The sequence below is a fragment of the Natrialba sp. INN-245 genome (genome assembly GCF_009807105.1).
GTDB lineage: Archaea > Halobacteriota > Halobacteria > Halobacteriales > Natrialbaceae > Natrarchaeobius > Natrarchaeobius swarupiae.
On sequence record NZ_WUBV01000017.1, the window covers coordinates 240406 to 350971 of the forward strand.

Sequence of the window (110566 nt, forward strand, 5' to 3'; positions counted from 1 at the left end):
GTCCTGTAACCCGTACCTCGCGTTCGCCGTCATGCTTCACGCGGGTCTCGACGGCATCGAGAACGACCTCGAGTGTCCGGACCCGGTTCGCGAGAACATCTACGAGTTCGACGAGGACAAACGCGAGGAGTACGGCATCGAGACGCTGCCGTCGAACCTCGGCGAGGCCGTCGACGCCTTAGAAGAGGACGAGGTCGTCCTCGAGGCCCTCGGCGAACACGTCGGCCCCAAGTTCATCGAGGCCAAATCCCAGGAGTTCGAGGACTACCTCGTCGACGTCTCCCAGTGGGAACTCGACCGCTACCTCGAGACGTACTGAGCGTCCATCGGGCGTAGTGGGCCGCCGCTTACGTGTCGCCCCCACAATACTACCGGATGGACGTCGCTACGAAGACGCTCGGTTATCGTAGACCGTCTCATACGGGTTGCTGTACCGATCTACTGGCGAACCCGCGACCTCTCTGCGGGTTCGCCGGTACCGACTGACAGTAACCCGTATCATACGGACCGCGATGAGTCGGTACCGGTCGATCGCAGACCGGCGTGCGATCGACCAGAAATCAGTCATCGCAGACCGTATCAGTCGGCGACGACGTACGTCGTACCGTCTTTTTCGAGGAGACCCCTACTTGTCAGCGAGTGGAGCACACTCAACACGTCGATTTTCTTCAGCGACAGCGCTCGTCCCAGTTCGTCGACCGTTGCACCGCCGGTCGTCTCGAGATAGACGTACACGAGTTTGGCCTGGGCGGATTCAAGTTGGTCGGGCACCGGTTCGAGCCGTTCGGCTGGGACCCGCTCCTGTGATCTCATTGTCACTCGAACGGATTCCGTTCGAATATATAACTGTTGGTGGCGGTTGTGTTTATATCGTATGGGACGAATATATATGTGGCTCGTTACGCATCACCGTACACTGGCACCGCGCCACCGCTGGTAACGGTTGTGGCATCGCTACAGAGAACGGCCATTACGTCGGCGATTTCGGCCGGGTCGACCCAGCTCTCGTGATCGGCGTCGGGCATCATCTCGCGGTTCGCCGGCGTGTCGATCACGCTCGGCATCACGCAGTTCGCTCGAACGCGTCCGCGGTTCTCCTCGGCGATCGTCTCGGTCAGTAGCCGAATACCGGCTTTCGTGATCCGGTACGGTCCGTCGCCGTCGCCGCCCTCGAGCGACGAGCGTGCGCTCACGCTGACGATCGATCCCTCGGATTCCTGTAAGTGGGGAAGGGCGTGTTTCGACGCGAGAAACGCGGTTTTCAGGTTGACGTTCATCAGGAGATCGAACTCGGACAGGTCGGTCTCCTCGATCGGGTCGCCGCCGCGCCAGGTTCCAGCGACGTTGAGCAGGTGATCGATCCGACCGTGGTCGTCGACGATATCGGCGACGAGCGCCGACACGTCATCTTCGTCCGTCAGATCTGCCTGGTGGAACTCGAACGCCGAATCCCCCTCGCGCTCGAGTACACTGTCGTCGTCGGGCTCGACGACATCGACACCGCAGACGGTCGCGCCAGCGGCGCGAAACTGATCGACCGCCGCACTACCGAGAGCGCCGCTCGCACCGGTGATTACGGCGACGGTTCCGTCGAACGTCACGTCGAACGTTGTCTGTGGGGACATAGCGGTGTGTGATACGGACTGGCGTAAGTCAGTTCCGGCGGATTCGGGAGCGGTTCGAGGGACATCCCAGCCCGGATCAGGTGCTCTGATACGTCTTCGGTGGTGGAAGCATCACCTGTTCGAACCAGAACTCGACCACGGAGTTTACCATCTCACCGTACTCGTCGGGATCGGTTGGTTTGGTGAGGTAGGCATTCGCTGCGAGTTCGTAACTCTCGAGGACGTCTTCGTTGGCCTCCGAATCGGTCAGGACCAACACTGGAAGGTGTGCGAGAACCGGTTTCGATCGAACGGTCTCGAGGAACTCGAACCCGTCGGTTCGCGGGAGGTCGAGATCGAGAAGAACGAGATGGGGGAGAGAGGGTGGACCGGCTTCGTTCCGGACGCCGAGTTCCTCGAAGGCTGCCTCGCCGTCGGTGGCGACGCGAATCGTCACCGCTGTCGGCGATTCGTCGAAAGCGTCCCGAAGGAGGCGGACATCCCCTGGGTTGTCCTCGACGTGCAGTATTTCGATCGGCCCCTCGAATCGGTCACTCATCGTCAATCTCCACGTGCATCGTCGGTCGAGAACGCATACGCAACATTCGACACCGTACTCGTTCGCCCGTATTCACGGGATCCGTTTAAGAGTACTTGCTAAACGGTTTGGAACGAGCGCACGTGGGACTTCTGTTGGGGGCTGTGTTACCGTCGTTCCCGGCTCCCCGATAGTATATATTATCATCGTCCCTTCGGCTACGTACGGAATGCGATTGATCGCTCATCGCGGATTCGCCTCGGAATCGCCGGAGAATACGATCGTCGCGGTTCGATCGGCGACTGAATACGCCGACGCCGTCGAGTTCGACGTTCGTCGGTGTGGATCCGGAGAACTCGTCGTCATTCACGACGAAACCATCGACCGCGTGACGGGCGGTATCGGAACCGTCGCCGACAGTTCCCTCGAGGAACTCAAAACCCACACCATCCTCGAATCCGACGAACGAATCCCGACACTGGAAGAGATGCTCGAGGCCATCCCGTCGACCGTCGAGGTCAACCTCGAGATGAAAGCGCCAGGCATCGCCGCCGACGTTCTCGGGATACTCGAGGGCGTCGAGAACCGCGTCGTCGCCACGTCGTTTCTCCGTCAGGAGCTCCGGACGATCCGCGACCTCGATCCAACTCAGCCGACCGGTTTGCTCGTCAGCCGCCGACTCGAATCGCCGGTGACGACGGCGGTCGAACTCGACTGCGACGTCATCGGTGCGAACTACTGGCGGTGTCTGGGCACGCGACTCGTCTCCCGGGCGAAAGCCGTCGGCCTCGAGGTCCACGCCTGGACGGTCGAACGGCCGCTGACCGCGACGTTACTCGGGTTGCGGGGAGTCGACTGCGTCTCTGCAGATCGGCCGATCGACCTTGACTAGCGAGTAGGGCATCCCCGTTTTCCCCGATCGAACTCGAGCGAGAGTCGCCACTGCACGTCGATGCACACCTGATCGCACGGCGAGAGCCCGGTTCGGAGTGAACGGGTGAGCGAGAACCACGATGGAAACGGGGAGGAAGTGATCCGTGAGCGGTGCGATCAGTGTGTAAAACGGGACGGTGGGCGTGAAACGGTACGTGGAAAACAGTACGTGGTCGCAGTTCCGATCCCGTCACTCGATGGAGTCGACGCCTTCAGCGTCGACCGTTCCGCCGTCGTCGGCTCCGATCGGAACGAGCGTCGAGATGCGGGCGTTCTCCTTGATTCGAAGCCCGCCGTCCGCGATCGAAAGCGGGATCAACGGCAGATGGGATGCGACCAGCATCGACGGGTGAGAGCCACCGCGAGCGAGGAGTTCGTTCCGGGGCTGAAGCTGGAGCGACTCCTCGAGGTCGGTCAGGAACTCGTTGTGCTGGACGACGTACTGGCCGCCCTCGAGATTCCACCAGCCGAACTCGTCGTCGGGGTTCCGAGGCTCCGTTGGCATCGGCTCGAGGTCGGCGTCCTCGAGTTCGTCGCCGCCGAAGTCGATTCGGCCGGGTGAGGCGACCTCGTAGACGGCGCTGACCGTCAGATCGATCCCGTGTTCGTGAACCTGCGTCGGTTCGTACACCAGGTTGTCGACGGACTCGACGAGGGAGTGTTCCGCTGACATTTCGAGTGGATGAACGGTTCGTGGACGCAAAAAGGATACCGGTCACGATCTCTCCGCTGCTCGGATCGACGTGCACCCGGCCAGTACGTGACGGCTATCCGTTCCCGTGGACGTAATCACTCGGTCGGTGGCTCGATCGGAATCTCGAACGTGATCGACGTCCCGACGCCGGGGGTCGAGTCGACGTCGATCCGCCCGTCGTGGATCGCAACGATCTTCTCGCAGATCGCAAGTCCCATCCCGGTTCCCCCGCCGTCGTTCGTCCGATCACCGCGTTCGAAGAGATCGAACACCCGATCGGCATACTCGGGAGCGATTCCGACGCCCGAATCCTGGACGGTAAACACCCAGGTAGATCCATCTCGTTCCCCCGAGACCGTGATCTCCGGGGGCTCGTCGCCGCTGTACTCGAGTGCGTTCGTAAGCAGGTTCTGGAAGAGTCGTCGAAGTAGGTGGTCGACCCCGTAAACCGTCGGCAGCTCGTCGACGTCGACCGTCGCGTTCCGGTCGTCGATCTCGAACCGGAGCCCGTCGAGGACTTCCGTGACGAGACGGTCGCAGTCGACGGGGCCGAGCTCGTTCGTTTCGCGTTCGATCTTCGAGTATGCGAGCAGGTCGGCGATCATCCGCTGGGCGCGTTGTGCGTTTTCCCGTGCGACACGCACGAACTCCGTGTGTTCGGGGTCGAGTTCGTCCGCGTTCGGCTCGACGATCGAGAGAGACTGCTCGATCGTCCGCAGCGGTTCCCGGAGATCGTGTGAGACGACGCCCGCGAACGACTCGAGTTCGGTGTTCGACCGACGGAGACGGTCGAGCGTCTCCTCGACTTCCGCCTGGAGTCGCCGTGTCTCGGTTACGTCGCGAACGAGGATCGATCGACCGAGTAGATCGTCGCCGACGCCGTGGACGGGAGTCGAGGTGAGTCGCAGGTGTCGGCGGGTCGCTCCCCGATCGACGACGAACTCCGCTTCGCCAGGGGAGCTCTCGTCGGCTGGAGTGCTCGAGACGGCCGGCCCCCCGTCGACTGATTCGTCGGTGGATGGGAACTCGAGGTGTGACGGCGGCACTTTCGTCCGGCTAGTCTCCGAGGACGGCTCGGTCGTCGAATCGGGTTCGGTCGTGACGCCGCCATCAGTTCGCTCGGAGGGATCGTAGCGCGTCGGATCGACGAACGTGCCGTCGTCCGGAAACAGCGACTCGAACGGATCGCCGATGACGTCCTCGGGGTCGACTGCGAGCAGACGACCGGCGGACCCGTTGATGTCGACGACGCGGTCGTCCGTATTCAGGACGATCATTCCGTCCTGAAGGGTGTCGACGATCAGCGACCGTGCGACCGGCGTCAGATCGAACAGCCGGTAGTGATAGATCGCGAGGAAGAACAGAAATCCGGAGATCGTGAAGCTGAACGCCGTGAGGTCGACGTACGGGAGAGGGCCGAAGCCGGCGTGATAGAGGACGTTCGTCGCGCCCGCGATCGCCGCACCGACGATCAGCAATCCGACCTGTCGCCGATAGACGCGAGGCGACCAGAACAGCAGGTGGGTGAGTACCAGGACTCCGACGGCCATGAGCGTGTAACTGTACGCCGCGTGCGCCCAGAAGGCAATGCCGAACTCGTGTTGAGAGACGACGAGCGTTCCGTCAGCGACGCGTTTCGTCTCTATCGGCTCACGAACCAGGTGGTGATAGCGGTTCGTCGAGACGAGCCAGAGGTACACTGCCGGGACGACCGAGAGGCCAAGGATCATCCGTCGGTTCAGCCAGCGGTCCCTGGCGGCGAACTGGAGCGTAAAACAAAACCAGGCGACGGGGACGATCGTGACGCCGACGTGGTTCGCGTCGGCCCAGAAACCGATCATCGCTTCGTTCGCACCCGCGAGTTGGAACGCGTAGGTGATCGCCCACAGCGCGGTCCCGACCATGAGTGCGGCGAAGCTACTCGCGCCGGTAATCTCGCGGTTTTGCCAGGCGTAGACGCCGATCGAGGCCATAATCGACCCCGCGGCAAGCAGGATCGGCGTAAACGGGGTATACTGCCACTCCCACCCAACCGTCTCGAACACTGACGTCTCGTACACTGGGAGACCGGACTACTAAATCCACCGCCACAGTTCGATTCCCCGCGGGTTCGACGTTCGGCGTCTTCGCCGTGGGTCGGTCCGTGAATACTTCTATGGGCATCGAATCCGTGCATCGAGCATGGACGTCCTCACAGACGAGATCGTTCGCTTCGTTCGCGCGGTCGGCCCGAAGCAAGACGACACGCTCCGCGAGATGGACGAGTTTGCCCACGCGGAGGGGTTTCCCCACGTCGGCCCCGAAGTCGGCGCGTTCCTCCGGTTCGTCGCACGGTTAAGCGACGCCGAACGAATCTTCGAGTTCGGGTCTGGTTACGGCTACTCGGCGTACTGGTTCGCCGACGCGCTTCCCGACGACGGCGAGATCGTTCTCACCGAAGTCGACGAGGACGAACTCGAGTTAGCCAGGACGTACATGGCCGAGGGTGGGTACGACGACCGTGCGCGGTACGAACTCGGCGACGCGATGGCAACCGTCGACCGATACGACGGCCCGTTCGACGTCGTGCTGATAGACCACCAGAAACATCGGTACGTCGACGCCTTCGAGGCCGTCCGACCGAAGGTGCCCGTCGGCGGCGTGATCGTCGCGGACAACGCGATCACCGCAGCTCCGATTCAGTTCGAGACGCTCCTCGAGCTCGTCGCGGACGACTCGAGCGACGAACAGCGAGAACGACGGAACGCGAAGCGAGACGAACCGCTAGAGCCGAACGAACACACGCGAGGAATCGCCGACTACCTCGAGCGAGTGAGCGCCGATCGGGCGTTCGAGACGATCGTCCTCCCGTTAGGGGAGGGGATCGCGGTCAGTTACCGGGTGGAGTAATCCGAGCTCTCTCCCTCGAGAATCTGTTCTTCCGGTATCTCGGCACCGCCCGAGGCACCGTACTCGCGGAAGCCGAGGAAGGTAGTCGTCGAACAGGCAACGAACAGCGTCGCCCACGTAATCGCCCACAGCGAGAGCGCGAGGATCTCGGCTGGGCCGGGGATCGCACTCGCGACGACGTCGACGCCGACGACGTGAACGACGGTGATCGCCAGGAATCCGACCCAGAGCGCAAGCGAGCGGACGGCGAGCGTGCGTTTGGAGACGCGGTTTGCGTACCGGGCGACGCAGTAGACCCCGACGATTGCGAGTGCGGTCGCACCGGCCGTCGGCACGAGTGCGTCGGTGGCGACGGTCGTCCCACCGGCTGTGGCGAAGCAGGCGAACGATACGGCCAGCAGCAGTCGATCCGAACGGAGTGTTGTCGGAATCACGTCGTGCACCGCTTTGCTGGCACCTATAGCCGGTCGGATATATAGCTGTTGGCTGGCAGTCGGCGGCAGCTAACCGAGCAGCAAAGGGGCGTTCCAACGGGTTAGGGACCGGGTTCGGGCTCGAGATCGGAGTCCGTGAGGAGTTCTTCGAGGGGGCGTTCGTCGATCCACTCGAGTAGCGCCTCGAGTTGGTCCGTAGCGGCCTCGAAAAGCTGCTGACCGATCTCGGGGGTTGCGTCGGTCTGATCGCCGAAGACGCCGTTCGGGCTGTGTTCGATCGTGTCGTAGAACGTCGTCGCCCCGTGGACGCGTTCGGCGTCGTGCTCGAACGTCGCCCCGCCGTCGCGGGCGTCCTCGAGTCGGTCCTCGCGGACGAGGTCCGGGGCGATGTGCATGATCATCGCGGTCTCTTTCGGCCCGCCGTGGGGGCCCAGAACGTCGAAGGCGTCGTCGATCAGGTCGGGGATCGATTCGTTCCACATCCACTCGATGGCGAACGCGGTTCCATCTTGCTGGAGCCGGCGGCCGACCTCACGGAGGTGGACGACGTTCCCGCCGTGGGCGTTGACGTAGACGACTCGATCGATTCCGTGGGCGGTGAGGTTTCGTGTAAAACTCTCGACGAAGTCGCGAAACACCGGCGGTTCGACCCACATCGTTCCGGGGAAGTGGCGATGGTGACTGCTCACGCCGATCGGAAGCGTCGGCGTACAGAGGTGGCCCGTTCGATCGCTCGCTTCGCGTGCGAGGGCTTCGGCGATGAGGTAGTCGGTTCCCTCGGGGAGGTGTGGCCCGTGTTGTTCGGTCGAACCGATCGGGACCACGGCGACCGACCCGGTCATGTCTTGGAGTTCGGGCCAGGTCCGATGTGAGACGAGCATACCTCCATATCGGTCCCTACGGACAAAACCTTGTGTGGCCGGTCGGACGCCCACTCCGCCGCTCCCGTTGGGTTCAGAGCCGACACTCCTGTCCGAGGACCACGTGATGATAAGGCTTAATAGAATTGTTCCGCTGAGTTATTATATGGCAGTCGTAAGCGTCTCGATGCCCGACGAACTTCTCGAGCGCCTGGACCAGTTCGCCGAAGAGCACGGTTACACCGGTCGCAGTGAGGTCGTCAGGGAAGCCTCCCGAAATCTCTTAGGCGAGTTCGAGGACACCCGACTCGAGGACCGAGAGCTGATGGGGATCGTCACGGTACTGTTCGATTACGAGACGACGAGCGTCGAAGAACGCATGATGCACCTTCGCCACGAACACGAGGAGCTCGTCGCCTCGAACTTCCACAGCCACGTCGGCGACCACTACTGCATGGAACTGTTCGTCCTCGAGGGCGACCTCGAGGATATCTCGACGTTCGTCGGAAAGATCCGTGCGACCCAGGACGCACTCACCGTCGATTACTCCGTAATTCCCGTCGACGACTTCGATCCGATCTCACAGGACCATTGATACGGATTGCTGTAACTATTTACCGGGGTAACCGCGCCTCGCCTTGCGGTTGCCCCGGAACGGACTTACAGCAGTCAGTATGACGGTACCAACAGTCCCCCAGGGACGTCGCGAGCGAACGCTCGCTCCGTTGGGGAAAGTGTCGAGGCGGTACTGGGCGGTAAACGACCACAGCAGAACGTACCAATTCGCGACGGAACACGTAGTTTTACTGTCGTCCCGTCAAAGGATACCGTATGTCTTACCGGAAGGTGAACTACGAAGACGTCGATCAGGTCTCGAGTGCGATGCACTTTCTCAGCGATCCCCTCGAGACGGAACGGGTCGGCGTGACGGTCGCACGCTGTGACCCCGGCTGGAAGAGCCGTCCGCACGATCACACGGACAACGACCACGAGGAGGTGTACGTCTTGATCGAAGGAGACGCGACGGTCGTCGTCGACGACGACCCAGTCGAGATGGAGACCGGCGATGCACTCTGGATTCCGCCGGAGTCGACCCGACAGATCCACAACGGCGACGACGAGAGCGCGTTCGTTCTCGTCAGTGCCCCCAGCATCGGCGACGACGACGGTGATGACGGCGAGTGGCTCCTCACCGGCTTCGCCGGCTGAGCGAAACCGAGTCGAGCCGAGCGCGCCCCCGAACCGGACGGTTTTGACGATCGACGTGATCGTCGAAGACGGGTGATCCGCGATCTACTCCACACATCACGCAGCGATCTCGCTCGTCGTCTCGAGCGTCCTCGTCTACACCATCGAACCGGTCGCCGTCTTCGGCCACGCCGTTCCGTCCCTCGTCCTCGTCGTCTACGGGACGCTCCTCGGCGTGGTCGTCGATCTCGATCATTTCTTCATCGCCCGCGCGAAGACCGGCAACTGGGCTGCGGTCCGCTACTGTTTCGCCAACCCGGTCGCAGCGATCCTCGACCAGCGTCGGATCTTCGACCGCGGCGACGTCGGCGTCCTCTCTCGTCTCCTGAGTCACCTGGTGATCGCCGGGGTGCTCGTCCCGCTGTTCGCCCTCGAGAGCGTCGCGGTGGCGATCCTCACCGGCGTCGTGCTCTACGTTCACGTCGTCTGTGACATCGCCTGGGATCTCCGACGACTCCGCCAGGAGACCGATCCGATCGCGGAGAGCGAACGCGGATCGGCGGGTAACGGACTATGAGCTCGAGTCGTCGTCCGGAACCGTGGGAACCGACCCTGGCCTATATTCCGCCTCGTGTAGTGTAGACGGACATGAACCTGCTCGACGATGGCATCGTGCCGGAGCACGCACGCGAGATCAAAGCCGAGGCCCGCGAGTTCGCCGAGGAATACATCGAACCGAACGCCCGCGAGTACTTTCAGTCGGGCGAGTACCCCCACGAGATTCTCGAGGCCGGCCAGGAGGCGGGTCTCGTCGCACAAGACATTCCGGAGGAGTGGGGCGGTCGCGGACTCGATCTCCCGCAGTTGCTCGCGCTCACGGAGGAGTTCTACCGCGCCGACGCAGGGATCGCCCTGACCCTTCAGTTGGCGAGTTTCGGCTGTGAGATCACTTACGACTACGGCTCCGACGAACAGTGCGAGGAGTTCGTTCGACCCGTCGCCGAGGGTGATCAGCTCTCGGGGCTTGCGGTGTCGGAACCCGAGACGGGAAGCGACCTCGCCGGAATGGAGACCCGCGCCGAAAAAGAGGGTGGCGAGTACGTCATAAACGGCGAGAAGTACTGGATCGGCAACGGCGTCGAAGCCGACTGGATCACGCTCTACGCCCGCACCGGTGACGACGAGACCAATCGGTACGGCAACCACTCGATGTTCATCGTGCCGACCGACGCCGACGGCTACGAGGCCGAGCACATTCCCGAGAAGATGGCGATGCGCGCCTCGAAGCAGGCTCACATCACGTTCGAGAACTGCCGGATCCCCGAGGAGAACCTGATCGGTACCGAGGGCGCTGGCTTCTGGATGCTCGCCGAGTTCTTCAATCACGGCCGGGTCGTCGTCTCGGGACACGGACTCGGCCTCGCCGCGGCCGCCATCGAGGAGGCCTGGGCGTTCACCCACGACCGCGAGGAGTTCGGCCGAACGATCAACGAGTTTCAGGCGGTTCAACACGCCCTCGCGGACATGCTGATCGATTTCGAACGCGCACGAGCGCTCTCCTGGCGAGCCTGCGAGAACGTCGCTCGAGGAGACCGTCCGGGCTACTGGGCGGCACTGGCCAAGACGAACGCGACGGAAGCGGCCGTCGACGTCTCGGATCGCAGTATGCAACTTCACGGCGGACGGTCGATCCTCGATCGCCGGCGGATCGCACGCGTCTACCGCGACGCACGCATTCCGGTTATCTACGAGGGGGCAAACGAGATCCAGCGGAACCTGATCTACAGGCAGGGATCGTAGGGAACCCGTCGTCGAAAGCGATCGCGGGTGTCGTCTCCCGGTTCGAGTCCGCCACGACCACCGCCGCCGATCGTGTGCCGAAAGAACAATCCGTTCAGACGAGAACCATCTGCCAGAGACGCCGGACCGAGAATGACTACCCGTTTCAGAGAGGGACGACAATGAGTCGACCGCGAGTTTTGTGTGTGAGCACGGACCGTGCGACGCGTGCGTCAGTCACGCTCTCGCTGACCGACGCCCCCGTCGACGTCGTCATCGCACAGCGGCCGTGCGCCGCCGTCGCCCGACTCGAGGAGGAACGGATCGACGCCGTCCTGGTCGACGCGGCGACGGTCGAGAACGTCCCGGACGTCGTCGACGCCGTCGATTCCGAGGCACCGGGCGTTCCAACGTTCGTGCACTGGGGTGACGGGGACGCCACGGGTGCGGATTCGGTGGCCGTCCTGGGCGAGGTCGTCGCCCAGTCGGAGCAAGGGGAGTCAGCGACGAGACTCGCAGACGTCGTGACGGCACGCATCGAAGCCGACGGACCGTCCGACGACGGTGCCGCGGTCGGTTCCGACGACGGGACGACTCGATGCGACGCCACGACTGAACCGGCAGTTCCCGACGACGAACCGCTGTCGGCCGACCTCGACCGGATCGTCGGGTCCGTCCGGCGACAGTTGATCGACGTTCGATCGCCACTTACCGTCGAGCGAGTACTCCGGGAGTCGTTTACGGCGAACGATCGGTTTCTGTTCGCCTGGGTCGGCGAGTACGACCGCGGCGAGCGGGAGATCGTCCCGTGGCTCTCGGCATCCACGGAGATCGACTGGCCACTTGGCCGAACGTTCGCGATCGGAAACGACGAACACCCGTTGCTCGAGCGAGTGATCCGAAGCCGACGCGTTCAGGTCCAGCAACCGCTCGAGGACGACCCTGTGGTCGCCCCGTTTGGCGACCGCGCAGTAGGTCGCGGCGTCGACGCCGTCGCTGCGGCACCGCTCGCGACGTCCGACGAATTGTACGGCGTGCTCGTCGTCTACGGACGCGACTCGCTGTCTTCGGCCGAACGGAAGACGATCGAATCCGTCGCCGAGGCTGCCTCCTACGTCCTCGAGACGATCGCGGTCCACGGACAACTCGAACAGCGCGAGCGGGCGCTACAACGCTACGAGCGCCTCGTCGAAACGGCGGGGGACGGGATGTACGTCTCCGACGACCAGGGCCATTTCATGACCGTCAACGACGCGCTCGTCGATATCACCGGCTACAGCCGGGAGGGGTTGCTCGGCGAGCACGTCTCGTTGCTGATCGACGAGGAGGACGTCGACGCGGGCGAGGAGACGATCGTGTCGTTGCTCAAAGGCGACGGGAAGGAGACGACCGACACCATCGAGGTAACGCTCGAGACCAAAGACGGCGAGACGATTCCCTGTGAGGTACAGATCGCCGTCCTCGTTCGTAACGAAACGTTCCGTGGTTCCGTCGGCGTCATCCGGGATATTACCCAACGAAAGCTCCGCGAACGAAAACTCCGGGAGCGAAACGAACGCCTCGACGCGTTCGCGCGGATCGTCAGCCACGACCTTCGGAACCCGCTCAGCGTCTCACAGGGGTATCTCGACGTCATCGAGGAGACGGAGTCACTCGAGCACGTCGAGAGCGTCCGGAGCGGGCTCGATCGGATGGAATCGATCGTCGAGGACGTTCTCGCGATCGCTCGAGGTGGCGAGTGGGCAGCCGAGACGGTGCCGGTCGAGTTCGAAGACGTCGCGACCGAGGCCTGGGATCACGTCTCGACGGAGAACGCTACCCTGTCGATCGACGAGACGATGACGATCGACGCCGACAGGCCGCGTCTGCTCCGCTTGCTCGAGAATCTCTTTCGCAACGCAATCGAGCACGGCTCCGTGGGCCAGTCGCGACTCTCGGTCCGAACCGGACCGCTCGGCGGGGGCGAACGAGGGTTCTACGTCGAAGACGACGGAACCGGGATTCCCGAAGGGGTTTGCGAGGATCTCTTCGATCCATCGGTCTCCTCGTCGTCGGACGGACTCGGTATCGGGCTCTGGATCGTCAGAGAAGTGACTACCGGACACGGGTGGTCGGTTACCGCCGTGGAGAGCGAGAGCGGAGGGGCACGCTTCGAGTTCCGATTCGACGATCAGTTCTCCGGTTGAATGTCCTGGAATGCGCCGACGAAGTCGTCGTGACTCGATAGACCGGACACGCTTTCGTCGACGCGTCGTTCGAGTTCCTCGATACGCTCACGAAGCTGTTGGTACTCCTCGTTGGTCGCGAGGACTCGATCGGCCTTTTCGGACTCGAGTAACGCCTTCTTCGAGACGAGCGCGTAGTACTCGAGAATGTCCGACTCGTACTCTGATCGGCCCGAAACCTCCTCGACGATCCCGAGGAGTTCGTCCTTCGACACCGGCTTGACGAGGTAGTCGTCGAAGCCCATCTCGATGATGTCGAAGTCCGGATCGACCGCGGTCACCATCACGACGCGACAGTCGTATCCGTCGTCACGGATCGCCTCGAGGACGTCGTCACCCGACAGGCCCGGCATCCGACGGTCCAACAGGACGACTTCGATCGACTCCGCCATCTTCTCGAGCGCTTCCTCGCCGTCGTAGGCCGTGTCGACGGACCACTCGGTCTCGAGCCACGTGGCAAACAGATCGGCGAGACGGGCTTCGTCGTCGACGACGAGTACCTCTAACCCGTCACTCATTGGGAACTCCCTCCGTTCTCTTCATCGATTAGAGCCACGGGACACCAATGGTACCTCTGGGTGATAAATCTCGCGACCAGCTATCAACATATCTATGATTCATCGGGATTCGGTTAGCCGTTCTTCCGATAATCCCACACTAAACTCCAATTATCCATCCACATTCCACGTTAGTTTATCCATCTCTCGGCCAATATATGTCGAGGGAGCGATTACTTCCCTTCGAACTCCGGCTCGTGGTCACCCATGAACGCGGTGACCCCTTCCATCAGATCGTCGGTCGTCAGCAGGTGGCCGAACGCCGACGCCTCGTACTCGAGGCCAGCGTCGATGTCGGTCCGTCCCGCGAGCATCGCGCGTTTGGTGAATTTCTGGGCGATCGGCGGACCCGCGGCGAGGTCCGACGCGAGATCGAGGGTCCGCTCCTCGAGCTCGTCGTTATCCACGACTTCGTTGACGAACCCGTACTGTGCCATCGTCTCGGCGTCGTACCGATCGGCGGTGAGGATGATCTCCTTCGCTCTCCCCTCGCCAACGATCCGGCTGAGCCGCTGGGTTCCACCCCAGCCAGGGAGGAGCCCGAGATCGAGTTCCGGCTGACCGAACTCGGATCGCTCGCTCGCGACGCGGAGGTCTGTACAGGTCGCCAGTTCCATCCCGCCGCCGAGGCAGTAGCCATCGATACCGGCGACGACGGGCATCTCGGAGGCCTCGAGTTCGCCGAACGTCGACTGGCCGTTCCGGGAGAGCTCCTGGCCTTCGATCGGGTCGGTACCGGAGCCGGCCATGCTCTGGACGTCCGCTCCAGCGGAGAACGCCTTCTCACCCGCACCCGTGATCGCGATGGCCCGGACGTCGTCGTCGGCTTCGAGCGTCGAGATCGCCGCCGAGAGCTCCTCGAGCAGTTCCCCGCTGATCGTGTTCATCCGATGAGGCCGGTCGATAACGACGTGAGCGACCATCTCGCCGGGGTACTCGATGCGGATCGCTTCGAAGTCGGTCGACTCCGCATCGTCGACGTCGTAGAATCCGCCCTCCTCGGCGCGTTCTGCCAGGTAGTTCGCCGGCGCGTACCGCTCGTGTCCGGTTGCCTCGTAGGCTTCCTCGAGGGTCCGGTGGAGCTCCTCGACGCCGTACTCGTCGACGAGTTTGACGGGGCCGTCGGGGAAGCCAGCGCCGAGCTGGGTGGCCTCGTCGATCGATTCGGGCGGTGCGACGTCGCCGCCGATCAGCTTGGCGGTCTCGTTCGCCATCGTCGCCAGCAGGCGCGCCTCGACGAGGTCGGACTGTTCGTCGGAGGGGATCTGGGCACCCTCGCCGTCCTCGTAGTCGTAGAATCCCGTGCCGGTCTTCTTGCCGAGTTCCTCGTTTTCGACTTTCTCCTCGAGCAACGCCGCGGGCTCGTAGGCCTCGCCGAGTACCTCGTGCATGTACTCTAAGACGTGGTAGCTGACGTCGTTGCCGACCTGATCACCGAGTTCGAACGCCCCCATCGGAAGCCCCAACCCGTACTTGGTCGTCGAATCGACCGTCTCGATCGTCGCTTCCTCCTGGTCGACCAGCCAGCAGGCCTCGTTCATAAGCGGGACGAGGATGCGGTTGACGATGAAGCCGGGAGAGTCCTTGTGGACGCGAACCGGCGTCTTCCCGAACTCTTCGGCGAGCGCTTCGGTAAGGTCGAGCGTCTCTTCGGCCGTCTGTGCACCCGAGATGACTTCGACGAGTTGCATCCGGACCGGCGGGTTGAAAAAGTGCATCCCGCAGAACCGCTCGGGGCGTTCCGTGACCTCGGCAAGTTCCGAAACCGAGAGACTCGAGGTGTTCGTCGCGAAGATCGCGTGGTCGGGCGCGACCGACTCGAGTTCCTCGTAAACGTCCTTTTTGATCTCCATCTGTTCGGGAACGGCCTCGATGACGAAGTCCGCGTCCGCGACGGCCTCCTCCATGTCGACGAGTGGCGTAACTCGATCGAGGGCGGCGTCGGCTTCTTCCTGGGTGAGCCGATCCTTTTCGGCGAGTTTGGAAAGCGACCACTCGATCTGCTCGTAGCCGTTCTGGACGAACTCGTCTTTGATGTCGCGCATGTTCACGTCGTAGCCGGCCATCGCGGCGACTTCCGCGATTCCGTGGCCCATGTTCCCGGCACCGAGAACTGCGACGGTGTTGATATCTTCTAACTCCATGGGTGAATATGCAATGGGGAGCCGTTTGAACGTTTCCCTCTCTTATTGTAAAAACTACAATTACGTTCATATCTGGTTACAAAGGTCTTTATCGAGCGATCGATAACGATCGACTATGGAGTTCGGCCTCACCGACGAACAACGACAGATCCGCGAGGAAGTCACGCGGTTCGCCGAAAACGAGATCGTCCCCGTCGCCGAGGAACACGACGTCGAGGAGAGCTACCCCCACGACGTCGTCGACGCGGCCGCCGAGATGGGGCTGACCGGCGCGTACATCCCGATGGAGTACGGCGGTGCCGGCTACTCGATTCTCGATACGGCGATCATCACGGAGGAACTGTTCGCGTACGACCCAGGCATCGCTCTCTGTATCGTCTCGACGTCGTTTGGCTGCGAGGCGATCATGAACTTCGGCACCGAAGACCAGAAAGAACGATTCTTAGAGCCGGTCGCACTGGGCGAGAAGATCTCCGGCGCGGCGATCTCCGAACCGGATACGGGATCGGACGTCTCGTCGGTCTCGACGCGCGCCGAAAAAGACGGCGACGAGTGGGTAATAAACGGGAACAAGATGTGGATCACCAACGGCACCGTCGGTGACTTCTTCGTGGTCCTCTGTGAGACCAATCCCGACGCCGAGGGCCGGTACAACGGCTTCAGCCAGATCGTCGTCGAGTCGGACCGCGACGGCTTCTCCGCCGAGAAGATCACCGGCAAACTCGGCATTCGTGCATCCGACACCGCCGAACTCGTCTTCGACGACGTCCGCGTCCCCGAGGAGAACCTGATCGGCACGAAAGACGCCGCGTTCATGCAACAGATGCAGTTCTTCGACGAGACTCGAACCGCCGTCGCCGCCCAGGGCGTCGGCATCGCCAAAGGGGCCACGCGGGCCGCCCTCGAGTACGCCCAGGACCGCGAGCAGTTCGGGCAGTCGATCTCGGAGTTTCAGGCGATCCAGCACAAACTCGCCGAGATGGCGACGAACACCGAAGCCGCCCGCAACCTGACGTACAAGGCGGCCTGGAACGTCGACCAGGGCGAGGACATCACGAAACTCGCCTCGATGGCCAAGGAGTACGCCTCCCGGATCGCCGTCGACGTCGCCGACGAAGCCGTCCAGATCCACGGCGGTGCCGGCTACGTCAACGACTTCCCCGTCGAACGGTTCTACCGCGACGCGAAGATCACCCAGATCTACGAGGGAACCTCCGAGATCCAGAAGAACATCATCGCCCGCGAGATGCTTGGAAAAGGGTTCTAAGCCGGCTTTCAGTGCGTTACCTCCCGTTTTCCTGTGTTCGACTGGTGTCGAGACGTTAGTTGCTCCGACCGGGTAAATAAACGATATTTTACATTTACTCACTTCGGGAAGCTATCCGCTGTCGGTCACGAGGCAGTGGAATGGCGTCTCGAGTTCAGACAGATCGACAATTTGACGTCGGTCACGACGATCGGTGCGTATACGCTCGAGTGCCATGGGAGCCCAACAGACCGAAACCCGTGACTCGTCGATTCCGTGGCACTCCAGTGCGCTGTACGTCATCCTCTCGAGTTCGCTGATGGGCGTGATGGGCGTTTCACTCGTCAGCCCGGTGTTGCCCTCGTTGCGGCCGGCGTTCGGCGTCTCAGATGCGCAGATCGGGCTGGTCATCACGGCTTACACGCTTCCCGGAATCTTTTTGACGCCGTTCGTCGGGCTCGTCGCCGATCGGATCGGTCGGCGACGCGTCATCGTTCCGCTCCTGTTTACCTTTGGAATCGGTGGTGCAGGCATCGCGTTCGCGACCAGCTTTACCGAACTGCTCGCGTTGCGGTTCGTCCAGGGAGTCGGTGCCAGCGCACTCGTCACGCTCGCAGTCACGCTGATCGGCGACTTCTACGACGGGCCACGCCAAAACGCCGTGATGGGGATCAACTCGAGTATGCTCGGGACCGGTGCGGCCGCGTATCCGTTGATCGGTGGCGCACTCGCTGGAATTCGCTGGAACGCGCCGTTTCTCTTCTTCGGGGTTGGGATACTCGTCGGCGTGTTCGCGGCGATTGCGCTCCCCGAACCGGAGAGTACTCACTCGAGCGACGTCAGAACCTACGTCGGTCGACTGCGGGACGTCGTCGTCCATCCGCAGGCGCTGGCGATCTTTGCCGCGATTTTCGCCATCTTCTTCGTCTTCTACGGTGCGATCCAGACGGCACTCCCGTTGCTTCTCAGCGACGAGTTCGCGCTCAGTTCCGGTGAAATCGGACTGACGCTGGCGATGGTCTCCGTCGCTGGCGCGGTTGTCTCTTCACAGTACGGCCGTATCTCGAACTGGCGGAGCGCGCCCGAACTGATCGCGCTGGGATTCGTCGCCTACGGTGTCAGCCTGCTCGGCGTCTGGATCGCACCGTCTCCCCTGTTCGTCGGTGCGGCGCTTTTGGCGTTCGGGGTGGGTTTTGGCATCGTCATGCCCTCCGTCGATACGACTATCGTCCAGTTCGTCTCCGATCGGCTCCGGGCGGGAATGATGGGGATGCGGACGAGCGTGCTTCGCCTCGGGCAGACGCTCGGTCCAGTCTCGTTTACGTACCTCGCAGAGACTGCGTTTGACTCCCCTATCGACGGATATCGGTGGCTCGTCCTCGGGTTCGGCGTGGTGATCCTCCTTTCCGGTCTGCTGGTCTATCCGCTCCTCCGCAGGTAGAACCTGTCTCGCGCCCATATCATATATCGCAATTACTATTGGTTTGTAGCACCCTCACCGTAGATATGACCGTCGAACGGCTCCAGAACACGAAGCCGACGGTAGAACGATGGAACGAGGTGTTCGAGGCGCTGTCGGCCGAACCGAGGAGACAACTTCTGATGACGCTACTCAACGCGCCGGCCGGTCGGCGCGTGTTACTTCCCGACGCGGCCGTCGGCCCCGCCGAGTCAGTGGACCTGTCCGAACGTCGACTCGAGCTCGCTCACCGACACCTTCCGTTGCTGTCACAACGTGGGTTCGTCGACTGGGCAACGGATCCGTTCTGTGCCCAGCGCGGCGAACGGTTCGACGAAGTCGCGGCGGTCGTCGGGATCGTACACGCAAACGACGAGGATCTTCCGCCCCACCTCGTCGACGGCTATCGGCGACTCGAGGACGAACGCGACGAGTGATACGGTCTGTCGTCAGTCAGTATCGCCTCACCCCGAAAACGGGGCCCGGGTGCGGCGGTGAACAGGGACAGCAATCCGTAGCGGATCGCGCCAGCATCGACGCGTGGTCCGCTACAGCAACAGCGAGACCACCGCCAGGGCGAGAAACAGCAACACGAGCCACTTGGCTATCGACATCGTCAATCCGGCGACGCCGGTTGCACCGAGTGCTCCCGCGACGATTGCGATGACGAAAAACAGCAGTGCAAGTTCGAGCATACTCCGTCGGACGGGCCGAACACGGGAAGGGGTTCGGCCGGAACATGCCGACACCGAATACGGACCCGGACAGCCACACGCCTACTCGTTGAGATGTGAGCGATACCCCTTCGGCTCGAAGCCTCGCCGACAGATCACCCGCTTTCGGCCGACGGTGATCGCGCTGATCTGGTCGTCGTCTTCCATACGCGAAACGACTTTCTCGAGGTGGTCCGTCGACCAGCCGGTTTCCTCGCGGACGGTCGACTGGTCGACTCGACCGCCGCGTTTGACGAGGAGTCGGAGCACCTTGTCCTCGTCCGGAAGTTCGCGCTCGTCGACGCCGTACTCGATTTCCTCGGCGTAGCTGAGCGTTTCGTCGTCCGCATCGTTCTCCATCTGTTCCGCTGTGGGTTCGGTACTGGATCCATCCGCGGTCGTCTCCCCGGTCGATGAACTCGCCCAGAGAGACGAGAGACGGGCCCAAAGTGTGCTGAAGACCATGTATTGATCACCTTACTGAAACGATTCCTGTGGGGACGCAGTTACCTCCACCTTCAGTACTATCATTTATATTTGTGCCGCTGGCATTCGACTCACGGATTCGCTGACGCCGTCGCCCCGGAAGGGCGGCCGCCTTGCGAGGTGCAAGTTGATTATCCATCACAGATGGTATACGTTCACATTGCCCATAATTCGGCTACAGGTGACTGCGAACCCGTCTGACGATCCCGTCGACGTCGTACTCGTCCTCCGCGACGTCGAAGACTCGTTTGTCGTCGACGCGGACGACGAAGACCCCATCGCGTCCCGTCGAGAGCGTGACCGAATCCAGCCGTTCACCGAACGTCGTCAAGAGCACGTGCTGGACGTCTTCCGCGCGCGAGAGATGACCACAGGGAACGCAGTACTCGACGTCGACCGTCGTCATGTTCGACAGTTCGACCGGGACCCACATAGCACTCCGGGTCGAAACGGCACTGTCTGTCGGACGCTGTTTCGACACACCCGTACGCAGCCCCCGACCGTGTCTCTGTCCGGTGTCCCGTCCTCCCGAGAACGCAGGCTGTTCCGGTCACTGAAAACCGCACACGACAGTCCGACGAGGACGCAACGACGTGTGGCCGCACTAGTCCGACACGTCCGCCCTGACGGATCCCCTCATCTCGGTGTACGCCTCCGCGAGCGACTCGAGGATCTCGTGGTGGTTCGTCGAGTGGGGAGGTGCCAGTGGCGAAATGCTGATTCGCCCCTCTGCGACCGCGCGACGATCCGTCCCCGGTGGATCGGGAATGACCTCGGGGTCCATCGAATCCCAGATGTGGTCCGTGAGGTGAATCGTCTCACCATCGCGTTCGGCGTCCATCTCGTAGCGTTTCGACGGGTGTGTAATCTCGACCGGGGCGGGATCCCCCCCGGCGACCGGGACGTTGACGTTCAGGTAGCCTGCGTGCTCGAAGACGCCCGCCTCGAGTGCGTTCTCCGCGAGAAACGTGGTCACTCGCGTCGCCTCGGCGTACTCCTCCTGTCCGAGGTCGGCCTCGTAGACCGGCCCTCGTTCGATCGGGACGTACATTGACGTGGCGATCGCGGGGACGTCGAAAAACGCCGCCTCGACCGCCGCGCCGATCGTTCCGGATCGACCGAGCACGTACTCGCCGAGGTTCGCCCCTCGGTTACAGCCTGCAACGACGAGATCCGGAACGGGCCCCAGTTCGGCAAGTCCGGCGACGACGCAGTCGGCCGGCGTTCCATCCACCGCGTAGCCGAGTTCGTGTTCGACGACATCGACTTCGTGTGAGAGCGACCGTCCCGTAGCACTCTGGTCCTCGAGGGGTGCGACGACCGTCACGTCCGCGACCTCGGCGAGGCTGTTGGAGACCGCGCGGATGCCTGCCGAATCGATACCATCGTCGTTCGTCACGAGCACCTCGAGTGTATCGCCCATATATTGCAGGTCGAAGGCCGAGACGAAAAGCGCACTGCTCGGAACGACGGCGATACGGTGGCGCTCCAAGAATCCGAGCCGATCGGTTAAGCGATCCGATCGACGACCGTCTCCTCGTCGACGACCAGGTTGTACGCCCCTTCGTCGTCGTTCCAGAGCGCGAGTGCGCCCTCGAGCGAACAGAGTTCGCCGTACTCCGCCTCGAGCAACGGCCGGTTGAGCGCCGTCTCGGCGGTGAGCACCGCGTAGTGGTCGATCGATTCGCTTCCGTCGCTTATCTTGAACAGCGGGTTGGCGTTCGGGTCGTCGCTCAACGAGTGGCTGAGCTTCGCCGCGACGAGATCGATCCGGTTGGTGACGTGGCGATCCATCTCGGCCATCTTCGCCCAGTCGCCCGTCTCGAGGGAGAGATCGATCCGCCGGCTCCCGTCCCGGCGCAACAGCGAGTAGGAGTACTGAACGTCGACGTTGACGAACTCGCCCGGCGCGTGTTCGTCGTCGTCCGCAGGCGTCGCCTCGTCGAGACGCCGTTGAAACGACGGTACCTCGAGATCCGGGCCGACGTCGAACGACCAGCCGCGATCCGTCGGCCGCTCGCCGGGCCAGAGACGGACCGTCGGACTGTAGACGGTTACCCTGTCGCCGCCCGCGGACCCGTTACCCGGGCCAGTCCAGAGCTGCTCGTCCTCGAGTTCGCGTTCGACCTCCCGAAGCTGGATGCTGGTGTGTTTGTCCGCCGGTGCCATCGCGAGCACCGTCCCGTCGGGCGCGAGCGTCTCGAGGTACGATCGGAGGACTGCGACGGGCTCCTCGAGTTCGCTCAAGACGTTACACGCGAGCACGAGGTCGAAGCCACCGTCGGGTGCCGTCGGGTCGACCATGTCGCCCTCGGCGACGGCCGCCGGATCGAACGCCTCGGCGGTTGTCCGGTGGATCGTCGTGTGGACGTTTCGATCGGTTTCGGCGAGCAGTTCCGACAGCACGTCCGCGGCCGCGCTCGGCTCGATGGCGTGGTACTCACAGAGCGCATCGTCGGGCAGGTACTCGAAGAGTCCGAGCGCGGGACCGCCGACGCCGGCACCGACGTCGAGGACCCGAAGGCGCTGGCCCAGCAGACCGCGCTCCGCGAGGTCGTCGAGGGCGTACTGAACCGCGGCGTAGTACCCCGGCAGGTGGTAGATCGCGTACCCCGCGGCGACGTCGTCGTCGTACTCGACCGGACGCCCCTCGAGGTAGTCCGCCTTGAACCGCCGGATCGTCGACCGCAACAGGTCGCCGCTCCCGCCGTCGTACCAGCGCGGGCCGTAGCGGTCGGCAAGCAGGTCCTCGAGTCGCCGTTCGTAGTCGGCGGGGAACGCCCGGATCGCCCTCTCGAGCGGGGCGACCGGCTCGTCGTCGACGGGGACGAACGTCCCGTCATCACGTTCGATCAACTCGAGGTCGACTGCCTCCTCGCGGAGCGTCTGGCGGACGACCGCTGGATGGGGGTTCCCCTCAACGTACTCGCAGATCTCCTCGGGGTCGACCGGCCGAACGTTTCGGAGGTACTTCGCGTTCGATCTGATCGACTCGCGGCGATCGGTCATTCGGTCTCACCGACCGTGGGTTCGTCCGTCGATCCATCCTCGTCGTCCGTCGACCCATCTTCGCCGTCCAGCGGCTCGCCGTCGTGCCAGCGACTCGACGCCTCGCGATACAATACCTCGAGTTCGCCGTGATCGGCCGTCGCGATCTCGGATGCGGCGTCGGCGACCGCGTCGGCACCGTCGAACGTGTACTGGATGTCGGCATACACTCGTGGTGTTCCCGCTGTCACCTGTTGGGCCAGCGCCCGGAGTTGTTCGTAGACCGGCGTTTCGAACCCGTCGGGAACCGACTCGGCAGCCAGCGCGAACGAGAGCACTGCGGCGTGTGCCGACGCCTGAACCGTCTCCATCGCCTCGTCGTGTTCGGTCGCCGTCGTCTCGAGCAGGTCGTTTCCGCGCTCGGCGAGCGCCTCGAGGAGAGTGTCGGTCGTCGGCCCTGACCGATCGCTGACGACGGCGATCGAACCTGGCGCGCGTTCGGGTGCGAAAAGGGGGTGGAGGCTGAGGCGTTCGCTGTCGGGTGCGTGTTCCGCCATCGCCTCGAGTGGCGGTCCCATCACGCCGGAGACGTCGACGAGTGCTCGCTTCGCTCGCGGCGCGTGCTCGGCGACCGCGTCGGCGACGTGAGCCATCGGCACCGCGAGACAGACGACGTCGTATCTCGAATCGCCGTCGAGGTCCGCGACTGTTCCCCCAACTGCGTCGGCGGCCGCGCCAGCCGCATCGGCGTCGACGTCGGCGAACGCGACCGGATCGTCGATCGCACCGCCGAACCACGTCCCCATCGAACCCGCGCCGACGATCAGTACGTCCATCGGCTGTTCGTATCCACCGGCGTCGCAAAAGCAGTTCGGTCGATCGCCCGACGTTTCTCGATCGAACCGATCGACGGCGCTGGCGCTCCGGAATCGTGGCTCTCAGAAAAACGGTCAGCGTAGGCGACTTACTGGTCCTCGAGGGCGTCGGCGATTCGCTTGAGAGCGCGAGTCTGATCGCGCATCTCGTCGCGAAGCTGGCGCACTTCACGGACGAGTTCCTCGTTGCTCTCCTCGCCGCGACCGCCCGGTCCGCCGGGGCCGGCACCGGGGGCGCCACCCGGTCCGCCGCCCATCATGCCACCCATCATCTGGGCGAACGGATTACCGCCCATACCGCCGGGGCCGCCGCCACCGCCGCCGAACGGACTCTCCGGTGGCTCACCTTCGCCTTCGCCCTCCTCCGCACGCTTTTCCCGAATCTCTTCGACTCGCTCGCGGAACGATTTCTCCTCGCCCTCGCTTTCGTCCGTGTCGCCGTTGGAATCGGGTTCGTCCGACATACTCCCGGCTTCTCTACCTGCGGGGAAAAGGGTTGCCATGTCGAACCTCACTCCGCCCCGAAGTGGCGTTCTCGAGCGAACACCGACGGCTTCCCGGCGTTCGGCTAACCACCTATCAGACTCCACTGACCTCCGCTCGTACGATTTACCGTCACGATCTCCAGGCGCCCCCGCCCCAGGAGTTGCCGCTGGGTCGGCACTGACGGGAAGGAAACCGACCGTATCAGGTTGCAACGATTACGCCCGAGAGGGTCTGAAACTTGGACACGAACGCGATCCGAACCGCCGGTCCGTTCGAGGTTCGAACCTAAACCGTCATAACGCTCGAGTCGAACGCATACACGAACGATGAACGAGCCAGGCATCCAGTCGTTGATGGACCAGGCGACCCTCGACCGACGGGTTCGAGACGGACAAACGCCGTCGTGGGTCGCAGACCACTGGCGCTCGTTCGAAGCCGGACTTCTCGGCGATCGAAACGGCTCGCCGTTCCCCTGCTTTTTCGGCGCCGAATCCGTCCAACACGGCGATCCACTCTACACTGCGGTGCCGTCGATGAGCGACCCCGACGCGCTGTTGAGTCTTCGCGACCGCATCCTCGAGTACCTCGACGTCTATCAGGACCACGCCGACAAGGCCTCGCTGGTGACGTTCTTCAAACCCCCCGAGCGACCGCTCTCCGAACGCGAGTATCACGACGCGCTCTGGCACGTCCTGCAGACGTTACATCTCCACGACCCCGAGCCCTGGCCGGCGGACATTCCGACCGACCCCGACGACCCCTACTGGGAGTTCTGTCTCGGCGGCGAACCCATGTTTCCCACGTGTCGCGCTCCGTTCTACGAGAACCGCAAGAGTCGATACTGCCCCATCGCTCTCGAGATCACGTTCCAGCCCCGCGAGCTGTTCGAACGCCTCGACGTGACCGCCGACACCGACGCCGGACAGCGCGCCCGCGGGGTCATCCAGGACCGCCTCGAGGAGTACGACGGCGTCTGCCCCCACGCCGACCTCGGCGACTGGGGTGTCGAGGGCGACCGCGAGTGGCCCCAGTACATGCTCTCGGCGGACGACCAGCAAGCGCCGTCCGAGTGTCCGGTCACGATCACGCGCGAGCATCCGAAACCCGCCGCGAGACTGCCGTAGCCCGCCGCGAGACTGCCGTAGCCCGATCCACTTTCGGTGCTATCCGTCCCGTTCGAACGCCGCCGTCGCCGACTCGACCACGAGATCGGCCTTCTCGGCGTAAGCGAGCGTGTAGTAATCGCGCTCCTCGAGTTCCGAGGGATCGTCGGTGACGGCCGTCTCGCCCTGTTCCATGAACAGCCGACGGCCGTAGGTGACGTCGTAGCCGGCCGCGACGAGGCCTTCGTGGGTGGCTGGGACGTCAGTGACCTTGAAGAGGATCATCCGATCCGGCCCCGCAGGGCTCGCGCCGTCGGCCGCCTCGCGAAGGGAGAGCCCCGCGCCGGCTTCGACCTCGACGCCGAGTGCGGTCGCAAACGCCGTCATCGCGCTCACGCCGGGGACGACCTCGAGGTCGACGTCCGGATGAAACGCCTCGAGCGTCCGCCGGAGGTGGCCGAACGTCGAGTAGACGTTCGGGTCGCCCAGCGTGACGAACGCGACGTCACCCTCCGTCGCCCGCGGGGCGACTTCCGCGGCGGCCGCCTTCCAGGCTTCCCGCAGTTTCTGTTCGTCTTTCGTCATCGGGAAGTCGAGATCGCCGATCTTCGATTCGTCGACGTGCTCGAGGGCGACCGACCGGGAGAGCCGACCCGGGGAGTAGACCACGTCCGCGTGCTCGAGGACGCGTTTGCCACGAACCGTCACGAGATCCGCTTCGCCGGGACCGAGTCCAACGCCGTACAGTGTCATCGGTTTCGCGTTGTCGCGCCGGCGATAACAAGCGTTCGCTCTCCGTCGACTCCCACGAAGAACGGGGCGATCGATACGTCGCGCCGATCAGTACGCGAAGACGCGCCAGAACCACTCACCGAAGCCGGGCGAGCCGAGTTCGTCGGGGCGATCCACGGAGACGTCGGTCTCGTACTCGTAGGCGAGATGGGTGTCGTACTCGTCACCTGGCTCACCCCGGTCGGTCACGTTCATCCGGAGTTCGCCCCGGGAAAACGTCTTCCGGTCGCCGTCGACGGTCATCCGCGCCCACGCCTCGTGGACCTCCGGATCGTCGTACGACTCCTCGAGGCTCCGGTCCTGAATCGCGACGTGGACCTCGTTCGGATCGGTGACCTCGAGCGTGATCTCGTCGTCGTCTTCGGCTACGACGGTCCAGTTTTGGGCCTCCGGCGAGGGTTCGCCGAGCCTCGGGAGACGGTCTTCCTCGGTCATCATCGCGTATCCCGGCAACGGGGCCGGTCGACCGCTGTGCATCAACGCGTTCGTGTGGTACGTGTCGAACCCGTCGAGCGACGTCGATATGTGACGGTTCTCCCTGTCGATCCGGAACTCGTATATCACCTCCTCGTCCGGCGCGGACGCGTTGAGCCAGCGGAACGCGTGGTTCGAGCGGTCCGTGTTGTCGTGAGCGGTCGCGTACAACTCGTCGGGGTCGTCGGGAAGCGGCTCCGGATCGGTATCTACGGGCCGGATCTCGTTTGCCCGAATCGCCCCGGCGGCGACCACGAGCGACGTGACGAGCAAGACGACGATCGCGAGACGAGCCACCGGAACGGACCGGGAAGCGGTGTTCCGTGACGACGGGCGGGACGGCAGGCTCGAGTCAGCGAATCGGTCGAGTACCAGGCCGAGCGCTCCCGCGAGCCACACCGCGCCACCGGCGACGAGGATCGAGAGGCCGAGGGCGATCGGAACGATCTCGGCGTCGACCGGGCCGACCGTGAGTGGGGCGTCCTCGAACCAGCGCACTACGCGATCGATGACGACGAACGCGCCAGCCGTGAAGCCGACGAACGCAAGCGTCCAGGCCGTCGCCGTCGCGAGCGACCGCGGGCCCGACCACGGTGCGGCGATTGCCGTTCGGAACGCGTCGGTGACGCGCACACCGCGTCCGATCTCGGCAACCGCGATCCCTGGAAGGGTCCACGCGACGAGCATTCCGACCCCGATGCCGGCGAACGGGCCGAACGTGACGACGGTGAACGTGAACAGATCACCGTGGCCGGCCCAGTACAGTACGAACCTGATCGGCGTATCGACCACCAGAAAGAGGACGGTCCCGAGGACGACCGCGACCCAGTGACCGACGGTCGCGAGCGCGGCCAGCGCCGCCAGTCGTCCCGCGATTTCGCCGTCCCACCCGCGTCCGGCGACGTCGTCTTCGGCCCTGGCTTTCTTCCCCGTGATCGCATCCCGTGCCGTCGAGGAGACGGCCGCGAGGCCGAAGACGGCGAAGACCGGCGGCCAGAGGACGACCGCGCCAGCGAGCCAGACGTCGCCGAAATAGAGGTCGAGAAAGTCGACGAGCGCGATTCGGACGCCCCCCTCGAGGGCCGCGACGAGCGCCGTGACGGCGACGAGTCGACGGTTCGATGTTGTCCGCGAGAGAACAGCCCTGAACGAAGACACGATCAATACTCGAGAGTGACTCGATATAAATTATTCGACAGTGTGTGAGAATAATCGCCGGAACGGGATCGCTGGCGGCGGACCGATACCCGACCCCGATGTACCAGTCGGCGGGACGGGTATGGTTGGCAGGCCGGTCATCGATTCGGCGAGACCGTTTCGAGGAACCGATCGAACGCTCCGCTCTCGGCGTGGATGTGAACGTAGGTGCCCAGAGAGTCGTACTCGGTCAGTCCGTCGTGGTCGCCGTCGATGCCGCTCCCGCGGACGGTTTCGAAGGCAAAGCGGGCGTCCGCGTCGACGTCGGCGCTCGAGTAGTGAAACTCGTGTCCCCGGATTCGCTCTCCGGCTGTGGCCGTGAGTGTGCCGTTCACCGCCTCGAGTTCGACGTGATCGAGCGCCTGGTACCCGTCGTGCATGGTCACGTCCGCCGGCAGGATCCCGGCCATCTCGTACCGATCGCCCGCCGCCGTCGTCAGCGACTCGCTCATCGCCATCAGACCGCCACACTCCCCCAGCACGGGTAGTCCGTCGCTCGCGAGGTCCGCGAGTTCCGAGAGCGTTCCGGACGACTCGAGTTCCGCGGCGTGGAGTTCCGGGTAGCCGCCGGGCAGGTAGACGGCGTCGCAGTCGGGAACCTCCTCGCCCGCGACGGGCGAGAACGTCACTACCTCGCCGCGCTCACGGAACCGTTCGATCGTCGCCGGATACCGAAAGGCGAAGGCGGCGTCGCTGGCGACGGCGATCCGCGGCTCGGTCGATGGTAGATTGGCGGCCGGGTGATTGCCCTTGGCGGCCGGTTCGGGTGGCTCGCGGGCGACAGCCGCCAGCCGCTCAGCCTCGAGCGTTTCGGCCGCTTCGCGGAGCGCCTCCCGCGGCAGCGCCGCCTCCTCCCCCATCTCGAGTCCGAGGTGTCGGTCCGGAATCTCGAGGTCGGCGTTCGGCGGAATTCGGCCGAAGTACGCGAGGTCATCGGGAAGCGCCTCGCGGATTCCCGCCTCGTGGCGGCCGCCGTGGGCGCGCTGGGCGACGATCCCCGCAACGTCGACCTCTCGGCCGATCGCGTCGGCGTACTCGCGAAAGCCCAACGCCGTCGCCGCGACGCTTTCCATCCCTGCTTTGGCGTCGACGACGAGGACGACCGGCAGGTCGAGTGCCTCAGCAACCATCGCGGTGCTCGAGCCGTCACCGTCGTACAGTCCCATGACACCCTCGACGACGCAGACGTCGCCTTCGCCGCGATGGTAGTTTCGGCGCAGACCGTCTTCGCCACAGAGCCACAGGTCGAGCGTTCTCGAGGGGCGTTCCGCGATCGCCTCGTGGTGGCTCGGATCGATGAAGTCCGGCCCCGCTTTCGTCGGCTGGACCGTGTAGCCGGCATCGGACAGCGCCTGGGTGATCGCCAGCGTCGCGACGGTTTTTCCGACGCCCGAACTCACGCCCCCGAGGACGAACCCCTTCATCGTCGCCGCCTCGAGACGCGACCCGCCGCCCCGTTCGGGCCGATCAACTCGCCGTTCTCGCCGCCCCGTCCGCCGGTCGATTCGTCGTTCATCAGTCTAGTTGCGTTCGTACAACCGGACTTGAATCCGTCGGTGGTCGGCGTGGCTCTGTCCATGTCAGGCGTTCGCATATCCACCGACGAACTTAACCGCACCAATCCGTTACAAGCCTTTCCGATTACCATGTCCCCGAACGACGAGACGCTGACCGAACACCACCTCCGTGAGGCGCTTCGCCACCTCGAGTGTGCGCGAAACGGCGACCTCAGAAAGACCAACGACGTCGCCATCGCACAGGTGACGGATACTGTCGCGGCAGTTCTCAGCGAGTACGAGCACGACGAGTAGCAGTACGACTGTTCGACGTCTGTTTTGCAGACCGACACTCGAGACGGAGACAGCGATGGCAGTCGAAGTACGTCTGAACGACCGGATCGAGTCACACGGTTTCTGGCCAGTCGTTTCGGACGCAACCGCGAGCCGTCCTGCGGTCGCGCAGGTATATCGGTACGTCGTTCCGTATCAGTCGGTCCGGTGGACTGGTCGACGAACCGCGAGCACCACCAGATCCGAAAACGGCGTGTCCTCCGTTCCGCTCCCGCCGGCGTGCTCCGCGAGTCCCTCGAGCGTGAACCGGTGGATCTCCTCGTCCGCGAGGGTGAGCTTCTCCAGGACCAGCGCCTCGAGATCCGGATCGGCACCGTTCTCGAGCAGAAAAGCGGCGAGATCGCCGGGCATCCGATCGAACGGGCGCGGAAGGACGAGCAGGTGGCGTTCGCCGACGGCGGTCGCGAGCCGATCCATATCCGCCTCGAGGTCCCCGCTCTTGTGGAGCGTGACGAACTCGGTGTCCTCCATCGGCGTCCGTACACGGCTGGCGGCGACCTGGAGCGAGGAGATGCCGGGGACGACGCGGACCGACCTCGGCTCGTCGCCCCGCCGATCGGCGACGCACTCGACGGCGTTTTCGACCTTCCCGACGAACTGATAGCCCGAGTGATTCGGGTCGCCCATCGCGACGGCGACGCCGGTCTCGCCGTCGGCAACACGCTCGCCGAACGCCGACAGCGCCTCGGCTTCGTCTTTGTACCCACAGGTCAGCAGGTCCGCGTCGGTTCGTTCCTCGACGAACTCGACGACGGTCGAGAAGCCGACGAGGACGTCGGCCTCGCGGATCGCCCGCTCGCCCCGGGGGGTCAGGTACTCGAGGTTTCCCGGGCCGATGCCGACGGCGTGAACGGGATCGTCTCCCTCCTCGAGGTCGACCTCCGGCGACTCGGCTGCGAACGTCGCCGGATCCGGGCCCAACTCGAGGTCGTAGTCGTCGGTCATCGCCTCACCTCCGAGTCGTCGCGACTCGTCCCGCCTTCGACGTGAGGGGGCCACGGGCCAGTTGAGGCTACGTCCATCGATCCAACCCCGTCTGGGTGGCGCTCTCTTCGATCCGCTCGAAGCCGCGTTCGACCTCGTCGGCGTCGACGCTCCACTCGTCGACGACGTACGCCCTCGCCGCCTCGAGGTCCGGGTCGAGGTCCGGATCGAACGCGTAGTCGTCGGTCACGTTCGGGTCCCTGAACAGCGCGCGGACCCGGTCGCCGTACTCGACGTGGTCGCCGCGGGCCTCGAGAACGCTCCAGAGGTCACCGTGTTCGGTGATCGCCGAAATCGCGGTCTTCGGGCCGATGCCGGAGACGCCGTCGTTGAAGTCCGTCCCGATGAGGATCGCCGCGTCGATCAACTGTTCTAAGGTGAGGTCGTGGTGGGCGAGCGTCGCCTCGAGGTCCATGAGTTCCGGATCGCCCTTGCTCGTCAGCTGTCGGAGCGTCAGCGGCGCGCCGAACAGCAGGGCGTCGTAGTCTTCGGAGCCGACGTAGTCGGCGTCGCCGCGCCGGACCATATGCGCCGCCTGCGCCTCTCCCTCCGCGGGGGCCTCGACGACCGGCACGTCGAGCAGTCGGAGGAGTTCCCGGCTGGTCTCCTGGATCTCCGGCGTCAGCCGCTGGGTTCGTGACTCGAGTTGGGCGATCGCGAGTTCGTCACCCTCCTCGCGGGCGACCTCGAGTTGCTCCTCGTACGTTCGGCGCTGTTCGCGGCGGGACTCGATCTCGTCTGCTTTGAGTTCCGAGGGGCCGCCATCGAACACCATCACCGGCACGATATCGTTCTCGAAGAACTTGGGGAGTCCCTGGACGATACCGATCAGATTCGCCACTTCGGTTCCGTCCGCCGTCGTGTACTTCCCGCTCGAGGTCCACTTGACCGTCGTCGTCAGATACCGGTAGAGCCAGTTGTGCGCGTCGACGGCGACGACCCCCTCGACGTCGTCGAAGGGAATCTCCTCGATAACGGCGATGTCGCGTAGTGCGGCGTTTCCCATTGAGAGGGTATTGATGGGACTGGGATTTGAATCGTTGGCTTCCGGATTGACCTCCGATCGGGGGACCGGAACCGCCGTTCGCGGGGAACGAAAACGCCTTTGATAGCGGGATATGTAACGAAAACAATGTATTCGATGACTCGAGCCCTCCGCCTCGACTGCCGCGGAATACTCGCTACCGCCGGCACGGCCCTGGCAGCGGGCTGTCTCGGTTCTGGACGGGCGACCTCGTCGTAGCGCTGGCCTCGTATACGTCTCACTCGGAGACCTCACGATCGCCGATCGAGTCGGGCGGATCGCTTCCGCATCGGGACGCGAGAAACTCCTCCTCTGCGGCCGAGAGCTCCCGTTCACGAAACTTCTCGAGCCCCTGCTGGTAGCGTTCGCGACGCGTTTCGGCTGTGGCTCGAGCGTCGGAGATCGGCGACGGGTACTCGAGCAGCAGTTCGGCGATCCCGGTCGTCTCGCCGGTGTACGCGAAGCCGGTCCGATAGAGCGCCTCGTAGGCGAACGGGTTGTTGACGGCGATCCGGAGCCGGTCGTAGCCCCGCTCGCGCGCTCGGTCACGAACCAGCGAGAGCAATTCGGGTCCGATCCCCTGCCCACGGCGCTCCCGGTCGACGGTGACGTACCGGATCCACAGCGTTCCCTCGTCGGTCCGATCCTCGTTGAACGCCGCCGCCGCGACGATTTCGTCGTCGGCGCGGGCGACCGCCTTCCCCGTGTTCGTCATGACGAACTTGCCGGCGTAGCTAAAGCGCTCGTGGTCGAGTCGGAGTTTTGGGCCGTCGGGCGGCCAGCCGAGTAGGTCGTACTCCACGGTCGCCTCTCGAGTGCCGCCAGCAAAGTAGCCACCGGAGCGAGTGCGATGCTCGAAGACTCGACGACGGTTCCGCCGTCGATGCGTATGCCGGTCGAACGCTTTTGACGCTGTTCGTGGTACGAGTGGTCACTATGAGCACCGAATCCGACACGGCGACCGCGTTCGGGATCAGTAGCCAGCGGGGATGGCCGATCGGCGGAGCACTCGGCGGGGCGATCGGTGCCGCGGCCTTCGGTCTTCTGATGTGGCTGTTCAACCCCGAGGTTCTCACGGCGGCGATCCCCTCGATCTACGGGTTCGAACCCGTTGGCGTCGTCGGCTGGGGGATCCACGTTCTCCACGGAATCGTTCTGGGGATCGTCTTCGGCTTCCTCGTCACGCGCGATTTGATCCTCGGTGCGGTGACGATGAACCCCGAGACCGACGCGCTCTCACAAACCAGCATCAGACTGCGGATCGTCGCCGCCGGCTTCGTCTTCGGACTCGCGATCTGGGCGATCCTCCCGCTGATCGTCCTGCCAGTCTGGCTCGAGACGATCGGAACCGCTGCGGGGGGTGAGTTCCCCGCGATCGCCGTCGAGAGCCTACTCGGTCACCTGCTGTTCGGAACGGTCCTCGGGATCGTCTTCGCGATCTCGATCGACCTGAGCGATCGATCGCCGGACGGCCCGTTCTCCGAGTGAGACGACACGCGAGGGCCAGCAGTTTCGAATCTGACGCTGGTGCAGAAGTCCTCACAGACCCTCTGCTCCCGTATTTCGGCTATACGTCGAATGTAGTTTCGACCCCATCAGCAGTGAGTGTGTCGCGAAATCAACATCTGTTTGTCAACCCCGGAATTCGCCGAGTTAGGCCTTGATTCCTATCTTGGAACAGCGAAAGAATCCCACCGTTTACGGTGGGCGTGAATCGCGTCACTCAACTCCATAATCCACCGCTCGATGGCAGACTGGATATTCCACGCTCATCCATACCATTAAGTTGGATTATCTACATAGGCTATACATGGCGATCGAGGTCACTCGTACCTACGTTGGCTCTCTCCAGAACCAGCGACAGGTCTGTGATGGCCTCGATTCGCTCGGAGAATCCGCCTCGAAGATTTGGAACGTCGCACGCTGGACAGCCGACCGCATCTGGAACGCAACAGGCGAAATCCCAGACGAAAGAACGCTCAAAGCGTACATGAAGAACCAGTCGTGCTGGAAAGATTTGAACGCACAATCCAGTCAGAAAGTCATCGAAGAACTGTCTGACGCTTTTCAGTCGTGGTTCGACCTGCGACACAAGGATGACGAGGCGAATCCACCCGGCTACCGCAAAAACGGCGACACACGACCTAAGAGTACGGTTACGTTCAAAGCAGACGGGTTCAAACACGACCCCGAGAACAACCGCGTCCGACTCTCGAAAGGCTCCAACCTCAAAGAAAACTGGTCGGACTTCATCCTCTGTGAGTACCAGACCCGGCCCGACATTGACCTTTCAGAGGTCAATAGGGTGCAGAACGTTCGGGCGGTCTGGAACGGTAACGAGTGGGAACTGCACTTCGTCTGCAAAGTCGAACTCGAAACCAACGACTCCGCAGGCGACGGCGTTGCTGGAATCGACCTCGGCATCACGAACATCGCCACGGTCGCCTTCCCCGACGAATACGTGCTGTACCCCGGGCACTTGCTCAAAGAAGACAGGCACTACTTCAGCCGAGCAGAGTACGAGACTGAGGGTGAGAACGGCCCGTCAGAGAAGTCGATGTGGGCACGTCAGAAGCTCGCAGACCGCGAGACGCACTTCTACCACGTCCTCACGGACACGATCATCACCGAGTGTGTGGAACGTGGTGTCGGCACGCTTGCCGTGAGTTGGCCTGAGGACGTACATGAGTCAGACTGGGGCAAGACCGGCAACAAGAAGTTGCACTCGTGGGCGTTCGATCGCATCTACCAGTACCTCGAATACAAAGGGAAGGTTCGTGGTGTCGAGGTACTGAAAGAGAACGAGTGGGAGACCTCGAAGATGTGTTCGGCGTGTGGTGACGACACGAAGTCGAACCGTGTCGAACGTGGCCTGTACGTTTGTTCGTCGTGCGAGTTGGTCGGGAATGCGGATTGTAACGGGGCGGAGAACATGCGCCAGAAGATAACTCCGAGTCCTCACGGCGAGGATAGGAGTAACGGCTGTGTGGCTCAGCCATCGATACACCTGTTCGACCGCGAGAGCGGGACGTTCAACACGAGAGAACAGGTCGTATCGTAGACCGGCAAATATCCCAACTGCAGTACGGGAAGCTCCGGCGTTCACGCCGGAGAGGATGTCACTCTGCACTACCGTCTCCCCGATTAGAAGAAGAGGATGGGGGAGGGGGAAGCAGTTTCAAGGTACAATGTATGTACAGGTGGTCGATGTGGGAACGACACGGATCACCTTCCGGCTTCCGGAAGAACTCCTGGAAAACGCGGACATCGCAGCCGAAATAACGCATACGAACAGGACCGAGATCGTCAAAGAAGCGCTCCAAGAATCGACGCCGAACGACACAGATTCAACGGTCGTTTCGCCGGTCATCCCGCCTCAGTATTGTATTTTGCCTCGTCAGCGTTCCTGGTTTCCTCGACTGGAAACATCATATAGGATATTATAAATATCGGTGTCGTGAGATCAGGGCTTACATCGATAATACGTACCATCCGATCTACCGTTGTTTTCAGTCGGTCACGAACTCTCGTCGCTACGGGGGAGGCCCCAGTGCTCGTTTCGAACGATAACTCGAACGTAGAGGCATAGTACGAATCGTTGATCTTAATTTCTCGACCGGCGACGAGCTCGAGGGCATGACGCCTCATGCGGATCGTGAGCGATTGCTGGGGTTCATCGGGAGACACAGGATGGACCGTCACTGGGAGATATACGTCGCGATAGGCGACGAATCCTAAAACTCCGTCTCGGGATCGTACCGAGCCCGGATGATCCTCGGCAGTCGCGTTCGCGTCACTTCCCACAGTAGTCCGACGGGAGTGTCTTCCAGAAAGTCGACACCCTGGTACCGGTAGTCGCTCTCCGGCGAGGCCCGCTGCTGAAAGTGGTCGAACGGGATGTCTGATTCCTCCGGATGCGGTTGTCGATGCCAGCCGCAATCGTAGCCCAACGACTCGACGTAGTGGAATTTGAACTGGTCGTCGATCCCGGGCGGATGCGTCCACCAGTTGATCTCGAGTCTGGCTTCGTCCGCGCCGACGAGCCCATCGACCAGGATCTGCGTATCGAAGCGAGCGACGAGTTTCCGGTCTTTCTGGTCGCGTGTCGGTCTGACGATTACCGTCTCGGTCGCGGGATGGTGGTTCAGATTAACGCGTAACTGCTCGAAGATCCGACCACGACGACCGGAGAGCCAGATCGGGTCGGATCCGCCATCTGCCAGCAAAGCGCCGAGAGACATTTATACAGCAGAATCTACCGGCGGTTGGTAGTGCTCGCTGAATTTCTCGTATCGCTCGAGCGCTTCCTCTGCTATCGAGACCATGTGCGAGTGTGAGTCCCACTCAGAAGCCTTTTTGAAGTACTCCCGTGCCTCCGTCGAGGAGGTGTCTTCGGCCGTCGCGAGTTTCCGCAGTTCGTCTGGGCTCTCGATACCGTAGGTATCCCTGAGTTCCTCGATGTCCTCCTTTGCGGTGACCGCTATCGTCTCGATCTCGTCGCGAGTATGTTCCTCAATCAGTTGTGACACTTCTTTGAACCGCTGGTACGCGGCATCGGGATAGTACGTCTTCGCACCTCTCTGTTCGACTGCACTTAGGACATGCAGATCGACCAACCGCTCGAGGTGACTCCGTGCCGTCGTCGGTGATACCTCGGCTTGCTCCGCAATCCAGTCCGCCGTCCGCGGTTGTTCGAGTGTCAACGCGACCGAAATCACGCGGTCGACTCCCGGCATCTCGTCCGTCCATTCGTCGGTGTGTTCCGCCTCGTCCCCGATCTCGATCGCTTCGGGTGGTGCCAGAGATTCGTCGTCAGCCATATTCTAATCTATTATTTGCCCTCGAGAACAATAACCTTGTTTGTCAACTAATTATATGGCCATATGCGCTTTTGAATGCCAACCACTCGCGGTACTGTGTCGGCGAACCCTGTTTATGCGACTGTCACACCCATCTATTCGATTTCGATAAAGCGTAGCGAGGCAGTACGCCCGCTGACGAGTATACGATTTCTGCTGCTCACGAAGTTGCTCGCCGCAGCAATGCGCGGACCGGGATTTGAACCACGCCTGAGAACCTGCTCACTTCGTTCGCAGAACCTCAGTCTGATTCAAATCCCTCTGCGATATTTCACGCTCACGAAGTTGCTCGCGTGGAAATATGCGCGGACCGGGATTTGAACCCGGGCCATGAGCTTGGAAGGCTCAGGTCCTACCACTAGACCATCCGCGCTCGGTATCCGATTTCGGCTCCACGTTTAAGGCTCTTCCTTTTCGACTCGAGTGTGAGTGGACTCGAGTCGAGCGGTTTTCGGTCGGTCGGACCGTCAGGTCGCGGAACTACTCGCTCGAGCCGGCGACCGTCGCGTAACAGTTCCCACTCGAGAGCTCCCACTCGCGGATCTCGAGGTTGCTCTCGAGGAGATCGCGTTCGAACTCTTCGGGTGCGTAGATGTGATAGAAGCGGTCGACCGTGGTGCCGCCGGGGAGCGTCCACTCGACGGTCGTATCGAAGCCGTCGGTCTCGTCGAAGCGGTCGTGGGCTGTCGACCACGCGCTGACGAGGGTCCGGCCGCCGGGTGCGAGCACGCGAGCGAGTTCGTCGAGACTTGCCACGCGCGTCTCTCGAGTCGGGAGGTGGTGGAGCGTCGCGACGTAGACGCCGACAGCGACGGAGTCGGCGGCCAGCGGGAGCGACGCCGCGTCGGCCTGACAGAGGGCGACGTCGAACCCCCGGTCGGTCGCGCGGTCCCGGCCGGTCTCGAGCAGCCCGCGGCTGACGTCGACGCCGAGGACGGACTCGAGACCGGCGTCGGCGAGCAACTCCGCGTGTCGGCAGTTACCACAGCCGAGGTCGAGACCGACGCCATCGGTCGAGTGGTCGGCGTGCTCGCCGACGAACGCCTCGACCTCGGGCCAGGCGTACTCGCGCGTAGACGCGAAGTGGGTCGCGATCCGGTCGTAGGTGTCGCGAACGTCGGCCCGTCGTGTTCGCTCGCCGTCCTCGTCGGCCATCGTCGGTGATCCGCGGTCGACTCGCAAAAAGCGTTCGACTGCGGGCGGCCCACCGCGTCCACACCGGAAACGACGTCATACGGATTGCTGTAACGTTTTACCGCCAAAACCGCAGACGGGTCGCGGTTTCGGTGGTAACGATTTACAGCAAACCGTATCAGAGTTCGACGCGTTCACACCACGAGCACGAACAGCGCGAGCGCGAGTGAGATCATGATCGCCGCGTGTTTCGCTCCCGCCTTCACGTCACCGGTGCTCAACTGACCCGCGATCAGCCCGGAGAGTAACCCTTGGACCAGTGCCGCGTGATAAAACAACATCCCGTAGGCATCGGCTGCACCCTCCGAGAAGCCACTGAACGAACCTGCAGCACCACCGTTGCCCACGTCGGCCCCTTCCGTCGGGAGGTTCGGTAACAGGTACGCGCCGAGTACCGCGATGATAAACAGGAAGACGAGAAACGAGACGTAGACGACGACCATGTACTCGACCATCGCCTGGGCGCGTTCGCGCTCGAGGCGGCGATCCGCCGCGGCCTGTCTGGCGGCGATTCGAAGCACTGTGGCGAGATTCCCGCTTGCGTTCATCGATTCGGTCAGCAGGGTGACGACGCGGGAGACCGAACGCGTCCGGACGCGCCCCTCGAACCGGTGGAGTGCGGTCTCGAGGTCAGCCCCCCACTGGACGTCCGTCCAGACGTGCTCGAGTTCCGCGCTGAGCGGGCCGAGTTCCGACTCGCGGACGTGGCCGATAGCCGAGACGATCGACATCCCGGCCTCGTTGACGCTGGCGAGGCGATCGAGCAGGTCGGGAACCGCCGCCTCGATCGCCCGGATCCGTCGGCGGTGGAGTTCGTAGGCGATCGCGAACGGGACGAGGACGACCAGCAACCCGAGTGCGACCGTGTCGTCGATCGCCGCCGGGTCGAACCCGCCATCGCCCGCGGTAGACCGAAGCTGCCAGCCGATCGCGCCGGCGGCGACGGGAACGGTGATCGCGAGCGTTCGAATCGGGCGCTCTATCAACGAACCAATCGGATCGCCGAACCGTTCGCGGAGCGATCGAAGCCGGCGATAGTGGCCGAGCCGGTCGAGGTTCGTTCGCACGGTCTCGGATCCATCGGAACCGCCGTGAGCAGCGCCGGGCGAAGAACCAACGACGCCGCCGTCGGCTTTCGCCCGGTGTCCGGGGCCGGCGAGTTCGGCCTCCGTACGTGAGCAACTGTCCGGCGCGTCGGTGCCGGGAACGATCGCGTCGGTGACCATACTCAAGTAGACGATAAACGCGAGGTTGCCAAGCGGCAGGATCAGGTAGATCAGTGCCTGCAGCGGGTCCAGGGTGTCGCCGACGGCGATGCCGATGACGACGAGTATCGTGATGAGAAACAGCGGCCCAGCGACGAGTACCGTGACGTACGCCTCAGCCAGCGTGCTGAGCGTCTCGAGCGTGCTCTCTTGTTGGGCTTCGGCTTCGTCCTGAAAGTCGTGGTACTGACGTTCGAGGAACTCGGAGAGGTTGTGACCACTCTGCATCACGCTGACGAGGTTCTCGGTGAACTCGCTGAACTGAGTGCTCGGCGACCGCCGTCCCATCGTCTGCAAGGCGGTGACGACGTCGGTGCCGAACGTGTCCATGTGGCGGACGGCGACGTCGAACTCGGCGGCGGCTTCGCCGTACGTCTCCTGGTGGCGGGCGACGATTCGAACGACCGTGGGAAACGACATGCCGCTTCTCGAGAGCGCGTAGATAAACGAGACCGTGGTCGGGAGCGCCGTCTCGATTCGCTGGGCGCGGGCGTCGGCGACGTAGCTGGGGTACCACCAGCGAAGCCAGTACGTTCCGGTGCCAGCGAGCGTGCCGACCGTGAGGCAGGCGAGGACGACCAGGCCGAACAGCTCGACCGGCGACAGCGCTGGCAGACCGCCGAGGCTCGCGAGGAACTCGAGGGCACCGGGCAACGCCTCGCGCATCGTCTCGGGGTCGATCGCGAGGACGAGCAAGAGGAGCCAGATGGCGTAGATGCCGACGATCGAGCCGACGACGGCGAGCACCGCGGCGTACAGCATCGTTTTCGAGCCGTACTCTCTGTAGGTCGTCGGAAACTGCGCCGCCCGGAGCGCCGACTGCCTCGACGGATGCTCGCGTTTGAACTCGTCGATATATCGGCCGAACAGGCGAACCGAAGTTCGGGTAAGCAGGCGGTCGACACGCGCGTGAAACTGGGAGAGAACGATCGGGACCAGACAACACAGCGCAATCGCGAGCGGAACGACGGTCACGTACTCCATGGCGGTCAACGACGCTCGCTCCCGACCGGTGAGTGACTCTCTCCGTCACGCTCGAGTCGCTCGTCACGCTCGCGTTCAGACTGGCCCTGGTGCTCGCGTTTGGGCTGGTCCGGCTGTTCATGTTTAGTCGTTCCCTCGCGCTCCTCGAGTGGCGCGTCGTGATCCGCGCCATCGAATGCCCCCTCGGCACTCTCGTCCGCCCGGCTGTTTTGGGTAGGGGGCCCGTCGCGGTCGTCCGCGTCGTCGGCCGCCGCGGGATCGTCGACGCCGAGTCGCTCGAGAACGCTCTCCCGGTCGGCGTAGTACTCGTTGACGAGGGCGGTAAACCGACGGTAATCGGAGATGCCGTTTTCCTGCAGATACTCGAGAAAGCGCTCGCGGTTTCGTAACTCAGACAATAGTTCGGTTCGGCTCCAGCCTCGTTCGTCGCGAATCTCCGCTAAGAGCTGGCTCCCCTTCGACTGGAAGGTATCCGTGTCGCCGTCCCAGGTGTACGCAGGTGAGTAGTCGAGTTCGCCTGTCCGCTGGTCGATGCCCTCGATCTCCGCGAGCACCTTGTTTCGGCGGACCCGTCCGTCCTCAAGGCGGGTGAGCGTCTGGATCGAGAGTACGTCGAGGCTTTGGACCATCGGCCGCGGGACGTTGATGGGCTCGTTCTCGAGTCGGTTGATCACCGTCTGGACGGAGTCGGCGTGCATCGTCGAGTAGGTGGTGTGCCCGGTGTTCATCGCCTGGAAGAGCGTGATCGCCTCCTCGCCGCGAACCTCACCGACGACGATGTACTCCGGACGGTGACGGAGTGCGGACCGCAACAGGTCGTACATCGTCACCTGTTTCCCCTCGTGGGTGCTCTCGCGCGTGACCGAGGAGAGCCAGTTGTCGTGATAGAGCTGGAGCTCGCGGGTGTCCTCGATCGTCAACACTTTCGATCGCGGCGGGATGAACATCGAGATGGCGTTCATGCTCGTCGTCTTGCCCGAAGCGGTCCCGCCGGCGAAGATCAGGCTCCGGTTGTGCTCGATGACGAGCCAGAGGTACGCCATCTGCTCGACGCTGAACGTGCCGTACTCGATCAGATCGATCGGAGTAAACGGCTCGTCGGCGTACTTGCGGACGGTAAACGCCGACCCTCGTGGGGTAACCTCTTCGCCGAGTGCGAGTTCGGCCCGCGAGCCGTCTGGCAAGGTCGTCTCGACCATCGGATCCCCGATCGAGATGTGGCGACCGGAGTGTTGGGCGAGTCGGACGACGAACTGGTCGAGTGCTGCCTTCTCGAAGGAGACGTTCGTCTCGATGTCGGTGTACTCGTCGTGGTAGACGAAAATCGGGAGTCCGTAGCCGTCACACGAGATATCTTCGACGTGGTGATCGTGCATGATCGGATCGAGACGGCCATAGCCACGAAAGTCGCGATAGAGGTAGTAAAACAACCGATAGAGCGATCGCGTATCGATCTCCGCACCGTAGCGCTCGAGGTACTCACAGATCGTGTCGGCCAGTAACGTCTCGACGTCCTCGTGATCGTCCTCTCGGTAGAGAAGTGGGTCTCGAACGTCCTCGAACAGCGTCTCGAGTATCGCCCGCTCGTCGGCCCGAAGCGTCGGCTCGATCACGTCGTACCGGTGGTGGTTCGCTTCCGGATCGTACCCGATCGAGACGAACGAAAACGGCGCGTTGACCCAGTAGCGTTCGACCTCGTCTAGACCGTCGATACCGTCGAACTCGAGGAGCGGCCCGTGGGTCGATGGCTCGTATTCGACGAACTCGACTTGCGATCCGCGAAGCGTCTCGACGAGTCGCCGAACCGTTCGGCGAACGGCTCCAACTGTCGACGCTGATTTCGCAGTTCGTTCGGACATCGATCTCTCGAGGACCAACTCGGTTCTATCCAGTCTCGGGTCGGCCGGCCCTTAAATCGGTTGGCCGTGTGGAAACTCGCAAACGACGAACGGGTTCGGGAGATCGGTTAGATTGTCGACGTATCGTGCGTTACGTTCATACGGTGGGAGCGCTAACCGACTGGTACGGAATGAGGCGCGAGCATTTCACGTTAACTGTCAGCAATATCGACTGGGTCGAAACCGGCGACGAACCGAGCAAACCCTCGGTAACTATTGACTTTACCGGCCCGGCGACGATGCTCCGTGAGCGCCTTACTGGCCCCGACGGCGATGCGCTCGAGGCGGCCGAAACCGACGTTGCCCTCCGACTACAGGAGCCGTTGGAGGCGGACGCGTCTGGCGTGGTAAGTGTGACGAACCGGATCACGGGGGAGTTCATCCTCGAACTCAACGAGGAGGCCGAGGACGTCTTGCAATTTATTCGGGCCGCACGCGGATACGGCGAAGACGCCTCCGACGACGAGGGACGGTACGATGTGGAGATTAGCCTCGAGGGCGACCACTTCGTTACCTACGACAAACGGACGTTCCTGGTGTACGACGACGAAGGGAACCTCCTCCGACAGCACAGCTTGATTCCGTCGGGCGTCGAGTTGTAACGTCTCACCGCCGCGTCAAACTGTCACTCCCGGCCGCCGGGAACGGACCGGCAATTATAAGTGTTTTAGGCACCCCTAAATCGAATGTGCGCCGGCAGACGCCGGGGGCTCGACAATGGCGAACGGACAACTACTCACGACGACGGACGACCCTGCTCGAGAATCAGATTCGACGTCCGGCGATGTCGTTCTCGAACTCGATAACGTCGCGAAACAGTTCGGAACCGAAGACGTCATCTCAGGTCTCTCCCTGTCGGTTCGTGACGGAGAAATTCTGACGCTGCTTGGTCCGTCCGGCTGTGGAAAGACGACGACACTCCGGTTGATCGCCGGTCTCGAGCGACCCAGCGCGGGTCACATCCGGTTGGACGATAGCGCCGTCGCGGGCGAGGGACGGTTCGTTCCGCCCGAGGAACGCGGTGTCGGCGTCGTCTTCCAGGAGTTCGCGCTCTTCCCCCATCTCACCGCACGCGAGAACGTCGCCTTCGGCCTGCAGAAGTGGACTGACGAGCAACGCGACGCACGCGTCGAGGAACTGCTCGAGTTGGTCGGTCTCGAGAGCCACGGGGAACATTATCCCGAAGAGCTCTCGGGTGGGCAACAACAGCGGATCGCGCTCGCCAGATCGCTCGCACCCGAACCCGAGATGCTGTTGCTCGACGAACCGTTTTCCAACCTCGACGTCGATCTCCGCGTCGAGATGCGCGAGGAGGTTCGCCGAATCATCAAGGAGGCAGGCGTCACCGCAATTTCGGTCACGCACGACCAGGAGGAGGCGCTGTCTATCTCCGACCGCGTCGCCGTCATGTACGACGGCACACTCGAGCAGGTCGATACGCCCGAACGCGTCTTCCAAGACCCCAAATCGCGGTTCGTCGCCGGGTTTCTCGGACACGCAAGTTTCCTCTCGGGTTCAGTCCACGGCGACCACGTCGATACCGCCCTCGGTCGCGTGCTCCGTGATGACGTCAACGGCCTCGCTCACCAGTACGACGGAACGGATATCGATCTGCTCGTTCGACCGGACGACGTTACCGCCTATCCGTCGAACGCAGCGGAAGCCAACGGCCGCGTGGTCTACCGCAGATACCTCGGTCCGACAGTTCTCTACCGCGTCGAACTCGACTCCGGCGAGACGATCGAGTGTATGCACAACCACTCCGATCGGATCGACCTCGACGAGCGCGTCGCGGTTCGCGTCACGGCCGACCACGAACTTGCCTGGTTCCCGGTCGGCCAGCGCGACGGCGAGACACAGGTTGCCGCCGACTGATCGGGGCCGATTGCCGACGAGAACGCCAGCCGGTTCCCCGGATTGCCGAAACTGATTGCTGGGTACACCCGAGTCGATTGCCCGCCGGTAGTGAGAGACGGGTGCACACAATCCTTAAGCCGAAACCGTTCGTACGCACGTCCATGCACAAGGACGAACTTCTCGAGTTACACGAAGAACTCGTCGTCATCATGGAGTACTTCGCTGACCGCGAGGAAGTCGACGAGGAACTGTTCGAACCGTACCGCCAGCTGGACGTCGACCCTTCCCACGTCCACAAATCGAAGAGCGAACACAAACACGCCGTCTTCGTCCTCGGAAACGCGCTCGCGTCGGCGATGAGCAAAGACGAGTTCTCGAGTGCGGGTCGAATCGGCAAGCGGATGAAAGAACTCGCCGAAGATGCGGAGTCGAAAATCTAGGCGAAACGTATTTGTCCTGCTTCCCGCTTGTTAAACTATGCACTCGCGCACGAAAAAGCGCGTCGAGCAATGGGACTCTCGCTCGTTTAGTGGGGGTTACGACGGCCTTTCTGATCTCGCTGACGACGGGTTTTCGGGGGCGGTCTCCGGAGCCGGGACCTGGCTGTTCATGCTCAACGGTCGAATCGTCGGCGTTTTCGACGGCGACATCGACAACTTCGAGAACGCCTCCGGAACGATCTATCAGGCACCCCATCCCTCGCTCCCGTTGCTTTGCTCTATGGACGAACGCGGCGGCGAAACACGTGCGAACTACTACACGAACGAAACACCCCTCGAGGACGTCGACGCCACGCTTCAGGACGGATCGTTTACCGGGTACATCGAACTGAGCGAGAACGTCTTGAGCGGGGACTACTACGCCGTCTACTACGGCGGTCGCCGGATGGCTGCCGCGTACATCGGAAACGCCGAACGACTCATCACCGGCGACGAAGCGTTCGAACGGGCGAACGACGAGATCGGCATCTACGAAGTCATCAACGTCGACCTCGAGGTCACCGACGTTCCCGAAACGAACCACGACGGGTCGGCATCGTCGGCATCGTCGGCATCGTCGGCATCGGAAACCTCGTCTCCGATCGACGATAGTTCCTCGCTCGAGTCGCTGTCGGTCGGATCGATCGATATCTCCGACAGCGACCCGTCCGACAGGGAGAGCAGTTCGTCCGATTCGGACACCGGATCCGGAATCGAGGGCATCACCGCAGACGACGGCTCGTTAGCGATCGAAACCGACTCCGAGGAAGAGTCAGCCGGGATCACCGACGATTCGCCAACGGAGTCGGTAACACTCGAGGACGACACGATCAGCGGTTCCGTGGCGGCTGAGGGGAGCCAGGGTACCGACTCTGTACGGCCGGAGGGAGATTCGAGTCCGGATCCGTCGCCAGACCTGGATGTCGACCACTCGGAGAAAGCGGATCCAGAGCCGGGGCCAACCGAACCCACAGATCCGACGGCTACCGGAGAACGCGCCCGCTCGAGTGTGGCTCCGGAGACAGCTGATGTGAGTAGTTCCGAAGACGAATCAACACTCGACCCCGACGAAGTCGAGGCTGCCGCGGAGGAGTTGGATCGAAACGACATCTCCTGGACCGAAGATGACGTCGACGACGGATCGGTGACGATCCGCGACGAGGAATCGGACTCCTCAGCCACACGGGACGACGCTCGGCCGGAGGGCCAGGAGGAGCCAACCGACGAGCCTCTGGAAGAACGGTTCGAGGAAGAACAACAGTGGCAGTCGACGCGACGGATTCCGTCGATCGATCCGGAGAACACGGCAGCCGAAGGAGCGGCCGAAAGATCACCATCGCCGTCGAACGGCGCTCGAACCGGTGAGGATCGACGGGCGCGAAACTCGTCGACCGGGCGGACGAAACCACGCTCGACGCGCTCTTCGAACGCCGCCTCGAGTTCGGGCGAACCGAGTAGTTCGCGAGCGAACGACACCACGGAGTCGTCCTCCGATGGCTCACGGACGACGTCCTCCTCGAGTAAGTCACGAGCGAACTCGAGTGAGTCACGGACGAAAGCATTACAGCCATCGAACGCACGGTCCTCGAACACCCCAGAACAGGCGAAATCGAGTCAAGCAGTCACACAACTCAAACGGCGTCTCGAGGCGGCGGAGAACCGCCGCGAGGAACTCGAATCGAAGGCGACGACGCTCGAATCCGAACGCGACGAACTTCGCTCGAAGAACTCGGAACTCTCGGAAACTGTCGAGCGCCTTCGGTCGCGAATCGGTGAACTCGAAGCGGCGCTCGAAGCGGCCAGAGAGCAAGACAACGCCACCGACGCTTCGAGCGCGTCGACACAGTTGCCGCCGGGCGAGGCGCTCTCGCGGACGAACCTGTTCGTTCGGTACGACTCGAAGAGCAATCCGACCCTCGAGTCGGCTCACGGGAACGGTGCAAACCGGGACGACGTGAGCACGAACCTGCGGATCGAACACCACACGGAGTTCGACGCCGCCGATACCGCCGTCGACGGTCGCCCCTACGACGAGTTTCTCACGTCGACGATGGAGTACCGGTTCGTCGACTGGCTCACCCACGTCCTCCTCTACGAGATTCGCGATACGGGTCACGCAGACGGACTGACGGATCTCTACGACGCTCTTCCGCGAATCGATCGGGCCGAACTCGATGCGACGATCTCCCTCGAGGACGACGATACGGAGAACGTTCCCGACGAACTCACGTTCGACGTCGTCGCGTTCGATAAGATGGGGAACCCGTTGATCCTCGTGAGCCTGAACGACTCTCGGGAGCCAGCGACCCGAGAGATGCTGGTCCAGATGGAAGAAGCCGCATCAGCGGTCAAGGCCAACTATCCGGATCTCGCCGCGGCGATGGCCGTCACCTCGAGTTACTTCGACCCAGGTGCACTCGAGGTGACCGAGCAGGCGACCAGTAGCGGATTTCTCAGCCGTGGCTCGAAACAGAGCTACGTGAACCTCTCGCGAAAACAGGGGTATCACCTGTGTTTGGTGGAATCTCGTTCCGAAGGATTCCACATGAACGTTCCCGAACTCTGAGAGAAGATTAACTTTCGATCTCGGCGACGTCTTCGATCTTCATTCCGTCGAGTTTGTCGACGATATCGTCGAGTTTCTCGTCGAGTTCGTCGACGAACTCGGCGGTGCGCTCGGTCTTGATCGCCCCCTGGCTCGAGGGCTCGATCAGGTTTTCCTCCTCGAGGACGCGAAGCGAGTACCGGACTTTGTGATGTGGGTATCCCGTTTCGTTCGACATCTTGACGATCCCGATCGGTTCGTTTTCGATGACCATCTTCAGGACCTGCAGATGTCGTTCCAACATATCGACTTCCTTCTCAAGTCGGTCTATCATGGCATTTGTTAACTTGTCTTTGGACCTTTTAAAAGTTACTCTCACAGAGTGACGGGTCCAGTCCTAACGTGTCACTCTCTCGTGACAGTAGTTAACACTTCCGTTCCCGGAGGTTGGGTCACGGGGGGCCAGTGGTAGGTGGGACGGTCGGTCCGACCGCGTGACGATCGACCGGCGTTTGGCCGCGAAGACCGTAATCTGTTTATCGGCCCGGCAAGAACCGGTCGCTGTTATGACCGTCACAATCGTCGGGTCGCAACTCGGCGACGAAGGCAAGGGCGGCGTCGTCGACCTTTATGGCGACGCTGCTGATGTCGTCGCCCGCTATCAGGGCGGAGACAACGCCGGACACACCGTCGTCCACGACGGTGAGAAGTACAAGCTATCGCTCGTGCCCTCGGGTGCCGTTCGGGGAAAAGTTGGCGTTCTCGGCAACGGCTGTGTTGTCAACCCACGAACGCTGTTCGACGAGATCTCGACGCTCGAGGAGAAGGGACTCTCCCCCGACGTCCGCGTCGCGGAACGGGCCCACGTCATCCTGCCGTTCCACCGCGTGCTGGACGGCATCGAGGAGGACGTCAAGAGCGAGGACGATCAAGAGGTCGGCACCACCGGTCGCGGTATCGGCCCGACCTACGAGGACAAGGCCGGCCGCCGCGGCGTCCGCGTCGGCGACCTGCTCGATCCCGACGTCCTCCGCGAGCGCCTCGAGTACGTCGTGCCCCAGAAGCGCGCGCTCGTCGAGGACGTCTACGGCGTCGATGTCGCGGATCTCGAGGATCCCGACGCGTTCGACGTCGACGCCCTCTTCGAGGAGTTCAGCGAAATCGGCGAGCGCCTCGCCGCCGAGGACATGACCGTCAACGCCAGCGCGTTCCTCACGGATGCGATGGCCGACGGCCAGACGATCATGTTCGAGGGTGCTCAGGGGACGATCATCGACATCGATCACGGAAACTACCCCTACGTCACGTCCTCGAACCCGACCGCGGGCGGCGCGGCGGTCGGCACGGGGCTCAGCCCCAACGTCATCGCCGACGGCGAGATTATCGGCATCGTCAAGGCCTACCTGACGCGCGTCGGCAGCGGCCCGCTCCCGACCGAACTCGGCGGCGTCGAAGGCGACACGCCGGGCTACGACGAGCAGGGCGACGGCGAGAACGAAGAACTCGCAACCTACATCCGCGAGGAGGGCGGCGAGTACGGCACCGTCACTGGTCGTCCCCGCCGCGTCGGCTGGCTCGACATGCCGATGCTTCGCCACTCCGCACGCGTCAACGGCTTCACTGGCCTTGCGGTCAACCACATCGACGTACTCGCCGGTCTAGACGAGGTCAAGGTCGGCCACAGCTACGAACTCGACGGTGAGGAACTCGAGGCGATGCCCCCAACGACCGAGGAGTGGGGCCGCTGCGAGGCGACCTTCCGCACGTTCGACGGCTGGGAGGACGTCGACTGGAGCGCGGTCGCCGCGGAAGGCTACGACGCGATCCCCGAAAACGCCCGCACCTACCTCGAGTACATCAGCGACGAACTCGAGGCGCCGATTTACGCGGTCGGCGTCGGTCCCGGACGCGAGGAGACGGTCGTCGTCGAGAATCCAAACGAGTAACCGCGCCGCGCCGACGTTTTCATCGGTTGAGGAGAGTCACCGCTTCGTGTCTCTTGGCGATCATTCATGCGTCCGTCCGGTGACGGGTACCGCATGCGCCACGTCGAGATTTCGCTGCGGGCCGAGACGCGTGAACCGATTCCGGCGGCGCTCGACGCGAAATCGATCGACTACACGGTCGTTCCTGCCACCGACGAGAGTGACTACGCCGCCGTCGTCTCGTTTACGCTGCCGGCAAACGCCGTCGAGACCGTTCTAGACGACCTACAGGAGGCGGGACTCGGCGAAGATGATCACACAGTCATCGTCACCGCGGAGACGGTGATCTCGAGACGGTTCGGTGCGCTCAAATCGGAGTATACGGGCGAGGTACTGAGTGATGAACGCCTCGCCCGTCACGAGTTGTATGCCGACTCGGACAGCCTCATCCCGACGCTGCCGGTGTACGTGACGATGACGGTTCTCAGCGCGATCGTCGCGACGGCCGGGCTCTTGCTCGATTCGCCTGCCGTCGTCGTCGGCTCGATGGTGATCGCGCCGCTGATCGGGCCGGCGCTCGCGGCCAGCGTGGGGACCGTCCTCAACGAAAACGATCTGTTCTGGAAGGGGATCACGTACCAGGCGATCGGCGTCGTTCTCGCGATCGTCGGCGCGACGGCGTTCGCCTGGCTCGCCAGAACGATGGCGCTCGTCCCGCCGGGGATCGACGTCGTGACGATCGACGAAGTCAGCGAGCGGCTCCTCCCCGACCTCCTCTCGCTGTTTATCGCCTTCGGCGCGGGTATCGCCGGCGTGTTGAGTCTCGCGACCGGCATCTCGAGTGCGCTCGTCGGCGTGATGATCGCCGCGGCACTGATTCCGCCCGCTGCGGCGGCGGGCATCGCGATCGCGTGGGGAATTCCCGACGCCGCGACCGGGTCGCTCATCCTGGTCTTCGTCAACCTCCTGGCGATCAACGTCACCGGGCTGTTCACGCTGTGGATCATGGGGTATCGGCCGGACGTCTGGACGGAGACGAGGACCGCACGCCGGAAGGTTCGGCGAAACGTCGTCGCGTTCACGATCGCCATTCTCCTCCTCTCGACGTTTCTGATCGGCGTCACGTGGGCATCGTACGAACGCGCCACCCTCGAGAGCGAGATCGAAGCCGAAACGGAGAGCGTCCTCGAGGAGCCGGCGTACCAGGACGTCTTTCTCGTCGAGGTCGAACTGTTCCTCGAGGAGGGGGTGCCGTTCGAACCGGCGACGATCCTCGAGGAGGGGACCGGCCTCGAGCGGCCCGATACAGTCGTCATTACCGTCGAACAGCCGACCGAAGCGTCGAACCCGGAACTCGCCGAGACGTTGAGCGATCGCATCGACGAGCGAACGGGATACGAGATGACGGTACACGTCCGGTTCATCGAGTACGACGCGAGGTGACGGTCGCGATCGAAAGAACGAGCAGCGGTCATCGATGTTCCCGAAACCTTTTGCTGGATGCGGCCAGCCTACGTACTATGAAGGAGTCGTTACTGGAGATTCTTCGCTGTCCGCTCGACAAACACGAACTGGAACTCGAAAACGCAGAGTACGCTGACGACGGCGAGGAAGTCGTCTCGGGGACGCTCGTCTGCACCGAGTGCGGCGAGGAGTATCCGATCGAGGACGGTATTCCGAACCTGCTGCCGCCGGACATGCGCGAGGAGACACCGGCCTGATCGGCCAGATCGACCGTGCGCGACACCGAGATCACCGTCCACGTCAACCGCGGGAGCGCGAACACGCTCGAGGCGGATCTCGAGTCACTCCAGACGCATCGGCGGATCTCGGTCGTCCTGCGTGGTCACGAACGACCTGCCCACGTCCACTGTCGACTCGGTGGCGATCTCGATCGAGCCGCATCGATCGACGCGCCGAACTACTACATCGAACCGGAGGACGTTACCGTCGTCCCGGTCGCCGTCGACTCGGATCATCTCGACGACCCGGTCAGCGGCGGACTCGAGATTCTGACCGGTTACGGGTCCGAATCGCTCGAGATCGATCTGACGATCGTTCCCAGTCCAGCCGACGTGGAAATCGATAACTCACTCGCAACTCCCGACCGCTCTCCGCCGGAGCCGACGACTATCGAACGAATCGCGGAGGCGTTCGGGCACGGAGCGTCGACCGCTGGCGTGCTCGTACTCGGCGTTCTCGCGCTCGCGATCGCGGCAATGACGGCAGCCACGATCGGCGGTCTCGTCGCACTGGTCGGCCTCGGGATCGTCGCAGGAGGCGTGGTCGTCGCGCTCTGGTTACTTGTACACTAACCACCCGAGCGGATTCTCGTCAGTACTCCTCCGGGCGTTTTCGCGCCTCGAGGCCGTCGTCGTCGAACCGCTTTGCGCGCAGGTACCGCGCCCGGTATCGGTTCGCGCCGTCTCCCAGGTCCGCCTCGCGGATCTCGTCGGTTCGCCCCTCGGCGACCGCGTCGATCAGCTCTCCGAGCTGGTTGAACTCGCTCGTCGTCAACTCGAGTTCGTACGTCCGTTCCGTCTCCGACTCGAGGATCGCCCACTTGCGGGCGGCGGCGACGACGAGCGAGCAAGGCTCCCGGCAGGGGAACGGGCCGTCGCCGCCGTCTACGTCGAGTTCGTCGCCTTCCTCGTACTCCCACTCGCGACGACGGAGACACTGTGAGTCGACACAACAGGCGTCGGCCATCCATTCGACGGCGTCGCGGGGCAGTTCGTCGACGACGTCGTAGATACCGGTCTGGCGCTCGGCGGTCTCGAGCCAGTGGTCGACGTCGAGTTCACCCAGTCGTTCGCGGTGCCAGTTGGCGATCGTCGCCGGATAGACGGAGCCGACCGTTTCGACGAGTTCGTCGCCCGACAGACCGGTGAACGCCCACCCCGACGGAAGCGTCGGTGCCGTCTTCAGCGGTCGGTATCGGCCGTCCTCGTCCGTCGTCGCGATCTCGCGGGCGTTCCGGGGGTCGTCGTACACCTCGAGGTCGGCGACGTCGGTGTCGGCGTCGTCGACGTGCCAGAGGTCGTAGACGCGAACCCCGTCGGGTTCGTCGACGTCGACGAACCGGGCGGTGATACAGAGCTGTCCCCACTCCCGGTCGATGCCGTCACGGAGCGCGTCCTGTCGCTGTGGTACCTGGAGTGTCTGATCCGTTTCGGCGGTCGTCTCCGGCACTTTTCCGTTCGCCGTCTCCGGTACTGTTCGGTTCGCCTCGAGTGTCGTCTCCGCGCTAGGGGCGGTCACGGCCTCGCCGACGACGGGTGCTCGTTCACACCACCGCAGGAACGCCCGTCGAGCGGTTCCCTCACCGCCGACGTCTCCCTGCCAGTAGTACCAGTTGGTGACGTACTCCTCGACCGTCTCGAGGACGTCCCGGAGCTCCGACCGCCCGAACGTCGATCGATCGAGCGTCGGCGTCTCGAGGGCAAACCGCCGGTCATCGCCGTCGGCTACGGGCTCGAGGCGGAGCCCGTCGAACGCGACGTCGCCGTCGTCGACCGTCGCGAGCAGGGCGTCGACGGGATCCGACGAATCGGTCGCGTCAGCCACGATCAGTCACCCGTTTTCGTCGTTCCGGCCGTTCCGTCCACATCGGCGGGTTCCGTGACCGAACCGCCCGCTCCTACTCGAACGATCTCGATGGCGTCGCCGAGTTCCGCACCGGCGTCGGCCGCACGCTCTAAGACGACGTCGGCCATCAGGTCCTCCGTGCCGACGGCGCCGGCGTACCAGATTCGGTGGCCGTCGACCGCCGCCGGGACGTCCCACCCTAGCCGGAAGTCGGTGGTCAGCCCCATATCCTCGGGAATATCCTCCTGGGTGTGGTAGCCGTCGGCGACGAACAGCGGGACGACGACGACGTCCTCGCTCTCGAAGAAGTCGGTGACGTCGTCGACTTTGGGTTCCTCGTCCATGAACAGCGCCTGTACCTCGTCGAAACGGTCGCGCTCGCGGATGCGGTCGGTGTGGTACTCGATCGCCTTCGCGGAGTTTTCGTTCCGTTCGGTGCCGTGGCCGACGACCGCGAGGCCGACCCCGTCTCCGACGTCGGGATCCTCGGTGACGCGTTCGGCGCGTCCGACGATTACGTCCGTCATCGCGTCGTGGGTCCCGACCGGCCCGCAGTAGTGGACGGTCTTGTCCGCGTCGCCGACCGAGAGGGTGACCTCGGTCGCGCTGGTTCCGTCCGAATCCCACAGTTCGGGGTCCCACCCCTCGAGGCGCAGTTCTCGGGGAATCACCTGCTCGGTGAAGTATCCCTCGCTGATAAAGAGCGGAACGACGAACACCTCCTCGGACTCGAGGGTACGAATCACCTCGCGGAAGTGCGGTTCTTCCTTCCAGAACGCCTCGCGGACCTCGTCGAACGCGCCCGTCTCGCGGATGGCGTCCGCGTGGGCGTAGGTCGGATCGGAGGCGTCCGGATTCAGGTGCGATCCGTGTGCCGCGACGACCAGCGCTTGCATGTCGAGCCATTGGGAGAGCGTCGATTTATACTCTCTGACGATGCCGAATATATCTCCGATAACTCCGAAAATGGGTTCTCGGACAGACAACCGTGAATTCCGATATCGTCATCTCCTCGATGACCCGTTGATCGTGTGATGGTGCTTGGTGTCTCGGTTTCACGAAAATCGGACGGAACCGCGCTAACTTTGTCCGAATTGGATCACGAGCGGCGAGGCTGTCGACTGACAGCGGGCGCTCACTCCGGGACGTCGAACTCGGTTCGCGCTTCGCAGTCGTGTTCTCTCGACCGGAGCGCTGCGACGGCGGTGTACGTTCCCGGAACCGGATCGTCCCACTCGCCCTCGTAGGTCGTCGACTCCCCGGCGCTCAGCCGTTCCGACTCGAGAACCTGTGCGAACGCACGGCCCTCGGTGAACCGCCAGAGTTCGCGTCCCTCGTCCTGGACGACGAACTCGGCGTTCGCCGCGTCCGGAAACTGCAACTCGAGCGGGTCCGACCCCGCGTTCGTGACGGTGAACGCGAACGCGACCGTCCGCTCGCCGCGTTCGTCCGTCGAGACAGCCACCTCGAGTGTCCCCTCGAGCGTCATGGCTCGACACTCGATGCCCGGGCGTAAAGTGATTGGTGCAGTCGTGGTGAGTGGCCAACCCACCGTGGTGTTCCGACCCGCCGCGAGGCGAACGCTATATCGGTGATCGGGGTCTACCCGGTACCGTGCAACTGGTCGGGTACGAGCCGAGCGGACGCGGTTCGGCGCTGGTGATCGCCGACGACGGGGAACTCACCCGTCACCCCCTCGAGCCCGGGGAGTCGTTGTCGTACTCGCTCGGGACGCGGCGGTGTGCCGGCGTCGTCGACGACGGCGACCACGTCGCCTGCGACCGGCCATCGGCCCCGTACTGTGAGTACCACACCAGTACGTGGGTCTGCGCTCGCTGTACGGGAACCTGCCTGAAAGACGAGATGGACTGCTACGAGGAACACGCCGTCTACGTCGCCGCGTTCGCACCCGAGACGTTCAAAGTCGGCGTGACGAAGCGCCGACGGCTCGAGACCCGCCTCCGCGAGCAGGGTGCCGATCGCGGGGCCCACGTCCACACGGTATCGAACGGTCGCATCGCCCGCGAACTCGAGGCCGAGATCGCCGACTGGCTGGTCGATCGAGTACGAACCGGACCGAAGGTCGAGTCGCTCGGAAGCGAGGTCGACGAGTCGGCGTGGGAGGACGTCCTCGAGGAGTTCGACGTGATCGATCGGTTCGCGTTCGACTACGGATTCGACCTCGAGAGTCGACCAGTCCGGGAGACCATCGCGTCGGGGACCGTCGTCGGCGTGAAGGGGCGACTGCTCGTCCTCGAGCGCGGCGGGACGACCTACGCCGTCGACGTGCGGGACCTGGTCGGCTACGAACTCGAGGACGGCGAGACGAACCGGTCGCTGCAATCGTCGTTCGCTTCCTTCGAGTGACCGCAACCCGTTTCTCCTCGGTGGCCGCAACTCGTTCGTCCCTCATACGGTCTGCTGTAAATCGTTACCGGCGAAACCACGAGCCGTCTGTGGTCTCACCGGTAAACCGTTACAGCAATCCGTATCAATGGCTACTATCCGCTCGTTCCGCTGGTGACCGTCACTCGTTTTGATTCGTAGGACCCGTCCGGGAACGCGTTCCGGCTTCGAGTCGCACACGCAAGGCCAATTACGACAACGCTGTCGCTGGTGGTTGGTCTCGGATAATGACAGCGGGACCAGGACACGATGGGAACGAACACGATGGGAACGAGGAACTCCTCGAGGACCGGCTCCCGTCGGACCGCCGTTATCGGTCGGAGGACGCAAGCGATTGCGCCCGTCGCGTGCTCCCCGACGGCGGTCAGGCGGTCGAAGAGGAATCAGACGGCGAAGCATCCGAGGCGGAGGACGGCGGTGACGACGAGAGAGACGCGGAGTCGGACGAGGAGGGCGTACCGGACGACGGCGAACAAGAAGACGAGACGGAGGCTGAAGACGGCGACGAAGCGGACGAAGAGTCGACGGACGAAACGGACGAGGACGAGGCGGAAGAAGAGGAGGAAGAAGAAAGCGAGGGCCAGAGTGAAACGTCGGCCGACGAGGAGGACGAAGCGAACGAAGACGAGGCGGAAACCCGCGGCGAGGAAGACGAGGAGGAGTCCACTGCGGAGGACCGCGAAGCGGGCCACGCCGACGACGCCGAGGACGTCTACGAGAGCGACGAGGCCTCGGGCGTCCTGCACCTCGACCTCGACGGACTGTTTCTCGATCTGCTCGGACTCGAGGTGAACCTCAACCCGGTGACGCTCGACGTCTCGGCCCGGCCGGGCGAAGGCAACCTGCTCGGGAACCTGTTGTCCGCGGTAAGCGGGCTGTTGAACGCGCCCGGTTCTGCACTCGAGAAGGTGAAATCGGTACTCGGGAAGCCGAAATCGTGGCTCACCGGCGCGTGGAACAGAATCACGGGATGGATCGCGGGACTGGCGAACAAGCCACGGGAGTTCGTCGGCGGCCTCCTCGGCAGCGGGGAGGAACTCGTCCCCGAGGACGTGACACCCGATATCGGAGGTGAAGAGGACGACGAATCGTCCGGCGGCATACTTTCGTCGATCGCCGGCTGGGTACGCGGACTGCTCTCTTCGGTGGCGAGCAAGCTCGCGGAGGGAATCGCCGCGCTCGTGCCGAGTCTCCCGATCGAAGAACTCGTGGCGACGGTCGTTCGCGAGCTCGTTCGGGGACTCATCGAGTACCTCGAGCCGGAGACCGACAAATCGAGCGACGGAGCGGAGCCGAGTGCGGAGCAAGCGGAGGCACACTCATGAGCCAGGATACGACATCGGAGTCGGGCGAGGAGTCCGACTCGTTGACGGGACGGATCGACTACGAACGAATCACGGAGAACGTCGACGTCGGCGAACTCGTCGAGGGCACCCAGTGGGAAGACGAGGTCGACGAGGACGCGCCGCTCGGCCAGACCATCGGCGGCTTGATCGGTGCCGCCGTCGGTCGACTGATCGGCGAGCGTCTCGGGCGTACGATCGGCGAACTCGTGATGGACGAACTGTTCGGCACCACCGAGGACGCCGACGAGCGAGAACTCGAGGAGGACTCCGAAGCGGAAGAAACCGACGAGGACGAGGAAGAGACGACGGAGGACAGCGAAGAGGAGACGCCAGAAGAGGAAAAGGACGAGAGCGCGGACGAGTCGGAGACCGCGGACGACGAGGAAGAATCCGAGACCGACGAGGACGAGTCGGAGGCAGCAGACGGCGAGGACGAATCCGACGAATCGGGGGCAGAAACGGACGGCGAGGAACAATCAGAGAGCGACGAAGAAAGTGAGGAAGAGTAACCGTGAGTACACCGCGTTTCGAGGACCGTGACAGTCGAGGTGTTCGCGATGGGTGAGGGCTCGGAGCTGCGAGAACTCGTCGTCGAGGAGATGACCGAACAGGTAGATGTCGGCCAGCTACTCGGCAATGGCTCGCTCGAGGACGAGGTCGACGGCGGCGAGATCGGCGCCTCGGTCGGGCGGACGATCGGCGAACGCCTGGGTCGCGAACTCGGCGAGTCGGTCGGCCGGAACGTTCACGAGGCGCTCGCAAGCGGGTTCGAGGACGAAGATCGCGACCTCGGAGAGATCCGGTCGGACGTGACGTCGGCGATCGGAGAGGCCGTCACTGAGACGATCGATGGCAAGTCCGTCCGGTCCGTCGGCGAGGGCGTGGCCGAGGACGTCGAGTCGGCGGGAGAAACGGTCGCCGAGGAGACGCCGCTCGAGGGCGTCCTCGAGGAGTCGGACGACGAAACCGACGCCGAAACGGAGGAGGACGAAGCCGCCGAGGCGAGCGAAGCCGACGACGGTGAGACCGAGGCGGAATCATCGGCTGCGGACGAAGCGGAGTCCGGGGCGGACGAAGCGGAGTCCGAGGCGGACGAAGCCGACGACCCCGAGTACGATGCGGCGGATCTCGAGGACCTCAGACGGGAGACGCTCGAGGATTTCCTCGGAGTGTTGTCGTACCAGGACCTCCAGTCGATCGCCAAGGACGTCGACGTGAAGGCGAACCTGAGCCGCGAGGAGATGACCGAGGAAATCGTCGAGACGGTTGCGACGGCGGCGGAGGACGACAGCGCGGAGGCCGGTTCGGAAAAAGAGTCGGAGGCCGACGCGGACGGCGGGTCGAACGCGGAAGCGGACTGAAATCAGTTGACGTGCCGTGTCGATGCCAGCCGAGCAGACACCACAACGACAATGTCAAACGATCTCGAGAAGCGGGTGGACGACGTACTGGAACGGGCCGACGCGGCCGGCGGATCGGCCGTCACGGACGACGGCGAGTCGGTCGAGTCGCTCCTCGAGGTGGCCGCCGATGCCGACGAGATACTCGCGTCCGCCGAGCCTGCGGCGGTACTCGAGGCCGTCGGGTTGGATCGGTTCCCCGACGGGTCAGAGCCCGAGTCGATCCCGGCGGCGATCGCTCACGGCGATCCCACCGACGTCGAGGCACTCGACCGGCTGATCAGTCTCTCGAGGCTCTCGGAGCAGTCGGATGCGGACGAACTCGAGGGTACCGTCGGCGCGCTTCGAGAGACGCTCGGCGAATCGGGGGTGGCAGGTGACGAGGGCGAGACGATAGCCGACGAGAGCGAGGTAGCTGCCGACGAGGGCGAGACGGACGAGAACGGTTCGGGTCGTGACCCCGAGTCGGCCGAGGACGGCGATCTCGGCGATCGCCTTCGTTCGGCGATGAGCGAGCCGTTCGAGGCGTTCGGAGACGAGGTCGACCAGCTCCGCGACCGTCTCGAGGAGGCGGGTTCGGAGGCAGTCGCCGACGCTGGTGGCGAGGAAGACGCGGACGACCAAGAGGACGGACGCGGGGAGGAAGACGACGGTTTCCTCGAGCCGGATCTCGGCTCGGATGACGGGCGCGGCGGGCAGAGAGGCGGCGCGGATCGACACTCCACGGTCGCGCCCTCGCCGTCGGACCGGCCAGATATGAATGCGGTCAAACGGTTCTCGACGATGCCCGACCGGAACGACCGCTGATACGGTCTGGTGTCAGTCAGTCCCGCTGCACCCGGGGCCCATCTGCGGTTTCGCCGGTACATTATTCCAGCAATCCGTATCAGTGGCTGCTATCTTCCTCGTCTTTCACACGCCGGTCGTCGACGAACATCCGTACGCCCATGACGGGAATAAACAGGAAGAACGCGAGAAGCACCGCCGAGATCATAGCGGCGTTTACGAACCGGGGGGTGAGTTCGGGCGTCATCAACAGCGACGCGAGTACGACGCCGCCCAGTACCGAGACAACGGTCAGGATCACGATGTCCGTTCGGTTCACCGGCACTTCCTCGGGCATGGTCGGTCGTTGGGTCGAGGGGATAAAGTCCTAGGAGATTTCGGTCGGCCGTCGATAGGTCCTTTCCGCTCCCCCCTGTATGTGCCTCGTATGTACGACTCGATCCTCGTCGCGACCGACGGAAGCGACGGTGCGGCCGACGCGACTGATCACGCGGTCGAACTCGCCGGCCGGTTCGACGTTCCGCTGTACGGCGTCGCCGTCCTCGAGACGCGAACCGAGTACGACAACGCCATCGTCGATCCGGAGGAGGTCGAACGCCGGCAACGCGAACGGGCAGAGGATGCGCTCTCGAGTCTCGAGGCCGCAGCTACCGATGCGAACCTGTCGGTCGAGACCGTGATCCGGTCGGGCGTCCCACACGAGCAGATCCTTGCCGTCGCCGCCGACCACGATGTCGGCGTGATCGTCGTCGGCGCTCGCGGGCGGTCGTCCCTTAAGCGTGTCCTGCTCGGTAGCACCGTCGATGGGGTCGTCAGGCTCGCAGACCGACCAGTGTTGGTCGTAAGCGACGAGTCGTCTCAGTCGGCTACGGAGGACAAGTCGTTTCGGTAATCGTCGTCCGGGCCGTCCCTCCGACCGAACATTTACCTCCCCCTGTCATGTGAGTCAGGGGTATGACGCTACTCGTTCCGTTCGACGCCTCGCCGCTTTCGACGACGGCGCTCGAACGAGCAGTGACGTTCGGTGACTGTCTCGACGAAGAGGTCGTGGTCCTGACGGTTATCCCCGACGATCCGGAGTACGCTCGCGGTCGAGGGTGGATCACCCGCGGCGAGCCGTTCGACCCGGAGACGACCGAAGCAGGTCTCCGGTCGCGTGCCGCCGACGTGGCTCCGGAGGCGACGTTCCGGACCGAGCTGGTCGATCCCGACGAGCCAACCGCGACGTCGACGACCGAAGTCGTCCGCGAGATCCGCCGCGTTGCGAGCGAGATCGAAGCCAGCGTCGTCTTCGTCGGTTCGGAGAACGCGGGATCGGTAATCGCACCGCAATCGAGCGTCGGAAAGCCGGTCGCGAGCGATCACCGCTACGACGTCTACGTCGTCCGCCAGCCCGGCGGATCCGTCGACCAGGAGGAACTCACAGACGTCGACTCGACGACCGAGTGATACGGGCTGCCGTACGTCAGTACCACCGTACCAGAGACCCGTCCTCCGGGTACGGCGGTAAGCGGTTACAACAGCCCGTCTGACGCGGGGCGGACCTCGCGTTCGGATCGTCGTCGTGTGACGCCGGTGTCTCACTCTGGCTTTCGAACGAGGTAGCCATACTGCGTCAGGGAGAAGAACGCCCCGCCGGTCGCCTCGAGCGCCCGGAGATCCTCGGTCCAGGTTTCGACCGTTTCAGGGTCGACGACGTCCCGGTCCACGACGTAGTTCGCGACGCCCTCCATCAGGTGGTACGCGAACGTTTCCTCCTCGAGGCGGGTGTCGAGGAGGCAGTTCGGCTCGACGCGGTCGACGACCAGGCCGCCCTCGCGAAGCGGTTCGGCGAGTTCCGACCCGAGGTGCGGGCGCGGACAGTGCTCGGGGAACGCCTCGAGGACCCGGTTCGCCCGCGATCGGTTCGTCGATCGCCACACGAGCGAGTCCCAGTCGGTGTGATAGACCACCGCCCGACCGCCGGGGCGGAGCACGCGGGCAAGTTCGCCGATTGCGGCCTCGAGGTCGTCGACGTCGTACTCGACGCCGTCGGGGATCGGGAGCGTGACCTCTTGCTTGCCTCGGCTCATCGGTCGGCCTCCGTGTCTCAGCGGACGGTGATGGCGCTCTGGACGAGTCGCGTGTCGTCGCTGGTGCGCTCGAGCGGGTCGGGGATCGTGACGAGTTCCCAGCCGTCGGACTCGACGACTGCGGTCGTCACGCTCGCCGTGAGACGGCTACGGTGGGCCTCGTTCGGCGCCCAGGTGTCGAAATAGATCCGAACGCCTCCGCGCCCGTCAGGGCTCGCAGAGACCTCGACGCCCTCGGTGCTCGATCAGCGGAGGTTGCGCTCGACGTCGGCGAGCTCGTGCATGACTTCGCGGTCAGTAGCCGGTTCATCACTCCGAACTGGCAAGGGGTTGCCATAGAGCCCGGGATCGGAGTCGAACCGGGAGCCGCGCTGATCGGGGCCGACCGCGCCGCGTCGTCAGTATCCGCGCTTGTGGTACGCTCGAGCGAGTCGCAATGCCTTCTCTGGATCAGTCTCGGCGACCTCGAGGGCGAACTGCTGGGTTGTCGTGTCGGGCTCGACGTGGTGCTCCTTAACCTGTCCGTCCTGTTCGATGAGTCCGTCCCCACAGCGGTACGTGAGGACGTCGACGGTCTGATCGTCGATCCGGTTGATAGCCCAGACAGTCGCGTGCTGGCCGTCGTCCGCGTAGGCGTAGACGTCGGCCGTCGTCGGGACGTCGCTGTCTGTCTTGGTGCCGGTCTCGATCTCGTCGTCGGCTGGGTTGGGTGCCATACCCCATCGTTCCCCAGACTGCCGCATAAACTCATTGGGGAATTCCCCACTATTCGTAATCGACGGGATCGGCGTCCTCTACGGTCAATTCCCGAGCGTCGTCGGAGGTGAGAACGGCGATGTAGACGTCGCTGTCGGCGTACCCAAGGGTGTCAGCGTTAGCACCTCGCATTGTGAATGAAGGCGAATGCTTTCGTCCAGCGGTCAACTGACTGCCACGAACTTCGATACGGAAACCGATCGAAAACCGCCGTATTCGGAGTTTGAACGGGCTGAGACACGATTTCACGGTCGAACGATCACCCCACGTTTCTCGGCGTGACTCACACGGAAAATCGAGATCGTCGAGGCCCCAGTTGTCCCAGGGTCCGCGATCGACGACGACTTTTGTCTCGTCGACGACCACTGTGCCGTGCTCGTCAGGTTCCGGCTCGAACAGGTCAGCCAACGCGGTATACCACTCGTGGACCGCCTGGTGGGAGTGGCCGAGCCACTCCCCAACCAGGCGGTACGAAAGCCCCAGATGGTACAGAAACGCCGCTTCAACCCGCTTTTCGGTCGGTGTGTCCTTGCGTGAAAACACTCTTTGTTCGCGTGCTCGTTTGACTAGCTGGTCGAGCATTGAGTTCACCAACTCCCACTAGCTCGACCATTTCCATACTCCCATCGCTGACACCCCTTATGTACCTGCCCGCCGTCCCTTCGCACAACTCGAACGCCCCCTCACGCGATCGGCGATGACAGTAGCCGCGCCGACGCTCCCCGTCGACGATCCGATCCTCGTCTTCGGGATCGCGACGTTCGTCTTTCTCACGGCACCGCTCGTCCTCCAGCGGTATCGGCTGCCTGGGATCGTCGGCATCATCCTCGTCGGCGCGGCGATCGGTCCGAACGGCCTGTCGGTACTCGACCGTGGCGAGACGATCGTCTTGCTCGGCGAGGTGGGGCTCGTCTACCTGATGTTCGTCGCCGCCCTCGAGATCAACCTCACCCAGTTCGTCGAGTACCGCGACCGGAGCCTCGTCTTCGGCCTCCTCTCGTTCGTCGTTCCGCAGGTGATCGGCACCGTCGTCGGCTACGCGTTCCTCGGTCTCTCGTTCGGGGCGGCCGCGCTGTTCGCCGCGATCTTCGCCTCGCATACGTTGCTCGCGTATCCGATCGTCACCCAGCTCGGAATCGCGAAAGCGGAGAGCGTGACGGTGACGATCGGCGGGACGATCGTGACGGACACGCTGGCGTTGCTCGTCCTCGCGGTCGTCGTCGCCGCCGAGGTCGGTGACCTGGGGGCGCTGTTCTGGCTCGAGCTCTCCGCCGGCCTGGTGATATTCTTCGTCGGCGTCTGGGTGCTCGTCCCGCGGATCGGCCGCTGGTTCTTCCGATCCGTCCGCCGGGAGAGTTACTTCGAGTTCCTGTTCGTGATGACGATCCTGTTCGGCTGTGCCTATCTGGCAGAGCTCGCCCAGGTCGAACCGATCGTCGGTGCCTTTCTCGCCGGGCTGGCGCTCAACAGGTCGATCCCCGAACGCGGCACGTTGATGAACCGCATCGAGTTCGTCGGAAACGCGCTGTTTATCCCCTTCTTTTTGCTGTCGGTCGGGATGCTCGTCGACGTCCGCGTTCTCGTTGCGGGCCTCGAGACCGTGACGCTCGCGGCCGCGTTTCTCGTCCTCGTCGTAACGACGAAGTACCTCGCGGCTCGGCTGACGGCGAGGCTGTACGGCTACTCCCACGCGGAGACGATGACGATGTTCGGGCTCTCGGTAGGCCAGGCCGCGGCGGCGCTGGCGATCGTCCTCATCGGGTTCGACGTGGGGCTGTTCGGCGACGCCATGTTGAACGCCGTCGTCGTGATGATACTGGTCGTCAGCGTCGTGAGTCCAGCAGTGGTCGATCGATTCGGGCGACGGCTCGTTCGCGCCACCGGTCGGCTGGACAGTCGGCGGTCGCTCGCGCCCGAACGGATCATGGTTTCGTTCTCCCGGGACCCACAGTACCGGGACCGGCTACTCGATCTCGCCGTGATCGTCCGCGAACCCGAGCACGAACAGCCCCTGTACACGGTTACGGTCGTTCGGTCGGTCGCCGACGTCGATCCGACTGCAATCGAGACCGAGGTCGCCGACGTCGAAGCCGCGCTCGCGGACGCCGAAACCTACGGTGCTGGTTCCGAGGTTCCCGTCGAGGCCCGAACGAGCGTCGAGCGCGATGTCGCATCGGGGATCGTCCGAACGGCCATCGAGAACCGGATCACAACGTTGATCGTGGGCTGGGATGGCCGCCCCTCTCGAACCGGCGGAACGTTCAGTACCGTGATCAACCGCGTCGTTCGGCGGAGTCGACAGCTCGTGATGATCTCACACGTTCGACAGCCGCTCAACGCGACGAGCGAAGTCGTCCTCGCGCTCCCGAGGGGAATCGAACGAAACGCGGGATTTTACGGCACTCTCCGGACGATCGACAGGATCGCGACGCAACTCGGCGCACCGATTCGGATCGTCGTCGTCGGCGACGACCCGGCCCAGTTCGAGCGCCTCGTCGAACTCCTCGAGCCCGACGTCTCCGTCTCGTTCGAGCGCGCTGCGGACTGGAGCCAGCTGCTCGATCGGCTTCGAGACGACGTCGACGAGACCAGCCTCGTCGTGACGCTGTCAGCGCGGCGGGGAACGAGGGGGTGGGACCCGGAACTCGAGGCGCTGCCGAGGCGCCTCTCCGGGCGGGTCGACGGGAACCTCCTCGTCGTCTATCCGGCGGTCAGAGATCGCGACGACGACCGACAGTTCCTCCGATTCGACTGATTCGGAGTCGCTCGACCGGAGATCTACCTCCGGTGGCGCGTCGGCATCCGATTCACCGCTGCAGGAACGTTTATTCCGCTGACCGACTTCGGTCGGAACGAGACATGGTCGATCGGAACGGGCGGGAGACGGATCGCCCGATCCCCGCCGATACGTCTCGCAGCCCCCCGGAGCGGTTCGTCGAACAGGCGACCGTCTCCGATCCGGCGATCTACGACGAGTTCGAGGACAGTTGGCCGACGTGTTGGGAACGTGCCGCCGACCGCCTCTCGTGGCGCGAGGAGTACGACACCGTCCTCGAGGACGAGGACGCCCCATTCTATCGCTGGTTCACCGGTGGGACGCTGAACGCCTCGGAAAACTGCGTCGACCGCCACCTCGAGTCGGGACGGAAGAATCACGTCGCGATTCGCTGGGAGGGGAAACACGGCGAGCGCGAGACCTACACCTACCGCGACCTGTATGTCGCGGTCAACGAGTTCGCCGCGGCCCTGCGCGAGTTGGGCGTCGAGGACGGTGACGTCGTCACGGTCTACCTGCCGATGATCCCCGAGTTGCCGATCGCGATGCTCGCCTGTGCCCGGATCGGTGCGCCTCACAACGTCGTCTTCGCCGGTCTCTCGGCGGATGCACTCGCGACCCGGATGGACGCTGCGGGAAGCGAGATCCTCGTCACCTGCGACGGCTACTATCGGCGTGGCGACGCATTCAATCAGAAGAGCAGGGCCGAAAACGCCAAACTCTCGCTCGAGGCCGACGTTCGGACCGTCGTCGTCGACCGTCTCGGGGCGCAACTCCCCCACGTTCTCGGCGAGGACGAGTGGGACTACGACGACCTCCGCGAGGAGTTCTCGGGCGAGACCGTCGACCCGGTCGCACGTGAGTCGGAGGACATGCTGTTTCTGATGTACACCTCGGGGACGACCGGCGATCCGAAGGGTGTCGTTCACTCCACGGGTGGCTACCTCGCACACGTCGCCTGGACCACCAGGGCCGTTCTCGACGTCGAACCCGAGGATACCTACTGGTGTGCGGCCGACATCGGCTGGATCACGGGCCACTCCTACATCGTCTACGGCCCGCTCGCGCTGGGGACGACGACGGTGATGTACGAGGGGACTCCCGACTACCCCGACCGAGATAGGCTCTGGGAGATCGTCGACCGGAACGCCGTCGACGTCTTCTATACGGCACCGACGGCGATTCGCTCGTTCATGAAGTGGGGGGAGAAGTACCCCGACCGTCACGACCTCTCCTCGCTTCGCCTGCTCGGGACGGTCGGCGAACCGATCGGTCCGCGCCCGTGGAACTGGTATTACACGCACGTCGGCGGCGAGGAGTGTCCGGTCGTCGACACCTGGTGGCAGACCGAGACGGGCGCGGTGACGATCTCGACGCTCCCCGGAGTCGACGAGATGAAACCCGGCGCAGCGGGTCCCGCGCTGCCCGGAATCGGCGTGGCGGTGGTCGACGAGAACGGGGTGTCGGTCGATCCCGGCGAGACGGGGTATCTCACACTCACGCGGCCCTGGCCGGGGATGCTTCGGACGCTGTACGACAGCGACGACCGGTTCGTCGAGGAGTACTGGGCGCAGTTTTCCGATCCGGACGCCGACGAGTGGCGCTACGCGAGCGGTGACACGGCGACGGTCGACGAGGACGGCTACGTCACCATCCTCGGGCGGGTCGACGACGTCATCAACGCCGGCGGGGGGCGACTCAGCACGATGGAGATCGAGAGCGCGATCACGGACGTCGACGGCGTGGCCGAATCCGCAGTGGTCGGTCGCTCGAGCGACAGCGGCGACACGAAGATCTACGCCTACGTCAGCACCGGCGGCCGGTCGGAGGCGAACGCCGAGTTGCGCCGACTGATCCTCGAGAGCGTCGAGTCGGCGATCGGGCCGATCGCGAAACCTCACGAGGTCGTGTTCACGCCGGAGCTGCCGAAGACGCGCTCGGGGAAGATCATGCGCCGACTCCTCGAGGACATCGCGAACGACGAGGAACTCGGCGACACGAGCGCGCTTCGAAACCCCGAGATCGTGGGTGAGATACTCACCGATCGCGACGCCGGATAGCTGGTTTCGCACGATATAGAAATCCGAAACAAGTTTTCGAGGGAGTTCGGTTCATTTCCGGGTATAGTGTGAGTCTTCGGATAACAAACGGCCGAAAGGCGACGACCCTCCACGAGACTCCCCCAATTACCGATACAATTATGTTCGCAACTCTTGAATAACCGAAAGATGGGCGTGAGGTCCGACCAGTCGCCGCTCTCGAGTCGGGCGTACGAAACGCTGCTCGACGGTGCCGAGACGTACCGGGAGGCGCTCGTCGTTCGCCTCTGTGGCGAAGTCGGGTTGGGGCCGGCGGAGCTCGTCCGGCTGACGGTCGACGACGTCGAACAGGTCCGGATCGATCCGCCGCGGTATCTCGTTCGAGTTCCTGGCGACGACGACCGCGAGCGACGCACGGCCTACCTTCCGACTCACGTCGAACGAGAGATTCGGCGGTACGCCCGCAGCAACGGACTCACCGCCGACGACCGGATCTTCTCCGTGACGCCGCGTCGCCTCCAGATGCTCGTCTCCGACGTCACAGACCGGGCGAGTGAGATCCACGACGAACCCGCCCTCGCCGACGTCTCGACGAACGATCTCAGGCGATTCTTCGCTCGACGTGCGCTCGTCGACCACGACGTCAACCCGCGGGCGGTGAAAGCCGCGGGCGGCTGGCGGAGCTTCGAGGCACTCGAGTCCTACCTTCGCGAGCCAACCGATTCAGAACTCGTCGATGCCTTCGAGGCCGTCGAACGTCCGTCGCCCGCGCGCTCCGAGGAGAACGTTGGGCGGCCCGGTTCGGTGGTCAGCGACGACAGCGTCGTCCGCCTGTTGCTCGCCGCGAGCGATCGGTACGCGCTCGTCCGTCTCGACGCCGAGGGGTACGTCGACCGCTGGAACCGCAGCGCGGCCGCGCTGTTTGGCTACCGGGCCGGCGAGATCGTCGGCACGCACGTCTCGACGTTTTACACCGACAACGCCGTCGACGCCGGCGTTCCCGACCGCGTCCTCTCGTCGGCCATCGCGGAGTCCGGCCACGAGGTCGACGGCTGGCGCGTCCACGAGGACGGCTCCCGGTTTCGAGCGACGGAAGTCGTCGTCCCTCTCCGGGGCGAACGTGGCCGTCACAGCGGGTTCGCCGTCTTCGTTCGAGACGTCTCGCGGACCCACGACCGCCTCGAGGAACTCAGGACGGAACGCGAGGAACTCGAGCGCCGAACGGCAATCGCCCGTTGTCACCGCGAGATCACCCAGGCACTGCTCGACTCGGCGAATCACGAGGAACTCGAGACCAACGTCTGTACCGCTCTCGCAGCCGGTGACGCGTACTCGTTCGCCTGGATCGACCGGTCGACGCTGACGGACGGCCGCCGAGAGTGGCGCGCCTCGAGTGGAATTCCGCCTGCATCGGCCGACCGGATCGTCCCGGAGGAGTGGCGAGGCGACGGGGCGAACGAGGTTAGCGAGCCCGAACGGCGGATAGCGATCGTAAACGGCGTCTCGGATACGCTCGAGGGCGAGGAGTTCGACGGTTCGCTCGCGCGAGTCGCGCTGTCGACGGGCGAGACGACGTACGGAACGCTGACAGTCGGAACCGATCGCACCGGCGCGTTCGACGGGGACGAACGCCGGTGGCTCGAGACGGTCGGCCGTCAGATTGGCGCGGCGATCGGCGCGATTCGGCGGCGAACACACATGCTCTCGGATCGCGTCGTCGAACTCGAACTGGCCTGTCGCGACGCGGGTTCGTTTTTCGTCGACGCGTCGCGCCGACTGGGGTGTCGGTTCGAACTCGATTCACTCGTTCCGGTCTCCGAGTCGACACAGCTCTACTACCTCCAACTCGAGGGGGCGTCCCCCGGCGAGGCGTTCGATCTTGCGGTGGAAAACGCAAGCGTCGAGGAGTTCCGGCTGATCGACGCCGGCGAAGGCCGTTCCCGCGTGGAGTTCGTTCTCGACGGTCGATCGCCGGCGCTGACGCTGACCGAGTACGGTGCGACGGTCACGGACGCAGTCTTCGACGACGGGGTCGCGACGATCACCGCGGAGTGTGGCGTCGACGCCGACATTCGGACGATCGTCGACGGCCTCCGGGCCGTCTACCCGGACTCGAGTTTGATCGGCAAACGCGAGACGGAGCGAGCCGTTCGGACCGCACGCGAGTACAGAGAGGGGATCGCAGATCGACTCACGGACAGACAGGAGGCCGCACTCCGGGCAGCGTACTTCGGCGGCTACTACGATTGGCCCCGCGAGAGCACGGCCGAGGAGGTGGCGGATGCGATGGGGATCACGTCGCCGACGCTGCACAGTCACCTGCGGAAGGGGCAACACGAACTCTTGCGGACGTTCTTCGACGACCCCGAGTCGGACGATCGCGATCCGTCGTAGGCCGCCCCCGTCGACCCCGAGTCCGTCGGACCTCGTCGCTTCGGCCCGAAACTAACCGTCTAGAGTCGATCACCCGTTCGTCGTCGAACACGCGTTCGAGGGGGCCGCCCGGGCAGACGCTCACACGAACAACCCCCGTTTTCGTGGGCATATCGACCGTCGAACCCGGACTCGTCGTGCCGACGAACCCGGCAGGCTTTGTACAACTAGAGGTCAGCTTTACTATCACGGTTATACATTGTGTGAACGTAACATGACACCGGAGGAAGCCAACCTCGAGGCGAGACTCGAAGAACAAGAGCAATTCGAGCCGCCCGAATCGTTCGTCGAGCAGGCGAACGTTTCGGATCCGGGGATATACGAGGAATTCGAAGAGAACTGGCCCGAGTGCTGGGAACGGGCGGCGGATCTGCTCTCCTGGGACAGCGAGTACGACACCGTCCTCGAGGACGGCGATGCGCCGTTTTACGAGTGGTTCACCGGAGGGGAGCTCAACGCTTCGTACAACTGTCTCGACCGCCACGTCGAGGAGGGCGCGAAGAACCGGGCGGCGATCAAGTGGGAGGGTGAGTTAGGAGAGACGCGGACCTACACCTACGGCGACCTGCTGAACGAGGTCGAGGCGTTCGCGGCGACGCTTCGAGACCTCGGCGTCGAGGAAGATGACGTCGTCACCCTCTACATGCCGATGGTTCCCGAGTTGCCGATCGCGATGCTCGCCTGCGCCCGGATCGGCGCGCCACACAGCGTCGTCTTCGCGGGCTTCTCCGCGGACGCGCTCGCGACGCGGATGAACTCGGCCGACAGCGAGTACCTCGTCACGTGCGACGGCTACTACCGCCGCGGCGATGCGCTCGATCACATTTCGAAGACCAACGAGGGCCTCGAGGGCGTCGATCACGAGGTATCGGACGTCGTGGTCGTCGATCGTCTGGGAGACGCACTCGATCACTCGCTGTCGGCGAACCAGCACGACTACGACGACCTGGTCGACGAACACGCGGGTGCGTCGGTCGAGCCGGTCTCACGCGACGCGGAGGACATGCTGTTTCTGATGTACACGTCGGGAACGACGGGTCAACCGAAAGGCGTCAAGCATACGACCGGCGGCTATCTCGCGTACACCGCCTGGACGAGTCAGGCGGTTCTCGACGTCAAACCCGAAGACACCTACTGGTGTTCGGCGGACATCGGCTGGATCACGGGTCACTCCTACATCGTCTACGGGCCGCTCGCGCTCGGGACGACGACGGTGATGTACGAAGGGACCCCCGACTACCCCGAAAAAGACCGACTGTGGGAGATCGTCGAGAAGAACCGGGTCGACATCTTCTACACCGCGCCGACGGCGATCCGGGCGTTCATGAAGTGGGGCAAGCAGTATCCCGAACGGTACGACCTGTCTTCGCTTCGGCTGCTCGGGACCGTCGGCGAACCGATCAACCCACGCGCCTGGAAGTGGTACTACCAGCACATCGGCAACGAGGACTGTCCGGTCGTCGACACCTGGTGGCAGACCGAGACGGGCGGGATGATGATCACCACGCTTCCGGGAATCAACACGATGAAACCCGGATCCGCCGGGCCACCGTTGCCAGGCATCGGTGCCAAGGTGGTCGACGCGAACGGCGAGGAAGTCGACGCTGGCCAGGCAGGCTACGTGATGGTCGACAAACCGTGGCCAGGGATGCTTCGGACGCTGTACCAGAACGACGACCGGTTCATCACGGAGTACTGGCAGGAGTACTCCGACGAGGACGCTGACGAGTGGACATACTTCCCCGAGGACGGCGCAAAGATCGACGACGACGGCTATATCACCATCCTCGGGCGCGTCGACGACGTGGTCAACGTCTCCGGCCACCGGCTGGGAACGATGGAGATTGAGTCGGCGGTCGTCGGCGTCGAAGGTATCGCCGAAGCCGCCGTCGTCGGCGGCGACCACGAGATCAAAGGCGAGGCCGTCTACGTCTATGCAATCCCGGAAGACGGCTACGACGCCGGTGACGAGTTAGCGGAGCGCGCGATCCAGGGGGTCGTCGACTCGATCGGCCCGATCGCTAAACCCGAGGAAGTGATCTTCACGCCGGAGTTGCCGAAGACGCGCTCGGGCAAGATCATGCGCCGACTGTTAGAGGACATCGCGAGTGGCAACGAACTCGGAAACACCTCGACTCTGCGAAACCCCGACGTCGTCGACGACATCGCGGAACAGGCCGAGAGCAACTGACCCCGGCTTCTTCCTCGTCTAACAGCGGAAGACCGGATATCGAACAAAACATGTCAAATAGCTGCTCGAGAAATGGTAGATAATAACAACCACAATTCGACGGACGCCGTCGAAACTGACGGCGGCGCAACGACGGAAGCGTACCTCGACGAGGAAATAAATATATTCAAACCGGCCACCCCGTTCATGCGGGATCACTTGCGGGTAATCTGGCTCTCGTTTTTCGCGTGGGTGGTCGTCGTCTTCGGACCGACGACGGCGATCCTGTTTGCGAGTGATTTCATGGTCGAGACGACCGTTCTCGGAGGGTTTCCGCTTCATTTCTTCCTGACGGCGATCGTCACACCGCTTGGTGCGCTGTTGCTGTCCGTCGCCTACGCGACCCAACGTGACAGACTCGACACCAAGTACGGCATCAGCCACGAGGCGGATACCGACTCGAGCGGAGCCGTCGCGACCGACGGGGGTGACGACTGATGCTCGGGACGATTGCCGGGGCGCTCCCGGGAATACTCGAACCGGTCGTTCTCCAGGAGACGGCACTCGACGTGGGCGAGTTCAAGCTCGTTCCGGCGCTGATGGTCGTCGTCATGCTGGCGGTATTTCTCGGCGTCGGCTACTTCTTCCGGGTCGCAGCGGTCGACGAACTGTGGGTCGCGGGACGGTCAATCGGAAGCATCGAGAACGGGATGGCGATCGGCGCGAACTGGATGAGCGCCGCGTCGTATCTCGGCGTCGCCGCGCTGGTCGCGACGCTGGGCTACTTCGGGCTCGCGTACGTCGTCGGCTGGACGACCGGCTACTTCATCCTGCTCATCTTCATGGCCGCGCAGTTTCGCCGCTTTGGCAAGTACACCGCCCCGGACTTCGTCGGCGATCGGTTTTACTCCGACTGGGCCCGCGGCATCGCCGCGTTCACGACGCTCGCGATCGCCTTTACGTACGCGATCGGTCAGGCAAGCGGTATGGGGCTGATGGCTCAGTACATCTTCGGCGTCTCCTACGAGGTGGGCGTCATTCTACTCATGGCCGTCACGATCGGCTACGTCGCACTCTCGGGCATGCTCGGGACGACGAAGAACATGGCCATCCAGTACGTCATCCTCATCATCGCGTTCACGCTCGGACTCTACGCCACGGGCTGGGCGGAAGGGTGGTCGATCGCGTTACCGTACCTCGAGGCCGGCCCGCAGGTCGCCGAGGCGGCGAGCCTCGAGGCGCAGTTCGTCGAGCCGTTCGCGAACGTCGGCTACTACGGCTGGATCGCGCTGGCCTTTAGCCTGATCGTCGGTACCTGCGGACTCCCGCACGTCCTCGTTCGGTTCTACACCGTCGACAACGAACGGACCGCCCGCTGGTCGACCGTCTGGGGGCTGTTTTTCATCTGCCTGCTCTACTGGGGGACGGCGACGTACGCCGCCTTCGGCGGATTGCTCTACGACCGCGAGGTCACGGACGGCGGCGGATTCACCGGGATGTCCGGGGAGGAAGCCGACGCGCTCGTCGTGTTGACCACCCAGCTCGCCGGACTGCCGGAGTGGCTCGTCGGGCTGGTCGCGGCGGGTGCCGTCGCGGCGGCGCTCGCGACCACCTCAGGGCTGTTCATCACGGCCTCTTCGGCGGCGGCACACGACATCTACACGAACCTCTACAGGGAGAACGCGACCCAGCGCGAGCAGCTGATCGTCGGCCGAACGACGATCCTCGGGATCGGCGCCCTCGTGACTCTCATCGGACTCAATCCGCCAGCGCTCATCGGCGAACTCGTCGCGATGGCGTTCGCGATCGCCGGCACCATCTTCTTCCCGGTGTTCTTCCTCGGTCTCTGGTGGGAGAATACGACGAGAGAAGGCGCGATCACGGGGATGCTCGTCGGGATGCTCGTCTCCTTCGGTGCGATCGTCAACGATACCGTCGTTCCGATGTACACTGGCGTCGACGAGGCGATGATCCCGGCGCTCGCAACCTGGGTGCCGGGAACGTCGTCGGCGTTGGTCGGCGTCCCGATCGTCTTCGTCGTCATCATCGTCGGCTCGATCCTCACGGACGACCCACCACAGGACGTCAAACGCCTCGTTCGGCAGTGTCACAGCCCCGAGCCGATGCAACAGATGGAAACAGCGGAAGACGTCGCCACCGACGGCGGCACCACGGAGGAGTAAGCATGTACGATACGATCCTCGTTCCGACGGACGGAAGCACAGTGGCGGAGAACGCGATCGAGCACGCGATCGACCTCGCGGCGACCTACGACGCCGACGTACACGCGCTGTACGTCGTCGATATCAGCGCCATGGACGTCGCCGTCGGCACCGAACAGGTCGACCGTCTGCGACAGGGTGATCTGGACGACCTCCCGGAACTCCGCGAACGAGCGACCGAGGCCGTCTCTCAGGTCAGCCAGGCGGCGGCCGAACACGACCTGAACGTCACGGAGGCCATCGTCGCCGGCAACCCCCACAAGCGAATATCGACGTACGCCGACGATCACGCCGTCGATCTGATCGTCATGGGCTCTGCGGGCCGCGGCGGCGTTCGACGCGCCCTCCTCGGTAGCGTCGCCGAACGAACGCTCAGGACGACTGACATTCCGGTACTCGTCGTCGACGTCCGCCAGGACAGCTGATCGAGTCCCTCGAGGAGAACGGATACGGTTGTGCGTTCGGCCTCGAGAAGCGAACACAAACTTATAGTAGCCACTGAAAGTCATTGCACACCCGATCGCCAGACGAAAAGCGCGGTTCGGAACGAGCGAAGTGAGTGAGAACCGCGGAATAGCGAGCGGGGAACGCAGTGATCCGTGAGCTCGGCGATCTGTGTGTAAATCGTTTCAGTTGTTACTATCGTTCTCCGACCGGTCGCGTTCGCCCGTCGCGTGCTCGAGGCTCGTGACGAAGCCGAAGTAGGCGACGATCCCCGCGAGCATGAACATGTAGTAGGCCCAATCGGGCCCCTCGAGCACCGCGAAGAGCAGATGAACCATCGTCACCCAGCCGACGGCGAACACGAGGTCGACGAACATCCCCCACCGCTGGGCTCTGGCCTCCTCGAGCCAGGCGCGAACCGACGTCACGGCCGTCCTCCTCCCGTTCGCTCGGATTCGGTCATCGACCGATCGATTCGGCGGGGTCGCGAAAAACCCTTTCGGGAAAACGAAACCCCCTAACCTCGCCCCCGTCTGGGTCCTGGTATGTACGAGGAACCCGAGGTCGCCGTCCTCCGACTGGGTCACCGCCCCGGTCGGGACGAACGGATGACGACCCACGTCGGGTTGACCGCCCGCGCCCTCGGTGCGGATCGGGTCTACTTCCCCGACAACGCCGGCCAGTCACTCGAGACGGTCGCGGACATCACCGACCGCTTCGGCGGGCCGTTTACGGTCGAACTCACGGACTCCCCGAACGCCATCATCCGCGAGTGGGACGGTCGGGTCGTCCACCTGACGATGTACGGCGAACGCGTCCAGGACGTCGAAAGCGAGATTCGGACGACCCACCGCGAGGACGGGGAAGCGCTGTTGCTCGTCGTCGGCTCCGAGAAGGTTTCTTTCGACGTCTACGAGGCCGCCGACTGGAACGTCGGCGTCACGAACCAGCCCCACTCCGAGGTCGCCGGTCTCGCCGTCTTCCTCGACCGGCTGTTCGAGGGCCGAGAACTCGATCGCGAGTGGGTCGGAGCCGAACACCAGGTGATTCCGATGGAGACTGGCAAACGCGTCGAACCCGTCGACGACGATCGGTAACGCCTCGAGTCACACCCACGCCGGTCTGGCAGGCTGTCTTCGCGTCATACGGTTTACTGTAAGTCAGTACCGCCGCTCCCGGAGAACGGGTCCCGCGCGCTGCGGTACACAGTTACAGCAATCCGTATCAGGCTCGCCGCCCCGGTCGAAGCACGCGAACCGGCCGGAGGAGCCGTCGTCCGATCGTCCGCAGGATGCCCGTGAGGCCCATCTCTCGCTCGTCGAGTGTGTAGCCGGTCCCCACACGGTCGATCGGACCCGACTCGTCGTGGATCTCGAGCAGGCGGTCGAACTCTCCCGGAGTGAGGTTCGCGCGCGATCGGATCTCGTCGGCAGACAGGGGACGGTCGGCATCTCGGAGCGTCCCGACCAGCCGGCGGTTGCACTCGTTCAGTTCCGCGAGTTCGGCTCTCGAGAGGTCGTCCGTCTCGTCGGCCGTAGCTCTCACGTCGTCTGTTCGACCACCACCGGCGTCGTCGGCTCCGTCGTCACGAACGAACCGATCGAGTCCCTCGAGACAGAGCCATCCGCCGAGCACGAGCAGGAGCCAGCCGAGCCAGCCGAGCCAGCCGATGCCGTCCTGAAGGTGGCCGTACCCTCCCCAGCCGACGACCACTCCCAGCGCGATTACGAGGAGACCGAGGTCGATGTCGACGCCGGAGCGCTCTAGGAGGTATCCGAACAGTGGGGTGATGACGGCGACAGCCACGACCGTACGGACGACGTCGGTCGAGGACACCTCGAGACCGAGCAGGGAGAGGGCGGCCACGACGAGTACGGCGACGACGACGGTTCCAGGGTCGAACCGGTCTCGAACCCGTCGGGCGGCTGAACGGGACATCTGTCGGTGGTACGACGATTTCCCAGGTAAGCGTACCGGTCGCCCACGTCCATCTCATCACCGCATCGCCCCCGTCCATCTTACTATCTCGGTTTGTCGTGCCGTGACCGGGTCTGCTGGCCGGACGGCGGTTCTGCCGAGCCCGTTCGACCGACCGTCGTCGAACCGGGGTACTTTTTCATCGATCCGGACCGCACTCTAGGTATGAGTTCGATCGCGTCGTTGCCGGGAACGGCGATAGAGTGGTACATGCTCGGGGCGATTCTCGTCGTCGTAAACGTTGTCGGCCTGCTCGTGACCGGGCACACGTTGCCCGCCGCGTTCGCGATGGGGCTGACGTCCGGGCTCACGCTGGCGCTCGTGGTCGTCTTTCTCGTCATCGGGTGGCGAACGATCCGGGACGGAGACAGTACCGAGTAGCGGGACCGAGATCCGTTCCGTAACCGCAGTCCCGACCGAGCCGAGAGGGAGACGAGGGCCGACACGGAGCGGTGGCCCACTGTCCCGGCGTGACCGCCCAGGGGTCGCGGGTGCGCCGGAACTGACGGACACCAGACCGGCTGACGGGGGCCTGGCGCTTCCCAGCCAAGCTATTTGTGTGCGTTCGGTGTCGCTCGATCCATGGCCGAGACCACCGCTCACGACGAGGACGTTTCGCGAGACGAGGCAGCCGATCTGCTCCAGGAACTCGCGCGGGAGCTCCGAGGCGAGACTCACGCCGAGGTTCGTGTCGGAAACAAGACGTTGACGCTCTCGCCGAGTTCCGTCCTCGAGTACGGAATCGAAGTCGACGAACGCTCGCCGATGCTCGGCGGCGACCGCGAGGAGGTCACCGTCTCCCTCGAGTGGGAGGTACACGCCGGAGACGACGCCTGATCGGCGGGGAGTGGGTTCCTCGCACCCGTTGACGGAGGTCCACGCCGCGACGCGACGTCGGTCGACGAACGGTAGTCGCCCCAGGCGTCCCTCAAAAGACTTAATGGCGATATGGCGCTACGGGTAAGTAATGGCTTTTGAGGACCTGCTCGAGGATCCGGTCATCCAGAAGTACTTACACGAGCTGGTCGGTCCAAAGGGGATGCCCGTCGCGGCCGCGCCCCCGGACGGAGAAGTGACCGACGAGGAGCTCGCCGAGGAGCTGGATCTCGAGTTGAACGACGTACGCCGGGCGCTGTTTATCCTGTACGAGAACGATCTCGCCACCTACCGCCGGCTGCGCGACGAGGACTCGGGGTGGCTCACCTACCTCTGGACGTTCGAGTACGACAACATCCCGGAGAACCTAGAAGAGGAGATGTACCGCCTCCACGACGCCTTAGAGGACCGTCAGGAGTACGAACGCAACCACGAGTTCTACCTCTGTGAGATCTGCTCGATCCGCTTCGAGTTCGGCGAGGCGATGGACTTCGGCTTCGAGTGTCCCGAATGTGGCTCGCCGCTCGAATCGATGGACAACGACAGACTCGTCACCGCGATGGAAGACCGCCTCGCAGCGCTCGAGGACGAACTCAACATCGACGAGAGCGCGGACGCCTAATGGTCGTACTTGCAACGAAGCTGTACGTGGAAGGCGACGCCCGCGAGCGCGCCCTCGATTCGCTTCGGTCGCTGGTCGACAACGAGATCGGCGACCTGGCCGCCGAGTTCGAACTTGGCGTGCGACACGACGAGTTTCCGTCGGTGACGATCGAGGGAGAGGACGCCACCGTCGCGCGCAACGTCCTTCGCGAGGAGTTCGGCGAGATCGTCCCCGACCTCGAGGCCGGCGAGACTTACGTCGGAACCCTCGAGTCGTGGGACGACGACGGGTTCGTCCTCGATGCCGGTCAGGGTGACGGCGTTCGAATCCCGACGGACGAACTGGGGCTCGGTCCCGGTTCGGCCGAGCAGATCCGCGACCGGTACGGTCTGGTCCAACACGTACCGTTGCAGTTCGTCTACGGCGGCCCGAACGGCGACGGGAGCGAGCCGTCACGGCTCGCGGACGCCGAACGCGATCGCCTCTACGAGTGGAGCCGCGGCGACGGTCGACTCAACGTCAACAGCGCGACGCGCGCGGAGGTGCGTGCGACGCTCAACCGCGCGGGTCACGCCCAGGACTACGTCACCGTCGAGCGACTTGGCCTCTTAGAACAGAGCGTGGTCTGTACCGAGGGGACCGATCCGCCGGGGTTGCTCGCGAGCGTCGGCGAATATCTGCCAGCGGAGCTCCGCTGTGTCGTCCCCTAGTATGAACAAACGGCTCGTTCTCGCGGTCGTCGCGGTCGGATTCCTGGTCAGTTTAGCCGGCTGTTCGATGATCTTCGGCGGCATCTCCGACGAGGAACTCGACCGCGACCAGGAGTACGACGACCTCCGCGACCGGGAGGCCGACGTCGCCGTCGACATCGAAGGCGGCGGGATCATCGGAAGCGGCGAGTTTCGAGCGGTCTACGACCTGAACGAAACCGAGGAGCTGTCGATGCATCGGTCGAACATCTACCGCGACGAAGCGCTCGACATCCACAGCGTTCGCTACTGGTACCCAAACGGGACCGAACTCACCGGCTCGGAACTCGAGGTCGATCAGAGTCGCTCGAGCACCGAGGTTCGAGTCCCGGACGGGAACGGGACGCTCGCGGTCTCCGGCGATGCAGGGTCACGGACGTTCCAGCTTCCGGCGTACGTCGACGGCTCCTACGACGTCACGATTCCGGAGGGGTACCGAACCTCGAACCTGCTGTTCGGCGACGTCAACCCCGGCGGATACGAGCGGGACATCGTCGACGACCAGGAACGGCTAACCTGGGACAACGTCGACAGCACGGTCTCGATCCGGTTCTACCGAACGCAGGATATCCCACTGTTCGCGGGGCTCGTCGCCGTCGCGGTGTTGCTCGGGGGCGCGGGGATCGGGTACTACTACCGCCAGGTGAAACGCCTCGAGGAACAGCGGGAGGAACTCGGCCTCGACATCGATATCGAAGACGACGACGACGGGCCGCCGCCCGGCCTCCGGTGAACGTGTGGGAAAACCTGTGAAAGATCCTAGTCGTCGGCCGGCGCGAGCGGCTCCGTCTCCGTCGCGAGCAGTCTATCGAGAGCGTCGACCATCGCCTCGACGCTCGCGCGGGTGATGTCAGCCTCGCTGCGGGCGACCGTGACCGAGCGATCGTCTTTGGCCATCGTCACTTCGACTGTGACGACGGCGTCCGTCCCGCCGGTGACCGCGTCGACGTGGTAGGACTCGAGTTCGGCGTCGGCGGCCGACCCGAGCGCCTCTCGCACCGCGGAGACGGCGGCGTCGACCGGTCCGGAGCCGGTGCCGCTTGCGACGCGTTCTTCGCCGTCGACGGCCAGCCGGATGCTCGCGGTCGGGACGGCTCCGCCGCTGGTCGCAGAGAGGTCGAGCAGTTCGACGACGCGCTCGCGGTCGTCGCCGGTGACGTCCTCCGCCACCGCCAGCAGGTCGGCGTCGGTCACCCGACGGCCGCGGTCACCGAGTTCCGTCACGCGGTTCGCGATCTCGGCGATCTCGTCGTCGTCGGCGTCGACGCCGTGTTCTTCGAGCGTCGCCTTGACGCCCGCGCGGCCGGTGTGTTTACCGAGCGCGAGCCGGCGTTCCCGTCCCACGGTTTCGGGCGCGTAGGGCTCGTACATCTTGTCGTCTTTGAGCGTCCCGTCCGTGTGGATGCCGCTCTCGTGAGTGAAGGCGTTCTCGCCGATGACGGCCTTGTTCGGTGGGAGTTGGACGCCCGTCGTCCGCGAGACCAGCTGTGCGAGATCGTACAGCTCCTCGAGGTCGACGGTGTCGACATCGTAGACGTGGTGGAGCGCGATCGCGACCTCCTCTAAGGCGACGTTCCCGGCACGTTCACCGAGCCCGTTTACCGTACAGTGAACGAGGTCGGCACCGGCGGAGACGGCTGCGATGGCGTTCGTGACGCCGAGTCCCAGATCGTCGTGGGTATGAGCGCTGACGGGGCCGAGGTCGGCAAGCCGGGATACCGCCTTCGCGGTGCGCTCGGGACCCGTGTGACCGACGGTATCGGCAAAACAGGTTCGGTCGGCACCGGCGTCGAGGGCGGTTCCCATGAGATCCTCGAGATAGTCGAGGTCGGCCCGGGAGCCGTCCTCGCCGATGACCTCCACCCAGAGGTCGTGGTCGGTGGCGTACTCGACGAGTTCGGCCGTCGTCTCGAGGTTGTCCTCGCGGGACGTGCCGACCTTCCCTTCGACGTGGCGGTCACTCGCTGGCACCACGATGTGGACGCCGTCGACGCCGCAGTCGAGCGCCAGGTCGATGTCCGACTCGAGGCCGCGACAGAAACTCGTCACGGTCGCCTCGAGGTCGAGGTCGGTCACCCGCGAGATCGCCTGCCGTTCACCCGCGCCGGTACAGGCGCTTCCGGCTTCGATGACGGCGACACCCGCCCGCTCTAACGCGCGAGCGATCTCGACTTTCTCGTCGGGCGACAGCGAGACGCCCGGAGCTTGTTCGCCGTCACGAAGGGTCGTATCGAGAAGGCGCACTGTACGGTCGGATGGAATCGTCTGGTCGGCGGAATGTTGTACAGGCAAGAGTGATGAACTGCGATCAGTGTCGTCGCGGAATTTCACGCCCAGCCGGGTTGCCCCGACTTCCTCTATCCTCGTCCGGCGTTGAGAACGAATCTCGTGGCATGTACTTCTCCCTATCGAACAGCCGTAACTTAAAGCCGCCGGTTCCAACGCTACGACGCTGACGGAATCGAACGGGTTCCCGGCGACGGCAAGTCCGATTATATAGTAACAACTGCAACGATTTACACACTGATCGCCGACCCGTCTGGCGATCAGGTGTGCAATGACTTGCAGTGGCTACTATAGCACAGTTGAAACAAGTACTATCGGACATCTTCGTCTTCGCGACGCGAACGTTCCTCTCGCGGTACCGACGTTCGTCCTCGAGGTACCTGTCCAACATGTTGGACGAAAACGTATCGGCGATGGGACGAAATCGCCGACGATGATCGAATCGAACGGCGATATGGACTCGTCTCTCGGCGACCGAACGCCCGGGTCCAAAAGCGTCGATCGCAGGCTTTACGCGTTGCTCGGACTCGCGACGATCCTCGGTGTCGGACATCACGTCGACCACGTCGTCAGGGGAAACCACGTCGGTTGGCCGTTAATTCCGGAGGTGACGGGTTTTACCGTGAGCCTCTTGATCTATCCCCTGATCGCCGTCGGACTGTATCTAACCCTGACGGAGCGGGTCGGGGCTGGCTACTGGGCGGCCGTCATCACTCCGGCCGTTCTCTACGTCACGGCCGCCCACTTCGGCCCGTGGGCGCTCGAGCCGCCGGCGGACGTGATCGGTCCGTACGAGAACGAGGTGGTCGGATATGCCGCTTTCGCGTGGCTTCTCGCCCAGGTGGCGACGATGTTCGTCACCGCGGTCTACGCGACACACCGGTGGTGGCTCGCTCGCGAGGCGGCGATTCCGCAGGGCAGGGGAAACGATCGCATCGACGGCTTCGACCACGAGCACGATGAACGCTGACGAGCCATTCGACGGAGAGGCGCCGATAGAACTGATCGCGGCGGGTGCCGTGACGACGCTGACGCTTCTCGTCGGCTTCGGATTGCTATTCGCCGGCGTACGCTTCTTCTGGGTCACGTACATCGTGGGATTCGCCGGCGTGTTCCCGCTGGCGGTGGGATGTGCAAGAGCCTACCGGCTTCGGCTGCGCCGGGAGGAGACCGACGCGACGGCACGAGAGCACGCGGACCCGCTCGCGGAACTGCGCGAACGGTACGCCCGGGGAGAACTCACCGACGAGGAGTTCGACCGCCGGCTCGAGCGATTGCTGGCGACCGATTCCGGCGAGAACGTGCGGCGGGAGCCCGAGCGGCAGGTGGACGTCGAAATCGGGTCGTAACGCTGTCGACTGCGTCATCGAGCCGACGGCCGAGGACCGGTTACTCGAGGCGGCCGTTGGCGCTTCCCGTCAAATGCCACTTGACCAGGCGGCTCTCCCCCCGGCGGATCACGACGCTCGCGGTGGACGTGTCCACGCCGAGGTCGTCGGCTAGTTCTTCGAGCAGACACTCCCGCGGAACGTCGAAGTACCCCTCCCGAACCGCCGCCTCGAGAACTTCTCGCTGACGGTCGGTCAGGGGCCCCTCCGATTCGGCGGACCCGACGAGCGAGAGCAGTTCGTACGACAGCGACGCGGAGTCGAGCACCTCCTGAAGCCGATCGAGTTCTTCGCGGGTCCCGGTCAGGTCGAATTCGAACCAGCCGTTTCGGACGTCGACGGGGAACTCGATCGTCAGCGACGACAGTTCGACGAACTCGTAGAGATCGGTGTCGCTCGTCTCGTACTTCGTCAGCGCGCGTCCATCTTCCGACTGTAGACGGTCACAGTCGTCTATCGAAGGATGTGAGCGAATCGCCTCGACGACGTCCGCTGGGCGTTCGGCGGTCACCTCGCCCAGTTCTAGGGCGGTGTCGTCGGTCCGGTATCCCGAGAGTAGCCTGAACGTCGCCCGAGGGAACTCGTCGGAAACCTCGGCGATCCACACCGTTTCCGGTAACTCGATGCGAAACCGTGCGTTAATCATCCGTCTCCACCATGTTAGCGCGTTCGTCCGTTACGGCCGTCACGGTATCAGTCTACCGTGCTCGAGGGTGGGCCGTCGATTCCATCGGCTGGGCACACCCGAGTATCGGAGTCGACAGTGGTTCGACCAAAACGCCCATCCTGTCGGTCCGTGTACGGAGCGTATGGACCCCACCCTCGAACCGCTCGCCCGGTCACTCCGCGAAGCGCCAGTCGTCGAGCGAAACGGGTACGACTACTTCGTCCACGGCGTCACCGACGGAATTCCGCCCGTCGAACCCGACGTGTTGCGCGCGATTGCCGACGCGATCGCAGAGCGGATCGATCCCGCGTCCGTCGATAAACTGGTCGTCCCCGAGGCGATGGGAATCCACCACGGGACGGCACTCGCGCTCGCGGCGGACCTCCCGATGGTCGTCGTCCGCAAGCGCGAATACGGATTTCCCGACGAGGTCGCGGTCCACCAGGAGACCAGTTACGGCGACGACGAACTCTATCTGAACGGCGTCGACGCCGGCGATCGCGTCGTCGTCGTCGACGACGTCTTCTCCTCCGGCGGCACGGTCGAGGCGGTCTGTGACGCCCTCGAGACCGTCGAGGCCGATATCGTCGACGTCGTGACGGTCCTTCGACGGGTGGACGCCGCCGACGACGATGTCTCACACGAGGTCACGAGCCTGCTCGACGTCCGCGTCGAGGACGGCAAGGTCGTGATCGTCGACTGATCGGCGATCCGATGCCGCTGGCGTCAGCCCGATCGGGGGCCGTCCTCGAGAGCTAGCCGATCTCCCGACTCGACGTCAGCGGCGCGTCCAGCGGGGAGTTCGACGACCAGGTCGGCCGTCTCTCTGGCGATCCCGAGCCACGGGCGAAGCCGCTCGACGCGCCGGACGGTTCCGTCGACGATCCAGACCACGTCGATCGGGAAGAAGACGAACAGCATGTGGACGTCGCGTTTTTTCGCCCCGCCGAACCGGAACGCGAGCGCGTAGTCGTCGGGAATCGACCGACGGAACATGAGCCCACGCATCTGCGCCGGAATCGAGTCGGCGAGGTCGACGCTCGAGGCGAGCACCCGCGGGTCGCCGCCGTCCGGTTCGTGGACGAGTTTCACTCCCTCGAGTCGAGGGCGGGTCGGCAAAAAGCTCACGACCGAGAACGGATCGGGAAACCGCGTACGACCGAGAACGGATCGGGCACCCACTTTCGATCGGATCAGTTCCCCCTCGAGTCCCGGCCTCGAGGGCGCCGCCCCGCCTATCCGCCCCGTTCTTCGTCGGGCGATGCTGGATCCATCTCCGTCTCGTCGGTGTCGTCGACGCCTGCGTCGTCGAACTCGAAGGCCGCCGGCGTCTCGTCTTCGGGGACCTCGCTTCCACCGTTGGACTCGTCGCTCGAGATGCCACCACGATCTGACTCGTCACTCGAGTCGCTCCTGTCGTCGGATTCCTCCTTCGAATCTACCGTCGCGTCGGTCTCGAACCGATCGAGCGCAGCCGAGAGCGCATTCGCCTGCTGGGAGAGGTCGTCGGCCGATCCCGACACCTCCGTCAGTGCGCTCGTCTGTTCCTCGGCGGCCGCGGCGACCGATTCGGCTTCGGCCGTCGTCTCCTCGGAGATCGTCGCCACCTCGTCGACCATGGCGGCGACCTCCTCGCTCGAGGACGCCTGCTCTTCGGTGGCCGCCGAGATGTCTTCGATACCGGCGCTGGTCGCCTCCGCGTGATCTGCGATCCCCTCGAGAGCCGTCGCCGCCTCGGACACGAGGTCGGTGACGCGTTCGACCTCGTCGCCGGTGCGATCGACCGTCCGGGCCGACCGCTCGGCCTGCCCCTCGATCGACTCGAGGCGGCCGTCGATTCGATCGGCGGCGTCTTTGACCTCCTGGGAGAGTTCCTTGACCTCGGCGGCGACCGTGGCGAACCCGTCGGTGTCGGAACTCTCCGACGAACGGGCCGCTTCGATGTTGGCGTTCAGCGCCAGCATGTTCGTCTGTTCGGCGATCTCGGCGATGGTGTCGGTCAGTGACGTGATCCGGTCGACTTCGGTTCGGAGATCCTCGAACTCCTCGACGACCGTGCCGTGTTCCGCGACGAGGTCGTCGCAGGCGTCGATCGCTTCCTGGGCGGCTCGGTTCCCCTCTCGGCTCGCTCGCGCGGTCCGATCCGCGACATCTGCGACCTCGTTCGAGGAGGCGGCGATCTCCTCGGTCGTCGTCGAGAGGGCGTTCGTCTCGGTCTCGATCGACTGTACGGCGTCGTTCTGGCGGTCGGCGCCGTCGGCGATCTCCTGGATTGATCCGCTAACCTCCTCGCTTGCGGCCCGTACTTCCTCGCTCGAGGCGGTGACCTGTTCTGCGGCCGTCGCGACGTCGGTCGCGAACGCGGACAGTCGGGCGACCGTCGCTTCCATCTCGGCGAGCATCTCGTTCGCGTCGGTGGCGATCGCCGCCATCGCCTCGTTCTCGCTCTCGGGGTCCATCCGCGCGGTGAGATCTCCCTCGGCGGCCGCCTCCATCGCGTCGCTGTACTCGTCGGCTTTCGACTCGAGATGTCGATTGAGTCGCTCGAGACGATCACGCTCGGCTTCGGCCGCCGCCCGCGCGTCTTCGGCCTCGGCGATCGTCGCTTTCAGTTCGGTCCGCATCGCGTCGAACCCGTCGTACAGCCGACCGATGTTGTCGATCCGGGATGACTCGAGGTCGACGTCAAGATCCCCTTCCTCCATTCGGGCGGCCTTTTCGGTGAGTCGATCGATCGACGCCGCCGTCGTCCTGCCGATCGCCGCGCCGAGAACGCCGACGAGGACGACACCGACGAGCGTGGCTAGTGCGCCGACCTGGGCGATCGAGTCGACCAATCCGAACGCCTGCTCCTCGGCCGTGTGGACGAGGACGATCCATCCCTCGTTGGTCGTCTGGTAGCCAACGACGTAGCCCTCGGGCGCGAACTCGTACGGCTCCCCTCCCAGGAGGTCGCCCGGCGACTCCTCGAGTCGTATCGCTCCGGGCGTCCCCTCACGGACGGCCGCGAGTACGGCGTCGTTCTCGTATGACTCCTCGAAGACGACCGTTTCCCTGTCCTCGCGATAGCCGAGGTAGGCGTCGTCCGCGACGAGCCTCCCGTCCTCGTCGAGGATCGTCACTGTCGTCCCCGATCGGGTCGCAACCGGCATCTCACTGGAGCGCTCGGCGAGATCGAACGTGAAGACGAGCGCCCGATCATCCTCATCGACGCCGATATAGTAGGATCTGACCGCCCGGTGATCGAACGCCAGCGACGTCTCGTCGGGCATCGCGTAGGCATCCGTGCGCTGGACCACGTACTCGGAGAGATCGTCGTCGAGTTTCTCGCCGTCCGGGAACGCCATCCCCTCGAGTGTATCGGGGTCGTCACCAGCCCCCGCGAGCACCTCGCCGGTCTCCGTATCCACGTAGAGGGCGTTCGTCCGAGCGTTGTCGGGTAACTCGCCGTAGACGTCCGCGAGGTAGTTCTCGATTTCGCTTTCGTTTTCTTCGCCGCCGAGCACCGGTGCCTGGGCCGCCGAGAGCAGAAGCTGGTCGTTTCGATCGTTCCACCGCTCGAGTGACGCCGCCTCCTCGACAGCGCTCTGGCGTTGGTCCGCCAGCACCCGCTCCTCGACGCTGTCGGCGACCATCGCCGTCTCCACGAGGCCGATAGCACCGACGGAGAGTGCGATCACCAGCAAAACCAGTCCGAACTTCAGCGCGTACCGCCGTCTGAGAGCGGCTGGAACGAGTCGTCGGATCATAATATATGATGAAATAATTCTTCTAACTATTATTTTTACTGGCTCGTCGATCGTCCGCCGAGGGGTTGAAGCCGTTCGCGGACGAGAGGTCGATCGACGATGGAGCGAACGCCGAACGGGACGGCCGTCGGGGTCGACGACCCCTACGAGTTCGCCGGCCTCTGTGACTATCTCACCGGCGACGGACAGTGTCGGTACGCCTACGACCACTACGAGCACGATCCGGCGTTCGCTCGAGAGCGTGCACAGGAGGGGTACGCCTGTCCGATCGTCGATCCCGACCCCGACGCCGAGTCGGATCCAGCGTGGAGCGAGTGTCCGCACTTTCGCTCGCGCAATCGCGACCGGGAGTGTGTCCGCTGTGGGCTCGAGGAAAAACGGATGGCCCAGTCAGAGGAGCGTCCACTGCTCGAGGAACACCACCTCTCGTACGCCCGCGACGGCGAACAGTTGAGCCACGAGATCACCGTCTACCTCTGTCGGTGGTGTCACGCCAAAGTCCACAACTCGTGGGCGAGGATCACCGACGACGTCGCCCCCGATCCGGAAGCGATCGCAGCACTCGAGAACCGACGTGGGCGCGAGTTCGATGAACTGGGATTCCAGTCGGCGGCGGAACGCTACGAGAGCGACGACGCGTGACGGCGGACGGCTTCGCCATCCGGGTGGCGGTTCGGCGACACAGACGGACAGGAAACTGATACGGTTTGCTGTAACGATTTACCGGTGCGACCGCAGGACGGGTCACGGTCGCACCGGAAATGACTTACAGCAGACCGTATGAATTAGTCGAGAATGTCGCCGACTCGACGTGGTTCGCCCTGTAGATTCGGCTGTTCGGCGACGATCTTCAACACTTCGTGGTCGGTGACATCGTGGTAGGATTTCTCCGTCGCCTCCTCGATCAAGTCCCGCTCGAGGCGGAACTCGGTTCCTTCGTAGACGACGTCGACGCCGTCGTCGTCGAACGCGAGCGTTGTCATAACCGGCCGTATGCGGCGGGGGGCTAAAAGGGAGACGCTCTGGCTCCTCGAGTTCCGCCGTGCGATGTCGAAGTCGGTGTCGTCAGACGGGCGACAGACGGTCTGGAGCCAACGACGAAGTTTATTACGAGGGGGTCACATTGGATCGGAGTGTGGCCGTACGCAGGGACCCGCTCGACGAACTCGTCGTCCCCGACGGGACGGAAGCGAAGGAAGTCGCCCTCGAGACCGACGGGGACGTACTCGTCGGCGCGCGCTCGACGATCGAGTTCGGCGTGCGCGGCCGAAACGTGATCGCCGGCGAGAGCGTCGAGTTCGGCGGCGAGATCGAAGCCGGTGCGGACTGTCGACTCGACATGTGGTGTGACGTCGCGGAGAACGTCCTCGTGGGCGAAGACGCCTACATCGGCGAGCGCGTCCACATCGGCGGACGATTGAAAGTCGCCGGCGATCTGGACATCGGCGACGACGTCGACATCGAGGAAGGGTTCGAAGCCAACGGCTGGATTGTCATCCGGAACCCGATGCCGACGATCGTCTTCCTGTTCGTCTACCTCAAACACCTGCTTCTGATCGGCGAGGAAGACACCGCCCAGCGGCTTATCTCCGAGATGGTCGACGACGAGGAGGGCGACCCCGACGCCGAACCGCTCGTCATCCCGCGGAACGCGACCGTCGGCGACGACGCCTGGCGGGTGTCGACCCCGGCGACGATCGGCGACGGCTGTCGGCTCCACGGCAACGTCAGAGCCGAGACGATCGACGTCGGCGACGACTCCAACGTCTTCGGGAGCCTCCGCGCTCGAGGCGACGTCACCGTCGGCGACGGCACGCGGATCCACGGCGATCTGACGACGCGAAACGGCGACGTCGTCGTCGGCGAGGACGCCCGAATCCTCGGCGACGTCTCCTGTGACGATCTCGAGCTCGGTCCCGGCGCAGAAGTCGACGGCTCGATCCGGGCCAACGGCGAGATCACGATGGGAACGACCGAGCGCGACCGCGAGTGATCGTCCCGACGAACCGCGCACCTTCTTGCGGTCGCGCCCATACTGCCTGACAGCGGACCGTCTCGGTCGGTGCCTGACAACGGACCGTCTCGGCCGAACCGGTTCGTACTCGGTTCTATCCGGCGCTCGATCCGTCACTTCCGTTGGCGATTTTTACCCCTATTCTTAATAGATGTTGTCACGTTAGGGAAAGACAGGCATGAGAACGATAGACACATCACGACGATGGAGGTGGCCATGCGATCGATCGCGCTGACGAAAGGCGTTCCTGACTTCTCGGAGGGGGCGGTCTCGTTCAACGAGGAGGGACATCTCGAGCGCGGGAAGACGCCGACGGTGATGAACCCGAACGACGCGTTCGCACTCGAGGCGGCCCTCCAGACGAGGGTCCGCCACGGCGGCCACGTCAGCGCGATGAGCATGGGGCCACCCGGATACGCGAGCGTGCTCGAGGAGGCGATGGAGGAAGTGTACGCCGACGACACCTACCTCCTCTCGGATCGCGAACTGGCTGCCTCCGATACGTGGGCCACGGCGATCACCTTGAGCGCCGGCCTCGAGAAGTACATCGAGGAGGTCGCAGAGATCGACCTCGTCTTCGCGGGGTTCAAGACGGCCGACGGCGAGACGGGCCAGACCGGTCCCCAGACTGCGTGGGCGATGGACTGGCCGATCGTCACCCACGTGATCGCCCTCGACATCGACCCCGACGAGCGGATCCTGCGAGCCAAGCGGCTCGTCGAGGGCGATATCGACGAGATCGAGACGGTCGAGGCGCCGCTTCCCTGTTTCGTCGTCACCGATCCCGAGTTCCAGCCGACCTACCGGAAGGCCTCCCACCGGCTGACGCACAAACAGCTCCGGTCGGAGACCCGGGAGCGGGCCGCCGATCACGACGACCAGCTCACGACGTGGGACCACGCCGATCTGAATCTCGACCCCGACTACATCGGACTCGACGGTTCCCCGACGATCGTCTCCTCGGTCGATCCGATCCCGAAAGCGCCCTCAGAGCGCGAGGCGACCATGATCGACGCCGACGACGAGGAGGGCATGACCGAACTGCTCGAGGAGATGCAGCCGTTCGCGGCCGGAGGTAACTGACGATGACGGAATTCGACCCCACCGAACACACGGTAGACGAACTGGACGACCACCTCGAGAACGTCGACGACGAGGCGGTGTTGCAGACGATCCTCGAGGCCGAACAGGCCGGCCAGGACCGGAAGACCGCCCGCGAAGCGGTCCACCGCCGGCTCGAGGCGATCGGCGCGGTCGACGACGACCGCGAGGGCGTCGAGGAGGGAACGGAGACGGAAGGCGAGTACGAGGAGACGAGAGAGGACGTCGGCGACGAGGCCGAGGGCAAAGAGCCCGAAGAAGCCGACACCGAGGAGGACACAGCAGAAGCCGACGCCGAGGACGAAATGGATGACACGGGGGAAGCAGACGTCGAGGAGGACGACGGCCTCTCCCATCCGACTCGAGACAAACGCCACGTGCGCGCGCTCGCCGACGGCCACTACGAGGACATGTGGGTCTTCTGTGAGACCCAGGGCGGCGAGTTGCTCGAGGTCGCAAAGGAGATGCTCGGCAAAGCCCGCGAGCTGATGGACGGCTTCGCGGAGGAGCACGGCGTCTCCGCGAGCGAAGCGAGCGGAGGCTCGGAAGACCGAAGCTCTTCCGGCGACGAGGAACGGGTCGTCGCCTTCCTGATGGGCGACGATTGCGAGGGACTTGCCGAGGAGTGTATCGCCCACGGGGCTGACGTCGCGGTGTATCACGACGATCCGCGCCTCGAGCGGTTCCTCCATAAACCCTACACCGAAATTGCGTCGCACATGGCCCGCGGCGAAGGGACCGTCGAGAGCACGGACTGGCGCGAGTACGACAAGCCCCGGTACGTCCTGTTCCCGGCGACGAACAACGGCCGGGATCTCTCGGCGAAGGTCCAGGCGGAACTGGACTCCGGGCTCGCCTCGGACTGTTCGGATCTGTTCATCCAAGAAGAGGAGGTCTCGAACCCCGTCAAGACGGGCGAACCCGGCGTCAAGAAGACCTTCGAGAAGGTCCTACACATGAAGCGGCCGGACTTCTCTGGGTTCGAGTACTCGACGATCCTCTGTCTCGACAACCCCGGCCGGGAGTTCCACCCGCAGGGGGCGTCGATCATCCCCGGGAGTTTCGAGCCGATCGAGCCCGACCCCGATCGGGAGGGGCTCGTGATCGAACACGACATGCATCTCGAGGACGACTGGTTCCGCGTCGAGATCACCGAGTACGACCAACTCGAGGCGGGGATCGACCTGACGGGCCACGAGGTGATCGTCTGTCTCGGCCGCGGCATCGCGGACGACCCGACCGAGGGGATGGAACTCGGCCTCGATCTCGTCGACGCCTTCGCGGACGCCGAGTTGGGGATCACCCGTGGGATCGTCACCTCCTCTTACCAGTTCGAGGGCCACGTCGAGGAGTACGCCAAGGAGGAGCGCCAGATCGGCGAAACCGGGCAGGTCGTCGCACCGGAGCTCTACGTCGCCGCCGGCGTCTCCGGAGCGGTCCAGCACAAGGTCGGGATGGACGAGTCGGACACCATCATCGCGATCAACACCGACACCGACGCGCGCATTCGCGATTTCAGCGATTACTTCGTCGAGGGCGACCTGTTCTCTGTCCTTCCCCAGCTAACCGACGCAGTCGAATCGGGCGAGGTCGAACTCGAGGCGATTGCGGACGGAAGCGGCGACGGAGGTGACGACTGATGGCAGCCGACTCGACCGAACACGAACACTACGAGGCCGTCGTCGTCGGCTGTGGGCCCGGCGGCGCGGCTGCGGCGGCGCGTCTCGCCGACCACGACATCGAGACGCTCGTCTTAGAGCGTGGCACGGAGGCGGGTTCGAAGAACGTCTCCGGCGGGCTGATCTACGGCGAGGAGTCCGCGCCGTACACGATCGACGACCTCTTCGAGGGCTTCCGCGAGGAGGCGGCCGAACGGCCGGTCACCGACTACCGAATCCACAACGTCGCCGGCAACAGCGTCAAAACCTACGACCTCAGGGACCTCCACGAACACGACACCGAGTGGTGTGACGCCGTGCTTCGCCGGACGATGGACTCCTGGCTCGAGAAGCGCGTCCACGAGAAGACCAGCGAGACCGGCGGCGGCGTGCTGACGGACGTCCGCGTGAACGGCTTGCTGCGCGAGAACGGCGAGATCGTCGGCGTTACCTGCGACGAACTCGATTCGATCGAGGCGGACCTGATCGTCGCGGCCGACGGCGTCAACTCCGAACTCGCCCGCGATGCCGGGTTGATGGACTGGGCGGAACCCGACGAGTGGTTCCAGGGCGTCAAAGCCACCGTCGAGATGGATCCGGACGTCATCGACGACCGGTTCGGACTCGAGTCGGACGAAGGGGTCGCCCACCTCTTCTCGGGCGATCTCTTCGCGGACGTCCGCGGCGGTGGCTTCCTCTATACGAACGAGGACTCACTGTCGATCGGCACCGTCTTCCACCTTGATAGCCTCGTCGAACAGCGCGCGGAACCCCACGAACTGCTCGACGCCTTGCTCACCCACCCGTTGCTGGCCACCTGGCTCGGCGACGAGTACGACGAGCGCGAGTACGCGGCGAAACTCGTCCCCGACTCGAAGAAGGTGGCCCATCCCGAACCCCACCAGGGTCGGCTCGTTCTCGTCGGCGACGCCGCCGGACAGATGCAGGCCCAGGGCCCGATCATCAAAGGGATGAACCACGCCGTCACGGCCGGCGCGCTCGCTGCCGATGCCTTCGCCGTCACCCGCGGCAACGCCGATCCCGCCGCGGCCGGGCGACGGTACGCGAAGATGCTCGAGGATTCTGGGACGATGGACAAACTCCGTCCCCGGCGGTACGACCTCGCGCGGACCGTCGGCGAGCGCGACGTGGTGACGAGCGTCGTCGACAGCGTTCTCGAGTCACCGATCGGTTCGATCGCGGTCGGCAACCCGATCGCCGACCGGCTGCTAAAGCGGGCGTACAACTCCCCCTTCCTCGTCTCGATGCTCCCCGACACCGCCACGGGCTACGTCACGCTCCCGAGTGTCATCGGCGAGACCCACGGCAAGACCATCCACTGGGAGAACGAGGTCGACCCGCCGTCACTCGAGGAACGGATCGGCGACCTCACCTACAACACGGACGTCGGCAACCCCCACATCGAACTCGTCGACGAATCCTACGAGGCCAGCGGCGCGGCGGTCGCCGCTTGTCCGGTCAGCGCCGAGGAGTTCGGCGGCGGCTGTTATCGCTCGGAAACCGTCGAGACGAACGGCACCGAAGAGACGCTGGTCAGCCTCGACACCCAGCCCTGCGTCGAGTGTGGCACCTGCGCCGTCGTCGCCGACACCGAGTGGGAACACCCCCGCGGCGGCAAGGGCGTCGAGTACCGGGAGGGATGATCCGACGAACCGCCGGTCGCCTCCTACCGTGACCGTGAGCCGATACGGGCCGCGAATCGCCGCCCTCGAACGCCGGGCCGAACGAGATCGGAAACGACTCGAGCCCGAAGACGAGCAGCCAGAACCAGACGACGCTACAACCTACCTCCGGGAGGGTGCTGGCCGAGCGATCTGGCTCTACGTCGAGGGGCGAACCGGCGGGCGGATGGTTCGTTTCTCGCCCGCGGAGTTAGACGCACTCGAGCGCGCGATGAACGCCTGGCTCGAGTGCTATGCCCGTTGTCACGGCGTCAAACTCGAGGCCGACTTCTCGATTCGCGAGGCGGCCGAACTGTTACTCGAGACGCGAAACGTCGACGACGTTGGCCAGTTGCTCACTGACGTTCCCTCGCGGTGATCGCTGGCGGTCGATCGTCCCGGCTGTCACCGGCGACCGAACGCGGAGGTCGAGCCGAGGCAAACGATAACGGTCTCGAGGTGGTACCGAACGCGTGAGTCTCATCGTCGAGTTCGAACTGGAGACGCCGATCCTCCGTGTTGCCTCGGGTGCGATCGACCGCATTCGGCTCGAGGAGGTGTACGAAACTGAATCCGGCAAGTCCAAGCTCCTGTTCTGTGCGTTCGGCGAGAGGTTCGACCGGTTCGAATCTGCGCTCGCGGACGATCCGACCGTTCGGGAGTTTGCCGACATCGAGGAGGGGATGGATCGGCGCCTGTACAGCGTCATCCTCACCGAGGAGGCGGCGGGACAACTGACGTATCCCGTCGCCGCCGAGTACGACGTCTCGATCCTCGAGATCGTGGCGACCGACGAGACGGTCGTTCGCGCACGCGTTCCGTCCCGGGAAGCGCTTACGGCCTATCGTAACCGCTGTCTCGAGAAGGATCTCGGATTCCGAGTACAACGTCTCTACCGGGAACAGAACGCCGAAACCGGCCGCTACGGACTCACCGACGCCCAGTACGACGCGCTCCAGGTTGCCCTCGCGGCGGGCTACTTCGACGTCCCACGCGAGACGACCCTGTCAGCCCTGGCGTCCGAGCTCGATGTGTCTGCACAGGCGCTGTCGACACGGCTTCGCCGCGGCCAGACGGCGATCCTCGAGCACACGCTCGAAGACGACCCGACTTAAATCGTTGACCACTCAATGCGGTTCCTTTCGGGTGTCAGTGGCGTTCATTGAGTATGAACGCAAACCAGCGAATCTCTGACGAGCACTCGCCTACCGGAGTGGAGGGTAACGGTTCCGAGCCGTTCGTTCACCAGGGGGAGCAAGATCAGCCGCTCAGCGAAGCCGTTACCGTCGCCGTCGCGGAGAAAACGGGACTCGACGACCCACTCGCCGTCGCCAGCGAGTTCGGACCGTTGTACGACGCGGTTGATCCCGCTGCTCTCGATGCGTTGTTCGAACCCACCTCGACGAGCAACCGCTCCGCCGGGACGATTACGTACACGTACGCCGGCCACGACGTCGAAGTCGATACGAGCGGTCGGGTACGGCTCTTCCGACTCGAGTAAACGCCACACGAATCGGTCGGGAAACTCAGTAGATCAGTTCGTCGTCGTTTTCGACCATATAGAGCGTCCGCGCGGCGATGTTGACCGCGTGATCGCCGACCCGTTCGAGGTCTCGGATCGTCAACAACAGCCGCGAGACGTCCTGGAGCAACCGTTCGACCTCGTCAGGCGACTCGAGTTCGCGTTCGATCAGGTCCCGGACGACGATCTCGCTTGCCCGCTCGGCGAACTGATCGAGGTCGTCGTCGCGAACGGCGAGTTCCCGGCAGGCCTCGACGTCTTCGGTATCGTACGCCTGCATCGCATCCTCGACCATCGCGAGGGTCAACGTCCCCATCTCCTGGACGTCGACGTCCGGAAAGAGGTCGTGTTCGGCCTCGAGGGTGTACTCGCCGAGGTTGACCGCGAGGTCGCCGATACGCTCCAAGTCCGTGATGATCTTGAACGAGGCGGCGATGAACCGAAGGTCGGAGGCGACCGGTTGTTGGAGCGCGAGCAGTTCGACACAGTCTTGCTCGAGGTCGAGGTACATGCGGTTGATCTCGCCGTCACCCGTGATCACCTCGTGGGCAAGATCCTCGTCTTTCTGCTCGAGGGCGTCGAGGCCCATGCGAAGTCGCTCCATCACGACCTCGCTCATGTAGAGGATATCCTCGCGGAGTTCCGCGAGCTTCTCCCGATAGGATTTTCTGGCCATAGTTCAGCCACCCGTCCGGGTAGGGATATAGCTTGTGTCCACTGCAAAATGATCGTCTCCAGCCGAGTAGTAGGGCAGTGTACCGGTTTTCCGGACTCTCCGGAGACCTGTCACGACGGACGGTACTGATAGACTGCACTCCGCTGGGCCGGTTCACAGGCGAACGACTTCGTGACGCCCACACCTGAACTGATGGGCGAAATCGACACCAACCGCATAATTTCGCCCCTCAGTCGACGCTTGTCGGAGTACTAGAAAAAATCGTTTAGGCCGGACTGGCCGTCGTCGGTTTCGTCACGGTTCCCGGTTTCGTCATCATCGGCCGTTCCGTCCGACGCAGCCGCGGCGTTCGTCCCTGACGTCGACTCGTCGCCGTCGGCTGTCGATGCGAGTGTCGCTTGTCCGTCCCGTTGTACGGCCTCGGACTCGGTACCCTCGTCCGGTTCGCCCCCCACACTCGAGTCCGTGTCTCCCGCGTCGAAAAACGCCGACCCGGAGTGTTCGACCGCCTCCTCCTCAAGCAGGTCCTCGGCGTCTTCGACGATCGACTGGACCTTGTTGGTGTCTTTGCCGCTGCCGGTGACGAACGAGAGCTCCGACTCGTCCAGGTCGTAGGTCGCCGCCATCCGAACGGTGAGGTCGCGATTTCGGCAGTGGTGAGTCATCGCGGAGAGATACGGGAGCACTTCCCGCCGTGCGGTCGCGACGCTCGTTCCCTCCCGTTTGGCGATACGCTCGGCGATGGCGTCACGAGTGTTTCGCGTCCCCTTCGTGCGCCCGAGTTTCGACCAGTAACTCGGCGGGCCGTACCGGGTCCAACCTCCCTTCTCCTCGCGCCGCGAGGCCGCGACACCCGCTGTCATGTTGTCGGTCGCGTACCGCCAGAACGAGTAGTTTTGCGTGGCGCGAACGCGGCCGAGCCAGCGGTCGGCGTTCGAGAGGTAGCCGTAGGCGTCGGCGAGTTCCTCGCCCGCGTAGTCTTTCGCCAGGTTGTCTTCGATCCAGTTGAGCAACTCGTCGGGCGTCTCGTCGACGTCGTAGGACGCCCGTAGCGCTCCCTCGGCGTCCTCTTCTTTGATGAGCGCGTCGAGGAAGTCGAAGATCCCTTCAGTCCGGTCGCGTTCACTGGTCACGACGTCGTCGACGGTCAGTCGCTCGGCTTCCTCCGCGACCGCCTGCAGGTCGTTGACCGCAGACCGCAGGTCGCCGCTGGTCGACTCCGCGATTTTCTCGAGGGCCTCCTCCTCGAACTCGACCCCTTCGCGCCGACAGATGTCCCGTAGAACGGGAACGATCGAGCGCTTCGAGACGTCGCGAAACTCGATCGTCTCGCAGGCGTTGCGAAGGGACTTGCTCATGTCGTAGAACTCGTTGGCCACGAGGACGACCGGCTGGTTTGCCTCCTTGACGACGCGGGTAACCTCTCGAGAGCCGCCGTAGTCGGCGTTGCCGTGGAAGTTGTCGGCCTCGTCCAAGATGACGAGCCGTCGCCCCGATTCGCCGCCGGTGAGCGTCCCGCTTTTCGACGCTTCACCGGCGACTCGTTCGATCACGTCGGCCCCCCGGCTGTCGCTGGCGTTGAGTTCCATCACCGGCCAGCCCATGTCGTTTGCGAGCGCGTGGGCCGCGGAGGTCTTCCCAACTCCGGGGCTGCCGTGGACGATCACCGCCTCCCGGTGGTCGTCCCACGTCTTCGCCCACTCCTCGAGGTTGTCGCGGGCCTTGTTGTTCCCCCGGACCTCCGACAGCGTCGTCGGCCGATAGGTCTCGGTCCAGTCGCTCATTAGCGGTGATAGGGAGGAGCGGCGTTTAGTGATTGCGGAGCGTCACTCCTCGTCGACGGTTTTCGGGTCGAGTCGAGACGGAACGCCCTCGTACGCATCGTCGCTCGAGCGGATCGAGCCATCGTCACCGCCGGTTTCGCTTTCGGACCGTCCGGCCTCCTCGAGTGCCGTCTCTCGACCCCGCTTTCGAAGCTCACGGGCGTCGGCATCGACGTCGGCAAATTCGTCTCTGCACTCTTCGAGTGACTCGGAAGCCATGGTTGGATCGTACGACATGCGGTCACAAAACAGTCGGTGGTGGCTCCGGAATCCGCGCTCGTCGCGGACGCCGTCGCCGCCGTCGCTGGCGGTGTGACCGCCGGCGTCGTCGGTGCGGCAGCGGTCACCGGCTTCGTACGCACCGAACCCGACCTGCCCGGCGTCGGCGACCCCGCAACCGTTCGGGGTCAGTACGCGCGATACCTCTCGGTTTTGTTTCTGGTGGTTCTCCTGCTCGTCGCCGCGCTCGAGTCGGCGACCCGAGCCGGGACCCTCGCGATCGGTGCCGTCGTCGGGGGCGATCGGTGTCGGACTCTGGGTGCTCGCGGCCGCCGAGTTCGATCCGCGGAGCGTCCGCATCCTCGAGGGTGACGACGAGTCCGTCTCCGTTCGACTGCTTGGGCCACCGGGCGGACGAACCCTGTTCGTCTCGAGCGGAGCGCTCGAGGCCCTCGACGACGAGACGCTACGCGTGGTGGTGGTGACCCACCACGTGCAGGCGGCGTACTATCGGTCCGTCGCCCTCGTAGCCGTCGTCGCGGCCGTGGCGGTACCAGCCGTCGCGGCGGTCACCGGTGATCTCCCGGTTCCTGTTGGGTTCGCAACTGCCGTGATCGTCGCCTTGGGCGGGCTGTGGGTGCTGCGGTGCATCCGGCTCGCCGCCGACGACCGCGCCGTCGAACGCGTCGGTGCCGACGACCTCGCCGCCGCGTTCGAACGCGCCGCCGACGCGGCCGGATTCGATCTCGAGGCGGACAGCGGTCGAAACTGGTTTTCGACTAGCCCGGCGCTTTCGGTGCGAATCGAGCGACTCCGAAATCGCGCGGTCACGGAATCGTCTCTGGAGTGATCGTCTCGAGGACGGAACTGCCCGCCTCGGGCCCGTTGTGTTCGACGCGCCTCCGAGAGCAGTTCTGGGCGCCGCGGGGAGGGGCCGCGGTCGGACGTCGGTCCGAGGGAGGCGTCACCGGTAGAGCGAGAGATAGAGCATCCCGAATCCGACGATGAAGGGGACCGTCTCGGCGATGTAGAAGACGGTCATCGGGTCGGAAAGCTGTGAGACGATCGTCGTCAGCCCCACACCCATGCTGAGAAACGCGAAGCCGATAAACGCCGACTCGAGCCGCTTCGACGGATTCTGTCGGTAGGACTGAAAACTGATGAGGGTCAGGCCGAGCGCGAGCGCGAAGACGATCATCTGCATCAACATCAACAGAACGTCTATCAATTCATTCATACTGACACCCGTTGGGTAGCGTTCGCATCGGCTCTACTTAACACCAAGCTCGTCCCAGAGCTGGGTAAACCGGTCCGGGAGATTCTCCTTTCGAAAGATACGGACGTCGTACTCGTCGTCCTCGAGAGAGATTACCGTGCTGTCGAAGTTACACCGGTACTCCTTGTAGTGGTTCCCGTCGTCGGCGACGAGCGTTCGCTCCTTGACGAGGTCGTGTTCCTGGAGGACGTCGAGACGTCGGTAGATCGTTGGCTGAGAGAGTTCGAGCCGCTCGGCCAGCTCCTTTGCGGAGCCGGATTCACGGCTGATCGAGGCGAGCACAGTGCGTGCGTGCTTGTCCCCGATCGTATTGAGGATCTCTTCGATGGGGGTTTCATCCTCCATGTATATTCGATACTGTAATTCCCATGCAAAAGGTTTTCTGGGTTGTGAAAATACTCGTCGAGTCTTGCGATTTCGCTGATGAGTTCCGATCGAGATGCTACCAGCAACTATCGTAGCCACTGTCCGTCTTGTACACCGGATCGCCAGCCGGTTCGGCGATGGGTGTGTGAGACGGTTTACTGTCAGTCGGTGCTGCCGGACCCGCGACCTGTCTGCGGGTTCGCCGGGACACAGGAGCAGCAATCCGTATCAGTGGCTCCGATAGAACGGTACCCCCGGTGATACCAGCCTTGATTTCGCCGAGGAACGCCTCAACGAGTTGGGCGTTCTCACATCGAGAAAATACCTTTATATAGTAATTATCCGCGAACGAAGTCACTGACCGTGATATATGATGGGTGGGTGTGATACATCGGTATGGCAACGACTAATGACGTCTCAAACGGGATGACCGAACCATGTGAAGTGTGTGAGATGGATACGTTACACGAAGTGACGGTCCAACTCGTAACCGAGGGCGACGAGGGGGAAAACGCGCGGTACTCCCGCGAACCCTACCGCGTTCGGGAATGTCAGCGGTGTGGGAACCGCGAGAGTCAGCGCATGAACAACGCCTGAGTACCGACTCACGGACGACCGGCGGCCCCCTGTCAGCGGCCAACTGCCGTCGGTGTCGTCCGCACGAAACCGCTCCATTGTACCCACCGGTCGTCCGCGCTCTCACGCGGGCGGCCGTTTTTGCGTTCCCCGCGACAACCGAGTAGCGACGCTCACGTTCGCGACTCCCATCGAGCAGAAATCGCGGGTTCCACTCGAGTCGAAATCGTCGATCCGACGTCTTTCCGGTTGTAATCGGAACGTTGACACTCGAGGAGACGAAAAATTTCCAAGAGGAACAGCCGTGAGACAGTCGAGGACCGATCGTGTGATCGCCGCAGGGAGAGACGCCGTCCGCCGGTTCTGGTCGCTGCTGATAGCAGTTACGATGGGGCTGTGTGCGATCGCGTTCTTCCGCGTCGAACCGGCGTTTTCGCTTCTGTACGGCGTCGTTGCCGTCCTGTCGGCCGCGGCGTTTGCCTCCGGGCGGTTCCAGGCGTTCGTCGACGACAACCGGGCGGCCGTCTTCGGTTCGCTCGTCGCGTTCGTCGGGATCGTTCTCGCCGCCCTCACCGTTCTCAGGTAACGTTGTCTACCGGTCGTTCGAACGAATGAGATCTAAACACTGAACACCCAACTGATGGTGTCGGTCTCACCCTTTCGCTCCTGCAGTTGGATCGAAACGGAACACTCGGGACGGGTGACTCAGGACCCCGTCTTTCCTCGCCCGCGTCCGGTCGAATCGAAAGGACGCCCCCGGTGACGAACGCTTGGCTGGGAGGTGGCGGCCGACGGACGCGATACGGTCGTAACGGCGGTGGTTTCCGATCACTCCTCGCTACGCAGATCCTCGGCGATCCGAAAGAGCACGGTCCCGAAACCGGCGACGGTGAGGACGAACCGCTCGCCCGTTCCCGCGATCGGGAAGATCCGCTCGACGTCCTCGGGCGGTTCGTCCCGCGTCGGATCGAATCCGGTCGAGTAGTGCATCTCCTCGGTCGTCCCCCGGGTCGTCGACTCGGCGACGCCGCCCGTACTCGAGTCGAACTCGACGAACGTCTGGACGAGTCCGCGCTGGTTGGTGTACATCAGCTTCCCGGAGAGGTCGTAGAACCGGTCGTGGACCGGCCAGAAGAGGTTGACGCCGTTGAAGAAGGCGTCGAGTAAGATGTGTGCGAACAACACCGAGACGAGCGTCACCCACGCGACGCGGTAGCCGTAGGCACCCCATCGATTCAACACGTACGACTCCTCGCGGAGTTTGACGTCCCAGAGGAGGAGCGCACCCGGAATCAGGACGACCCAGACGTTGTGGAACGCCGCCCGATGGGTCCCCGGCACGTAGATCCCGATTACCGTATCGAGGTCGATCAACGCCGTCGCTCCCATGACGACGAGGATCGCCCTCGTGTCGAACCGATCTCCCAGCAACGCAACCCCGAGCAGGCCCGCGATCGCGACGTGGACCACTGTCGATGGCATACCAACCGTCTCGAATCGAGACGGCTTGATTGTTTGCTCGAGCGTCGGTCGTGTTCGTCCGATGACGCTCCGGTAGCTACTTGAGGTGACCGTACGACCGGTCCCTCATGGGTGGACGTGGACCGAAACGGGAGCTCGCGGAGAAAATCGCCGGCGAAATCACGCTCAGCGACGACCCCGGTGCGACGCTGCGCAAGTGGCGGACCGACTTCGACGTCTCACAGACCGATCTGGCCGCTGAACTCGAGGTTTCCTCGTCGGTGATCTCCGACTACGAGAGCGGCCGGCGAGAGAGTCCCGGCATCGGCGTCGTCAAACGACTCGTCGACGGCCTTCTCGCAATCGACGAGCGCCGTGGCGGCGATCGAATCCGCCAGTACGGTCGCGTCCTCTCGGCGGGATTCGAGAGCGACGTCGTGTTGGACCTCCGCGAGTACGCGACGTCGATCCATCTCACCCAACTCTACGACGAGATCGGCGCGAGCGAAGTCGCCTCCGGTAGCACGGACCGGATCAGCGGTCACACCGTCATCGACAGCATCGAGGCGATCACCCGCCTCTCGAGCGAGGAGTTCTTTCGGCTGTACGGCCAGAGTACGAACCGCGCGCTGATCTTCACGAACGTCACCCGCGGCGAGGGTGTCGGCATCGCGCTCAGGGTCCTGAACCCGACGCCCAACGCCGTGATCCTCCACGGAATCGAGGAGGACGAGTTGTGGGAACACGCCCGCGATCTCGCCCGGATCGACGACTACTCGCTCGCGGTGACGAACGATCCGCTCGACGACGTCCTCGAGCGTCTCGTCACCCTCGAGTGAAGACGCTCACAGAATCGACGATGACACCGACGAGTCTCGGACCCCGACTGGATCGCACTGAGTGGCGCACGCTCGGACTGTTCGTCGTCTACGTGCTCTCGCTGTCGGTCGTCTACGCCGTCGGTGACGTTCGCCTCTGGCTCGCGTGGGCAATCGGGGCGGTCATTCTGGTCGCTCTCGTGATGATCGCGTACAATCAGTCTCCCCCACCCGAGTGACGACCGATTCACCGAGACGTTTCGACGCGAGGGAGAGCTGTACGCCGACCTAACCCAGCGGAGAGCCAAACGCTGCCATCGACCATCCGTATCAGGCGATCTGCTCCTCGTACTCCTCGGCCGAGAGCAACGCCTCGAGTTCGTCCGTATCGTCGGCGTCGATCTCGAGCATCCAGCCCTCGCCGAAGGGGTCGTCGTTGACGAGTTCGGGCGAGTCGAACAGCGCCTCGTTGACGGAAACGACTTCGCCGCTTACCGGTGCGTAGAGGTCCGAGACCGCCTTGATCGACTCGATGACGCCGAACTCCGCTTCCCGTGTCAGCGAGTCGCCCTCGTCGGGAAGCTCGACGAAGACCACGTCGCCCAGTTCGTCCTGGGCGAACTCCGTGATCCCGACGCGGACGACGCCGTTCGTCTCGTGTGCCCACTCGTGTGATTCCAGATACCGTCGATCCTCGGGTACGTCGAATGTCATTGTTATACAGTTTCGATGAAGGGTGTGGTTTCAACTCGCGTCTTTTTCGACTGGCCGCGGACGACCACCTGCAGGGTCGTCCCGGGCTCTGCGTACTCCGTCGGCACGTAACCCAGCCCGATCGGTTGCTCGAGCGACGGGCTCATCGTCCCGCTGGTCACGGTGCCGACGACGCGACCGTCGGTGTTCGTGATGTCGTAGCCGTGGCGGGGAACGCCACGGTCGATCAACTGGAAGCCGACGAGTTGCTCCTTGAGGCCCGCCTCCGTTGCTCTCGCGAGGGCGTCGCGACCGACGAACTCGGTCTCGAGGTCGACGGTAAAGCCGATGCCGATCTCGTAGGGGGTTCGGGGATTCGACTCGTGATCGAACTCCTGGCCCGCGAGGACGAGACCGGCTTCGATCCGGAGCGTATCCCGGGCACCGAGCCCGCAGGGCTGGCAGTCGTAGAGCGACCAGATTCGCCCGGCCTCCGCCTTCGGAACGAGTAGTTCGAAGCCGTCTTCGCCGGTGTAGCCGGTGCGTGCGACCCAGCAGTCGACGCCGTCGACGGCCGCGTCGGTCGCCTCGAACCGGTCGAGTTCCGTCACCGATCCCTCGGTGACCGCATCGACATGTTCGGGTGCGTTCGGTCCCTGGACCGCGAACATGGCGTACTCGTCGGTTCGGTTGTCGACGGTCGCCTCGAGATCCCACTCGTTTCGGTGGCTCACCCAGCGTTCGTGGGTCGCTTCGTCGGTTCCGGCGTTGGGGACGAACAGGTAGGTCTCGTCGCCGTCTTCGTCCGGAAGCCGGTAGATCACGGTGTCGTCGATGACGACGCCGTCCTCGTCGGTGATCGCCGCGTACTGGGCGTCGCCGACGTCCAGCCTCGTGACGTCGTTCGTCGTGAGCCGTTGCATCAGCGCCGTCGCATCCGGGCCGGTGACGTGAATCTGGCCCATGTGCGAGACGTCGAAGATCCCCGCGTCCTCGCGGACGGCCGCGTGTTCGGTCCGAATCGAGTCGAACTCGACTGGCATGTCCCAGCCGCCGAACTCGGTGAACTTCGCACCGCGTTCGTCGTGGATCCCACGCAACGGCGGCGTCTGTAGCGGCATACTCGGCTCCACACCCCGGGAACAGTAATGTCTTTTGTCGCGCCTCCGCCGGGAACCACGAGAGTGGGCTCGAGGGCAGCGGTTATCGACTGAGGTAGCCGCCGTCGATCGCGACCGCTTCACCGGTCGCGAACGATGCCTCGTCCGAGCAGAGCCAGACGATCGCGTCGGCGATCTCCTGTGGTTCGCCGAGACGACCCTGTGGGTGCTGTTCACGGAGTTGCTCGACCGTCTCCTCGTCGTCGGACAGCCCCGCGTCCTCGAGCATCGGCGTCTCGATATAGCCCGGACAGACGGCGTTGACGCGGATGTCGTCGGTCGCGTAGTCGAGCGCGGCGACCTTCGTGAGACCGACGACGCCGTGTTTCGAGGCGGTGTAGGCGGGCGTTGCCTCCGTTCCGACCCGTCCGAGGATCGAGGCGGTGTTGACGATCGCGCCGCCGCCGTCCTCGAGCATGGCGTCGATCTCCGCGCGCAGACACCGCCAGACGCCGGTTAGATTGACGTCGATCACCATCTGCCAGTCGTCCGCCGACAACTCGGCCGTCGGCTCGAGTTGGCCGCCGACGCCGGCGTTGTTGACGGCGACGTCGAGACCACCGTACTCCGAGACGGCGGTGTCGACCATCTTCTCGACGTCGTCGCCGTTCGTGACGTCGACCTCGACGAACGTCGCTTCGCCGCCGGTTTCGTCCTCGATCGCGTCGACGGTCGCTTCGCCGCCGTCGCGGTCGACGTCAGCGACGACGACGGACGCTCCCCCGTCTGCTAACGTCTGCGCCGTGTTACGTCCGATTCCCGATCCGCCACCGGTGACGATTGCCGTCGTGTCTTCAAATCGTGTCATCTGAGATACCTCGGTTCTACCGACACCGCGGCTAACCAAAAACGCACGCCTCGATTACGGGGGACGCGAACGAAATCGTACGACGCGATTGACGACCCGAGACGGCGATCCGTTTCGTCACATCTATTTCGGCACTCGGGAAAGAACGGGCATGTTCGAACGCGTTTGTGCCCGCTTTTCGAAGTCCGTCGACGGTCGGACCAGTGAGGCGAGCGTCGGACTGTTCGTCGACGGGCCGAACGTGTTCCGCGACGAGTTCGACGTCGACTTAGACGACCTCCGGGACGCCGCCCGAGATCTCGGTCGGGTCGGCGTCATCCGCCTCTATCTCGACGAACACGCGACGCCGGGGCTCATTCAGGCGGCCGAAGCGCGCGGCTTCGAGGTCGTCATCACGAGCGGCGACGTCGACGTCAAACTCGCCGTCGACGCCACGGCACTCGTCAGCGACGGTGCCGTCGACCGCCTGGCGATCGCCTCGCGGGATACGGACTTCAAACCCGTTCTCGAGCGCGCCGGCGCGGCCGGCGTCGGCACCGTCGCGATCGCTCCCGGTTCCCACGGTCGCTCCGACGCCCTCCAGAACGCCGCCGACGACGCGATCACCCTCGAAACGTGATCCGGGACCGGTGACGTGGCGGTCGCCGGTATCCGCGCCGGTCCGAGGAACCGCTCCGACTCCCCGCGTTTTTTCGTTTCGGGAGACGGTCATAGCCGTATAGTACAATCATACGCTCGAGGAGATACGAGGCTTCCTCGAGGATCGCTGATGAGCCTCTCGAGCGTTTCGACGACCTTTCCTGACTCCCAGGACTAGCAGCGAGTATGATCGACGACGAGACGCCGGTGCTCGACAATCACCTCCACCTCGATCCGGACAACCACCGCGGGATCGACGCGGTCTCGGATTTCGCCCGGCTGGGCGGAACGCACCTGCTCGTGGTCAACAAGCCCTCCTGGAACCTGGGGGTCGAGGCCGAAACCGGCGAGGACTTTCGCCCGGTGTTCGAGCGGACGCTCGAGATCGTCGAGGCGGCGAACGAGGAACTCGAAGGGCGAGCCTGGCCGGTGCTCGGCGTCCACCCCGGACTGATCTCCCGACTCGTCGACGACCGCGGTTACGACGCCGACGACGCCCGCGAGATCATGCAGGGCGGGATCGACGTCGCGGCGGAGTACGTCGCAAACGGAGAGGCGCTGGCACTGAAGTCGGGCCGGCCACACTACGAGGTCGACGACGCCGTCTGGGAGGCCTCGAACGCCGTCATGCACCGTGCGTTCGAACGCGGAGCCGAACTGGACTGTGCGGTCCAGCTCCACGCCGAGGCGAGCGAGGAGATGACGGAGGTGACCAACTGGGCCGAGGACGCCGGCCTCCCCGCCCACAGGGTCGTCAAACACTACGCTGGTGGCCGCCTCGAGGGGCCGATACCGAGCGTGATGAGCGAGAAAGATCGACTCGAGGTGGCGGCCGAACGCGGCGAGCCGTTCCTGATGGAGACCGACTACGTCGACGATCCGGATCGACCCGGTGCCGTCCTCGGACCGAAGACCGTCCCGCGACGCGTCGCCTGGATGCTCGAGAACGGCCTGGACGACGCGGTCCGGATTGCCCACGTCGAAACGCCGAAGACGGTGTACGGGATCGACACCGTGGAGACGCTGGAACGGCCCTGAACACGGGAGTTTTGGTTCAGTTGGATCGTCGTACAGGTAGAGAAAGGCATTTCAAGCGGCCGGTGTAGGTGTTCGTATGAGCAATCCGCCGACCGAGTTCTACTCGGAGGAACGTTGGCAAAACTGGATCGGTCGAATCAAAGACGAGGAGATCGATCCGGAAGACGAGTCGTCGGCTCGGCTGCTGTTGAATCTGCAGGACGATACGGCGATCGCCATCGCGAAGATCGTCGCGGCCTACGACGACGGCGAACTCGAGGACGAGGAAGCGCTCTCGGAGATCGACGAGGTCCGCGAAATCGTCCTGGGAGAAGTTGACATCGAAGACGAGGAGAAGCTCATTCTGGTCGACGGCGTACAGACGAGCCTCGTCTGCGTCTTCTTCGCGGCCGAGGAGTACGTTGTGGGCGGACCCGCAGAAGACGGAAGCGTCGGCGACTACATCGGCGCTGCAGCCGACGCCGAAGCCGAAGAAGATCTCGACGCGGCACTCGGCTACGCGGCACAGGCCGGGACGCTCATCATCGACGGCGAGGAACTCGACATCGAAGTCGCCGAAGACCTCGAGTACGGACTCGTCACCGAGTGGATCAACGGCCTTGATAGTCTCCAGAGCGCGATGAGCGACCCCGAAGTCGTCGAAGAGGACGAGTAGCCCTCGAGACGGCCGAGTGTGGATCGGCTAGACGAACGACCGATCCCCGGAACGGAGCCATCGACGGTCGATGCTATCGGGCGACGGCGCTGCCGCCGGAGACGAGACCGGTTGCCGGCACAAACCAGAACGTTTTCTGTCCGATACGCAGACGGGGTAGATACTTCACTGGACCTGTCATGATACGCCCCTCTCTCCCGGTATCCAGCCGTTCGATCCTTCTAATCGCCGTTCTCTCGTGTGTCGTCGCCGGCGGGATCCTCGCGTCCACCGACTCGGCCGAGGCGACCGAACCGGTCGTCCTCGAGGAGGGCGATGACTTCGTCTACGAGGGACAGGACGTCGAGATCGACGTCGCCGATCGGTTCGACGTCTCCGAGGGCGACGAACTGTACCTCTACGAGCTCGACGGTGGCGAGATCGAAACGGTCGCCGAGCGTCCAACGGTCGACGATGACGGACGAATCTTGCTCGAGACGGGTGAGATCGACGAGGACGGCCCACAGTTTGCGATCACACCCGATTCGGGACTGGACGGCGACGAGCTCGTACTGACGATCGACGAACAGGAGTTCGACGTCGAGTGGGCGAGCGAGACGGTGACGAGCGGAACCAACGCCGTTTCCCTCGAGGTAGACAGCACTCGTGCGGGCGGGTACAACGTGACGATCAGCGTCGACGACTTCGAGTACGAGGAACTCCGTGCGACGTTCGTCCACGAGGGCAGTGACGTCGAGGAGGTGACCGATCCGGCACACCTCCCGCTCGAAGAACTCGGCTACGACCGGGACGACGGCGACGACGTGACGGATCTTCGCGGCGACGACTACATCACGCTGAACGTAGCCGACTCCGAGGCGTTCAGGGACGACGACGAGATCGTGGCGAATCTCATGAGTCTGGACGAACGAGAGGGGCTCCCCGACGAGGGCGAGTACGAGTTCGACGTCGTGGTCGCGGATACGGGCGTCGAGGACAGTTCGACCCTCGAGATCGGTGAGACCGCGGCCTCGTTCGACGAGGACATGTACGTCCGGCCGGCCGGCGACCTCCTCGAGATCACCGTCGAACTCGAGGCGGCCGACGAGGCGTGGCTCCAACTCGGTGACAAGGACGTCGGCTTCGTCGACGTGCTGTACGTCGAAGACGACTCCGACACCGACGAGGTGACGTTCACGATGAACACGCGCCTCGCAGGGGTCGACCACGGGGAAGTCGATGGACTCGGGCCGGCTGACGCCGATGCGGTCTACTACGCCGAGGACGACGTCGTGGAGAGTTACATTCACCACGAGACAGTCGCCGGCGAGGAGACTCGCGTCTCGGATGCGAGTTTCTACGACGGATCGGACCTCGAGACGGCCTCCCAGCTGTCGTTTTCGGAATATCTCGAGCGGCTCGGGACGATCGACGCCGGTCAGGAGCCCACCGAACAGATCGATCGGCCGATCCAGCCCGGAAACTACGATCTGGTGGTCGACAGGGGACAGAACTTCGTCGTCGAGGACGGCGAATCGAGCGCGGACGACACCATCGGCTCGGCGGAGTTAGGGCTGATCCAGCCGTCGGTCGACGACGTCGATACGTGGACCGCCCCGCAAGCGGAGGCGAACGCCGAGGACGACATCGAAGAGCTACCGGACGAACTGTCGGAACGCGATACGGTCGCGATCGGTGACCGCGCGGTCGCCCGGTTCGAGGCGACCGGAATCACCGGTGCGCTGGCGACGATCGACTACGCCGAGAACGGTAACGACATCACGGACGGGACGGAATCGGGATTCTCGCCGAACGCCCTCGCCGAACTCACGAGCGACGGGAGCGACTGGCTCGGCGAGGGCGTCGAGTTCTCCTTCGACGGCCCCGACGTCCCCAATCAGGAGCCCAACGCTGTGGCGCTCGAAGACGCCGCGAACACCGAGGCGTACGTCCTCGCGTCGCCGCCAGAGTCGGACGACGACGACGGCGAACTCTACGTCGTCGTCGACACCGAGGACGGCTTCGCCCAGGACGTCGACGACGGCGACGAGTTCACTGTCTCGCTGGCGTACGAGGGAAGCGAGTCCCGATACCAGTTCGACGGCGAGAGCGGATCGCTCGGCGGTTCGGATGGCGACGCGGACGCCCCCGCCTACCCGTACTTTTCCTCGGAGCAAACGGAGAGCGCCACGACGACCCTTACGTTCGAACGGGCGTCGATCACGTTCGACCGGACGGACGACGGCCTCGTCGCCCTCCCCACGGATTCGGACGGGAACGTGTCGGGTACGACTAACGTCGCACCGGGAACCGAGGCAACGCTCAACGTCCGGAGCGGGCCGCCCGAGGAGGTCGCGTCCGACGGCGACTCGAGCTATCTCGATCGCCAGTCGATAACGATCGAGGAACGCGGCTCGTTCGCGACCAATCCGGGTTTCGACGAGTACGGCTCGTTCGAGGTGAGTCCGGCCGTCGACAGCCGTACTGAGGGGGAACGAGCGTACGTCGAGTTCCGCCTCTGGGGAGAGATCGTCGCCGAGGGAGATGCCGTCTTCGCCGATCTTTCGGACGACCGGCCGGCGTACTTCGAGCCGACGATCGACGTCCCCGCGTCGGTCTCCGCGGGAGACACGTTCGACCTGAACGCGACGATCCGGAACGCGGGCGACGAACACGGCACCCTCGAGGTGCGGACGACAGTCGGATCGGCCGTCGAATCGAACGACGAGATCGAACTCGGCCCTGGTCAGAACGAGACGGTAGAAGAGACCGTCGAGGCGACGAACGAGACCGAGGAACTCCTCGTCACGATCAGCACGCAAGACGAGGCCGCGTTCGCGACGGTGGCCGTCGGCGACACGAACGAATCGGCGTCGAACGCGACTGACGACCCGGACGAGGCGACCGAAACCGACGACGGGACCGACGCGGTTGGGACGTTCGGCGACACCGGAAGCGACTGGAACAGTTCGAACGACGAGAGCGGGGCCGAAACGGACGACGACCTCTCGAGTGACGACGGATCCCCCGGATTCGGGGTGGTCACAACGGGGGTCGCCCTCGCCGTGTTGTCGGCGCGACTCGGTCGTAGAAGAGAGGGCCGGAATCGGTCGTCCTGACGTCAGGGGCCAGCAGAGGTATACGTCGGCACGATCATTCGAGAGTATGATGCGTCGGGGGGGTAACCGGGCCGTTACGGTCCAGATCGGGGCAGTGTTACTGCTCGCGATCCTCTTTTCGGCGTTGGCGCTCTACCAGGTCAACGCGGTCCCCGCGGAGAACGAGGTCGTCGAGATCGAACACAACCAGGAGGTTCACGACGAGATGCAAGACCTTCGCAATGCCGTTCGTGCGGTCGGCGCGGGCGGAGGCTCCCAGCCGACCACGGTGACTCTCGGCACCCAGTACCCGACGCGCACGCTCACCGCGAACCCACCGCCACCGGCGGGAACCCTCGAGACGAGCGAAGCCGGGTCGCTCGAGATCGAGAACGCCGAAGTGAGCGAACGCGTCGGCGAGTACGACGAGAGCCAACTCGAGGCGCTCGTCCTCGGAACACACGACACCAGAACCCTGTCCTACGAACCGGGGTACAACGAGTACCGGGGCGCGCCGACGACACGGATCGAACACTCCCTCGCGTTCAACGACTTCGGGGATGCGACTGTCGTCCTGCCGGGGGCCGACCAGCGACTCGTCGACGGCGACTCGATCACGGTCGTCTTACTCGAGGGGAACCTCTCGGCGACGTCGACGGGCTCAGTGACCGTCGATCCCGTCGCCGACGGGCCGACGGATCCGGTTCCGATCGAGCGCGAGTCCGACGGCATACCGATCACGATCACGCTCCCGACGGAGACCCCCGCGGCGTGGAACGAGACGTTCGCCGACGAGTCGGCCGTCACTGTCGACTCCTACGACGAGACGGCGGGAGCGCTCACGATCGAACTCACCGAGAATGAGTACGACCTCCAGGTCTCGAGGGTAGCCGTCGGCGACGGCGATCCGGGAAGCGAGTTCGGCGGGGTCGAGGACAGAGCCCCGTCGACTGGCGGCGACGAAACCCTGCCGGGCCCTCGAGTCAGTCCAGCAGTCGACGACGAGGTCGAAAAAGGGGACGACGCGACGGTCACAGTCGAACTCGACAATCGCGGCGATCCGAGTGATCCGGACGAACGCCGCGGCGGCGTTGCACTCCTCGAAGCCGACTGGGACCTCGAGGGGGAGCCCCAGGGTGAGACGGTCGAGATGACCGATCCGCCGGCCGACGGTTCGCTAAGCGATAGCGTCGAGTTGATCGAGCCGTCGGGCGGCGGAAACGAGATGTCGTACGCCGAGCTCTCGATCGAGGTCGACACCAGCGGACTCGAGGTCGGCGAGACGTACACGGTGTCCGTCGGCGCGGCCGACACGCGTGGCATCGAAGAGGCACGCGCACTCGTGTCGTTCGAGGTCATTGACGACGAGGACGATGGCGACGACGGTGATGATGGGGACAATGGCGATGACGACAACGGGGATGACGCACAACCACCCGACGACGCCGTCGCCTACCACGACGAAAGCGGGACCGGTGAGTACGAGGAGGGAGAAGAGAGTTTCACGGCCGAGGAACTAGAATCGTTCGATCGGGACTCCGTCGACCTCGTCGTCTTCCGGGATGCAACGACGTCGATCGATGGGTTCGATATCTCGGCAAACAGCGTTACCGTCGAGCCGGGCGTGACGCTCGATACCGGGGAGGGGTGGCACGATATCACCGTGGAAGCCGACGAATCGATTACCGCGTCGGAATCGGTGTTCCAGGCTGACAGCCCGATCACGGTCGAGTCCGGCGGCGATATCGATGTCGTCGACACAACGATTTCTACAGATAGCGGCGGCGCGACCATCGACGTGGATGCGGGAGGTTCGCTCACTGCGACGGGTACGAATATCGAGTCATCGGATCTATTATCTCTCGAGTCCGAAGACGATATCGACGTCACTGACGCAGAAATCACGACATCCGACGGCGGTGAAGATATCCAGGTGGATGCGGGAGGTTCGCTCACCGCGACGGGTGCGGGAATCGAAACTTCGAGTCCAATAAGCCTCGAGTCCGAAGACGATATGGACCTCTCGGGTGCGGAAATCGCGA

General features: G+C 64.0%; 116 protein-coding genes, 1 tRNA gene and 1 pseudogene (1 of these 118 cut by a window edge). 65 read left to right on the forward strand and 53 right to left on the reverse strand.

What is annotated here, in order from left to right:
- A pseudogene (locus GRS80_RS20630) lies at nt 1–319 on the forward strand (glutamine synthetase); the annotation flags it as partial.
- A 260-nt stretch (nt 320–579) separates the two neighbouring features.
- On the opposite strand, the gene GRS80_RS05995 reads toward GRS80_RS20630, so the two are convergent.
- The 3 genes from GRS80_RS05995 to GRS80_RS06005 all read right to left on the reverse strand — a co-directional run bounded on the left by GRS80_RS05995 (nt 580) and on the right by GRS80_RS06005 (nt 2163).
- On the reverse strand, nt 580–813 hold the full coding sequence (locus GRS80_RS05995) for a MarR family transcriptional regulator (RefSeq protein WP_149079904.1): 234 nt from the start codon (nt 811–813) through the stop codon (nt 580–582).
- An 86-nt stretch (nt 814–899) separates the two neighbouring features.
- Nucleotides 900–1625 carry an SDR family oxidoreductase gene (locus tag GRS80_RS06000; protein ID WP_160046765.1) on the reverse strand — a complete coding sequence of 242 codons (726 nt, stop codon included), beginning with the start codon at nt 1623–1625 and terminating at the stop codon, nt 900–902.
- 76 nt (nt 1626–1701) lie between these two features.
- Complete coding sequence (locus GRS80_RS06005) at nt 1702–2163, reverse strand: response regulator (protein ID WP_160046766.1); 462 nt, start codon at nt 2161–2163, stop codon at nt 1702–1704.
- Nucleotides 2164–2371: 208 nt separating this feature from the next.
- Between GRS80_RS06005 and GRS80_RS06010 the strand changes: the two genes are divergently transcribed.
- Entirely contained in the window at nt 2372–3034 is a 663-nt protein-coding gene (locus tag GRS80_RS06010) for a glycerophosphodiester phosphodiesterase (RefSeq protein ID WP_160046767.1), read from the forward strand.
- A gap of 231 nt (nt 3035–3265) precedes the next feature.
- Here GRS80_RS06010 and GRS80_RS06015 read toward each other — a convergent pair whose 3' ends face one another.
- Both GRS80_RS06015 and GRS80_RS06020 read right to left on the reverse strand, forming a co-directional pair.
- Nucleotides 3266–3748, reverse strand: coding sequence for a dCTP deaminase (locus GRS80_RS06015; protein ID WP_160046768.1), 483 nt, complete (start codon nt 3746–3748; stop codon nt 3266–3268).
- Between the two features lie 116 nt (nt 3749–3864).
- Nucleotides 3865–5829 (reverse strand): histidine kinase N-terminal 7TM domain-containing protein, encoded by a 1965-nt coding sequence (locus tag GRS80_RS06020; RefSeq protein ID WP_160046769.1) that lies wholly within the window; start codon nt 5827–5829, stop codon nt 3865–3867.
- A gap of 121 nt (nt 5830–5950) precedes the next feature.
- On the opposite strand from GRS80_RS06020, the gene GRS80_RS06025 reads away from it, so the two are divergent.
- Nucleotides 5951–6658 (forward strand): O-methyltransferase, encoded by a 708-nt coding sequence (locus GRS80_RS06025; RefSeq protein ID WP_160046770.1) that lies wholly within the window; start codon nt 5951–5953, stop codon nt 6656–6658.
- On the opposite strand, the gene GRS80_RS06030 is transcribed toward GRS80_RS06025, so the two are convergent.
- Nucleotides 6643–7101: a hypothetical protein gene (locus GRS80_RS06030; RefSeq protein ID WP_343161469.1), complete on the reverse strand. Its 459-nt coding sequence runs from the start codon at nt 7099–7101 to the stop codon at nt 6643–6645. The genes GRS80_RS06025 and GRS80_RS06030 overlap by 16 nt on opposite strands.
- Nucleotides 7102–7193: 92 nt before the next feature.
- Nucleotides 7194–7973: a creatininase family protein gene (locus GRS80_RS06035; protein ID WP_160046771.1), complete on the reverse strand. Its 780-nt coding sequence runs from the start codon at nt 7971–7973 to the stop codon at nt 7194–7196.
- Nucleotides 7974–8118: 145 nt separating this feature from the next.
- On the opposite strand from GRS80_RS06035, the gene nikR reads away from it, so the two are divergent.
- Both nikR and GRS80_RS06045 read left to right on the forward strand, forming a co-directional pair.
- Nucleotides 8119–8547: a nickel-responsive transcriptional regulator NikR gene (gene nikR / locus GRS80_RS06040; protein WP_149079895.1), complete on the forward strand. Its 429-nt coding sequence runs from the start codon at nt 8119–8121 to the stop codon at nt 8545–8547.
- 236 nt (nt 8548–8783) lie between these two features.
- A complete protein-coding gene (locus GRS80_RS06045) occupies nt 8784–9161 on the forward strand; it encodes a cupin domain-containing protein (RefSeq protein ID WP_149079894.1) in 378 nt (125 codons plus the stop codon).
- Here the strand turns inward: GRS80_RS06045 and GRS80_RS06050 are convergent.
- A complete protein-coding gene (locus tag GRS80_RS06050) occupies nt 9142–9396 on the reverse strand; it encodes a hypothetical protein (RefSeq protein ID WP_160046772.1) in 255 nt (84 codons plus the stop codon). The genes GRS80_RS06045 and GRS80_RS06050 overlap by 20 nt on opposite strands.
- On the opposite strand from GRS80_RS06050, the gene GRS80_RS06055 reads away from it, so the two are divergent.
- From GRS80_RS06055 to GRS80_RS06065, 3 genes are all read left to right on the forward strand, one after another.
- Nucleotides 9376–9717 carry a hypothetical protein gene (locus GRS80_RS06055; RefSeq protein WP_235019656.1) on the forward strand — a complete coding sequence of 114 codons (342 nt, stop codon included), beginning with the start codon at nt 9376–9378 and terminating at the stop codon, nt 9715–9717. The genes GRS80_RS06050 and GRS80_RS06055 overlap by 21 nt on opposite strands.
- A gap of 71 nt (nt 9718–9788) precedes the next feature.
- Nucleotides 9789–10940, forward strand: a complete 1152-nt coding sequence (locus tag GRS80_RS06060) for an acyl-CoA dehydrogenase family protein (protein ID WP_160046773.1) — start codon at nt 9789–9791, stop codon at nt 10938–10940.
- 161 nt (nt 10941–11101) lie between these two features.
- Nucleotides 11102–13105: a PAS domain S-box protein gene (locus GRS80_RS06065; RefSeq protein ID WP_160046774.1), complete on the forward strand. Its 2004-nt coding sequence runs from the start codon at nt 11102–11104 to the stop codon at nt 13103–13105.
- Here the strand turns inward: GRS80_RS06065 and GRS80_RS06070 are convergent.
- Together GRS80_RS06070 and GRS80_RS06075 are read right to left on the reverse strand one after the other, a co-directional pair.
- Complete coding sequence (locus GRS80_RS06070; protein WP_160046775.1) at nt 13090–13662, reverse strand: HalX domain-containing protein; 573 nt, start codon at nt 13660–13662, stop codon at nt 13090–13092. The genes GRS80_RS06065 and GRS80_RS06070 overlap by 16 nt on opposite strands.
- 212 nt (nt 13663–13874) lie before the next feature.
- Nucleotides 13875–15845 (reverse strand): 3-hydroxyacyl-CoA dehydrogenase/enoyl-CoA hydratase family protein, encoded by a 1971-nt coding sequence (locus GRS80_RS06075; protein WP_160046776.1) that lies wholly within the window; start codon nt 15843–15845, stop codon nt 13875–13877.
- Nucleotides 15846–15960: 115 nt separating this feature from the next.
- On the opposite strand from GRS80_RS06075, the gene GRS80_RS06080 reads away from it, so the two are divergent.
- The 3 genes from GRS80_RS06080 to GRS80_RS06090 all read left to right on the forward strand — a co-directional run bounded on the left by GRS80_RS06080 (nt 15961) and on the right by GRS80_RS06090 (nt 18987).
- Entirely contained in the window at nt 15961–17112 is a 1152-nt protein-coding gene (locus tag GRS80_RS06080; RefSeq protein ID WP_160046777.1) for an acyl-CoA dehydrogenase family protein, read from the forward strand.
- Between the two features lie 214 nt (nt 17113–17326).
- The gene (locus tag GRS80_RS06085) at nt 17327–18532 is read left to right on the forward strand and encodes an MFS transporter (protein ID WP_160046778.1); all 1206 of its coding nucleotides are present in this window, start codon (nt 17327–17329) and stop codon (nt 18530–18532) included.
- Between the two features lie 65 nt (nt 18533–18597).
- On the forward strand, nt 18598–18987 hold the full coding sequence (locus GRS80_RS06090) for a hypothetical protein (RefSeq protein ID WP_160046779.1): 390 nt from the start codon (nt 18598–18600) through the stop codon (nt 18985–18987).
- 111 nt (nt 18988–19098) lie between these two features.
- On the opposite strand, the gene GRS80_RS06095 is transcribed toward GRS80_RS06090, so the two are convergent.
- The 7 genes from GRS80_RS06095 to GRS80_RS06125 form a co-directional block, all read right to left on the reverse strand.
- A complete protein-coding gene (locus GRS80_RS06095) occupies nt 19099–19245 on the reverse strand; it encodes a DUF1328 family protein (protein ID WP_160046780.1) in 147 nt (48 codons plus the stop codon).
- A gap of 81 nt (nt 19246–19326) precedes the next feature.
- Entirely contained in the window at nt 19327–19728 is a 402-nt protein-coding gene (locus GRS80_RS06100; RefSeq protein ID WP_160046781.1) for a hypothetical protein, read from the reverse strand.
- A 196-nt stretch (nt 19729–19924) separates the two neighbouring features.
- A complete protein-coding gene (locus GRS80_RS06105) occupies nt 19925–20155 on the reverse strand; it encodes an Rdx family protein (RefSeq protein ID WP_160046782.1) in 231 nt (76 codons plus the stop codon).
- Between the two features lie 198 nt (nt 20156–20353).
- Complete coding sequence (surE, locus tag GRS80_RS06110; RefSeq protein ID WP_160046783.1) at nt 20354–21172, reverse strand: 5'/3'-nucleotidase SurE; 819 nt, start codon at nt 21170–21172, stop codon at nt 20354–20356.
- 86 nt (nt 21173–21258) lie between these two features.
- Nucleotides 21259–22758 (reverse strand): class I SAM-dependent methyltransferase, encoded by a 1500-nt coding sequence (locus GRS80_RS06115; protein WP_160046784.1) that lies wholly within the window; start codon nt 22756–22758, stop codon nt 21259–21261.
- On the reverse strand, nt 22755–23573 hold the full coding sequence (locus tag GRS80_RS06120) for a prephenate dehydrogenase/arogenate dehydrogenase family protein (RefSeq protein ID WP_160046785.1): 819 nt from the start codon (nt 23571–23573) through the stop codon (nt 22755–22757). Before GRS80_RS06120 ends, GRS80_RS06115 begins: the two co-directional genes overlap by 4 nt.
- A 128-nt stretch (nt 23574–23701) precedes the next feature.
- Nucleotides 23702–24115, reverse strand: coding sequence for a hypothetical protein (locus GRS80_RS06125; RefSeq protein ID WP_200840335.1), 414 nt, complete (start codon nt 24113–24115; stop codon nt 23702–23704).
- 309 nt (nt 24116–24424) lie between these two features.
- Here GRS80_RS06125 and GRS80_RS06130 point away from each other — a divergent pair, with 309 nt between their 5' ends.
- Nucleotides 24425–25222 carry a YqcI/YcgG family protein gene (locus GRS80_RS06130; RefSeq protein ID WP_160046787.1) on the forward strand — a complete coding sequence of 266 codons (798 nt, stop codon included), beginning with the start codon at nt 24425–24427 and terminating at the stop codon, nt 25220–25222.
- Nucleotides 25223–25261: 39 nt separating this feature from the next.
- Here GRS80_RS06130 and GRS80_RS06135 read toward each other — a convergent pair whose 3' ends face one another.
- The 3 genes from GRS80_RS06135 to GRS80_RS06145 all read right to left on the reverse strand — a co-directional run bounded on the left by GRS80_RS06135 (nt 25262) and on the right by GRS80_RS06145 (nt 29088).
- Nucleotides 25262–25954, reverse strand: coding sequence for a cobalt-factor II C(20)-methyltransferase (locus tag GRS80_RS06135; protein WP_160046788.1), 693 nt, complete (start codon nt 25952–25954; stop codon nt 25262–25264).
- 87 nt (nt 25955–26041) lie between these two features.
- Nucleotides 26042–27625, reverse strand: coding sequence for a hypothetical protein (locus tag GRS80_RS06140; RefSeq protein WP_160046789.1), 1584 nt, complete (start codon nt 27623–27625; stop codon nt 26042–26044).
- Between the two features lie 137 nt (nt 27626–27762).
- Nucleotides 27763–29088: a cobyrinic acid a,c-diamide synthase gene (locus GRS80_RS06145; protein WP_160046790.1), complete on the reverse strand. Its 1326-nt coding sequence runs from the start codon at nt 29086–29088 to the stop codon at nt 27763–27765.
- A gap of 222 nt (nt 29089–29310) precedes the next feature.
- Here GRS80_RS06145 and GRS80_RS20330 point away from each other — a divergent pair, with 222 nt between their 5' ends.
- Complete coding sequence (locus GRS80_RS20330) at nt 29311–29475, forward strand: hypothetical protein (RefSeq protein WP_200840336.1); 165 nt, start codon at nt 29311–29313, stop codon at nt 29473–29475.
- A gap of 174 nt (nt 29476–29649) precedes the next feature.
- On the opposite strand, the gene GRS80_RS06150 is transcribed toward GRS80_RS20330, so the two are convergent.
- From GRS80_RS06150 to GRS80_RS06160, 3 genes are all read right to left on the reverse strand, one after another.
- Nucleotides 29650–30459, reverse strand: coding sequence for a cobalt-precorrin-7 (C(5))-methyltransferase (locus GRS80_RS06150; RefSeq protein WP_160046791.1), 810 nt, complete (start codon nt 30457–30459; stop codon nt 29650–29652).
- Nucleotides 30460–30526: 67 nt separating this feature from the next.
- Nucleotides 30527–31504 (reverse strand): flap endonuclease-1, encoded by a 978-nt coding sequence (gene fen / locus GRS80_RS06155; protein ID WP_160046792.1) that lies wholly within the window; start codon nt 31502–31504, stop codon nt 30527–30529.
- 256 nt (nt 31505–31760) lie between these two features.
- Nucleotides 31761–32324, reverse strand: a complete 564-nt coding sequence (locus tag GRS80_RS06160) for a GNAT family N-acetyltransferase (protein ID WP_343161470.1) — start codon at nt 32322–32324, stop codon at nt 31761–31763.
- A 134-nt stretch (nt 32325–32458) separates the two neighbouring features.
- On the opposite strand from GRS80_RS06160, the gene GRS80_RS06165 reads away from it, so the two are divergent.
- Nucleotides 32459–33010 carry a hypothetical protein gene (locus tag GRS80_RS06165; RefSeq protein WP_160046793.1) on the forward strand — a complete coding sequence of 184 codons (552 nt, stop codon included), beginning with the start codon at nt 32459–32461 and terminating at the stop codon, nt 33008–33010.
- A 322-nt stretch (nt 33011–33332) separates the two neighbouring features.
- Nucleotides 33333–34583 (forward strand): RNA-guided endonuclease TnpB family protein, encoded by a 1251-nt coding sequence (locus GRS80_RS06170; RefSeq protein WP_160046794.1) that lies wholly within the window; start codon nt 33333–33335, stop codon nt 34581–34583.
- A 673-nt stretch (nt 34584–35256) separates the two neighbouring features.
- Here the strand turns inward: GRS80_RS06170 and GRS80_RS06180 are convergent.
- The 6 genes from GRS80_RS06180 to GRS80_RS06205 all read right to left on the reverse strand — a co-directional run bounded on the left by GRS80_RS06180 (nt 35257) and on the right by GRS80_RS06205 (nt 41683).
- Nucleotides 35257–35763 carry a hypothetical protein gene (locus GRS80_RS06180; RefSeq protein ID WP_160046795.1) on the reverse strand — a complete coding sequence of 169 codons (507 nt, stop codon included), beginning with the start codon at nt 35761–35763 and terminating at the stop codon, nt 35257–35259.
- On the reverse strand, nt 35764–36342 hold the full coding sequence (locus GRS80_RS06185) for a winged helix-turn-helix domain-containing protein (RefSeq protein ID WP_160046796.1): 579 nt from the start codon (nt 36340–36342) through the stop codon (nt 35764–35766). It abuts the gene before it with no gap.
- A 341-nt stretch (nt 36343–36683) separates the two neighbouring features.
- A tRNA-Gly gene (locus tag GRS80_RS06190) sits at nt 36684–36754 on the reverse strand.
- Nucleotides 36755–36861: 107 nt separating this feature from the next.
- Nucleotides 36862–37536 carry a class I SAM-dependent methyltransferase gene (locus GRS80_RS06195; protein ID WP_160046797.1) on the reverse strand — a complete coding sequence of 225 codons (675 nt, stop codon included), beginning with the start codon at nt 37534–37536 and terminating at the stop codon, nt 36862–36864.
- Between the two features lie 173 nt (nt 37537–37709).
- A complete protein-coding gene (locus GRS80_RS06200; RefSeq protein ID WP_160046798.1) occupies nt 37710–39824 on the reverse strand; it encodes a type II secretion system F family protein in 2115 nt (704 codons plus the stop codon).
- 5 nt (nt 39825–39829) lie between these two features.
- Complete coding sequence (locus GRS80_RS06205; RefSeq protein ID WP_235019657.1) at nt 39830–41683, reverse strand: type II/IV secretion system ATPase subunit; 1854 nt, start codon at nt 41681–41683, stop codon at nt 39830–39832.
- A 170-nt stretch (nt 41684–41853) separates the two neighbouring features.
- Here GRS80_RS06205 and GRS80_RS06210 point away from each other — a divergent pair, with 170 nt between their 5' ends.
- The 4 genes from GRS80_RS06210 to GRS80_RS06225 all read left to right on the forward strand — a co-directional run bounded on the left by GRS80_RS06210 (nt 41854) and on the right by GRS80_RS06225 (nt 46624).
- Nucleotides 41854–42324 carry a DUF5793 family protein gene (locus GRS80_RS06210; protein ID WP_149079864.1) on the forward strand — a complete coding sequence of 157 codons (471 nt, stop codon included), beginning with the start codon at nt 41854–41856 and terminating at the stop codon, nt 42322–42324.
- A gap of 115 nt (nt 42325–42439) precedes the next feature.
- Nucleotides 42440–43597: an ABC transporter ATP-binding protein gene (locus GRS80_RS06215; protein ID WP_149079863.1), complete on the forward strand. Its 1158-nt coding sequence runs from the start codon at nt 42440–42442 to the stop codon at nt 43595–43597.
- A gap of 143 nt (nt 43598–43740) precedes the next feature.
- Nucleotides 43741–44019, forward strand: coding sequence for a UPF0058 family protein (locus tag GRS80_RS06220; protein ID WP_149079862.1), 279 nt, complete (start codon nt 43741–43743; stop codon nt 44017–44019).
- A 37-nt stretch (nt 44020–44056) separates the two neighbouring features.
- Nucleotides 44057–46624: a transcriptional regulator gene (locus tag GRS80_RS06225; protein WP_160046799.1), complete on the forward strand. Its 2568-nt coding sequence runs from the start codon at nt 44057–44059 to the stop codon at nt 46622–46624.
- A gap of 7 nt (nt 46625–46631) precedes the next feature.
- Here the strand turns inward: GRS80_RS06225 and GRS80_RS06230 are convergent, their stop codons facing one another.
- The gene (locus GRS80_RS06230) at nt 46632–46937 is read right to left on the reverse strand and encodes a hypothetical protein (RefSeq protein ID WP_149079860.1); all 306 of its coding nucleotides are present in this window, start codon (nt 46935–46937) and stop codon (nt 46632–46634) included.
- A gap of 232 nt (nt 46938–47169) precedes the next feature.
- Between GRS80_RS06230 and GRS80_RS06235 the strand changes: the two genes are divergently transcribed.
- The 4 genes from GRS80_RS06235 (at nt 47170) to GRS80_RS06250 (ending at nt 50843) form a co-directional block, all read left to right on the forward strand.
- Entirely contained in the window at nt 47170–48549 is a 1380-nt protein-coding gene (locus GRS80_RS06235) for an adenylosuccinate synthase (protein ID WP_160046800.1), read from the forward strand.
- A 93-nt stretch (nt 48550–48642) separates the two neighbouring features.
- The gene (locus GRS80_RS06240) at nt 48643–49971 is read left to right on the forward strand and encodes a TIGR00341 family protein (protein ID WP_160046801.1); all 1329 of its coding nucleotides are present in this window, start codon (nt 48643–48645) and stop codon (nt 49969–49971) included.
- Nucleotides 49972–50048: 77 nt separating this feature from the next.
- A complete protein-coding gene (locus tag GRS80_RS06245; RefSeq protein ID WP_160046802.1) occupies nt 50049–50249 on the forward strand; it encodes a methytransferase partner Trm112 in 201 nt (66 codons plus the stop codon).
- 15 nt (nt 50250–50264) lie between these two features.
- Nucleotides 50265–50843: a hypothetical protein gene (locus GRS80_RS06250; RefSeq protein WP_343161471.1), complete on the forward strand. Its 579-nt coding sequence runs from the start codon at nt 50265–50267 to the stop codon at nt 50841–50843.
- Between the two features lie 19 nt (nt 50844–50862).
- On the opposite strand, the gene GRS80_RS06255 is transcribed toward GRS80_RS06250, so the two are convergent.
- The 3 genes from GRS80_RS06255 to GRS80_RS06265 all read right to left on the reverse strand — a co-directional run bounded on the left by GRS80_RS06255 (nt 50863) and on the right by GRS80_RS06265 (nt 53605).
- Complete coding sequence (locus GRS80_RS06255) at nt 50863–52095, reverse strand: DR2241 family protein (protein ID WP_343161472.1); 1233 nt, start codon at nt 52093–52095, stop codon at nt 50863–50865.
- A gap of 2 nt (nt 52096–52097) precedes the next feature.
- Nucleotides 52098–53012: a CbiX/SirB N-terminal domain-containing protein gene (locus GRS80_RS06260; RefSeq protein ID WP_160046803.1), complete on the reverse strand. Its 915-nt coding sequence runs from the start codon at nt 53010–53012 to the stop codon at nt 52098–52100.
- 239 nt (nt 53013–53251) lie between these two features.
- Nucleotides 53252–53605, reverse strand: a complete 354-nt coding sequence (locus tag GRS80_RS06265; RefSeq protein ID WP_160046804.1) for a BsuPI-related putative proteinase inhibitor — start codon at nt 53603–53605, stop codon at nt 53252–53254.
- A gap of 125 nt (nt 53606–53730) precedes the next feature.
- On the opposite strand from GRS80_RS06265, the gene GRS80_RS06270 reads away from it, so the two are divergent.
- The 5 genes from GRS80_RS06270 to GRS80_RS06290 all read left to right on the forward strand — a co-directional run bounded on the left by GRS80_RS06270 (nt 53731) and on the right by GRS80_RS06290 (nt 58075).
- On the forward strand, nt 53731–54483 hold the full coding sequence (locus GRS80_RS06270; protein WP_343161473.1) for a DUF2797 domain-containing protein: 753 nt from the start codon (nt 53731–53733) through the stop codon (nt 54481–54483).
- Nucleotides 54484–54749: 266 nt separating this feature from the next.
- Nucleotides 54750–55847: a hypothetical protein gene (locus tag GRS80_RS06275; RefSeq protein ID WP_200840337.1), complete on the forward strand. Its 1098-nt coding sequence runs from the start codon at nt 54750–54752 to the stop codon at nt 55845–55847.
- A complete protein-coding gene (locus GRS80_RS06280; RefSeq protein ID WP_160046805.1) occupies nt 55844–56377 on the forward strand; it encodes a hypothetical protein in 534 nt (177 codons plus the stop codon). Before GRS80_RS06275 ends, GRS80_RS06280 begins: the two co-directional genes overlap by 4 nt.
- A gap of 48 nt (nt 56378–56425) precedes the next feature.
- The gene (locus GRS80_RS06285) at nt 56426–57229 is read left to right on the forward strand and encodes a hypothetical protein (RefSeq protein ID WP_160046806.1); all 804 of its coding nucleotides are present in this window, start codon (nt 56426–56428) and stop codon (nt 57227–57229) included.
- A gap of 51 nt (nt 57230–57280) precedes the next feature.
- Nucleotides 57281–58075 (forward strand): hypothetical protein, encoded by a 795-nt coding sequence (locus tag GRS80_RS06290; RefSeq protein WP_160046807.1) that lies wholly within the window; start codon nt 57281–57283, stop codon nt 58073–58075.
- Between the two features lie 79 nt (nt 58076–58154).
- Here the strand turns inward: GRS80_RS06290 and GRS80_RS06295 are convergent, their stop codons facing one another.
- On the reverse strand, nt 58155–58391 hold the full coding sequence (locus GRS80_RS06295) for a hypothetical protein (protein WP_160046808.1): 237 nt from the start codon (nt 58389–58391) through the stop codon (nt 58155–58157).
- A 90-nt stretch (nt 58392–58481) separates the two neighbouring features.
- Between GRS80_RS06295 and GRS80_RS06300 the strand changes: the two genes are divergently transcribed.
- A complete protein-coding gene (locus GRS80_RS06300) occupies nt 58482–58946 on the forward strand; it encodes a universal stress protein (protein ID WP_160046809.1) in 465 nt (154 codons plus the stop codon).
- Between the two features lie 62 nt (nt 58947–59008).
- Nucleotides 59009–59503, forward strand: a complete 495-nt coding sequence (locus tag GRS80_RS06305; protein ID WP_160046810.1) for a universal stress protein — start codon at nt 59009–59011, stop codon at nt 59501–59503.
- Between the two features lie 131 nt (nt 59504–59634).
- On the opposite strand, the gene GRS80_RS06310 is transcribed toward GRS80_RS06305, so the two are convergent.
- From GRS80_RS06310 to GRS80_RS20920, 3 genes are all read right to left on the reverse strand, one after another.
- On the reverse strand, nt 59635–60126 hold the full coding sequence (locus GRS80_RS06310) for a hypothetical protein (protein WP_160046811.1): 492 nt from the start codon (nt 60124–60126) through the stop codon (nt 59635–59637).
- Between the two features lie 398 nt (nt 60127–60524).
- A complete protein-coding gene (locus GRS80_RS06315) occupies nt 60525–60842 on the reverse strand; it encodes a hypothetical protein (protein ID WP_160046812.1) in 318 nt (105 codons plus the stop codon).
- Nucleotides 60843–60891: 49 nt separating this feature from the next.
- Entirely contained in the window at nt 60892–61014 is a 123-nt protein-coding gene (locus GRS80_RS20920) for a hypothetical protein (RefSeq protein WP_255455250.1), read from the reverse strand.
- A 565-nt stretch (nt 61015–61579) separates the two neighbouring features.
- Here GRS80_RS20920 and GRS80_RS06320 point away from each other — a divergent pair.
- The 7 genes from GRS80_RS06320 (at nt 61580) to GRS80_RS06350 (ending at nt 72947) form a co-directional block, all read left to right on the forward strand.
- The gene (locus tag GRS80_RS06320) at nt 61580–63637 is read left to right on the forward strand and encodes a cation:proton antiporter (protein WP_160046813.1); all 2058 of its coding nucleotides are present in this window, start codon (nt 61580–61582) and stop codon (nt 63635–63637) included.
- Nucleotides 63638–63741: 104 nt separating this feature from the next.
- Nucleotides 63742–65718 (forward strand): acetate--CoA ligase, encoded by a 1977-nt coding sequence (gene acs, locus GRS80_RS06325; protein WP_160046814.1) that lies wholly within the window; start codon nt 63742–63744, stop codon nt 65716–65718.
- Nucleotides 65719–65886: 168 nt separating this feature from the next.
- Nucleotides 65887–68091, forward strand: a complete 2205-nt coding sequence (locus GRS80_RS06330) for a bacterio-opsin activator domain-containing protein (protein WP_160046815.1) — start codon at nt 65887–65889, stop codon at nt 68089–68091.
- A gap of 253 nt (nt 68092–68344) precedes the next feature.
- Nucleotides 68345–70321: an acetate--CoA ligase gene (gene acs, locus GRS80_RS06335; RefSeq protein WP_160046816.1), complete on the forward strand. Its 1977-nt coding sequence runs from the start codon at nt 68345–68347 to the stop codon at nt 70319–70321.
- Between the two features lie 72 nt (nt 70322–70393).
- Nucleotides 70394–70798: a DUF4212 domain-containing protein gene (locus tag GRS80_RS06340; RefSeq protein ID WP_160046817.1), complete on the forward strand. Its 405-nt coding sequence runs from the start codon at nt 70394–70396 to the stop codon at nt 70796–70798.
- Nucleotides 70798–72483, forward strand: coding sequence for a cation acetate symporter (locus tag GRS80_RS06345; RefSeq protein ID WP_160046818.1), 1686 nt, complete (start codon nt 70798–70800; stop codon nt 72481–72483). The genes GRS80_RS06340 and GRS80_RS06345 overlap by 1 nt, the downstream gene beginning before the upstream one ends.
- Nucleotides 72484–72485: 2 nt before the next feature.
- Nucleotides 72486–72947 (forward strand): universal stress protein, encoded by a 462-nt coding sequence (locus GRS80_RS06350; protein WP_160046819.1) that lies wholly within the window; start codon nt 72486–72488, stop codon nt 72945–72947.
- A 204-nt stretch (nt 72948–73151) separates the two neighbouring features.
- Here GRS80_RS06350 and GRS80_RS06355 read toward each other — a convergent pair whose 3' ends face one another.
- Nucleotides 73152–73394, reverse strand: coding sequence for a hypothetical protein (locus tag GRS80_RS06355; RefSeq protein WP_343161474.1), 243 nt, complete (start codon nt 73392–73394; stop codon nt 73152–73154).
- A 117-nt stretch (nt 73395–73511) separates the two neighbouring features.
- Here GRS80_RS06355 and GRS80_RS06360 point away from each other — a divergent pair, with 117 nt between their 5' ends.
- Nucleotides 73512–74063, forward strand: a complete 552-nt coding sequence (locus GRS80_RS06360) for a tRNA (cytidine(56)-2'-O)-methyltransferase (protein ID WP_160046820.1) — start codon at nt 73512–73514, stop codon at nt 74061–74063.
- A 127-nt stretch (nt 74064–74190) separates the two neighbouring features.
- Here the strand turns inward: GRS80_RS06360 and GRS80_RS06365 are convergent, their stop codons facing one another.
- Nucleotides 74191–74904, reverse strand: a complete 714-nt coding sequence (locus tag GRS80_RS06365) for a hypothetical protein (RefSeq protein WP_160046821.1) — start codon at nt 74902–74904, stop codon at nt 74191–74193.
- A 204-nt stretch (nt 74905–75108) separates the two neighbouring features.
- On the opposite strand from GRS80_RS06365, the gene GRS80_RS06370 reads away from it, so the two are divergent.
- From GRS80_RS06370 to GRS80_RS06390, 5 genes are all read left to right on the forward strand, one after another.
- Nucleotides 75109–75324, forward strand: coding sequence for a hypothetical protein (locus GRS80_RS06370; protein WP_149080516.1), 216 nt, complete (start codon nt 75109–75111; stop codon nt 75322–75324).
- Between the two features lie 201 nt (nt 75325–75525).
- Nucleotides 75526–75780 (forward strand): amphi-Trp domain-containing protein, encoded by a 255-nt coding sequence (locus GRS80_RS06375; protein WP_160046822.1) that lies wholly within the window; start codon nt 75526–75528, stop codon nt 75778–75780.
- A gap of 130 nt (nt 75781–75910) precedes the next feature.
- A complete protein-coding gene (gene tfe / locus GRS80_RS06380) occupies nt 75911–76441 on the forward strand; it encodes a transcription factor E (protein WP_149080514.1) in 531 nt (176 codons plus the stop codon).
- Complete coding sequence (locus tag GRS80_RS06385; protein ID WP_160046823.1) at nt 76441–77133, forward strand: DUF2110 family protein; 693 nt, start codon at nt 76441–76443, stop codon at nt 77131–77133. The genes tfe and GRS80_RS06385 overlap by 1 nt, the downstream gene beginning before the upstream one ends.
- A 1-nt stretch (nt 77134) precedes the next feature.
- Nucleotides 77135–77905 carry a DUF5803 family protein gene (locus GRS80_RS06390; protein ID WP_160046824.1) on the forward strand — a complete coding sequence of 257 codons (771 nt, stop codon included), beginning with the start codon at nt 77135–77137 and terminating at the stop codon, nt 77903–77905.
- 26 nt (nt 77906–77931) lie between these two features.
- Here GRS80_RS06390 and GRS80_RS06395 read toward each other — a convergent pair whose 3' ends face one another.
- Entirely contained in the window at nt 77932–79464 is a 1533-nt protein-coding gene (locus GRS80_RS06395) for a (R)-citramalate synthase (protein WP_160046825.1), read from the reverse strand.
- A 427-nt stretch (nt 79465–79891) separates the two neighbouring features.
- On the opposite strand from GRS80_RS06395, the gene GRS80_RS06405 reads away from it, so the two are divergent.
- On the forward strand, nt 79892–80428 hold the full coding sequence (locus GRS80_RS06405; protein ID WP_235019658.1) for a hypothetical protein: 537 nt from the start codon (nt 79892–79894) through the stop codon (nt 80426–80428).
- Nucleotides 80418–80807 (forward strand): SHOCT domain-containing protein, encoded by a 390-nt coding sequence (locus tag GRS80_RS06410; protein ID WP_160046827.1) that lies wholly within the window; start codon nt 80418–80420, stop codon nt 80805–80807. Before GRS80_RS06405 ends, GRS80_RS06410 begins: the two co-directional genes overlap by 11 nt.
- A gap of 40 nt (nt 80808–80847) precedes the next feature.
- Here GRS80_RS06410 and GRS80_RS06415 read toward each other — a convergent pair whose 3' ends face one another.
- A complete protein-coding gene (locus tag GRS80_RS06415; protein WP_149080509.1) occupies nt 80848–81492 on the reverse strand; it encodes a helix-turn-helix domain-containing protein in 645 nt (214 codons plus the stop codon).
- Nucleotides 81493–81655: 163 nt separating this feature from the next.
- On the opposite strand from GRS80_RS06415, the gene hpt reads away from it, so the two are divergent.
- Nucleotides 81656–82216, forward strand: a complete 561-nt coding sequence (gene hpt, locus GRS80_RS06420; RefSeq protein ID WP_160046828.1) for a hypoxanthine/guanine phosphoribosyltransferase — start codon at nt 81656–81658, stop codon at nt 82214–82216.
- A 23-nt stretch (nt 82217–82239) separates the two neighbouring features.
- Here the strand turns inward: hpt and GRS80_RS06425 are convergent, their stop codons facing one another.
- Complete coding sequence (locus GRS80_RS06425) at nt 82240–82605, reverse strand: DUF192 domain-containing protein (RefSeq protein ID WP_343161475.1); 366 nt, start codon at nt 82603–82605, stop codon at nt 82240–82242.
- Nucleotides 82606–82748: 143 nt separating this feature from the next.
- Nucleotides 82749–85262 carry a methyl-accepting chemotaxis protein gene (locus GRS80_RS06430; protein WP_160046830.1) on the reverse strand — a complete coding sequence of 838 codons (2514 nt, stop codon included), beginning with the start codon at nt 85260–85262 and terminating at the stop codon, nt 82749–82751.
- Nucleotides 85263–85361: 99 nt separating this feature from the next.
- On the opposite strand from GRS80_RS06430, the gene GRS80_RS06435 reads away from it, so the two are divergent.
- A complete protein-coding gene (locus GRS80_RS06435; protein ID WP_160046831.1) occupies nt 85362–85904 on the forward strand; it encodes a hypothetical protein in 543 nt (180 codons plus the stop codon).
- Nucleotides 85905–86047: 143 nt separating this feature from the next.
- On the opposite strand, the gene GRS80_RS06440 is transcribed toward GRS80_RS06435, so the two are convergent.
- Entirely contained in the window at nt 86048–86245 is a 198-nt protein-coding gene (locus tag GRS80_RS06440; RefSeq protein WP_149080505.1) for a DUF5800 family protein, read from the reverse strand.
- Nucleotides 86246–86397: 152 nt separating this feature from the next.
- On the opposite strand from GRS80_RS06440, the gene GRS80_RS06445 reads away from it, so the two are divergent.
- From GRS80_RS06445 to GRS80_RS06475, 7 genes are all read left to right on the forward strand, one after another.
- Entirely contained in the window at nt 86398–87255 is an 858-nt protein-coding gene (locus GRS80_RS06445; RefSeq protein WP_343161476.1) for an acyltransferase, read from the forward strand.
- A gap of 237 nt (nt 87256–87492) precedes the next feature.
- A complete protein-coding gene (locus GRS80_RS06450) occupies nt 87493–88359 on the forward strand; it encodes an electron transfer flavoprotein subunit beta/FixA family protein (RefSeq protein ID WP_160046833.1) in 867 nt (288 codons plus the stop codon).
- A gap of 2 nt (nt 88360–88361) precedes the next feature.
- Complete coding sequence (locus GRS80_RS06455) at nt 88362–90017, forward strand: electron transfer flavoprotein subunit alpha/FixB family protein (RefSeq protein WP_160046834.1); 1656 nt, start codon at nt 88362–88364, stop codon at nt 90015–90017.
- Complete coding sequence (locus GRS80_RS06460; RefSeq protein ID WP_160046835.1) at nt 90017–91699, forward strand: FAD-dependent monooxygenase; 1683 nt, start codon at nt 90017–90019, stop codon at nt 91697–91699. The genes GRS80_RS06455 and GRS80_RS06460 overlap by 1 nt, the downstream gene beginning before the upstream one ends.
- A 34-nt stretch (nt 91700–91733) precedes the next feature.
- Entirely contained in the window at nt 91734–92096 is a 363-nt protein-coding gene (locus tag GRS80_RS06465; protein ID WP_343161486.1) for a hypothetical protein, read from the forward strand.
- Nucleotides 92097–92190: 94 nt separating this feature from the next.
- Nucleotides 92191–92832, forward strand: a complete 642-nt coding sequence (locus tag GRS80_RS06470) for a helix-turn-helix domain-containing protein (protein WP_343161477.1) — start codon at nt 92191–92193, stop codon at nt 92830–92832.
- A gap of 53 nt (nt 92833–92885) precedes the next feature.
- On the forward strand, nt 92886–93218 hold the full coding sequence (locus tag GRS80_RS06475; RefSeq protein ID WP_160046836.1) for a HalOD1 output domain-containing protein: 333 nt from the start codon (nt 92886–92888) through the stop codon (nt 93216–93218).
- Nucleotides 93219–93243: 25 nt separating this feature from the next.
- On the opposite strand, the gene phoU is transcribed toward GRS80_RS06475, so the two are convergent.
- The 3 genes from phoU to GRS80_RS06490 all read right to left on the reverse strand — a co-directional run bounded on the left by phoU (nt 93244) and on the right by GRS80_RS06490 (nt 95957).
- Nucleotides 93244–93915, reverse strand: coding sequence for a phosphate signaling complex protein PhoU (gene phoU / locus GRS80_RS06480; protein WP_160046837.1), 672 nt, complete (start codon nt 93913–93915; stop codon nt 93244–93246).
- A 251-nt stretch (nt 93916–94166) separates the two neighbouring features.
- Complete coding sequence (locus GRS80_RS06485) at nt 94167–95699, reverse strand: replication factor C large subunit (RefSeq protein WP_160046838.1); 1533 nt, start codon at nt 95697–95699, stop codon at nt 94167–94169.
- A 42-nt stretch (nt 95700–95741) separates the two neighbouring features.
- Entirely contained in the window at nt 95742–95957 is a 216-nt protein-coding gene (locus GRS80_RS06490; protein WP_160046839.1) for a hypothetical protein, read from the reverse strand.
- Between the two features lie 39 nt (nt 95958–95996).
- On the opposite strand from GRS80_RS06490, the gene GRS80_RS06495 reads away from it, so the two are divergent.
- The gene (locus GRS80_RS06495) at nt 95997–96329 is read left to right on the forward strand and encodes a hypothetical protein (protein ID WP_160046840.1); all 333 of its coding nucleotides are present in this window, start codon (nt 95997–95999) and stop codon (nt 96327–96329) included.
- Nucleotides 96277–96807, forward strand: a complete 531-nt coding sequence (locus tag GRS80_RS06500; RefSeq protein WP_160046841.1) for a M48 family metalloprotease — start codon at nt 96277–96279, stop codon at nt 96805–96807. The genes GRS80_RS06495 and GRS80_RS06500 overlap by 53 nt, the downstream gene beginning before the upstream one ends.
- A 114-nt stretch (nt 96808–96921) precedes the next feature.
- Here the strand turns inward: GRS80_RS06500 and GRS80_RS06505 are convergent, their stop codons facing one another.
- Both GRS80_RS06505 and GRS80_RS06510 read right to left on the reverse strand, forming a co-directional pair.
- A complete protein-coding gene (locus tag GRS80_RS06505) occupies nt 96922–97194 on the reverse strand; it encodes a hypothetical protein (protein ID WP_149080496.1) in 273 nt (90 codons plus the stop codon).
- A 33-nt stretch (nt 97195–97227) separates the two neighbouring features.
- On the reverse strand, nt 97228–97578 hold the full coding sequence (locus tag GRS80_RS06510) for a helix-turn-helix domain-containing protein (protein ID WP_160046842.1): 351 nt from the start codon (nt 97576–97578) through the stop codon (nt 97228–97230).
- Nucleotides 97579–97995: 417 nt separating this feature from the next.
- Here GRS80_RS06510 and GRS80_RS06515 point away from each other — a divergent pair, with 417 nt between their 5' ends.
- The gene (locus tag GRS80_RS06515) at nt 97996–98196 is read left to right on the forward strand and encodes a hypothetical protein (RefSeq protein WP_149080494.1); all 201 of its coding nucleotides are present in this window, start codon (nt 97996–97998) and stop codon (nt 98194–98196) included.
- Nucleotides 98197–98503: 307 nt separating this feature from the next.
- Complete coding sequence (locus tag GRS80_RS06520; RefSeq protein WP_160046843.1) at nt 98504–98761, forward strand: hypothetical protein; 258 nt, start codon at nt 98504–98506, stop codon at nt 98759–98761.
- Nucleotides 98762–99003: 242 nt separating this feature from the next.
- Here GRS80_RS06520 and GRS80_RS06525 read toward each other — a convergent pair whose 3' ends face one another.
- Nucleotides 99004–99657: a metal-dependent hydrolase gene (locus GRS80_RS06525; protein ID WP_160046844.1), complete on the reverse strand. Its 654-nt coding sequence runs from the start codon at nt 99655–99657 to the stop codon at nt 99004–99006.
- A gap of 107 nt (nt 99658–99764) precedes the next feature.
- Between GRS80_RS06525 and GRS80_RS06530 the strand changes: the two genes are divergently transcribed.
- Together GRS80_RS06530 and GRS80_RS06535 are read left to right on the forward strand one after the other, a co-directional pair.
- Nucleotides 99765–100475, forward strand: a complete 711-nt coding sequence (locus GRS80_RS06530) for a helix-turn-helix domain-containing protein (protein ID WP_149080491.1) — start codon at nt 99765–99767, stop codon at nt 100473–100475.
- Nucleotides 100472–100693: a hypothetical protein gene (locus tag GRS80_RS06535; protein ID WP_160046845.1), complete on the forward strand. Its 222-nt coding sequence runs from the start codon at nt 100472–100474 to the stop codon at nt 100691–100693. Before GRS80_RS06530 ends, GRS80_RS06535 begins: the two co-directional genes overlap by 4 nt.
- A 91-nt stretch (nt 100694–100784) precedes the next feature.
- On the opposite strand, the gene gcvH is transcribed toward GRS80_RS06535, so the two are convergent.
- The 3 genes from gcvH to GRS80_RS06550 all read right to left on the reverse strand — a co-directional run bounded on the left by gcvH (nt 100785) and on the right by GRS80_RS06550 (nt 103115).
- Nucleotides 100785–101168, reverse strand: coding sequence for a glycine cleavage system protein GcvH (gene gcvH / locus GRS80_RS06540; RefSeq protein ID WP_160046846.1), 384 nt, complete (start codon nt 101166–101168; stop codon nt 100785–100787).
- Nucleotides 101169–101170: 2 nt separating this feature from the next.
- Nucleotides 101171–102268, reverse strand: a complete 1098-nt coding sequence (gene gcvT / locus GRS80_RS06545) for a glycine cleavage system aminomethyltransferase GcvT (protein ID WP_160046847.1) — start codon at nt 102266–102268, stop codon at nt 101171–101173.
- An 82-nt stretch (nt 102269–102350) separates the two neighbouring features.
- On the reverse strand, nt 102351–103115 hold the full coding sequence (locus tag GRS80_RS06550; protein WP_160046848.1) for a glucose 1-dehydrogenase: 765 nt from the start codon (nt 103113–103115) through the stop codon (nt 102351–102353).
- 151 nt (nt 103116–103266) lie between these two features.
- Here GRS80_RS06550 and GRS80_RS06555 point away from each other — a divergent pair, with 151 nt between their 5' ends.
- The 5 genes from GRS80_RS06555 to GRS80_RS06575 form a co-directional block, all read left to right on the forward strand.
- Nucleotides 103267–103734: an NYN domain-containing protein gene (locus tag GRS80_RS06555; protein ID WP_160046849.1), complete on the forward strand. Its 468-nt coding sequence runs from the start codon at nt 103267–103269 to the stop codon at nt 103732–103734.
- A gap of 206 nt (nt 103735–103940) precedes the next feature.
- Nucleotides 103941–104792: a TatD family hydrolase gene (locus tag GRS80_RS06560; protein ID WP_160046850.1), complete on the forward strand. Its 852-nt coding sequence runs from the start codon at nt 103941–103943 to the stop codon at nt 104790–104792.
- Nucleotides 104793–104868: 76 nt separating this feature from the next.
- Complete coding sequence (locus tag GRS80_RS06565) at nt 104869–105447, forward strand: DUF2150 family protein (RefSeq protein ID WP_149080484.1); 579 nt, start codon at nt 104869–104871, stop codon at nt 105445–105447.
- A 179-nt stretch (nt 105448–105626) separates the two neighbouring features.
- The gene (locus GRS80_RS06570; protein WP_160046851.1) at nt 105627–108545 is read left to right on the forward strand and encodes a hypothetical protein; all 2919 of its coding nucleotides are present in this window, start codon (nt 105627–105629) and stop codon (nt 108543–108545) included.
- Between the two features lie 49 nt (nt 108546–108594).
- Nucleotides 108595–110566, forward strand: the 5' portion of a protein-coding gene (locus tag GRS80_RS06575) for a hypothetical protein (protein ID WP_160046852.1). It continues 314 nt past the right edge of the window; the window shows 1972 of its 2286 coding nt (coding positions 1–1972); its start codon is at nt 108595–108597; its stop codon lies off the right edge, out of view.

What these genes read in the sequence shown, in the direction of transcription:
- GRS80_RS05995 (WP_149079904.1), bottom strand. Translation starts at nt 813, where the DNA reads ATGAGATCACAGGAGCGGGTCCCAGCCGAACGGCTCGAACCGGTGCCC.
- GRS80_RS06000 (WP_160046765.1), bottom strand. Translation starts at nt 1,625, where the DNA reads ATGTCCCCACAGACAACGTTCGACGTGACGTTCGACGGAACCGTCGCC.
- GRS80_RS06005 (WP_160046766.1), bottom strand. Translation starts at nt 2,163, where the DNA reads ATGAGTGACCGATTCGAGGGGCCGATCGAAATACTGCACGTCGAGGAC.
- GRS80_RS06010 (WP_160046767.1), top strand. Translation starts at nt 2,372, where the DNA reads ATGCGATTGATCGCTCATCGCGGATTCGCCTCGGAATCGCCGGAGAAT.
- GRS80_RS06015 (WP_160046768.1), bottom strand. Translation starts at nt 3,748, where the DNA reads ATGTCAGCGGAACACTCCCTCGTCGAGTCCGTCGACAACCTGGTGTAC.
- GRS80_RS06025 (WP_160046770.1), top strand. Translation starts at nt 5,951, where the DNA reads ATGGACGTCCTCACAGACGAGATCGTTCGCTTCGTTCGCGCGGTCGGC.
- GRS80_RS06035 (WP_160046771.1), bottom strand. Translation starts at nt 7,973, where the DNA reads ATGCTCGTCTCACATCGGACCTGGCCCGAACTCCAAGACATGACCGGG.
- nikR (WP_149079895.1), top strand. Translation starts at nt 8,119, where the DNA reads ATGGCAGTCGTAAGCGTCTCGATGCCCGACGAACTTCTCGAGCGCCTG.
- GRS80_RS06045 (WP_149079894.1), top strand. Translation starts at nt 8,784, where the DNA reads ATGTCTTACCGGAAGGTGAACTACGAAGACGTCGATCAGGTCTCGAGT.
- GRS80_RS06050 (WP_160046772.1), bottom strand. Translation starts at nt 9,396, where the DNA reads ATGATCGAGATCGACGACCACGCCGAGGAGCGTCCCGTAGACGACGAG.
- GRS80_RS06060 (WP_160046773.1), top strand. Translation starts at nt 9,789, where the DNA reads ATGAACCTGCTCGACGATGGCATCGTGCCGGAGCACGCACGCGAGATC.
- GRS80_RS06065 (WP_160046774.1), top strand. Translation starts at nt 11,102, where the DNA reads ATGAGTCGACCGCGAGTTTTGTGTGTGAGCACGGACCGTGCGACGCGT.
- GRS80_RS06070 (WP_160046775.1), bottom strand. Translation starts at nt 13,662, where the DNA reads ATGAGTGACGGGTTAGAGGTACTCGTCGTCGACGACGAAGCCCGTCTC.
- GRS80_RS06075 (WP_160046776.1), bottom strand. Translation starts at nt 15,845, where the DNA reads ATGGAGTTAGAAGATATCAACACCGTCGCAGTTCTCGGTGCCGGGAAC.
- GRS80_RS06080 (WP_160046777.1), top strand. Translation starts at nt 15,961, where the DNA reads ATGGAGTTCGGCCTCACCGACGAACAACGACAGATCCGCGAGGAAGTC.
- GRS80_RS06085 (WP_160046778.1), top strand. Translation starts at nt 17,327, where the DNA reads ATGGGAGCCCAACAGACCGAAACCCGTGACTCGTCGATTCCGTGGCAC.
- GRS80_RS06090 (WP_160046779.1), top strand. Translation starts at nt 18,598, where the DNA reads ATGACCGTCGAACGGCTCCAGAACACGAAGCCGACGGTAGAACGATGG.
- GRS80_RS06095 (WP_160046780.1), bottom strand. Translation starts at nt 19,245, where the DNA reads ATGCTCGAACTTGCACTGCTGTTTTTCGTCATCGCAATCGTCGCGGGA.
- GRS80_RS06100 (WP_160046781.1), bottom strand. Translation starts at nt 19,728, where the DNA reads ATGGTCTTCAGCACACTTTGGGCCCGTCTCTCGTCTCTCTGGGCGAGT.
- GRS80_RS06105 (WP_160046782.1), bottom strand. Translation starts at nt 20,155, where the DNA reads ATGACGACGGTCGACGTCGAGTACTGCGTTCCCTGTGGTCATCTCTCG.
- surE (WP_160046783.1), bottom strand. Translation starts at nt 21,172, where the DNA reads ATGGGCGATACACTCGAGGTGCTCGTGACGAACGACGATGGTATCGAT.
- GRS80_RS06115 (WP_160046784.1), bottom strand. Translation starts at nt 22,758, where the DNA reads ATGACCGATCGCCGCGAGTCGATCAGATCGAACGCGAAGTACCTCCGA.
- GRS80_RS06120 (WP_160046785.1), bottom strand. Translation starts at nt 23,573, where the DNA reads ATGGACGTACTGATCGTCGGCGCGGGTTCGATGGGGACGTGGTTCGGC.
- GRS80_RS06125 (WP_200840335.1), bottom strand. Translation starts at nt 24,115, where the DNA reads ATGGCAACCCTTTTCCCCGCAGGTAGAGAAGCCGGGAGTATGTCGGAC.
- GRS80_RS06130 (WP_160046787.1), top strand. Translation starts at nt 24,425, where the DNA reads ATGAACGAGCCAGGCATCCAGTCGTTGATGGACCAGGCGACCCTCGAC.
- GRS80_RS06135 (WP_160046788.1), bottom strand. Translation starts at nt 25,954, where the DNA reads ATGACACTGTACGGCGTTGGACTCGGTCCCGGCGAAGCGGATCTCGTG.
- GRS80_RS06145 (WP_160046790.1), bottom strand. Translation starts at nt 29,088, where the DNA reads ATGAAGGGGTTCGTCCTCGGGGGCGTGAGTTCGGGCGTCGGAAAAACC.
- GRS80_RS20330 (WP_200840336.1), top strand. Translation starts at nt 29,311, where the DNA reads ATGTCCCCGAACGACGAGACGCTGACCGAACACCACCTCCGTGAGGCG.
- GRS80_RS06150 (WP_160046791.1), bottom strand. Translation starts at nt 30,459, where the DNA reads ATGACCGACGACTACGACCTCGAGTTGGGCCCGGATCCGGCGACGTTC.
- fen (WP_160046792.1), bottom strand. Translation starts at nt 31,504, where the DNA reads ATGGGAAACGCCGCACTACGCGACATCGCCGTTATCGAGGAGATTCCC.
- GRS80_RS06165 (WP_160046793.1), top strand. Translation starts at nt 32,459, where the DNA reads ATGAGCACCGAATCCGACACGGCGACCGCGTTCGGGATCAGTAGCCAG.
- GRS80_RS06170 (WP_160046794.1), top strand. Translation starts at nt 33,333, where the DNA reads ATGGCGATCGAGGTCACTCGTACCTACGTTGGCTCTCTCCAGAACCAG.
- GRS80_RS06180 (WP_160046795.1), bottom strand. Translation starts at nt 35,763, where the DNA reads ATGTCTCTCGGCGCTTTGCTGGCAGATGGCGGATCCGACCCGATCTGG.
- GRS80_RS06185 (WP_160046796.1), bottom strand. Translation starts at nt 36,342, where the DNA reads ATGGCTGACGACGAATCTCTGGCACCACCCGAAGCGATCGAGATCGGG.
- GRS80_RS06195 (WP_160046797.1), bottom strand. Translation starts at nt 37,536, where the DNA reads ATGGCCGACGAGGACGGCGAGCGAACACGACGGGCCGACGTTCGCGAC.
- GRS80_RS06200 (WP_160046798.1), bottom strand. Translation starts at nt 39,824, where the DNA reads ATGGAGTACGTGACCGTCGTTCCGCTCGCGATTGCGCTGTGTTGTCTG.
- GRS80_RS06205 (WP_235019657.1), bottom strand. Translation starts at nt 41,683, where the DNA reads ATGTCCGAACGAACTGCGAAATCAGCGTCGACAGTTGGAGCCGTTCGC.
- GRS80_RS06210 (WP_149079864.1), top strand. Translation starts at nt 41,854, where the DNA reads ATGAGGCGCGAGCATTTCACGTTAACTGTCAGCAATATCGACTGGGTC.
- GRS80_RS06215 (WP_149079863.1), top strand. Translation starts at nt 42,440, where the DNA reads ATGGCGAACGGACAACTACTCACGACGACGGACGACCCTGCTCGAGAA.
- GRS80_RS06220 (WP_149079862.1), top strand. Translation starts at nt 43,741, where the DNA reads ATGCACAAGGACGAACTTCTCGAGTTACACGAAGAACTCGTCGTCATC.
- GRS80_RS06225 (WP_160046799.1), top strand. Translation starts at nt 44,057, where the DNA reads ATGCACTCGCGCACGAAAAAGCGCGTCGAGCAATGGGACTCTCGCTCG.
- GRS80_RS06230 (WP_149079860.1), bottom strand. Translation starts at nt 46,937, where the DNA reads ATGATAGACCGACTTGAGAAGGAAGTCGATATGTTGGAACGACATCTG.
- GRS80_RS06235 (WP_160046800.1), top strand. Translation starts at nt 47,170, where the DNA reads ATGACCGTCACAATCGTCGGGTCGCAACTCGGCGACGAAGGCAAGGGC.
- GRS80_RS06240 (WP_160046801.1), top strand. Translation starts at nt 48,643, where the DNA reads ATGCGCCACGTCGAGATTTCGCTGCGGGCCGAGACGCGTGAACCGATT.
- GRS80_RS06245 (WP_160046802.1), top strand. Translation starts at nt 50,049, where the DNA reads ATGAAGGAGTCGTTACTGGAGATTCTTCGCTGTCCGCTCGACAAACAC.
- GRS80_RS06260 (WP_160046803.1), bottom strand. Translation starts at nt 53,012, where the DNA reads ATGCAAGCGCTGGTCGTCGCGGCACACGGATCGCACCTGAATCCGGAC.
- GRS80_RS06265 (WP_160046804.1), bottom strand. Translation starts at nt 53,605, where the DNA reads ATGACGCTCGAGGGGACACTCGAGGTGGCTGTCTCGACGGACGAACGC.
- GRS80_RS06275 (WP_200840337.1), top strand. Translation starts at nt 54,750, where the DNA reads ATGACAGCGGGACCAGGACACGATGGGAACGAACACGATGGGAACGAG.
- GRS80_RS06280 (WP_160046805.1), top strand. Translation starts at nt 55,844, where the DNA reads ATGAGCCAGGATACGACATCGGAGTCGGGCGAGGAGTCCGACTCGTTG.
- GRS80_RS06285 (WP_160046806.1), top strand. Translation starts at nt 56,426, where the DNA reads ATGGGTGAGGGCTCGGAGCTGCGAGAACTCGTCGTCGAGGAGATGACC.
- GRS80_RS06290 (WP_160046807.1), top strand. Translation starts at nt 57,281, where the DNA reads ATGTCAAACGATCTCGAGAAGCGGGTGGACGACGTACTGGAACGGGCC.
- GRS80_RS06295 (WP_160046808.1), bottom strand. Translation starts at nt 58,391, where the DNA reads ATGCCCGAGGAAGTGCCGGTGAACCGAACGGACATCGTGATCCTGACC.
- GRS80_RS06300 (WP_160046809.1), top strand. Translation starts at nt 58,482, where the DNA reads ATGTACGACTCGATCCTCGTCGCGACCGACGGAAGCGACGGTGCGGCC.
- GRS80_RS06305 (WP_160046810.1), top strand. Translation starts at nt 59,009, where the DNA reads ATGACGCTACTCGTTCCGTTCGACGCCTCGCCGCTTTCGACGACGGCG.
- GRS80_RS06310 (WP_160046811.1), bottom strand. Translation starts at nt 60,126, where the DNA reads ATGAGCCGAGGCAAGCAAGAGGTCACGCTCCCGATCCCCGACGGCGTC.
- GRS80_RS06315 (WP_160046812.1), bottom strand. Translation starts at nt 60,842, where the DNA reads ATGGCACCCAACCCAGCCGACGACGAGATCGAGACCGGCACCAAGACA.
- GRS80_RS20920 (WP_255455250.1), bottom strand. Translation starts at nt 61,014, where the DNA reads ATGCGAGGTGCTAACGCTGACACCCTTGGGTACGCCGACAGCGACGTC.
- GRS80_RS06320 (WP_160046813.1), top strand. Translation starts at nt 61,580, where the DNA reads ATGACAGTAGCCGCGCCGACGCTCCCCGTCGACGATCCGATCCTCGTC.
- acs (WP_160046814.1), top strand. Translation starts at nt 63,742, where the DNA reads ATGGTCGATCGGAACGGGCGGGAGACGGATCGCCCGATCCCCGCCGAT.
- GRS80_RS06330 (WP_160046815.1), top strand. Translation starts at nt 65,887, where the DNA reads ATGGGCGTGAGGTCCGACCAGTCGCCGCTCTCGAGTCGGGCGTACGAA.
- acs (WP_160046816.1), top strand. Translation starts at nt 68,345, where the DNA reads ATGACACCGGAGGAAGCCAACCTCGAGGCGAGACTCGAAGAACAAGAG.
- GRS80_RS06340 (WP_160046817.1), top strand. Translation starts at nt 70,394, where the DNA reads ATGGTAGATAATAACAACCACAATTCGACGGACGCCGTCGAAACTGAC.
- GRS80_RS06345 (WP_160046818.1), top strand. Translation starts at nt 70,798, where the DNA reads ATGCTCGGGACGATTGCCGGGGCGCTCCCGGGAATACTCGAACCGGTC.
- GRS80_RS06350 (WP_160046819.1), top strand. Translation starts at nt 72,486, where the DNA reads ATGTACGATACGATCCTCGTTCCGACGGACGGAAGCACAGTGGCGGAG.
- GRS80_RS06360 (WP_160046820.1), top strand. Translation starts at nt 73,512, where the DNA reads ATGTACGAGGAACCCGAGGTCGCCGTCCTCCGACTGGGTCACCGCCCC.
- GRS80_RS06365 (WP_160046821.1), bottom strand. Translation starts at nt 74,904, where the DNA reads ATGTCCCGTTCAGCCGCCCGACGGGTTCGAGACCGGTTCGACCCTGGA.
- GRS80_RS06370 (WP_149080516.1), top strand. Translation starts at nt 75,109, where the DNA reads ATGAGTTCGATCGCGTCGTTGCCGGGAACGGCGATAGAGTGGTACATG.
- GRS80_RS06375 (WP_160046822.1), top strand. Translation starts at nt 75,526, where the DNA reads ATGGCCGAGACCACCGCTCACGACGAGGACGTTTCGCGAGACGAGGCA.
- tfe (WP_149080514.1), top strand. Translation starts at nt 75,911, where the DNA reads ATGGCTTTTGAGGACCTGCTCGAGGATCCGGTCATCCAGAAGTACTTA.
- GRS80_RS06385 (WP_160046823.1), top strand. Translation starts at nt 76,441, where the DNA reads ATGGTCGTACTTGCAACGAAGCTGTACGTGGAAGGCGACGCCCGCGAG.
- GRS80_RS06390 (WP_160046824.1), top strand. Translation starts at nt 77,135, where the DNA reads ATGAACAAACGGCTCGTTCTCGCGGTCGTCGCGGTCGGATTCCTGGTC.
- GRS80_RS06405 (WP_235019658.1), top strand. Translation starts at nt 79,892, where the DNA reads ATGATCGAATCGAACGGCGATATGGACTCGTCTCTCGGCGACCGAACG.
- GRS80_RS06410 (WP_160046827.1), top strand. Translation starts at nt 80,418, where the DNA reads ATGAACGCTGACGAGCCATTCGACGGAGAGGCGCCGATAGAACTGATC.
- GRS80_RS06415 (WP_149080509.1), bottom strand. Translation starts at nt 81,492, where the DNA reads ATGATTAACGCACGGTTTCGCATCGAGTTACCGGAAACGGTGTGGATC.
- hpt (WP_160046828.1), top strand. Translation starts at nt 81,656, where the DNA reads ATGGACCCCACCCTCGAACCGCTCGCCCGGTCACTCCGCGAAGCGCCA.
- GRS80_RS06430 (WP_160046830.1), bottom strand. Translation starts at nt 85,262, where the DNA reads ATGATCCGACGACTCGTTCCAGCCGCTCTCAGACGGCGGTACGCGCTG.
- GRS80_RS06435 (WP_160046831.1), top strand. Translation starts at nt 85,362, where the DNA reads ATGGAGCGAACGCCGAACGGGACGGCCGTCGGGGTCGACGACCCCTAC.
- GRS80_RS06440 (WP_149080505.1), bottom strand. Translation starts at nt 86,245, where the DNA reads ATGACAACGCTCGCGTTCGACGACGACGGCGTCGACGTCGTCTACGAA.
- GRS80_RS06450 (WP_160046833.1), top strand. Translation starts at nt 87,493, where the DNA reads ATGCGATCGATCGCGCTGACGAAAGGCGTTCCTGACTTCTCGGAGGGG.
- GRS80_RS06455 (WP_160046834.1), top strand. Translation starts at nt 88,362, where the DNA reads ATGACGGAATTCGACCCCACCGAACACACGGTAGACGAACTGGACGAC.
- GRS80_RS06460 (WP_160046835.1), top strand. Translation starts at nt 90,017, where the DNA reads ATGGCAGCCGACTCGACCGAACACGAACACTACGAGGCCGTCGTCGTC.
- GRS80_RS06475 (WP_160046836.1), top strand. Translation starts at nt 92,886, where the DNA reads ATGAACGCAAACCAGCGAATCTCTGACGAGCACTCGCCTACCGGAGTG.
- phoU (WP_160046837.1), bottom strand. Translation starts at nt 93,915, where the DNA reads ATGGCCAGAAAATCCTATCGGGAGAAGCTCGCGGAACTCCGCGAGGAT.
- GRS80_RS06485 (WP_160046838.1), bottom strand. Translation starts at nt 95,699, where the DNA reads ATGAGCGACTGGACCGAGACCTATCGGCCGACGACGCTGTCGGAGGTC.
- GRS80_RS06490 (WP_160046839.1), bottom strand. Translation starts at nt 95,957, where the DNA reads ATGGCTTCCGAGTCACTCGAAGAGTGCAGAGACGAATTTGCCGACGTC.
- GRS80_RS06505 (WP_149080496.1), bottom strand. Translation starts at nt 97,194, where the DNA reads ATGAATGAATTGATAGACGTTCTGTTGATGTTGATGCAGATGATCGTC.
- GRS80_RS06510 (WP_160046842.1), bottom strand. Translation starts at nt 97,578, where the DNA reads ATGGAGGATGAAACCCCCATCGAAGAGATCCTCAATACGATCGGGGAC.
- GRS80_RS06515 (WP_149080494.1), top strand. Translation starts at nt 97,996, where the DNA reads ATGGCAACGACTAATGACGTCTCAAACGGGATGACCGAACCATGTGAA.
- GRS80_RS06525 (WP_160046844.1), bottom strand. Translation starts at nt 99,657, where the DNA reads ATGCCATCGACAGTGGTCCACGTCGCGATCGCGGGCCTGCTCGGGGTT.
- GRS80_RS06530 (WP_149080491.1), top strand. Translation starts at nt 99,765, where the DNA reads ATGGGTGGACGTGGACCGAAACGGGAGCTCGCGGAGAAAATCGCCGGC.
- gcvH (WP_160046846.1), bottom strand. Translation starts at nt 101,168, where the DNA reads ATGACATTCGACGTACCCGAGGATCGACGGTATCTGGAATCACACGAG.
- gcvT (WP_160046847.1), bottom strand. Translation starts at nt 102,268, where the DNA reads ATGCCGCTACAGACGCCGCCGTTGCGTGGGATCCACGACGAACGCGGT.
- GRS80_RS06550 (WP_160046848.1), bottom strand. Translation starts at nt 103,115, where the DNA reads ATGACACGATTTGAAGACACGACGGCAATCGTCACCGGTGGCGGATCG.
- GRS80_RS06555 (WP_160046849.1), top strand. Translation starts at nt 103,267, where the DNA reads ATGTTCGAACGCGTTTGTGCCCGCTTTTCGAAGTCCGTCGACGGTCGG.
- GRS80_RS06560 (WP_160046850.1), top strand. Translation starts at nt 103,941, where the DNA reads ATGATCGACGACGAGACGCCGGTGCTCGACAATCACCTCCACCTCGAT.
- GRS80_RS06565 (WP_149080484.1), top strand. Translation starts at nt 104,869, where the DNA reads ATGAGCAATCCGCCGACCGAGTTCTACTCGGAGGAACGTTGGCAAAAC.
- GRS80_RS06570 (WP_160046851.1), top strand. Translation starts at nt 105,627, where the DNA reads ATGATACGCCCCTCTCTCCCGGTATCCAGCCGTTCGATCCTTCTAATC.